This is a genomic window from Sphingomonas sp. PvP056 (assembly GCF_040549155.1).
In the GTDB taxonomy this organism is placed as follows: Bacteria; Pseudomonadota; Alphaproteobacteria; order Sphingomonadales; family Sphingomonadaceae; genus Sphingomonas.
Map to the genome: position 1 here is coordinate 1 of NZ_JBEPST010000002.1, position 115,343 is coordinate 115,343.

The 115,343-nt window shown below is 64.0% G+C and carries 96 protein-coding genes (1 of these 96 running past the window's edge); 41 read left to right on the top strand and 55 right to left on the bottom strand.

Annotated elements, in window-relative coordinates:
* Window positions 1-158: 158 nt before the first annotated feature.
* A complete protein-coding gene (locus ABIC17_RS04245) occupies window positions 159-959 on the bottom strand; it encodes a LytR/AlgR family response regulator transcription factor (protein WP_354279488.1) in 801 nt (266 codons plus the stop codon).
* On the bottom strand, window positions 956-2,080 hold the full coding sequence (locus tag ABIC17_RS04250; protein WP_354279490.1) for a sensor histidine kinase: 1,125 nt from the start codon (window positions 2,078-2,080) through the stop codon (window positions 956-958). Before ABIC17_RS04250 ends, ABIC17_RS04245 begins: the two co-directional genes overlap by 4 nt.
* Window positions 2,081-2,193: 113 nt before the next feature.
* On the opposite strand from ABIC17_RS04250, the gene ABIC17_RS04255 reads away from it, so the two are divergent.
* Window positions 2,194-2,784 carry an HD domain-containing protein gene (locus ABIC17_RS04255; protein ID WP_502958422.1) on the top strand — a complete coding sequence of 197 codons (591 nt, stop codon included), beginning with the start codon at window positions 2,194-2,196 and terminating at the stop codon, window positions 2,782-2,784.
* A 161-nt stretch (window positions 2,785-2,945) separates the two neighbouring features.
* On the opposite strand, the gene ABIC17_RS04260 is transcribed toward ABIC17_RS04255, so the two are convergent.
* The 3 genes from ABIC17_RS04260 to ABIC17_RS04270 all read right to left on the bottom strand — a co-directional run bounded on the left by ABIC17_RS04260 (window position 2,946) and on the right by ABIC17_RS04270 (window position 9,210).
* Window positions 2,946-6,338, bottom strand: coding sequence for a TonB-dependent receptor (locus ABIC17_RS04260; protein WP_354279494.1), 3,393 nt, complete (start codon window positions 6,336-6,338; stop codon window positions 2,946-2,948).
* A gap of 167 nt (window positions 6,339-6,505) precedes the next feature.
* The gene (gene ligA, locus ABIC17_RS04265) at window positions 6,506-8,662 is read right to left on the bottom strand and encodes an NAD-dependent DNA ligase LigA (RefSeq protein WP_354279496.1); all 2,157 of its coding nucleotides are present in this window, start codon (window positions 8,660-8,662) and stop codon (window positions 6,506-6,508) included.
* A 341-nt stretch (window positions 8,663-9,003) separates the two neighbouring features.
* Window positions 9,004-9,210, bottom strand: coding sequence for a cold-shock protein (locus ABIC17_RS04270; protein ID WP_010164742.1), 207 nt, complete (start codon window positions 9,208-9,210; stop codon window positions 9,004-9,006).
* Between the two features lie 366 nt (window positions 9,211-9,576).
* On the opposite strand from ABIC17_RS04270, the gene ABIC17_RS04275 reads away from it, so the two are divergent.
* Window positions 9,577-9,897, top strand: coding sequence for a hypothetical protein (locus ABIC17_RS04275; protein ID WP_354279498.1), 321 nt, complete (start codon window positions 9,577-9,579; stop codon window positions 9,895-9,897).
* A gap of 71 nt (window positions 9,898-9,968) precedes the next feature.
* Here the strand turns inward: ABIC17_RS04275 and recN are convergent, their stop codons facing one another.
* Both recN and ABIC17_RS04285 read right to left on the bottom strand, forming a co-directional pair.
* Window positions 9,969-11,633 (bottom strand): DNA repair protein RecN, encoded by a 1,665-nt coding sequence (gene recN, locus ABIC17_RS04280; protein WP_354279500.1) that lies wholly within the window; start codon window positions 11,631-11,633, stop codon window positions 9,969-9,971.
* A 96-nt stretch (window positions 11,634-11,729) separates the two neighbouring features.
* On the bottom strand, window positions 11,730-12,674 hold the full coding sequence (locus tag ABIC17_RS04285; RefSeq protein WP_354279502.1) for an outer membrane protein assembly factor BamD: 945 nt from the start codon (window positions 12,672-12,674) through the stop codon (window positions 11,730-11,732).
* A gap of 170 nt (window positions 12,675-12,844) precedes the next feature.
* On the opposite strand from ABIC17_RS04285, the gene ABIC17_RS04290 reads away from it, so the two are divergent.
* Window positions 12,845-13,669, top strand: coding sequence for a cupin domain-containing protein (locus tag ABIC17_RS04290; RefSeq protein WP_354279504.1), 825 nt, complete (start codon window positions 12,845-12,847; stop codon window positions 13,667-13,669).
* 42 nt (window positions 13,670-13,711) lie between these two features.
* On the opposite strand, the gene trpS is transcribed toward ABIC17_RS04290, so the two are convergent.
* The 3 genes from trpS to secB form a co-directional block, all read right to left on the bottom strand.
* The gene (gene trpS, locus ABIC17_RS04295) at window positions 13,712-14,713 is read right to left on the bottom strand and encodes a tryptophan--tRNA ligase (RefSeq protein ID WP_354279506.1); all 1,002 of its coding nucleotides are present in this window, start codon (window positions 14,711-14,713) and stop codon (window positions 13,712-13,714) included.
* 16 nt (window positions 14,714-14,729) lie between these two features.
* Window positions 14,730-16,298 (bottom strand): murein biosynthesis integral membrane protein MurJ, encoded by a 1,569-nt coding sequence (gene murJ, locus ABIC17_RS04300; protein WP_354279509.1) that lies wholly within the window; start codon window positions 16,296-16,298, stop codon window positions 14,730-14,732.
* 80 nt (window positions 16,299-16,378) lie between these two features.
* Window positions 16,379-16,894 (bottom strand): protein-export chaperone SecB, encoded by a 516-nt coding sequence (secB, locus tag ABIC17_RS04305; RefSeq protein ID WP_354279511.1) that lies wholly within the window; start codon window positions 16,892-16,894, stop codon window positions 16,379-16,381.
* Window positions 16,895-17,075: 181 nt separating this feature from the next.
* Here secB and ABIC17_RS04310 point away from each other — a divergent pair, with 181 nt between their 5' ends.
* From ABIC17_RS04310 to rfbB, 8 genes are all read left to right on the top strand, one after another.
* Window positions 17,076-17,720: a Tim44/TimA family putative adaptor protein gene (locus ABIC17_RS04310; RefSeq protein ID WP_354279513.1), complete on the top strand. Its 645-nt coding sequence runs from the start codon at window positions 17,076-17,078 to the stop codon at window positions 17,718-17,720.
* A gap of 5 nt (window positions 17,721-17,725) precedes the next feature.
* On the top strand, window positions 17,726-18,997 hold the full coding sequence (mltA, locus tag ABIC17_RS04315) for a murein transglycosylase A (protein ID WP_502958423.1): 1,272 nt from the start codon (window positions 17,726-17,728) through the stop codon (window positions 18,995-18,997).
* Entirely contained in the window at window positions 18,972-19,574 is a 603-nt protein-coding gene (locus ABIC17_RS04320) for a Smr/MutS family protein (protein WP_354279515.1), read from the top strand. The genes mltA and ABIC17_RS04320 overlap by 26 nt, the downstream gene beginning before the upstream one ends.
* Before the next feature lie 115 nt (window positions 19,575-19,689).
* Window positions 19,690-20,712 (top strand): SDR family NAD(P)-dependent oxidoreductase, encoded by a 1,023-nt coding sequence (locus tag ABIC17_RS04325; protein ID WP_354279517.1) that lies wholly within the window; start codon window positions 19,690-19,692, stop codon window positions 20,710-20,712.
* Between the two features lie 95 nt (window positions 20,713-20,807).
* On the top strand, window positions 20,808-21,704 hold the full coding sequence (gene rfbA / locus ABIC17_RS04330; protein WP_354279519.1) for a glucose-1-phosphate thymidylyltransferase RfbA: 897 nt from the start codon (window positions 20,808-20,810) through the stop codon (window positions 21,702-21,704).
* Window positions 21,698-22,243 (top strand): dTDP-4-dehydrorhamnose 3,5-epimerase, encoded by a 546-nt coding sequence (gene rfbC / locus ABIC17_RS04335; RefSeq protein ID WP_354279521.1) that lies wholly within the window; start codon window positions 21,698-21,700, stop codon window positions 22,241-22,243. The genes rfbA and rfbC overlap by 7 nt, the downstream gene beginning before the upstream one ends.
* Window positions 22,240-23,097, top strand: a complete 858-nt coding sequence (rfbD, locus tag ABIC17_RS04340; RefSeq protein ID WP_354279523.1) for a dTDP-4-dehydrorhamnose reductase — start codon at window positions 22,240-22,242, stop codon at window positions 23,095-23,097. The genes rfbC and rfbD overlap by 4 nt, the downstream gene beginning before the upstream one ends.
* Window positions 23,090-24,163, top strand: coding sequence for a dTDP-glucose 4,6-dehydratase (gene rfbB / locus ABIC17_RS04345; RefSeq protein WP_354279525.1), 1,074 nt, complete (start codon window positions 23,090-23,092; stop codon window positions 24,161-24,163). Before rfbD ends, rfbB begins: the two co-directional genes overlap by 8 nt.
* Before the next feature lie 74 nt (window positions 24,164-24,237).
* On the opposite strand, the gene prsR is transcribed toward rfbB, so the two are convergent.
* The 5 genes from prsR to ABIC17_RS04370 form a co-directional block, all read right to left on the bottom strand.
* The gene (gene prsR / locus ABIC17_RS04350) at window positions 24,238-25,605 is read right to left on the bottom strand and encodes a PEP-CTERM-box response regulator transcription factor (protein ID WP_354280555.1); all 1,368 of its coding nucleotides are present in this window, start codon (window positions 25,603-25,605) and stop codon (window positions 24,238-24,240) included.
* Window positions 25,606-25,617: 12 nt separating this feature from the next.
* A complete protein-coding gene (gene prsK / locus ABIC17_RS04355; RefSeq protein ID WP_354279527.1) occupies window positions 25,618-27,672 on the bottom strand; it encodes an XrtA/PEP-CTERM system histidine kinase PrsK in 2,055 nt (684 codons plus the stop codon).
* 110 nt (window positions 27,673-27,782) lie between these two features.
* Window positions 27,783-28,595: a PEPxxWA-CTERM sorting domain-containing protein gene (locus ABIC17_RS04360; RefSeq protein ID WP_354279529.1), complete on the bottom strand. Its 813-nt coding sequence runs from the start codon at window positions 28,593-28,595 to the stop codon at window positions 27,783-27,785.
* A gap of 375 nt (window positions 28,596-28,970) precedes the next feature.
* Entirely contained in the window at window positions 28,971-29,792 is an 822-nt protein-coding gene (locus ABIC17_RS04365) for a PEPxxWA-CTERM sorting domain-containing protein (protein ID WP_354279531.1), read from the bottom strand.
* A 214-nt stretch (window positions 29,793-30,006) separates the two neighbouring features.
* Complete coding sequence (locus ABIC17_RS04370; protein ID WP_354279533.1) at window positions 30,007-30,465, bottom strand: PilZ domain-containing protein; 459 nt, start codon at window positions 30,463-30,465, stop codon at window positions 30,007-30,009.
* Between the two features lie 289 nt (window positions 30,466-30,754).
* Here ABIC17_RS04370 and ABIC17_RS04375 point away from each other — a divergent pair, with 289 nt between their 5' ends.
* The gene (locus ABIC17_RS04375; RefSeq protein WP_354279535.1) at window positions 30,755-32,938 is read left to right on the top strand and encodes a type I secretion system permease/ATPase; all 2,184 of its coding nucleotides are present in this window, start codon (window positions 30,755-30,757) and stop codon (window positions 32,936-32,938) included.
* Window positions 32,935-34,329, top strand: a complete 1,395-nt coding sequence (locus ABIC17_RS04380; RefSeq protein ID WP_354279536.1) for an HlyD family type I secretion periplasmic adaptor subunit — start codon at window positions 32,935-32,937, stop codon at window positions 34,327-34,329. The genes ABIC17_RS04375 and ABIC17_RS04380 overlap by 4 nt, the downstream gene beginning before the upstream one ends.
* Window positions 34,330-34,335: 6 nt before the next feature.
* Here the strand turns inward: ABIC17_RS04380 and ABIC17_RS04385 are convergent, their stop codons facing one another.
* Together ABIC17_RS04385 and ABIC17_RS04390 are read right to left on the bottom strand one after the other, a co-directional pair.
* Window positions 34,336-35,421 (bottom strand): glycosyltransferase family 4 protein, encoded by a 1,086-nt coding sequence (locus ABIC17_RS04385; protein WP_354279538.1) that lies wholly within the window; start codon window positions 35,419-35,421, stop codon window positions 34,336-34,338.
* Window positions 35,422-35,459: 38 nt separating this feature from the next.
* On the bottom strand, window positions 35,460-37,181 hold the full coding sequence (locus ABIC17_RS04390) for a hypothetical protein (protein ID WP_354279539.1): 1,722 nt from the start codon (window positions 37,179-37,181) through the stop codon (window positions 35,460-35,462).
* A gap of 143 nt (window positions 37,182-37,324) precedes the next feature.
* Here ABIC17_RS04390 and ABIC17_RS04395 point away from each other — a divergent pair, with 143 nt between their 5' ends.
* Window positions 37,325-38,659, top strand: a complete 1,335-nt coding sequence (locus ABIC17_RS04395; RefSeq protein ID WP_354279541.1) for an oligosaccharide flippase family protein — start codon at window positions 37,325-37,327, stop codon at window positions 38,657-38,659.
* Here the strand turns inward: ABIC17_RS04395 and ABIC17_RS04400 are convergent.
* Complete coding sequence (locus ABIC17_RS04400; protein WP_354279543.1) at window positions 38,640-40,163, bottom strand: O-antigen ligase family protein; 1,524 nt, start codon at window positions 40,161-40,163, stop codon at window positions 38,640-38,642. The two genes, ABIC17_RS04395 and ABIC17_RS04400, sit on opposite strands and share 20 nt — an antisense overlap.
* Window positions 40,164-40,393: 230 nt before the next feature.
* Here ABIC17_RS04400 and ABIC17_RS04405 point away from each other — a divergent pair, with 230 nt between their 5' ends.
* Window positions 40,394-44,074: a calcium-binding protein gene (locus ABIC17_RS04405; protein ID WP_354279545.1), complete on the top strand. Its 3,681-nt coding sequence runs from the start codon at window positions 40,394-40,396 to the stop codon at window positions 44,072-44,074.
* 49 nt (window positions 44,075-44,123) lie between these two features.
* Here the strand turns inward: ABIC17_RS04405 and ABIC17_RS04410 are convergent, their stop codons facing one another.
* Complete coding sequence (locus ABIC17_RS04410; protein WP_354279546.1) at window positions 44,124-44,924, bottom strand: WecB/TagA/CpsF family glycosyltransferase; 801 nt, start codon at window positions 44,922-44,924, stop codon at window positions 44,124-44,126.
* 128 nt (window positions 44,925-45,052) lie between these two features.
* Here ABIC17_RS04410 and ABIC17_RS04415 point away from each other — a divergent pair, with 128 nt between their 5' ends.
* From ABIC17_RS04415 to ABIC17_RS04425, 3 genes are read left to right on the top strand one after another with little or no spacing between them, the layout of a single operon-like run.
* Window positions 45,053-46,117: a glycosyltransferase family 2 protein gene (locus ABIC17_RS04415; protein WP_354279548.1), complete on the top strand. Its 1,065-nt coding sequence runs from the start codon at window positions 45,053-45,055 to the stop codon at window positions 46,115-46,117.
* Complete coding sequence (locus tag ABIC17_RS04420; RefSeq protein WP_354279550.1) at window positions 46,114-46,644, top strand: serine O-acetyltransferase; 531 nt, start codon at window positions 46,114-46,116, stop codon at window positions 46,642-46,644. The genes ABIC17_RS04415 and ABIC17_RS04420 overlap by 4 nt, the downstream gene beginning before the upstream one ends.
* On the top strand, window positions 46,641-47,696 hold the full coding sequence (locus ABIC17_RS04425) for a glycosyltransferase (RefSeq protein WP_354279552.1): 1,056 nt from the start codon (window positions 46,641-46,643) through the stop codon (window positions 47,694-47,696). Before ABIC17_RS04420 ends, ABIC17_RS04425 begins: the two co-directional genes overlap by 4 nt.
* Before the next feature lie 177 nt (window positions 47,697-47,873).
* Here ABIC17_RS04425 and ABIC17_RS04430 read toward each other — a convergent pair whose 3' ends face one another.
* The 5 genes from ABIC17_RS04430 to ABIC17_RS04450 all read right to left on the bottom strand — a co-directional run bounded on the left by ABIC17_RS04430 (window position 47,874) and on the right by ABIC17_RS04450 (window position 53,336).
* Window positions 47,874-49,055, bottom strand: coding sequence for a glycosyltransferase family 2 protein (locus tag ABIC17_RS04430; RefSeq protein WP_354279554.1), 1,182 nt, complete (start codon window positions 49,053-49,055; stop codon window positions 47,874-47,876).
* Between the two features lie 115 nt (window positions 49,056-49,170).
* The gene (locus ABIC17_RS04435; protein ID WP_354279556.1) at window positions 49,171-49,968 is read right to left on the bottom strand and encodes a CpsD/CapB family tyrosine-protein kinase; all 798 of its coding nucleotides are present in this window, start codon (window positions 49,966-49,968) and stop codon (window positions 49,171-49,173) included.
* Between the two features lie 34 nt (window positions 49,969-50,002).
* Window positions 50,003-51,436: a GumC family protein gene (locus ABIC17_RS04440; RefSeq protein ID WP_354279558.1), complete on the bottom strand. Its 1,434-nt coding sequence runs from the start codon at window positions 51,434-51,436 to the stop codon at window positions 50,003-50,005.
* Complete coding sequence (locus ABIC17_RS04445; RefSeq protein WP_354279560.1) at window positions 51,433-52,734, bottom strand: hypothetical protein; 1,302 nt, start codon at window positions 52,732-52,734, stop codon at window positions 51,433-51,435. Before ABIC17_RS04445 ends, ABIC17_RS04440 begins: the two co-directional genes overlap by 4 nt.
* A complete protein-coding gene (locus tag ABIC17_RS04450; protein ID WP_354279561.1) occupies window positions 52,731-53,336 on the bottom strand; it encodes a polysaccharide biosynthesis/export family protein in 606 nt (201 codons plus the stop codon). Before ABIC17_RS04450 ends, ABIC17_RS04445 begins: the two co-directional genes overlap by 4 nt.
* Window positions 53,337-53,543: 207 nt before the next feature.
* On the opposite strand from ABIC17_RS04450, the gene ABIC17_RS04455 reads away from it, so the two are divergent.
* Window positions 53,544-55,025: a tetratricopeptide repeat protein gene (locus ABIC17_RS04455; RefSeq protein ID WP_354279563.1), complete on the top strand. Its 1,482-nt coding sequence runs from the start codon at window positions 53,544-53,546 to the stop codon at window positions 55,023-55,025.
* Window positions 55,026-55,081: 56 nt separating this feature from the next.
* On the opposite strand, the gene ABIC17_RS04460 is transcribed toward ABIC17_RS04455, so the two are convergent.
* The 5 genes from ABIC17_RS04460 to ABIC17_RS04480 form a co-directional block, all read right to left on the bottom strand.
* Entirely contained in the window at window positions 55,082-55,939 is an 858-nt protein-coding gene (locus ABIC17_RS04460; RefSeq protein ID WP_354279564.1) for a peptidyl-prolyl cis-trans isomerase, read from the bottom strand.
* 51 nt (window positions 55,940-55,990) lie between these two features.
* The gene (epsI, locus tag ABIC17_RS04465) at window positions 55,991-56,707 is read right to left on the bottom strand and encodes an exosortase-associated protein EpsI, V-type (protein WP_354279566.1); all 717 of its coding nucleotides are present in this window, start codon (window positions 56,705-56,707) and stop codon (window positions 55,991-55,993) included.
* Window positions 56,704-57,594, bottom strand: coding sequence for an exosortase V (xrtV, locus tag ABIC17_RS04470; RefSeq protein ID WP_354279568.1), 891 nt, complete (start codon window positions 57,592-57,594; stop codon window positions 56,704-56,706). The genes epsI and xrtV overlap by 4 nt, the downstream gene beginning before the upstream one ends.
* Window positions 57,595-57,726: 132 nt before the next feature.
* Entirely contained in the window at window positions 57,727-57,966 is a 240-nt protein-coding gene (locus tag ABIC17_RS04475) for an XrtV sorting system accessory protein (protein ID WP_354279570.1), read from the bottom strand.
* 157 nt (window positions 57,967-58,123) lie between these two features.
* A complete protein-coding gene (locus ABIC17_RS04480; protein ID WP_354279572.1) occupies window positions 58,124-59,515 on the bottom strand; it encodes a sugar transferase in 1,392 nt (463 codons plus the stop codon).
* A 453-nt stretch (window positions 59,516-59,968) separates the two neighbouring features.
* Between ABIC17_RS04480 and ABIC17_RS04485 the strand changes: the two genes are divergently transcribed.
* Entirely contained in the window at window positions 59,969-61,192 is a 1,224-nt protein-coding gene (locus ABIC17_RS04485; protein ID WP_354279574.1) for a molybdopterin molybdotransferase MoeA, read from the top strand.
* An 11-nt stretch (window positions 61,193-61,203) separates the two neighbouring features.
* On the opposite strand, the gene mobA is transcribed toward ABIC17_RS04485, so the two are convergent.
* Together mobA and fdhD are read right to left on the bottom strand one after the other, a co-directional pair.
* Window positions 61,204-61,740, bottom strand: coding sequence for a molybdenum cofactor guanylyltransferase (gene mobA, locus ABIC17_RS04490; protein ID WP_354279576.1), 537 nt, complete (start codon window positions 61,738-61,740; stop codon window positions 61,204-61,206).
* Window positions 61,737-62,582 carry a formate dehydrogenase accessory sulfurtransferase FdhD gene (gene fdhD / locus ABIC17_RS04495; protein ID WP_354279578.1) on the bottom strand — a complete coding sequence of 282 codons (846 nt, stop codon included), beginning with the start codon at window positions 62,580-62,582 and terminating at the stop codon, window positions 61,737-61,739. Before fdhD ends, mobA begins: the two co-directional genes overlap by 4 nt.
* Window positions 62,583-62,777: 195 nt before the next feature.
* Here fdhD and ABIC17_RS04500 point away from each other — a divergent pair, with 195 nt between their 5' ends.
* The 3 genes from ABIC17_RS04500 (at window position 62,778) to ABIC17_RS04510 (ending at window position 67,079) form a co-directional block, all read left to right on the top strand.
* Complete coding sequence (locus ABIC17_RS04500) at window positions 62,778-65,111, top strand: FdhF/YdeP family oxidoreductase (protein ID WP_354280557.1); 2,334 nt, start codon at window positions 62,778-62,780, stop codon at window positions 65,109-65,111.
* A gap of 456 nt (window positions 65,112-65,567) precedes the next feature.
* Window positions 65,568-66,497, top strand: coding sequence for a hypothetical protein (locus tag ABIC17_RS04505; RefSeq protein WP_354279580.1), 930 nt, complete (start codon window positions 65,568-65,570; stop codon window positions 66,495-66,497).
* A 48-nt stretch (window positions 66,498-66,545) separates the two neighbouring features.
* Window positions 66,546-67,079: a retropepsin-like aspartic protease family protein gene (locus ABIC17_RS04510; RefSeq protein WP_354279582.1), complete on the top strand. Its 534-nt coding sequence runs from the start codon at window positions 66,546-66,548 to the stop codon at window positions 67,077-67,079.
* Between the two features lie 27 nt (window positions 67,080-67,106).
* Here the strand turns inward: ABIC17_RS04510 and ABIC17_RS04515 are convergent, their stop codons facing one another.
* Complete coding sequence (locus ABIC17_RS04515; RefSeq protein WP_354279584.1) at window positions 67,107-67,826, bottom strand: PEPxxWA-CTERM sorting domain-containing protein; 720 nt, start codon at window positions 67,824-67,826, stop codon at window positions 67,107-67,109.
* A gap of 214 nt (window positions 67,827-68,040) precedes the next feature.
* On the opposite strand from ABIC17_RS04515, the gene ABIC17_RS04520 reads away from it, so the two are divergent.
* Window positions 68,041-68,682 (top strand): hypothetical protein, encoded by a 642-nt coding sequence (locus tag ABIC17_RS04520; protein WP_354279586.1) that lies wholly within the window; start codon window positions 68,041-68,043, stop codon window positions 68,680-68,682.
* Between the two features lie 6 nt (window positions 68,683-68,688).
* Here ABIC17_RS04520 and dinB read toward each other — a convergent pair whose 3' ends face one another.
* The 4 genes from dinB to ABIC17_RS04540 are packed head-to-tail and all read right to left on the bottom strand — an operon-like array spanning window position 68,689 to window position 72,909.
* Window positions 68,689-69,774 (bottom strand): DNA polymerase IV, encoded by a 1,086-nt coding sequence (gene dinB, locus ABIC17_RS04525; RefSeq protein WP_354279588.1) that lies wholly within the window; start codon window positions 69,772-69,774, stop codon window positions 68,689-68,691.
* A 59-nt stretch (window positions 69,775-69,833) separates the two neighbouring features.
* Window positions 69,834-71,090: an adenosylmethionine--8-amino-7-oxononanoate transaminase gene (locus tag ABIC17_RS04530; protein WP_354279589.1), complete on the bottom strand. Its 1,257-nt coding sequence runs from the start codon at window positions 71,088-71,090 to the stop codon at window positions 69,834-69,836.
* On the bottom strand, window positions 71,087-71,716 hold the full coding sequence (gene bioD / locus ABIC17_RS04535) for a dethiobiotin synthase (protein WP_354279590.1): 630 nt from the start codon (window positions 71,714-71,716) through the stop codon (window positions 71,087-71,089). Before bioD ends, ABIC17_RS04530 begins: the two co-directional genes overlap by 4 nt.
* On the bottom strand, window positions 71,713-72,909 hold the full coding sequence (locus tag ABIC17_RS04540) for an 8-amino-7-oxononanoate synthase (RefSeq protein ID WP_502958408.1): 1,197 nt from the start codon (window positions 72,907-72,909) through the stop codon (window positions 71,713-71,715). The genes bioD and ABIC17_RS04540 overlap by 4 nt, the downstream gene beginning before the upstream one ends.
* A 151-nt stretch (window positions 72,910-73,060) precedes the next feature.
* Here ABIC17_RS04540 and ABIC17_RS04545 point away from each other — a divergent pair, with 151 nt between their 5' ends.
* Window positions 73,061-73,987, top strand: coding sequence for a cytochrome c (locus tag ABIC17_RS04545; protein WP_354279592.1), 927 nt, complete (start codon window positions 73,061-73,063; stop codon window positions 73,985-73,987).
* Window positions 73,988-74,033: 46 nt separating this feature from the next.
* Here the strand turns inward: ABIC17_RS04545 and ABIC17_RS04550 are convergent, their stop codons facing one another.
* Window positions 74,034-74,444, bottom strand: a complete 411-nt coding sequence (locus tag ABIC17_RS04550) for a MerR family transcriptional regulator (protein WP_354279593.1) — start codon at window positions 74,442-74,444, stop codon at window positions 74,034-74,036.
* A 385-nt stretch (window positions 74,445-74,829) separates the two neighbouring features.
* Between ABIC17_RS04550 and ABIC17_RS04555 the strand changes: the two genes are divergently transcribed.
* The 3 genes from ABIC17_RS04555 (at window position 74,830) to ABIC17_RS04565 (ending at window position 77,768) form a co-directional block, all read left to right on the top strand.
* Complete coding sequence (locus ABIC17_RS04555; protein WP_354279594.1) at window positions 74,830-75,240, top strand: DUF2147 domain-containing protein; 411 nt, start codon at window positions 74,830-74,832, stop codon at window positions 75,238-75,240.
* 36 nt (window positions 75,241-75,276) lie between these two features.
* Complete coding sequence (locus ABIC17_RS04560; RefSeq protein ID WP_354279596.1) at window positions 75,277-76,581, top strand: OmpP1/FadL family transporter; 1,305 nt, start codon at window positions 75,277-75,279, stop codon at window positions 76,579-76,581.
* A gap of 179 nt (window positions 76,582-76,760) precedes the next feature.
* Window positions 76,761-77,768, top strand: a complete 1,008-nt coding sequence (locus ABIC17_RS04565; RefSeq protein WP_354279598.1) for a LacI family DNA-binding transcriptional regulator — start codon at window positions 76,761-76,763, stop codon at window positions 77,766-77,768.
* Here the strand turns inward: ABIC17_RS04565 and ABIC17_RS04570 are convergent, their stop codons facing one another.
* Window positions 77,769-79,097, bottom strand: coding sequence for an MFS transporter (locus tag ABIC17_RS04570; RefSeq protein WP_354279600.1), 1,329 nt, complete (start codon window positions 79,095-79,097; stop codon window positions 77,769-77,771).
* 153 nt (window positions 79,098-79,250) lie between these two features.
* Here ABIC17_RS04570 and ABIC17_RS04575 point away from each other — a divergent pair, with 153 nt between their 5' ends.
* The 4 genes from ABIC17_RS04575 (at window position 79,251) to ABIC17_RS04590 (ending at window position 86,208) form a co-directional block, all read left to right on the top strand.
* Window positions 79,251-81,728, top strand: a complete 2,478-nt coding sequence (locus ABIC17_RS04575) for a TonB-dependent receptor domain-containing protein (protein ID WP_354279601.1) — start codon at window positions 79,251-79,253, stop codon at window positions 81,726-81,728.
* A gap of 70 nt (window positions 81,729-81,798) precedes the next feature.
* Window positions 81,799-82,911: a glycoside hydrolase family 68 protein gene (locus ABIC17_RS04580; protein WP_354279603.1), complete on the top strand. Its 1,113-nt coding sequence runs from the start codon at window positions 81,799-81,801 to the stop codon at window positions 82,909-82,911.
* A gap of 388 nt (window positions 82,912-83,299) precedes the next feature.
* The gene (locus ABIC17_RS04585; protein WP_502958409.1) at window positions 83,300-83,932 is read left to right on the top strand and encodes a peptidylprolyl isomerase; all 633 of its coding nucleotides are present in this window, start codon (window positions 83,300-83,302) and stop codon (window positions 83,930-83,932) included.
* A 1,253-nt stretch (window positions 83,933-85,185) separates the two neighbouring features.
* The gene (locus ABIC17_RS04590; protein WP_354279605.1) at window positions 85,186-86,208 is read left to right on the top strand and encodes a sensor histidine kinase; all 1,023 of its coding nucleotides are present in this window, start codon (window positions 85,186-85,188) and stop codon (window positions 86,206-86,208) included.
* Here the strand turns inward: ABIC17_RS04590 and ABIC17_RS04595 are convergent.
* Both ABIC17_RS04595 and ABIC17_RS04600 read right to left on the bottom strand, forming a co-directional pair.
* Window positions 86,186-87,538 carry a sensor histidine kinase gene (locus ABIC17_RS04595; protein ID WP_354279607.1) on the bottom strand — a complete coding sequence of 451 codons (1,353 nt, stop codon included), beginning with the start codon at window positions 87,536-87,538 and terminating at the stop codon, window positions 86,186-86,188. The genes ABIC17_RS04590 and ABIC17_RS04595 overlap by 23 nt on opposite strands.
* A complete protein-coding gene (locus ABIC17_RS04600) occupies window positions 87,535-88,209 on the bottom strand; it encodes a response regulator (protein WP_354279609.1) in 675 nt (224 codons plus the stop codon). Before ABIC17_RS04600 ends, ABIC17_RS04595 begins: the two co-directional genes overlap by 4 nt.
* A gap of 135 nt (window positions 88,210-88,344) precedes the next feature.
* Here ABIC17_RS04600 and ABIC17_RS04605 point away from each other — a divergent pair, with 135 nt between their 5' ends.
* From ABIC17_RS04605 to ABIC17_RS04625, 5 genes are all read left to right on the top strand, one after another.
* Entirely contained in the window at window positions 88,345-89,601 is a 1,257-nt protein-coding gene (locus ABIC17_RS04605) for an efflux RND transporter periplasmic adaptor subunit (RefSeq protein ID WP_354279611.1), read from the top strand.
* Between the two features lies 1 nt (window position 89,602).
* Window positions 89,603-92,791: an efflux RND transporter permease subunit gene (locus ABIC17_RS04610; RefSeq protein ID WP_354279612.1), complete on the top strand. Its 3,189-nt coding sequence runs from the start codon at window positions 89,603-89,605 to the stop codon at window positions 92,789-92,791.
* A complete protein-coding gene (locus tag ABIC17_RS04615) occupies window positions 92,788-94,227 on the top strand; it encodes an efflux transporter outer membrane subunit (protein WP_354279614.1) in 1,440 nt (479 codons plus the stop codon). Before ABIC17_RS04610 ends, ABIC17_RS04615 begins: the two co-directional genes overlap by 4 nt.
* The gene (locus tag ABIC17_RS04620; protein WP_354279616.1) at window positions 94,227-94,964 is read left to right on the top strand and encodes a hypothetical protein; all 738 of its coding nucleotides are present in this window, start codon (window positions 94,227-94,229) and stop codon (window positions 94,962-94,964) included. The genes ABIC17_RS04615 and ABIC17_RS04620 overlap by 1 nt, the downstream gene beginning before the upstream one ends.
* A gap of 243 nt (window positions 94,965-95,207) precedes the next feature.
* A complete protein-coding gene (locus tag ABIC17_RS04625; protein ID WP_354279618.1) occupies window positions 95,208-96,023 on the top strand; it encodes a transporter in 816 nt (271 codons plus the stop codon).
* Window positions 96,024-96,046: 23 nt separating this feature from the next.
* Here the strand turns inward: ABIC17_RS04625 and ABIC17_RS04630 are convergent, their stop codons facing one another.
* The 7 genes from ABIC17_RS04630 to ABIC17_RS04660 all read right to left on the bottom strand — a co-directional run bounded on the left by ABIC17_RS04630 (window position 96,047) and on the right by ABIC17_RS04660 (window position 103,445).
* On the bottom strand, window positions 96,047-96,577 hold the full coding sequence (locus tag ABIC17_RS04630) for a DUF2238 domain-containing protein (protein ID WP_354279620.1): 531 nt from the start codon (window positions 96,575-96,577) through the stop codon (window positions 96,047-96,049).
* A 210-nt stretch (window positions 96,578-96,787) separates the two neighbouring features.
* Window positions 96,788-97,120 (bottom strand): GCN5-related N-acetyltransferase, encoded by a 333-nt coding sequence (locus ABIC17_RS04635; RefSeq protein ID WP_354279622.1) that lies wholly within the window; start codon window positions 97,118-97,120, stop codon window positions 96,788-96,790.
* A 547-nt stretch (window positions 97,121-97,667) separates the two neighbouring features.
* On the bottom strand, window positions 97,668-98,312 hold the full coding sequence (locus ABIC17_RS04640) for a response regulator (RefSeq protein WP_354279623.1): 645 nt from the start codon (window positions 98,310-98,312) through the stop codon (window positions 97,668-97,670).
* The gene (locus ABIC17_RS04645) at window positions 98,305-101,319 is read right to left on the bottom strand and encodes a sensor histidine kinase (protein WP_354279624.1); all 3,015 of its coding nucleotides are present in this window, start codon (window positions 101,317-101,319) and stop codon (window positions 98,305-98,307) included. The genes ABIC17_RS04640 and ABIC17_RS04645 overlap by 8 nt, the downstream gene beginning before the upstream one ends.
* A gap of 268 nt (window positions 101,320-101,587) precedes the next feature.
* Window positions 101,588-102,145 carry an NADPH-dependent FMN reductase gene (locus ABIC17_RS04650; protein WP_354279626.1) on the bottom strand — a complete coding sequence of 186 codons (558 nt, stop codon included), beginning with the start codon at window positions 102,143-102,145 and terminating at the stop codon, window positions 101,588-101,590.
* Between the two features lie 389 nt (window positions 102,146-102,534).
* Entirely contained in the window at window positions 102,535-103,023 is a 489-nt protein-coding gene (locus ABIC17_RS04655; protein ID WP_354279628.1) for a hypothetical protein, read from the bottom strand.
* An 8-nt stretch (window positions 103,024-103,031) separates the two neighbouring features.
* Window positions 103,032-103,445: a hypothetical protein gene (locus tag ABIC17_RS04660; protein ID WP_354279629.1), complete on the bottom strand. Its 414-nt coding sequence runs from the start codon at window positions 103,443-103,445 to the stop codon at window positions 103,032-103,034.
* 223 nt (window positions 103,446-103,668) lie between these two features.
* On the opposite strand from ABIC17_RS04660, the gene ABIC17_RS04665 reads away from it, so the two are divergent.
* Together ABIC17_RS04665 and ABIC17_RS04670 are read left to right on the top strand one after the other, a co-directional pair.
* Window positions 103,669-104,379, top strand: coding sequence for an alpha/beta fold hydrolase (locus tag ABIC17_RS04665; RefSeq protein ID WP_354279631.1), 711 nt, complete (start codon window positions 103,669-103,671; stop codon window positions 104,377-104,379).
* Complete coding sequence (locus ABIC17_RS04670) at window positions 104,376-105,353, top strand: MBL fold metallo-hydrolase (protein ID WP_354279633.1); 978 nt, start codon at window positions 104,376-104,378, stop codon at window positions 105,351-105,353. The genes ABIC17_RS04665 and ABIC17_RS04670 overlap by 4 nt, the downstream gene beginning before the upstream one ends.
* 111 nt (window positions 105,354-105,464) lie before the next feature.
* Here the strand turns inward: ABIC17_RS04670 and ABIC17_RS04675 are convergent, their stop codons facing one another.
* A complete protein-coding gene (locus ABIC17_RS04675; RefSeq protein WP_354279634.1) occupies window positions 105,465-106,163 on the bottom strand; it encodes a pirin family protein in 699 nt (232 codons plus the stop codon).
* Window positions 106,164-106,503: 340 nt separating this feature from the next.
* On the opposite strand from ABIC17_RS04675, the gene ABIC17_RS04680 reads away from it, so the two are divergent.
* Both ABIC17_RS04680 and ABIC17_RS04685 read left to right on the top strand, forming a co-directional pair.
* Complete coding sequence (locus ABIC17_RS04680) at window positions 106,504-107,433, top strand: LysR family transcriptional regulator (protein ID WP_354279636.1); 930 nt, start codon at window positions 106,504-106,506, stop codon at window positions 107,431-107,433.
* Between the two features lie 11 nt (window positions 107,434-107,444).
* Window positions 107,445-108,020 (top strand): TMEM175 family protein, encoded by a 576-nt coding sequence (locus ABIC17_RS04685; RefSeq protein ID WP_354279638.1) that lies wholly within the window; start codon window positions 107,445-107,447, stop codon window positions 108,018-108,020.
* 122 nt (window positions 108,021-108,142) lie between these two features.
* Here the strand turns inward: ABIC17_RS04685 and ABIC17_RS04690 are convergent, their stop codons facing one another.
* The 7 genes from ABIC17_RS04690 to ABIC17_RS04720 form a co-directional block, all read right to left on the bottom strand.
* Window positions 108,143-109,339, bottom strand: coding sequence for a sensor histidine kinase (locus tag ABIC17_RS04690; protein WP_354279640.1), 1,197 nt, complete (start codon window positions 109,337-109,339; stop codon window positions 108,143-108,145).
* Between the two features lie 7 nt (window positions 109,340-109,346).
* Window positions 109,347-110,168 carry an alpha/beta fold hydrolase gene (locus ABIC17_RS04695; RefSeq protein ID WP_354279642.1) on the bottom strand — a complete coding sequence of 274 codons (822 nt, stop codon included), beginning with the start codon at window positions 110,166-110,168 and terminating at the stop codon, window positions 109,347-109,349.
* A 96-nt stretch (window positions 110,169-110,264) separates the two neighbouring features.
* The gene (locus ABIC17_RS04700; protein ID WP_354279644.1) at window positions 110,265-110,975 is read right to left on the bottom strand and encodes a YoaK family protein; all 711 of its coding nucleotides are present in this window, start codon (window positions 110,973-110,975) and stop codon (window positions 110,265-110,267) included.
* A gap of 10 nt (window positions 110,976-110,985) precedes the next feature.
* Window positions 110,986-112,365, bottom strand: a complete 1,380-nt coding sequence (locus ABIC17_RS04705) for an alginate export family protein (RefSeq protein ID WP_354279646.1) — start codon at window positions 112,363-112,365, stop codon at window positions 110,986-110,988.
* Window positions 112,358-112,798, bottom strand: coding sequence for a DoxX family protein (locus tag ABIC17_RS04710; RefSeq protein ID WP_354279647.1), 441 nt, complete (start codon window positions 112,796-112,798; stop codon window positions 112,358-112,360). Before ABIC17_RS04710 ends, ABIC17_RS04705 begins: the two co-directional genes overlap by 8 nt.
* 1 nt (window position 112,799) lies before the next feature.
* Entirely contained in the window at window positions 112,800-113,696 is an 897-nt protein-coding gene (locus tag ABIC17_RS04715; RefSeq protein WP_354280563.1) for a VOC family protein, read from the bottom strand.
* A 20-nt stretch (window positions 113,697-113,716) separates the two neighbouring features.
* Window positions 113,717-115,343: the 3' portion of an amidohydrolase gene (locus tag ABIC17_RS04720; protein ID WP_354279649.1), read on the bottom strand. Its footprint extends 227 nt past the window's final position; 1,627 of the gene's 1,854 nt are visible here — the last part of the coding sequence; the start codon falls outside the window, past its right edge; its stop codon occupies window positions 113,717-113,719.

Below are 115,343 nucleotides of genomic sequence, written 5' to 3' on the forward strand. Positions count from 1 at the left end.
GGGGGTGCGGGGGGCTACCGGGGGGGGGGTTGTTTTTTTTGCGTCCCCCCCCCCCGGGGGGGGGGGGGGGGGGGGGGGGCCAGTTCAGCAAAACCAACGTTTGTAATCTGGACTGCCCCACCCCCAGCCCCTCCCCTGAAGGGGAGGGGAGTTTCGGGTTAGTGAACGAAACGCGCCACGACATCGCGATAGCTGCGCGACACCTTCACCTGTGCGTTCGACTGGAGCACGAGGAAGCATTCGCCGTTGGTGTGCGGCTTCACTTCCTTGACCAGGTCGAGGTTGACGATCGTCGAGCGATGCACGCGCTGGAACCGGCGCGGATCGAGGCGCTTCTCGAGATCCTTCATCGTCTCGCGCAGGATCAGCGTGTTGTCGCCGGTGTAGATGCACATATAATCGCCCGCGGCATCGATCCGCTCGATCGTGTCGACGTCGACGCGGAAGATCTGCCCGCGATCCTTGATGTTGATGAGTTTCTCGAAGCGGTTGGACGAAACCTGTTCGCCGCCGTCGGTGAGATTCTCGACCGAATCGGGCGCGATCTCGGCGATCACTTCCTTGAGGCGGTCGACCTCAACCGCGCCGCGCTTTTCCGACAGGCGCTGGCGGACACGGTCGAGGGTGTCAGCGAGGCGGCTCTCTTCGACCGGCTTCATCAGATAATCCACGGCATCCGTCTCGAACGCCTTCAGCGCGTGGTCCGAATAAGCGGTGACGAAGACGAACAGCGGGGGCTCGACCTCCATCAATCCCTGGACGACCGAGAAGCCGTCGAACCCGGGCATCTGGATGTCGAGGAAAACCAGGTCGGGCTTGTGGGTCTTGATACTGCGGATCGCCTCGCGGCCGTTCTGGCAGGTGTCGATGATCTCGATGTCTTCATGCGCCTGGAGGCGGAGCTGAAGCCCCTGGGTGGCGAGTTTCTCGTCGTCGACGAGGATGGTTCGGATCGTCATGCGGCCTCTTTCTTCGGTTCCTCGAGCTGGAACGGGATTTCAATTTCGACCCCGAATCCGCCCCCCGGGATCGATCGTGTCTCGAACTTGTGATCCGGCCCGTACGCTTGGGCCAGTCTCTCCCTGATATTGGCAAGCCCGACCCCAGTGGAAAGGGGCTGGCTCTGGGAAACGCTCGTCCGCGCCTTCGCTTCGTTCAAGCCGGGACCGGTGTCGGATACGACGATCTGCACCCGATCCCCGTTGAGCCGCGCGCTGACACGGATGTCGGCACCGTCTTCCTGCGGCGTCACCGCGTATTTGATCGCATTCTCGACCAGTGGTTGCAACAGCAGCGACGGCAGCCTGGCGCGTGCAGCGCGCGGGTCGACCTCGAACTCGGTGCGGAGGCGTTCCTCGAAGCGCATCTTCTCGATTTCGAGGTACAGCTTGAGCGTCTCGAACTCCTGCTGGACCGTGACGTGCGCGGTCGGCTCGTTGGCGAGCGTGTAGCGCAGGAACGACGACAGCCGCCCGAGCATCGCATTGGCGCGCTCGGTTTCCTTGAGCAGCACCAGCGTCGAGATCGAGTTGAGCGTGTTGAACAGGAAATGCGGGTTGAGCTGATAGCGCAGCATCGCGAGCTGTGCCGAGGACGCAGTGTTCTCCAACGTGGCGAGCTGGTCGATCTGTTCCTCGACGATCAGGTAGAAGTTGATCCCGAAATAGAGCGCGGTCCAGCCGGCGAGCACGGTGAAGTTGAGGAAGATCGTGCCGAGCACGAGGCTGACCGTCAGCCCGGGCGTCGACAGCTTGATGAACGAGAAGGAGAAAGCGTCGAGCACCGAATAGAGCAACGTCGCGACCGCGAGCGTGACGATCGTCAGCAGCGCCATCGCGAGCCGCGGCTGGCGGCGGTACATCTGGTACAGCGTCGAGAGCAGCAGCGTGATGCTGTAGCCGACGATCGATTCGATCACGACCGGGATGATGACCGACAGCTCGCTCGCGTTCGAGACGCTCGAGACACCGCGCAGGATGAGATAGCCGGTCCAGCCGGCCGCCTGCAGCGTCCAGAAGGCGCGGCTCTTGTCCTCGAAGAACGGCCGCGAGAAGAGGGTGGGCTTGGTGGTCAGCGGCATGGCGCGCGTTCTAGCCCGCACTGGCGGGAAGCGCAAAGCGCGCTATGATCGGGGCTTGCCGAGCCGCACGTCACGATGCGGCCGGGCAGAGTGGAGAGGTTGCCATGAACGACATGCCCGACCGTGCGCAGTTCACTGCGATGGAGCACGGCACCCAGGCCGACTGGCGCATCATCGGCGCGCATTTCGGCGATTTCGCGAAGACCTTGCCGGGGCGCGTGCTGACGCATCTCAAGCTGCTCGACGGCGATTATGGCGGGTTTCCGGTCGATCGGCTCGAGCATTCGCTGCAGACCGCGACGCGCGCGCATCTCGACGGGCGCGACGAGGCGTATGTCGTGATGGCGTTGCTGCACGACATCGGCGACACGCTGGGGACGTATAACCATCCCGAGATCGCCGCCGCCATGCTGCGGCCGTTCGTGTCGGACGAGCTGCACTGGATCGCCAACACGCACGGCGTTTTCCAGGGCTATTATTTCTTCCACTACATCGGTGCGGATCGCGACTTGCGCGAGGCGTATCGCGGGCACCCGCATTTCGAGGCGTGCGCAGAGTTTTGCGAAAAATACGACCAGGCGGCGTTCGATCCTGCGTTCGAGAGTGCGCCGCTTTCGTTCTTCGAGCCGATGGTCGGGCGGGTGTTCTCGCGGCCGATCAACTCGATCTACGCGAAGGCCGCGGCCGAGGCGGCTGGAGCATAGCGGGCGTGCGCAACTTCCGTTCGGGCTGAGCGAAGTCGAAGCCCTCGCGCAGCGCCGGCCCTTCGACTTCGCTCAGGGCGAACGGAGCGGGCGAGAACAAAAAAATGGCCGCCACTCCCGAGGGAACGACGGCCAGGTGTCTAGGAAGCTTTCCGCGGCGCTTAGAAGGTGAAGCGCGCGCCGATGCGGATCGAGTAGAGCGACTGGTTGGTGTAAACCTGGTCGGTCGGCTGCGTGAAGTTCGCACCACCGCCGGTGGGCGAGTAGCGATACTGTGCGCAGGCCTGGCCGGCATTCGCCGCGACCGTGCCCGCGCCGTCGGCGTTGCCGGCGGTGGTCAGGCACTGCACGCGAACCACGGCAGCGTTGTACGGGAAGGTGTATTCGCGGGTCTGGCCCCACTTCGGGTTGAGGAAGTTGGTGAAGTTCTCGATGTCCGCGAAGAGCGTGATGCGGGACTTGCCGACATAGGTCGGCAGTTCCTGCGCCAGATGGAGATCGAGACGCGTGAACCACTTGGAGTGGAAGGCGTTGCGCGGCGCGACCTGCCCGCGATACTTGCCGAGGCCCGAAGCGTCGATGAACGCGTTGACCGCGTTGCGCGTCGCGGCGTTGCTGTACGACACCAGGGGATCGTTCACCGTCGGCACGTACATCAGGTAACGGTTGCCGCCGGCACCCGTGCCCGAGCTGACACCCGTCGTGCCGAAGACCGCCGAGCGCGTGCCGCCGAAGTCCTGGAACGTGTAGCTGTACGGATGGCCGATGCGCGATTCACCGAACAGCGCGAAGGTCGTCTTATAGTCGCCGAAGAAGGCATGATCGTAGGTCAGGCTGTACTTGAAGAAGTACTTAACCTGATCGTTCGAGATGCCGTAGGCGACGTTGTTCGGATCGACGAACGCACCGTTGCTGTAGTTCGAACCAGCAGTCGACGAGGTTGCCGGCGCGGCGTCCTTGACGTCCTGATAGGTGAAGCTGCCGTTGACGTTGAGCCCGAAGTCGAACGTCTTGTCGAGGCGCGCGACCGCGATGTACGACCGGCCCTTCTTGGTATTGGTCAGCAGGATGTCGGTGTTGGTGTCGGTGAACGCGTTCGCGCCGCCGAGGATGTTCTGGTACCGCTGGCGGCCATCCGGGGTCAGCGATCCGGCGATCGGCTGCGAGCGGATGTCGGTGAAATACACCTGGTTGCGAACCTTCGAGTACAGGAAGTCTGCACCGAGCGTCCAGTTGTCACCAAGCGGGCCGAGGTTGGCGGTGTATTCGGTGCTGAGCGTTGCGCGCCACTGCGACGGGATCTTGAAGTTCGGATCGAGCGCGTTGGTGGTCGACGCTGGCGCCGCGTTGGTGCCGGCGAGGTAGCCGTTGACCGCGCCGGGGATGCTCGTGCCGGTCACGCCGTTGAGCGCCGCATTGCACTGCGCTGCACTTGCCAGAACGGTACAGCCGTTGGCGTTGGTCGCACGGGCGACGCTGATCGAGTTGGTCAGGATGCCGGTGTTGGAGAAGCTGTTCGACACATAGACGTCGGGGGTGCCGCCGCCGAAGATGCCGCCGCCGCCACGGATGCTCAGGCGATCGAACGGCTTCCAGTCGAAGCCGACGCGCGGCTGGAAGAGACCGAAGCCCGAGATGTTGGCGGTGTTCGCACCGATCGTCTTGCGCTCGCCGTTGACGACCGCGCCATTGGCGTAGCGTGCCAGATAGTTCGGGTTGAGCGCAGGCGTGCTGTGCATCGAGTAGAGGTCATAGCGCATGCCGTAGCTGAGGTTCAGCGTCGGGGTGATCTTCCACGCGTCCATGATGCCGAAGTTCATGCTCTGGTAGCGGAACTTGGCAGCGGCATCTTCTGGCACGAGCGACGGGACCGCATTGCCGTAGGCGAACTGGTTCGCCTGCCGGTTGGTGAAGTCCGCGATCGAGTCGAAGTAATAGTTGCCCGCGCTGTTCTGCAGGAACGAGTTGAACACCGAAACGTCCTGGACTTCGGTGTACAGGCGCAGATCGTGGTTGTTGAGCGTCAGGCGCGTCTGGACGAGGCCGCCCCACGTCTCGGTGCGCAGCGCGTTGGTCTGGCGCGAGCTATCCGGACCGAACGAGACGACCGGCGCATTGCCGTCGCAGCCGGTGATGTTGTTGCCGGCCTGCGTGTTGGTCGGGTTGGTGCAGACACGGAACTGCGCGAAGCCGCGGCCGAGCAACGGCTCCTGGATACGCGTGTAGTTCTTGTAGAACGCACGGACTTCGGTCGAGAAGCTGTCCGACCAGGTCGAGTTCAGCTGTGCGACGCCGGTGTGCAGGCGGTTGCCCTGGATATAGGCGTTCGACGCGAGACCGAGGCCGGGGCTGCCGGTCGCCGAGTTGATGAACGTGTTGTTGAGCAGGTTGATCGCGTCATTGGCGTAAGTGTAGGTCAGCGACAGGCGCTGATCGTCGGTGATGTTCGCATCGATCTTGGCGACGACGCGGTCGTCCTTGTCGCCGAGGTTCCGCTGCACGCCGCCGGTGTCGTAATTGTAGACGCTCTTGGCGATCGCCGAGATGTTGTCGACGGTTGCCTGGCTCAGGCCCTGGACGGGGTTGCCGGCGTTATTCTCGATCGTGCCTTCGGTGATCGGACGACCACCGCGCAGCCGCTCGCCCGCGACCATGAAGAACAGCTTGTCCTTGATGATCGGGCCGCTCAGCTCGGCGCCGTAGTTCTCGACCTTGAAGCTCGGGATCGCGACCTTGATGTCCTTGGTGCGGTTGCCGACGAAATCGTCGCCCGACAGCGCGTAGAAGCCCGTGCCGTGGAAGTTGTTGGTGCCGCTCTTGAGCACGATGTTGATCGCGCCGCCCTGGAAGTTGCCCTGGCGGACATCATAGGGAGCGACCTGCGCCTGAAACTGGCCGATCGCGTCGAGCGGGATCGGCGAACGGCGGCTGGGGAGGCCATCGCTGTTGAGGCCGAAGTTGTCGGTGACCGCGACGCCGTCGACCGAGAAGCGGTTGAAGCGGGCGTTCTGGCCCGCGAACGACACCGAGCGGCCGCCCGAGGGGCTGTCGTCGAGGCGCGCGAACGGATCGCGGCGCATCAGGTCGCGGATGTCGCGGTTGACGGTCGCGATGTTGGCGATCTGGCGCGCGTTGAGGACGGTCGCCGGACCCTGCGAGATGGTGCGCGCGCGCGGCAGGCTGGATGCGGTGACGACGATGTCGGGACCGCCTTCCGACGTTGCGGCAGCGAGCTCGATCGGCAGGTCATAGGCCTGGGCGACGATCGTGTTGACGTCGGTGACCTGTGCGGTCGAGTAGCCGGCCGCAGTGACCGAAACCGTGAACGGGCCACCGGCACGCAGGCCGCTGGCATTGTAGCTGCCATCGGCGCTGGTCGTGGTGGTCGACCGCGTGCCGGAAGCGACGTCGACGATCTCGACGCTGGCATTCGGTACCGGAACACCGGCGGCGGTAACAACACCGCGAATCGTTGCGGTGGTTTCCTGCGCACTTGCGGCAGCAGGAATGATCAGCGCCGCTACGGCCGCGCCAAGGAGCAGATTGTGTCGCATTGGGGTCCCCCTACAGGATCTCGAAAAACAGCGATCCCGGCGGGCTTGATTCCCCTGTCCGCATCGTCTGGCCGAGCCACTGCACGTGAAATATTTCGGTTGGATGACACTAGCAATGGAACTTATCGGCGAATGACAATCCGTTCATGGTGCGTTGCAAAATAGCATCACACCGAGGTTGCGACGATCTCCGCCCAGGCCGCCTCGTCGATCACGGAAATGCCTAAATCGGCTGCTTTCTTCAGTTTGGATCCGGCCCCCGGACCCGCCACGACGAGGTCGGTCTTGGCCGAAACCGATCCTGAAACCCGCGCGCCGAGCGCCTCGGCTTGAGCCTTGGCCTCATCGCGACTCATCGTTTCGAGGCTGCCGGTGAAGACCACGGTCTTGCCGGTGACCGGCGACTCGCGGGTCTGGTGGACGACGTCGAGCGGCTTCACTTCGCGCAGCAACGCCGCGACGACCGCGCGATTGTGCTGCTCGGCGAAGAATTCGAGCAGCGCGTCGGCGACCTCGGGTCCGATGCCGGCGGTCTCGATCGCGGCGGCGAGGGTCTTGCCGCGACGGAGCACGAACTTGGCGTCCGTCTCGCCAAGGACAGGCTTCGTTGCACGGCGGACGCGGAGCGCGCTGCGGACCATGGCCGCAAGTCCGCGGGCGGACACATAACGCCGGGCAAGGTCGCGCGCGGTGATCTCGCCGACATGGCGAATGCCGAGCGCAAACAGGAAGCGATCGAGCCCGATCTCGCGGCGCAGGTCGATTGCGGCGATCAGCTTGTCGACGACGAGTTCGGACATGCGCTCGCGCGTGATCAGTGCCGCGCGGTGGGTGTGGAGGCGGAAGATGTCGGCGGGGGAGGCGATCAGCCCGTCGCGGAAGAACTCCTCGATCCGCACCAGCCCCAGTCCGCTGATGTCGAACGCGTGGCGCGAGACGAAGTGGATCAGCCGCTCGACGCGCTGCGCGGGACAGATGAGGCCGCCGGTGCAGCGCACGACGACTTCGCCCTCGCCCCGCTCGGCGAGCGAGCCGCATTCGGGGCAGGCCGACGGGAAGGCAAAGGCGGGGCGCTCCTCGTCGCGCGTGAGCACCTCGACGATCTGCGGGATGACGTCGCCGGCGCGCTGCAACACGACCCGGTCGCCGACGCGTGCGCCGAGCCGCTCGATCTCGTCGGCATTGTGGAGCGTCGCATTAGTGACGACGACTCCGCCGACCGTGACAGGCGCGAGCCGCGCCACCGGGGTAAGTGCGCCGGTGCGGCCGACCTGGATGTCGATTGCGGTCAGCGTCGTCTCGGCGCGTTCGGCGGGGAATTTATGCGCGATCGCCCAGCGTGGGGTGCGGCCGACGGTGCCGAGGCGCGCCTGCCAGTCGAGGCGGTCGAGCTTGTAGACCACGCCGTCGATGTCGAACGGCAGGTCGGCACGACGGTGTTCGATACCGCGATAGACGGCGAGCGCGGCGTCGGTCGTCGTCGCATGCGCAAAGCCTTCGGCGATCGGAAAGCCCCAACTGCGGATCGCCTCGACGATATCCGCCTGCGTGTCGCCGGGAAGCGCGCTCGTTTCTCCCCAGCCCCAGGCGAAGAAGCGCAAGGGGCGCGTCGCGGTGACGGCGGCGTCCTTCTGGCGCAGCGAACCGGCGGCGGCATTACGGGGATTGGCGAACTGGCGGGCTTCCTTGCCCGTGACTTGGGCCTCGGCGAGCAGGCGGGCATTGAGCGCGGCAAAATCGGCTTTCGCCATATACACTTCGCCGCGCACCTCGAACACATCGGGCGCTCCCTCGGGCAGCGTATCGGGAATGTCGGGGATGTGGCGGACGTTGGCGGTGACGTCCTCGCCGACCTGACCATCGCCGCGTGTCAATGCCTGGACGAGTTGGCCGCGTTCGTAGCGCAGCGAGCAGGACAGGCCGTCGATCTTGGGTTCGGCAGTGAGGTCGACCGGCGTTTCTGCGGGAAGCGCGAGAAACCGGCGAACACGCCCGACGAAATCGGCGACGTCCTCATCGGTAAAAGCATTGTCGAGGCTGGTCATCGCGCGCGCGTGCGCGACCTTGGCGAGATGCGCGGCGGGGGCGGCACCGACTTGCGTATTGGGCGAGTCGCTGCGGACCAGATGCGGGAAGGCCGCTTCCAGCGCGGAGTTGCGGCGGACGAGCGCGTCATAGGCGGCATCCGAAATTTCGGGCGCGTCCTGCGTGTGATAAAGGGCGTTATGACGGGCGATCTCAGCGGCGAGGTGCGCGAGTTCAGCAGCGGCGTCGTTTTCGGAATCGGGGGTGTCGGAGGCGGGAAGGGGAGGCGTGGCGGGCATGGCCCTGCGCTAGCGGAGGGCCGTGCCGTACATCAAGCTAATCGTCTTCGCTGGCGTCCATTTCAGCGAGGTGCTTGGCCTCTTCGTTGGTCGAACGGCGTTCCGCGGTCTTTTCGGCGCGGGTGGCCATTTCGTGCCATGCCTTGGCAGCGCGAAGCCAGCGGCTGCGGACATTGTCGAGCGTCGCGGACGCTGCATCGGTTTCGGCCTGGATGGCGCGATCACGATAGAACAGGGCGGTGGTGTTCGTAGGATGTCTCCACGCATGAAAGAAACGCGCTCGCCGGGGGAAGCGAGCAAGGGTGCCGCCATGACGGCGACACCCCCGGATCGTGAACCGATCAGGCCTGGGCGAGCTTTACAGCCGAGACCTTGCCGCGACGATCTTCTTCCAGCTCATACGAAACGCGCTGATCGCGATCGAGCGTCGCCATGCCGGCAGCTTCCACTGCGCTGATGTGGACGAACGCATCACCACCGCCGCCCTCAGGCGCGATGAAACCATAACCCTTGTCGGCGTTGAAGAACTTAACTGTGCCGATAGCCATAACGTATTCCTTAAGCCCGGACGGTACCCCTTTTGGGCAGCATCCGGATGGGGCCGAGATCGAAGACGAATGCGACGTCCGGCCCCGGCCGGCGCATCCGATGGCGTTTGATCAGCCGCGCGCGGAAAAACCGCTGCGGACAGGCTGACCTGAAAAGGATAATTCGAGAAACACGCGACGCGTCCGGGAGGTACAAGCGGGAGCGCGGGACGTCTCTCAGCCGCGCGATGCTTGGGAGCGGTGTCGCGCGATTTGGGTTGTCTAGCAGGTTATTACGGGGTTGTCGCGGTATTTGCGGCACGGGTGATTGTGCAGGGCTGTATTCTACCATAGCCTCGGCACAATTCGCCGCGTGGAGAACGGTTTATGATCCTGCCGATGCTTGCGGTAATGCAACTGGCGGTACCGTCCGCCCCGCCCGCGGATTCGCACAAGACCGTCGAACTGCCGCCGCCATGGCGCCCCGCGGCGTGTCCCACCGATGCCCCGGGAAGTGACATCGTTGTGTGTGGCAAGCGTGGTGCCGCCGAGCAATACCGACTGAGACCTTTGCCTGAGCGCTATGCAAAGGTGGGTGGGCCCGGGGTCGGGGTCGATCTTGGCAAGGGCGCGCGGGCGAATGTGTATACGGCACCGGGCCGCCTCAACGACAAGCGCGTCATGATGACGGTGACGATTCCGTTCTGACGACGTGTGGGGGGCGTACCCTGCCGGTTGGGTTTGGTGGCGTCCTCCGGCAAACGACCGTCTTGCTCGCGCTAAACGCTTTCCAGCAATCGGTCCGCCTGTGCGCGCGCTTCGGGCGTGATCTCCGCGCCGGACAGCATTCGCGCGATTTCCTCGCGGCGGTCGGTGTCGTCGAGCGGCGTCACGCCGGTGCGCGTGACGATACCGTCGTGCCGCTTGGCGATCAGCAGATGCTGCGCACCGCGCGCGGCGACCTGCGGGCTGTGCGTGACGACGAGCACTTGCGTGCCACCTGCGAGCCGCGCGAGTCGGTCGCCGATCGCACTGGCGACCGCGCCGCCGACGCCGCGGTCGATTTCGTCGAAGATCATCGTCGCCGCACTGCCCTGTTCGGCCAGCGCGACCTTGAGCGCGAGGATGAAGCGCGACAGTTCGCCGCCACTGGCGATCTTGACGAGCGGCGCGAATGGCGCGCCGGGGTTGGTCGAGATCTCGAACTCGACCCGGTCCTTGCCCGCGGACGACCACGCATCGGCGGGTGCAGGCGCAACGACGGTGCGGAAGCGCGCCGCGTCGAGCTTGAGCGGCGCGAGTTCGCCGCGCACTGCCGCGTCGAGTCGTTCGGCGGCGGCTGTCCGCGCCTTGGTCAATTGCGTGGCGGCGCGATCGAAGTCGGCGCGCGCGGTCGCCAGCTTGCGTTCCAGCGCCGCGATGCCTTCCTCGCCCGCGTCGAGCGCGGCGAGCTTGGCTTCGAGGTCGGCGGCGAGGCCGGCGAGATCGTCGGGCTGGACGCGGTGCTTGCGGGCCATGCCGCGCAATTCGAACAGTCGCGTCTCGTCATCCTCGAGCGCGGACGGATCGAACCACAGGTCGGTCTTGGCGATGCGGAGCTGCTCCTCGGCAACCGCGCCCTCGATCACCGCGCGATCAATCGCGGCGAGTGCCTCGGCGAGCGACTCGTGATCTTCCGCGACTCGTTCCAGCACGCGCGCGGCCTGACGGAGTTGCGCCAATCCGCCATCCGAGCCTTCGAGCCACTGCTCGATCGCGGACAAGTCGGCGGCGATCTTTTCGGACCGTTGCATCGACCGGCGGCGTTCGGCGAGCGCTTCTTCCTCACCCGCTTCCGGCGCGAGCGCGCGCAATTCGGCGACGCTATGCTCGAGCCATTCGCGGTCGCGCGCGGCGCTCTCGATCGTCGCGTGCGCGGTCGCGAGCGCACCCTCGGCGGCGCGCCACGCTTTGTACGCACCCGCCGCGGGGCTGGCGTCGACTCGCCCGAACGCGTCGAGCAAGGCACGGTGCCCGCGCGCGTTGAGCAGGCCGCGGTCATCATGCTGGCCGTGGATCTCGACCAGATGTTGCGCCATCTCGCGCAGCAGCCCTGCCGACGCTGGCTGATCGTTGACGAAGGCGCGGCTGCCGCCGTCCGCCTTGACGATGCGCCGGATCATCAGCGGCTCGCCGGGTTCGGCATCGAAGCCGTTCTCGGCGAGCAGTGCCGCGATCGCGCCATCGGGGGCGGGCTTGTCGAAGGTCGCGGTGACGACCGCCTGGGTGGCGCCCTGTCGCACAAGCCCCGCCTCGCCGCGCCCGCCGAGTGCGAGCCCTAACGCATCGAGCAGGATGGACTTGCCCGCACCGGTTTCCCCGGTGAGCACACCAAGCCCTGCGACGAAGTGCAAGTCGAGCGCTTCGATCAGGACGACGTCGCGAATGGCCAGCGAGATCAGCATCGTGCCGTCGCCTCTAGCCTATCCCGCGCCGTTCTGGAATTGTTCTTTGTGCCCAATCCCGACGGGCCCGATCGGGGCGAGCGGACGGCACGTCGGTTACTGGCCCGGATTGGGGTTGCCCGGGTTGGTGCGCGACCCGTTGGTAGCCGGCGCCGCGCGCGTGTCGCGTTCGATGTCCTTCGACTTGGTCGGGATGCTCAAAGCGCTGGTCAGCGGGACGATCTGCTGGCCGGTCGGGATCGCCGCGACCGCAACCGGGGGATGCTCCTCCGACAGCTTGTACGCGCGCTGATACCAGGTTGTGCCCGGATAGTTGGCACCGAGGACGGCGGCGGCCTTGCGCGCCTCGTCCGGCACGCCGAGCGCGAGCGACGTCTCGGTCAGCCGCATCAGCGCCTCTGGGACGTGGGTGGTGGTCTGGTAATCGTCGACGACGTGGCGGAACCGTCCGTTCGCCGCGAGCCACAGCCCGCGCCGTTCGTAGAACCGCCCGATTTCCATTTCCTTGCCGGCGAGGTGATCGCGCACGAGATCGACCTTGAGCCGCGCGTCGGCGGCATATTTGCTGTTCGGATACCGCCGCATCAGCTCGCCGAGCGCATCAAGCGCCTGCTGCGTAATCTTCTGGTCACGGGTCACGTCGCTGATCTGCTCGTAATAGCCGAGCGAGACGAGGTAATAAGCGTAAGGCGCATCGCGGTTGCCCGGATGCACCGACAGGAAGCGCTGCGCCGACTGGATCGACGCGGTATAGTCATGCGCGAGATAATAGCTGAACGCGCTCATCAACTGCGCGCGGCGAGCCCAGACCGAATAAGGATGCTGGCGCTCGACTTCGTCGAACAAGGCTGCGGCGATCTTGTAATCGCCATTGTCGAGCCGCTGCCGTGCGGTCGTGTACAGCGTGCCCACATCGCGCGCGACATACGGAATGTCGGACTTGCCACGCTTCGCGCAGCCTGCGGTGGTGAAGGCGCTGGCGGCGATCAGCGCGAGCGCTGTGGCACGAAACAGGGGCGAGCGGGCATGGGGGGTACGCATCGGGGCCGGTCTTAGCCGAAGCGTCGATCCCCGAACAATCCTTTTCACCGTGGTTTCCCGTAAGCACCCTTCCGGCTGGCGCTTTTCACTTGATCGTTTCATTGCGGGAGCGGATCACAACGCCTGAATGCTGCGTTTGCGACATTACCCCCTTCAGGAGAAACAATCCCGTGACCGCTACTCTGCTTGCCACCAAACGCGTCGAAAAGCCTTGGGGTCGCCATACCTTGTGGCCCGGTTTTGCCAATCCGCCGGCGGATGGCGAGAAGATCGGGGAGGTGTGGTTCCAGACCCCGCATGCCGGCGAACCAGACCTGCTTGTGAAGTATCTTTTCACGAGCGAAAAATTGTCGGTGCAGGTCCATCCGGACGACGCGGCGGCGCAGGCGGCGGGCTATCCGCGCGGCAAGGACGAGGCGTGGATCATCCTCGCGGCCGAACCTGATTCGACGATCGCGCTCGGGACGCTCGAGCCGATGACCAGCGAGGCGCTCCGTGCCGCATCGCTCGACGGGTCGATCGAGCATCTGCTCGACTGGAAGCCGGTCAAGGCGGGTGACTTCTTCTATTCCGAAGCAGGCACCGTCCACGCGATCGGTGCAGGCGTCACGCTGGTCGAGATCCAGCAGAACGTCGATCTGACGTATCGCCTGTATGATTACGGCAGCGACCGCGAACTGCATCTCGACGCGGGCGTGAAAGTCTCGGACCCGGTGCCGTTCGTGCCGTTGCCGACCCCGCCGCAGGACGGCAGCGACCGTACCGTCCTCGCAGAAGGCCCCAAGTTCGTGATCGAACGCCTCGCGGGCGCTGAGCACGTCGTGGACTTGCCCGCTGGTCTGACCGGGTGGCTGGTGCCGCTGACCGGGGCAGGCGTCGTCGACGGCGTCGCGTTCAAGGCGGGCGAATGCCTGACGCTCGAAGGGCGCTCCGAGATCAAGGCCGAGGCAGGCACCGATCTGGCCCTCGCATATCCGGGCAACAAGCGCGTCTGATTGAGGTGTCGCCGCCTCGGGACTGTCCCGAAGCGGTGGCGCTCAGACTTGCAAACCGACCGCGCGCTGTGCCGCCGCCAATGTGGGGGCGGCCAGCGTCGCGGCGCGGGCCGCTCCGTCCGCGAGCACTGCGCCGACCGCGGCGCGATCCTCGAGCAAGGCGGTCAGCCGGTCACGGATCGGCGCAAGCGTCGCAACCGCAAGATCCGCGAGCGCCGGCTTGAATGCCCCGAACCCCTGGCCGGCATAGCGCGCCAGCACCGCGTCCGGCGTGGTGCCTTCCAGCGCCGCATAGATCGTCACCAGATTGCGCGCTTCGGCACGGTCCGCCAGACCCGCGACTTCGCCGGGGAGCGCATCCGCATCGCTCTTGGCCTTGCGGATCTTGCTCGAGATCAGGTCGTCGCTGTCGACCAGATTGATCCGCGAGGCATCCGACGGATCGGACTTGGACATCTTCGCGGTCGCATCGCGCAAGCTCATGATCCGGGGCGCTGCCTTGGAGATCAACGGCTCCGGCAGGACGAAGGTGTCGCCGTAATCGGTGTTGAACTTGACTGCGATGTCGCGCGCGAGTTCGAGATGCTGCTTCTGGTCTTCGCCGACGGGGACGTGCGTCGCCTGATACAGCAGCACATCGGCGGCCTGGAGCACCGGATAGGTGAACAGCCCGACGCTTTGCGTCTCGCCCTTCTTGCCCGCCTTGTCCTTCCACTGCGTCATCCGGCTGAGCCACCCCATCCGCGCGGTCCCGCCGAGGATCCAGTGCAGCGCGCTATGGGCTGGCACGCGCGCCTGGTTGAACAGGATCGAGCGCTTCGGATCGATCCCGCACGCGAGCAGCGTCGCCGCCATCTCGGTGGTGTTCGCGTCGAGCTCCGCAGGGACCACCGGCTGCGACAAAGCGTGGAGATCGGCGAGGAAGAACAGGCAATCGTCGCCCGCGGGGATCGAGTCCTGCAGCGCGACCCATTGCCGGATCGCACCGAGATAGTTGCCGAGATGGAGATTGCCGGTTGGCTGGATGCCGGAGACAACGCGCATGATAAGGTCTCGTAGGTCAGGCGCGCTTGCGCCGCAGGAAGGATAGATCGTCGCGGGTAAACGCCCCGAGCACGAAGGTCATGATCGCATAGACCAGCCCGCCAGCGCCGACCAGCACGACCATCGCGCCCGTCCGGATCAGCCAGCTGCCGTGGGTATAGGGCGCGAACAGCCCCTGCAGCAGCCACAGGATCACCCCCATCGCAAGCGCCGCGAGCGCGAGCCGCCATGCGCGCCGCCGCAGCCGCGCGTCCGGCTCGAAATGCCCGCGCAGGCGCAGCGTGCGATACAGCAGCGCGACGTTGAAGGTGGACGCGAGCGCGGTCGCCAGCGGTGGGCCCATGTGCTTTAGCGGAACGATCAGCGCGAGGTTGAGCAGCAGGTTCACCCCCATCGACATGGTCGCGAAGCGCACCGGCGTCTTCGTGTCCGATCGCGCATAGAAACCCGGCGTCAGCACCTTGACCAGAATGTAGCTGGGGAGGCCGACTGAAAAGGCGGCAAGCGCCTGCGCCGTGTAAAGCGTGTCGAGCGCGCTGTATTTGCCATGCTCGAACAGCGCGGCGACGATCGGTGCGCCGCACAGCACCAGCGCGACGGTCGCGGGCAGGGTGAGGAGCAACGCCAGTTCCATCCCGCGATTCTGCGTCGTCATTGCGGTCGCATCCTCGCCCGCCGCGAGTTGACGCGAGATCAGCGGGAGCAGCACCGTGCCCAGCCCGATCCCGATCAGCCCGAGCGGAAGCTGATTCACCCGGTCCGCCAGATAGATATAGGTGACCGAGCCATGCGGGAGCAGCGAAGCGGCAAGCGCGGTCGAGACGACGAGGTTGATCTGCACCGCGCCCGCGCCCGCCGCCGCCGGCAGGATCAGCGACAGCATCTTCTTGACGTCCGCGGTGAGGCGGGGTGCCTTGAACCCGAGGCGAACGCCGTTGGCGCGGCACGCCCAGATCAGCCAGGCGAGCTGCAACACACCCGAGACGCTCACCGCGATCGCCTGGTTGCGCGCGGTCCCGGCCGGATCACTCACATGGAACAGCAGCAAAGCGGCGATCAGCGTCAGGTTGAGCAGGATCGGTGCCGCGGCATTGACCCAGAACTTCTGGAGCGAATTGAGGATTCCGCCCAGCAGCGACACGACGCTGATGAGCATCAGATACGGGATCGTCAGCCGCGACAGCATCACCGCAAAATCGAATCGTTCGGGGCCGACGTCGTTGAACCCGCCGCCTGACAGCACGTACGTCACCGGCCATGCGGCGAGTTCGAGCACTACGGTCATGACGATCAGGATCGGCAGCAGCACCGACAGCACGTCGCGTGCGAAGGCGAGGCCGGTGGGCAAGCCGTCGCCGGTCTTGTCGCCGACCTTCTGGTTGAACATCGGAATGAACGCCGCCGAAAACGCGCCCTCCGCAAATAGCGCGCGGAACAGGTTGGGGAGGCGGAAGGCGACGAGGAACGCGTCGGAGGCAAAGCCTGCGCCGACATAGCGCGCGAACAGCGAGTCGCGGACGAGGCCGAGGATCCGGCTCGCGAGCGTCAGGCTGCCGATCGATCCGAGCGCGCGGGTTAGGTTCATCGAGTCGGGCCGCTTTCCAAGATCAAATGTTCGCGCGGCCCGGTGGCCCCCCGGCGTGACGCCGGGGGACGATCAACGGTTCAGGCCGAGCCGAGCGGGTTTGCCGTCGCGCCAGCGTCCTGCTGTGCAAGGAAGATGCCGCTAAAATCGATCGGCTCGAGCAGCAGCGGCGGGAAGCCGCCGTCGCGAATCGCATCCGCAAGAACGCGGCGTGCGAACGGGAACATGAGTCGCGGTGCCTCTGCCAGCAGGAACGGCTGGAGATGCTCGGCAGGAAAATTGCGCAGGCCGAACAGCCCGGCGTAGGAAAGATCGACGAGGAATGCGACCTGTCCGTCGGAATCCGCCTTCACTTCGATCCGCAGTACGATCTCGTACACGTCCTCGCCGACCTGTGCCGACGCGATGTTGAACTGCACGTCGATCGCGGGCGGCGTCTGGTTCTGGAAGATCGCCGGGGCGTTCGGATTCTCGAAGGAGAAGTCCTTGATATACTGCGAAATCATCCCTGCGGCGGGGGCGGTATCGGCCCCGTTTGCGAGAGGCTCGCCGGCAATCCCGGTCGAAGTGATGAAGCCGTCATCCTGCTCGCTCATGCAACGCGTCCTTAATGTCCGTACTATAGATATCGCCATGGGTGGCGCAGTCGAAGCCGCGCGCGTAGCAGGGGGGCGAGCCGAGTTCAACGGGCGCCGGTTGTCGCGCACGTGGCGCATCATTTGAAACCTTCGTGCGTTGCGCCTATGTATCCCTGTCTGCCAACCCGCCGGAGGCCGCGTGTTCCTATTAGTTATTCTCGCGATGATCGCCGGTTTCATGGCGCTCCAACTGTATCGTGTCCTGGGCAAGCGCACCGGACATGAGCAACCTTTGCCCAAGCCGGCCGAGGATCGGACGCCTTTGACTCTGGTCCCGCGTACCGTCGAAACGATCGCCGAGTCGCGCGAACCCGCGAGCCGCCTGGTTGAACCCAGGGCCGAAGCGGGAGTGCGTACGATCATCGCTGCCGATTCGAATTTCGATGTCGCTCAGTTCCTCCAGGGCGCGCAGGCCGCATACCGGATGATCCTGGAGGCCTATTGGCAGGGGGACGAGGAGCAACTCGACTGGCTGACCCAGGCCGAGGTTCGCGACGCGTTCGTCGCCGCAATCGCGGAGCGTAAGGAAGCGGGCCACACCCTCGAGAACCGGGTCGTCTCGATCGAGAAGGCCGTGATTTCCGATGCGGCACTTGAAGGCAAGGTCGCGCGCATCACCGTTCGCTTCGATGCGGACATCGTGGCAATCACGCGCGACGCCGAGTCGGTCGTGATTGCCGGGTCGATGACCGATGCGGTCGATACGCACGATGTGTGGACGTTTACCCGGACGCTCAAGAGCAACGATCCGAACTGGAAGCTTGCCGACACCGACGAGGCGTGACGGTCGTGCTTGAGGGGGGAAGGGCAAAATTGCTGTCGCCGCGCGTGCTGGTCGTGTGCGCGGCGCTGCTGTTATCTGCGTGCGGCGGCCAGGTTGAGCGCCCGACGGCGGTATCGCGCCCCGCACCGGTTGCGCGTCCTGTGCCGGCAACCCCGATTCCGGCGGTCCCGTCCCTTGCGGTTCAAACCGGCAGCAATGCCGCCGGGACAGGATTTGTCCTCGGGCCGCCCCTTGCCAGCCTGCCGCTGCGCGAGGAAGATGCCGCCCGTGCGATCGCGGCGTTTCGTACCTCTTGCGCATCGCTCCAGCGCCGCACCGATACATCGGGTCTCACCCGCGGCGCCGACTGGCAGGCGGCGTGCAGTGCTGCTCCCGCGGTAGCACCGGGCGCAGCGCGCGCCTTCTTCGCGCAATATTTCGAGGCGGTACAGATCGCTGACGGCAAGGCCTTCGCGACCGGCTATTACGAACCCGAGATCGCCGCGTCCCGCCAGCCGATGGCGGGGTATGCGGTGCCAATCTACGGCCGTCCGGGTGATCTGATCGATGTCGATCTCAGCCTGTTCAGCGAGTCGCTGAAGGGTCGAAAGATCCGCGGGCGCGTCTCCGGCTCCAACTTCGTTCCCTATGACGATCGCACCGCGATCGAGCAGGGCACGCTCAACGGTCGCGCGCCGATCATCGCTTACGCGGCCGATCCCGTGGCGCTGTTCTTCCTGCAAGTGCAGGGGTCGGGCCGGTTGCGGATGCCGGACGGAGCGATCGTGCGGATCGGATACACCTCACAGAACGGTCGCGATTACACCGGGATCGGCGCGTTGATGAAGCGGCGCGGGCTGCTCGGGCCGGGGCAGACGTCGATGCAGGGGATCGTCGCCTGGCTGCATGCGCACCCCGACGAAGCCACCGCGATCATGCGTGAAAACAAGAGCTATGTGTTCTTCCGCGAGCAGGCGAGCGCACCGCAAGGGGCGCTTGGCGTCGCCGTGACGGGCGGCGTCAGTGCGGCGGCGGACCCGAAGTTCGTTCCCTTGGGCGCGCCCGTCCTGCTGTCGATGGACCGTGCCGATGCCAGCCGTCTTTGGATCGCGCAGGATACCGGTGGCGCGATCAAGGGACCGAACCGGATCGACACCTTCTGGGGTGCCGGCCCGGACGCGGAGGCGATCGCAGGCGGCATGTCTGCGCGCGGTACGGCGTTCCTGCTGTTGCCGACGGGGACGGTCGCACGCCTGACGCAGGAGAGGGCCAATGGGACACCGATCCCTCAGCCCTGACGAAGCCGCGCTGTGGGTCCGGGTCATGGCGGGCGTGCGGCCGATCGCACCCCGTCCGGCTGCGCCCGCGCCTGCGCCGTCGCAGGGTAGCGCCACACCCAAGGCTCCGCCGCCGCCCGCCGCGATACCGAAACCCTCTCGGACGGCCTTGCCCCTTGCAAAGCCGTCATCGTCGATCAAGCCGCTCGCGGTGGCGCGGGCTGCGCGCGTTCAGCCGCCGATCGTCGCGAACACGTTGGATGGGTCGTGGGACCGGCGATTGTCGCGGGGGCTGGTACCGCCGGATCGCACGGTCGATCTGCACGGCCACACGCTCGCCAGTGCCTATGACATGCTCGATGCCGCGCTGGCGGCGGCGATCCGCGCGGGGGATCGCACGATCCTGCTGGTGACGGGCAAGCCCCCGCGTCCTGCCAGCGAGCGTCCGCATGCGCGGGGCGCGATCCGCGCGGCGACGGGGGACTGGTTGGCGGGATCGCGCCATTCGTCGGCGATTGCCGCGGTCCGCGCGGCCCATCCGCGGCATGGCGGCGCGGGAGCGCTGTACATCGTGCTCAAGCGACCGCGAACGCTCTGACGACATCATACGCGTGTACAGAATGCGCCGCTTGGCGCAGACGATCTGCCATGCGACACAGCAATGGACGACAACACGTCGACCGAATGACGAAAAGGATCGGTGGAATGGCGTCATGCGGGTAATATTGGTCACCGGCTCTGCGGGTTTCATCGGATATCATCTTTGCAAGATCCTGCTGGCGGACGGTTTCAAGGTCGTCGGGGTCGATTCAATGTCCGATTACTATGACGTTGGCCTGAAGCACGCGCGCCACGCGGATCTGATGCGCAGCAACGCTTTCTCCGCGGAGGAATTCGACATTCTCGATGCGGATCGGTTGATGGCCTATGCCGAGCGTGCGCAGCCGGACGTGATCGTCCACCTCGCGGCGCAGGCAGGGGTCCGGTACAGCCTCGAGAACCCGCGTGCCTATGTCGACACGAATGTAACCGGCACGTTCAACGTCATGGAAGTCGCGCGCACGCTGAAGGTGTCGCACCTGCTGATGGCGTCGACCTCGTCGGTCTACGGTGCGAACGAAGCGATGCCCTTTGCCGAAACCGACAAGAGCGACCTGCCGCTGACGATCTATGCCGCCACCAAGAAGGCGAACGAGGCGATGGCGCACAGCTATGCGCACATCTGGGATATTCCGACGACGATGTTCCGCTTCTTCACGGTTTACGGTCCGTGGGGACGTCCGGACATGGCGCTGTTCAAGTTCACCAAGGGGATCATCGAAGGCACGCCGATCGACGTCTACAACCACGGCGATATGTGGCGCGATTTCACCTATGTCGAAGACCTCGCCCGCGGCATCCGGTTGCTGATCGACGTAGTGCCAGAGCGGCCCGCCAGCCCGCAGGACATTGCCCCTGGGGACAGCCTGTCGCCGGTCGCGCCCTACCGGATCGTCAACATCGGCAATTCGGACAAGGTTCGGCTGGAGGACTTCATCGACGCGATCGAGGCGGAAGTCGGCAAGCCGGCCGTGCGCAACTATCTCCCGATGCAGCCCGGCGACGTTCCGGCGACGTGGGCGAATGCGGAGCTTCTCCGGCGATTGACCGGTTACGTCCCGCAAACGGACGTCCGTGCCGGAATCAAACACTTTGTGGCATGGTATCGCGGCTATTACGGCACGGCTCGTCAATAACGCCTAGGAACGGACGCCTAACTTGGATAGGCGACAGAAAGGCACGCCTATGGTTCGAATGACGCGTTCCAGGGCACGAAAATAAGAGATTGAGCATGACGGTTGAACGATGCGGGATCATCCTGGCAGGCGGGTCGGGAACACGGTTGCACCCTTTGACCCAGGCGGCGTCAAAGCAGTTGATGCCCGTTTACGACAAGCCGATGATCTATTACCCGCTGTCGACACTGATGCTCGCCGGGATCCGCCGCGTCCTGATCATCACGACGCCGCACGAGCAAAGCGCTTTCCAGCGTTTGCTTGGGGACGGTAGCCGTCTCGGTATCTCGATCACCTACGCAGTGCAGCCCGAGCCAAACGGCCTGGCGCAGGCCTATCTGATCGGGGCCGAGTTCGTCGACGGCAAGCCTTCCGCACTCGTGCTGGGCGACAACATCTTCTACGGGCACGGTCTGGCGGATTTGGTCGATGCCGCCCACGCGCGCCAGACCGGCGCGACGGTATTCGCTTATTATGTCCGCGATCCGTCTGCTTACGGCGTCGTCGCTTTCGACCCCAACACACGCGCGGCGATTGATCTCGAGGAAAAACCGGCCAACCCCAAGTCGAACTATGCGGTCACCGGCCTGTATTTCTACGATGAGCGCGCTGTCGATTTTGCGCACCAACTCAAGCCGTCGCCCCGCGGCGAGCTCGAGATCACCGATCTCAATCGCATGTATCTCGATGCGGGCGATCTCAATGTCGAGATTATGGGACGCGGCTATGCCTGGCTCGATACCGGCACGCACAATTCGTTGATCGACGCAGGCAATTATGTCCGCATCATCGAGGAGCGTCAGGGCCTCAAGATCTGCTGCCCCGAGGAAATCGCGTGGCGCAAGGGCTTCATCGACCGGCCGCAGCTGGAACGGCTCGGCGGCGAACTGCGCAAGAGCGGATATGGCGACTACCTGCTCGGCCTGCTCGACGAGGATCATGTCCAATGGTGAACGTCATCGAAACGCCGATCAAGGACGTCCTGATCCTTGAACCCAAGGTGTTCGGCGACGATCGCGGCTTCTTCCTCGAGAGCTGGAACGATGCGACGTTCAAGGAGCTCGGGCTGGACTGGACCTTCGTTCAGGACAACCACAGCCGCTCGGCCAAGGGCGTCCTGCGCGGCCTGCATTATCAGAACCCCAATCCGCAGGGTAAACTCGTACGCGTGGTCGCGGGATCGGTGTTCGATGTCGCGGTCGACATCCGCAAGGGGTCTCCCACGTTCGGTCAGTGGACCGGGGTGCATCTGAACGCCGCCAACAAGCGGATGTTCTGGGTTGGACCGGGTCTGGCCCATGGCTTCCTCAGCCTCGAGGACAACACCGACTTCCTGTACAAGTGCACCAGCATCTACTCGCCCAAGGATGAGCAGGCATTGATGTGGAACGACCCGCAGGTCGGGATCGAATGGCCGCTCGACGGGATCGAACCCACGTTGTCCGCCAAGGACCAGGTCGCACAGACCCTCGACCAGATCGCCGCATCATGAAGGCGTTGATCGTAGGGGCTGGTGGGCAGCTCGGCCACGGCCTGATCGCGACGGCCCCCGCGGGGGTGGAGATCGTCTCGTGCGACCAGGACGCGCTCGACATCACCGACGTCGCGCGGGTCCAGGCGTATGTGGAGCAGGTCGCGCCCGACGTGATCTTCAACGCCGCCGCGTACACCGCAGTCGACAAGGCCGAAGGCGATGCCGAACGGGCGCAGGCGGTGAACGGCGACGCGGTCGGGTATCTTGCCGCCGCCGCGCGATCGGTCGGTGCCAAGCTGGTTCATGTCTCGACCGACTTCGTTTTCGACGGCAGTGCCACCAGTCCCTATGCGCCCGATGCCGCCACCGGGCCGCTCGGCGTCTATGGCAGCACCAAACTGGCGGGTGAGCAGGCGGCGGGTTCGGACATGCTCGTAGTACGCACGGCGTGGCTGTACGGCCCGGTCGGTGCCAATTTCGTCCGCACGATGCTGCGGCTGATGGAGGCGCACCCGCAAGTGCGTGTCGTCGGTGACCAGGTCGGTTGCCCGACCTATGCCCCAGCGCTGGCCGCGGCATTGTGGCAGCTGGCCGAGCGCGGCGCGACCGGTGTGTTTCACTTCAGCGATGGCGGGCAGGCGAGCTGGTACGATTTCGCGGTCGCGATTCAGGAAGAGGCGCTGAGCGCCGGATTGCTCGAAAAGCCCGTCCCGATCGTGCCGATCACCACCGCAGACTATCCGACGCCCGCCCGGCGTCCGGCCTATTCGGTGCTCGACTGCTCGGCGACCTATGCCGCGCTCGACCGTGCGCCGACGCCGTGGCGCGACAATCTCCACATCATGATCGAAGAGATCCAGAAAAATGGCTAATCTGCTCGTTACCGGCGGCGCCGGCTTCATCGGCGCGAACTTCGTGCATTACTGGCGCGCCAACCACGCTGACGACGCAATCGTCGTGCTTGATGCGCTGACTTATGCGGGCAACCGCGCGAACCTCGATGGCGTCGACGCGGTCGACTTCGTTCACGGCAACATTCTCGACACCGATCTGGTCACCACGCTGTTGCGCGACCACGCGATCGACACCGTGGTGCACTTTGCGGCCGAAAGCCATGTCGATCGCTCGATCCTCGATCCCGACGCCTTCGTCACGACCAACGTGCTCGGCACCCACAGCCTGCTGCGCGCCGCACGGACGGTGTGGCTCGACAGCGGTAGCGGCGTGCCGCATCGTTTCCACAACGTCTCGACCGATGAAGTCTATGGCTCGCTCGGCCCCAACGATCCCGCGTTCAGCGAAACCACGCCCTATGCGCCTAATTCCCCCTATTCGGCGTCGAAGGCCGGGGCGGACCATCTGGTGCGCGCCTATCACCACACCTTCGGGTTGGACGTGACGACGACCAATTGCTCGAACAACTACGGGCCGTTCCAGTTTCCCGAGAAGCTGATCCCACTGTTCCTGATCAACGCGCTCAACGGGCGCAACCTGCCGATCTACGGCGACGGGATGAACGTGCGTGACTGGCTCCATACGTCGGACCATTGCCGCGGGATCGAGGCCGCGCTGCAGCGTGGCACGTCGGGCGAAGTCTATAACATCGGTGGCGGGGAAGAAGTCCCCAACCTTACCGTGATCGACGAGATCTGCCGCAGCGTCGACGCTGCGTTCGCCGCTGACCCGTCGCTGGCCGAGCGCTATCCCAATTCGCCCGCCGCACGTGGCGAGGCGACCGCGACGCTCAAGACCTTCGTCGAGGATCGCAAGGGTCATGATCGCCGCTACGCGATCGACGAGCGCAAGGCGCGCGCCGAGATCGGCTATACCCCGGCACGCGATTTTGCGGGCGGCCTCGCCGATACGCTTGCCTGGTATCTTGCCAACGAAGCGTGGTGGCAGCCGATGCTGGAACGCGCCAAGCTGACCAGCCGATAAGAGGCGGGGTCGCGCGCGGCGTGACCCCTCAATGACCGCTTCCCCGGCATGTGCCGGGGGAGCGGTCACACACTCTAGTTCTTCGCCATGCCATAGGTGTTGAGCAGATCGTAGAGCATCGGCCGCGAGATATTGAGATCACGCGCCGCCGCCGACAGATTGCCGTCGTTGAGCGCAATTGCCGCCGCGATCGCCGACCGATCCGCCCGTTCGCGGGCCACGCGCAATTCGGTGCGTTCCATCGTCTGGCTGGTCTGCTCGAAATCGAGATCTTGTGCGGTGATCATCGATCCCTCCGCCATGATCGTCGCGCGTCGGATGCGATTCTCCAGTTCCCGAACGTTGCCGGTCCACGGCCAGTTGTTGATCGCGGTCAACGCGTCGGGCGCGAAACCCTTGATCCGCGCCTGTTTGCCGGTGTTCATCTTGCGGAGGAAGAACCGCGCCAGCAGCACCGCGTCCCCAGGTCGTTCGGCCAGCGAGGGAATGCGGATGACCATTTCGGCAAGCCGGAAGTACAAATCCTCGCGGAATTTTCCTTCCTGCATCAGCGTCGTCAGATCCTGGTGCGTCGCGGTTACGACGCGGGCGTCGATCGGGATCGGCTTGCGCCCGCCGACTCGCTCGATCACGCGTTCCTGCAGGAAGCGGAGCAGCTTGACCTGCATCGCGAAGGGCACGTCGCCGATTTCGTCGAGGAACAGCGTGCCGCCGTTCGCCATCTCGATCTTGCCGACCGTCGCCTTGACCGCGCCGGTGAACGCACCCTTTTCGTGACCGAACAGTTCGGATTCGAGCAGCGTTTCGGGGATCGCCGCGCAATTGATCGCGACGAAATTCCCACGCGCGCGCGCGCTTTTAGTATGGATCGCCTTGGCCAGCAATTCCTTGCCGGTGCCGGACGCGCCGAGCAGCATCACGGACGCATCGACATCCGCGACCTTCTCGATCGTACGAAGCACCGTCAGCATCTGGGGCGCGCCGGTGATGATTCCCTCGGCGCTCGCGAGCTGATCCGCCTGTTCGGCGAGCCGGCGGTTCTCCGCCTCGATCTGCGCAAGATGAAAGGCGCGCCCGACGATTAGGCTGAGGTCGGTGATGTTGATCGGCTTGGAGTAGAAATCATACGCCCCAAGCGCGATTGCCTTCTGCGCGCTTTCACGCGCTTCGTGCCCCGACGCGACGATCACCTTGACCGTGGGGTTATGCGCGATCAGTTCGCGAAGTGTCGCGAACCCCTCCGACGTGCCGTCCGGGTCTGGCGGGAGGCCAAGGTCCAGCGTGATGACCGCCGGATTCTCAGTGCGCTGCGCGGTCAGTGCGGCCGCGCGATCGCCCGCGGTCACCACCTCGTAATCGGTGAATGCCCACTCCAGCTGCGCCTGAAGATCGAGATCGTCCTCGACGATCAGCAGTTTTGGTTTTTCGATGTTGTCGACCATGTCCGCCATTACCTAATCACGCACGTCGCTGAGCGGAAGTTCGATCGTGAAGATGCTGCCATGCCCTTCGGTGCTGGTCACGCGCAGGGTCCCCCCCATGCCCGCAACCAGCGCTTTCGCTTCCGCAGCGCCGATGCCGAAGCCACCGCCCTTTGTAGAGACAAAAGGCTTAAACAAGCCCTTCCGAATGAAGTCCGCCGACATGCCCACGCCGTTGTCGGCGACGGTAATCACGCAGTGGGGGCCGACCGACGTAGCGGAGACGACGACGGGCTGATCCACTGGGCTTGCCTCGATCGCGTTCTGCACCAGATGATCGAGTGCGAGCTTCAGCTTCTCCAGATCACCCCGCGCGCGCGCGCCCGAGCGCGGCCCGATCGACAGCGAGCGCTGATCGACCCGCCCCGTCACGACCGTGTCGATCAGGCGGTCGACGTCGATGCTTTCAGGCGTTGCCGATTGGAGCACGCGATCCGGCGACAGGCGCGACAGCAGCACGTTCATCTTCTGCACCGCGCTCGTCAGGCTGCGGCTCATCTCTGCCTGGAACTTCGGGTTGGAGCCATGCTGTTGCGCGTTGCTGGCGAGCAGCGACAGCTGGCTGACGACGTTCTTGATATCGTGGATAATATAGGCGAATCGGCGATTGAATTCCTCGAAGCGACGCGCTTCCTCGAGTTCCAGTTGCTTGTGGGCGTCGGACAGATGCACGGCCGCCTGCTGGCCGATCACCTTCAGCAGGTCGAAGTCTTCCCAGTCGAGCGCGCGTTGTAGCCGCGGTTTTGCGAGGATGACGACCCCGATCATGGTCGACAGCCAGATCAGCGGAACCGCGACCCACGCGTCGCCGATTGTCTCGACGATCTCGGGTGGTTCCTGCGTGTGGCTGTCGTGCTGTGCGTGTTGCGCGAACGTCGCGATCAATCCCTGCTGTAGTTGCTCGCGTTGCGCTTCCGGGAAAAGGATCGGACCGGTGGGTGGCGTGGCGCGATGGCCCCAGCACCATGCAGCAGCGACGTCGAAGGTCCGCTGGTCGGTCGTCATCAGCAGCAGGCCGGCAGGCGACTCGGTCACGTCGGCGACCGCCTTCACCACGCGTTCCTCAAGCGAGAGCGCCGATCCGCCCGAATCGGAGATCGTCGCGCTGAACCGCAACCATTCGGCGCGGTAATCATAGCGGTGGCGGAACAGGTTCTTGATGATGACGACCTTGAGCCACGCACGCGCACGGGTCGAAAACAGCAGGAACGCCCCGATCGCGGACAGCCCCAGCACCGCACCGATCGCGAGGGTCGGGCCTGCCGATCCGGCGAACACCGTTTCGGATCGTGCCACGATCGACATGCTGACGAAGTACAGGCCGATCGCGACCAGCGACAGCGACTGGAACGTCGCCTTGCGCGACAAAGCGATCTTCCAATGCTCGCGACGGCGCGCGGCGACGAGGAAGAGCGGGGCCAGCAAGAGCGCAAGCACCGGGCGTCCGATGCTCAGCGGTTCGGCGACCTGATACCCGAGCAACCCGACGGTGTAGAGATTCAGGTCGTAGGCGGACAGCATGCCGAGCGCGAACAGGATCAGGCGGAAGCCTGTCCCGCTGCTGCTGGTCAGTCCGTTGTACAGGTTGTGGAGATAGATGATCCCGCCGATCGCAAAGATCAGGCGACACCCGATGGTGACCACCGCCCAGGTCGTCGCGGCTGGCGTGTCAGGAATCTGGAGGATCCCCATGACCGCGGAAGCCGCGGCCAGCACGGCCATGACGCCCAGGATCGTCGCACTATGCGAGCGACGTTCTGACGAGTCCGCGGAGGGCTGCGTCGCATTTGCCAGATAGACCAACCACGCAATGTTCCGGAGCAATTGCGCTGCGATGATGAGCAGCAGGTTCTGCGTGAGGCCGGAATACGCCCAGGCTGCCATGCCGACGAACGCGATGACGAGGGTCGGGGCACGATCTCGTCCCGTTCCGAGGGAAATACGCCATGCCGCCAACAGCGCGTAAGCGGTGCCGGTCGATATCAGGATCCAGAACAATAACACCCCCGCTGTGTACACCGTTGTCACCGCTTTGACGTAGGGAATTGTGGCGGCCCGCTGCCCGAAAACGAAACGCCCTCGCTTCGGTCGAAGCGAGGGCGTGCCAGACGTCATGCGATCAATCGGTGATCATATGCTCAGAGGGCTAGCTGGACCATTCGGGCGCGTTTGCGGATGGCAATTCCAAGCATGGTGAAACCGGTGATCATCATCACCCAGCTTACCGGCTCCGGAACGATGCCCACGACCATTGGCGCAGGGTCGGAGGAAAATTGTCCCCCGGCGGTCGCCCGGAACGACGATACCGAATTGTTGCCCGAGGCCGATGTTGATGCAATCTGCAGCAGTGTCGACATGGCGCTGAAGGTCGTCGACAGGTCGGCGTTGCTGACCTCGTCGAAATCCAGGAAATCGGACGTGAATTCGACGACAGAGCCCCCTTCGGTCGACCCGCTCAACGTGGATGTGCTCCCGTTCTTGCTGCCAATCATGCCCGTGCTGAAGGTCACCGTCAGCAGATTTGCACCGGCGGCGAACGTCGTAGGCGCGAAGTAGGGGCTGTCGAGGGTTATTGGCGTAGTGGACTTGAACGTCATGGTGCCGGTGACGATCGGCTGGATCACATATCCCACGGCGACTGAGGCCGTGTCACCCTTGGCTACCGCGGCGGTCAGCGTGTAGTCGGCAACGACGTTGTTGATGAACTTGCTCAGGCCTGTCTGCAGAAAGCTGAAATACACTTTCGTCGCGCCCGCGGAGTCCGCGGTGGCGGTCGACGTTGTAAAGATCTGGGCATCGTCGACGCGGCTGGGACTGGTTCCAGAATTCACGAAGCGAATGTTCTTGATTGGAGAAATCGAGGTGAACGTCGCAAATGTTAGGACATCGGCGGTGGCTGGCGAAGCACTCAGCAACAGTGCGGCAGCACCCAGAGCCGGAACCAGGTTCACAAATGTAACAAGTCGCATGGTGGCGATATCCTTGCACGAGAACAACCAAAGCCTACTCGTACTCACCAGCTCGAGAAGCAGCCGGATGCACTCTATTACTAATGCAGGATGTGTGCCAACCAAAGCAAATATGTGAATACAGCAGGATAGAGATATGCCCTAATCGCCGATGTAAGATAATATTACAGATTCCAGTAATCGGGACCAATACTGGAGTCGATACCGAAGGAGTTGTAGTAGACATTGTTGATCAAATAAGCGCGTAGTAGGCAGGTGTCCTAGCTAGTGGGATAGCGAAAAGCCGGCGCACCGCAGCTTGAACTGCGATACACCGACCTTTTCAAATATTCTTTCCGTGCAATTGAAAGCGCGGGTTTAGATCTTTGGGGTCGCGCTAAACGTGCCGTTCTTCCGTCCCTGCCGAAGCGCTGCGCCGAGCATCATGAACCCGGTTAGCATCAGCGCCCAGCTTGCTGGTTCCGGGACGGTGCTGACCAATATCGGGGCCGGATCAGAGGAGAATGAGCCGCCGATCGAGGCAAAGAAGCTGTCGAAACTACCGTTTTTAGCCAATAACAGTTCAGGCGTAATCGCGTTCATCGTGGTTGCGTAGTCACGCTTGGTGACCTGGCTGAAATCCAGAAAGTCGGATGTGAAAAAGACGGTGTCGCCAGCGCCGGTCGACCCGTTGAAGTTCGCCGTGCTGCCGCCATTGCTGCCGAAGATCGCCCCGTTAAAACGGACTGTCAGCAGGTTTGCGCCGGCTTCAAAGGTTTTGGTTTCGTACAAAGGACTTGTCAGCTGGATCGCGGTGGTGGTCTTGAACGACATTGTTCCCGTGAAAACAGGCTGGACCAAAAGCGACCCCACCGTAGACACCGCTGGTTCTGTGATGCTTCCCTCCAACATGAAGTCTGCAATGATGTTGCTTACAGAGGTACTCAACCCGTTTTGCAAGAATCCGAAATGGACCTTGACGGCCCCGGGGGCGTTCGCCGCGCCGGAGCTTATCGAATAGATCGTGGCACCGATCGTACCTTCGCCCGCATTGACCAAAGAAACGTTCTTCACCTGATCGATAGACGTGAACGTTGCGAATGTGGCCATTTCGGCATGTGCTGCGCCTGTTGTCAGCAAAAACGCCGACGCGCCAATGGCGGCTTTGACGATTCCGTATGTCGATCTTTTACGTGCCATTAAGATAATCCCTTGCGCGAGAACAGCTACCAACGCTCAACTCGAGCCTGGCAGCAACTGCGCCGGGGACATCACTGGGGCCTTACGCAAAACGTATGCCAACAGCGGAATATAAACAAATTCAACAGGGTGCAGTTAGTAGGGTGTCAGACGTGTAACGAAGAGCGACACGTACAGGACATGTCGCCGCATTGGCTGTTCTTCTTCGCGGATCTTACAGGAACGTCTGCAAGCTGTAGACAATGGCAGTCCACAACAAGACGTTCACGCATAGCAGGATTGCGATCCGCCCGAGCCTTGAGACCTGCGCTTCATGCCGATCCGTCAGCAAGGTTTCCGAGTCGGAGGAGAACCGGCCGTTCAATACGGTCCCGGCATCCAGCGCCGACGCCAGTTCGCGCATGTCGAGCGGTGCCAGGAATTCGCAACCGTAACTCAGACCCAACCGTCGTACGACACGTGCCTCTCGCGGTTCGATCCCGGCAAGTTGCAGGCTGACACGTTCGCCGCGTGCGAAATTCGTGGTGGTCGACATGCCGAAGCCATCCGCCGACAAATTCTCGATGAAGATATCGATCGGCTGCCGCTGTGCGTCCCGCAGAGTCGCGGGGCGTGCCGTGGGGATGCGCGGCGTCGCGCGTCCTGCGTTCGATAGCGTGGCGGCCATCATCATGATCTGACTCACTCTCCGAAAGGTCTGTTCGCCGGCGCATCGTTAATCGTGTGCCTTAAATCGATCGTGGCATATCCCGATCCAATCCGGAAGGGTTTTGACGCCGATATGTCATTTTTCGAAAAACCGGTTTGGCGGTGGCAGCGCCGATCTCCGCAATCGCGACCCAAATCGTTGCCGGAAATCGCTTTTCAATCAGCGGATGGGGCCTTTCGGAAAGTGTCGTTACCCTAATCTTTACCATTGTCTGGCACATCTGCGGCATCCCGAGATTGTCAGGTCCGCATCCATGAAATTGCACGAAAGCGCCGAGCGTCGGCTGTCCGAGGCGTTCGGCCCGGAAGACAGGAGAACGGTAGATCCGGAAACGGGGCCGCGCGCGCTGGCGCTGCTGTTCGCAATCCAGAACGTATCCGTCGATCCGGCGCAGATGCGGCACGAACTCGGTCATTCCGATCCGCTCGGCGCGCGCGACATCGTGCGCCTCGCGCGGCGACAGGACGGTGCCAAGGCCAAGGCCGTCACGGTCGAACCCGGACGCCTGTCACGCCAGCCGCTCCCGGCACTCGCCAACGGTCCGGCGGGATGGTTCGTGATCGGGCGACTGGTCGAGGACGGCGTGCTGATCCAGCGCCCCGGCAGCCAGGTCGAGAAGGTCGACCGTGCCGCGCTGGACGCGCTGTGGGATGGCGAACTGATCCTGCTTACCACCCGCGAGGCACGCGGGGCAGGGAAGGGGCGTTTCGACCTTAGCTGGTTCGTGCCGCAGATCATCCGCTACCGCCGCCTGATCGGCGAGGTGCTGCTGATCACCTTTGCGCTCAACCTGCTTGGGCTGGCGGCGCCTTTGCTGTTCCAGAACGTGATCGACAAGGTGCTGGCGCACAATGCGCAGACGACGCTCAACGTCCTCGCGATCGGCTTTGTCGCGGTATCGGTATGGGAAACGATGTTCGGCTGGATCCGCAGCCGCGTCTATGCCGAGACCAGCCAGAAGATCGACGTCGAGCTGGGCGCACGCCTGTTCCGCCACCTGCTCGCGCTGCCGCTCAGCTATTTCGAGAAGCGCCGCGTCGGCGACACCGTCACGCGCGTTCGCCAGCTCGAGACGATCCGCGAATTCCTGACAACCGCGTCGCTCAGCGTGCTGGTCGATCCGCTGTTCGTCGGGGTCTTCATGGTCGCGATGCTGCTCTATTCGCCCGCGCTGTTCGGGATCGTCGCGGTCAGCTTGGTCGGTTATGTTATCGTCTCGGTCAGCGTGACGGGCACACTGCGCCAACGGATCGAGGAGAAATTCGAACGCGGCGCCGCTAGCAACGCATTGCTCGTGGAGAGCGTCAGCGGCATTCAGACGGTCAAGGCCGCCGCGGTCGAGCCGCAATGGCAGGATCGCTGGGAGCGACAGCTCGCCGCCACCAGCGCCGCGTCGCTTCGCGTCACCAACATCGGCAGCACCGGCAGCCAGGCGGTCGAACTGATCTCCAAGCTGACCTTCGCGGCGATCCTGTTCTTCGGCGCGAAGTCGGTGATGGGCGGGACGCTGACGCTGGGTGGTCTGGTCGCGTTCAATATGTTCGCACAGCGTGTCTCGGGGCCGGTGATCCGCCTCGCGCAGCTGTGGCAGGATTTTCAGCAAGTCCGCATTTCGGTCGAGCGACTGGGCGACATCCTCAATCACCCGGTCGAGCCGCAGGCGACCTCCCGCGTCACGCTCCCGGCGATGAAAGGCGCGATCACCTTTGACGCGGTGCGCTTCCGCTATGCGGTCGACAGTCCCCCTGCGCTCGACGGCATTTCGCTCGAGATCGGGGCGGGGGAGTCGATCGGGATCGTCGGCTCGTCCGGATCGGGCAAGTCGACGCTGACCAAGCTGCTCCAGCGTCTGTATCTCGCCGAAAGCGGCCGAGTGCTGATCGACGGGATGGATATCGCGCAAGTCGATCCGACATGGCTGCGCCGCCAGATCGGTGTGGTGCTGCAGGAGAACATCCTGTTCAACCGCTCGATCCGCGAGAATATCGCGCTGGTCAATCCAGCGATGCCGCTCGACCGCGTCATGCGCGCGGCAAACCTGGCGGGCGCGCACGGCTTCATCCTGCAACAGCCGCAGGGCTATGACACGCCGATCGTCGAGCGCGGCGTCAACCTCTCGGGCGGCCAGCGCCAGCGCATCGCGATCGCGCGCGCGCTCGTCACCGATCCGCGCATCCTGATCCTCGACGAAGCGACCTCCGCGCTGGATGCCGAAAGCGAGGAGATCATCCGCAACAATTTGAGCGCCATCGCCAAGGGGCGGACCGTCGTGGTGATCGCGCATCGGCTGTCCGCGGTTCGCGACTGCAACCGGATCATTGCGCTCGAAAAGGGCAAGATCGTCGAGGTCGGCACGCATGACGAGCTGCTCCGACTGGGCGGTCGCTACGCCGAACTCCACCGTCGCCAATCGGGCCTGAAGGATATCGCCGCATGAACGCGCTGACGACCAACTGGCGGATGATCACCGCCACGCTCGCCGAGGACAAGGCCCGGAACGTCGGGCGGTTGCGCATTGACGATGCCGCGTTCCTGCCCGCGGCGCTGGAAGTGATCGAGCGCCCGGTGTCGCCGACCGCGCGCGTCACCGCCAAGGTGCTGCTCGCCGGCGTCGCCGCGCTCGGTTTGTGGCTCACGCTCGGGCGGACCGACATCATTGCGTCCGCACAGGGGCGGATCGTACCCACCGGCGCGGTGCAGCTCGTCCAGCCGGCGGAAGCGGGGGTCGTGCGGCGGATCCTGGTGCATGACGGCGATCACGTCACCAAGGGGCAGGTGCTCGTGCTGCTCGACCCGACCGTTTCAACCGCGGAAGCCGCGCAAGCGCGAAAGTCGCTCGATAGCGTGTCGTTCGAAGTCGCGCGGACGCAGGCGGTGGTCGATGCCCTCGACGGCAAGGGCTTCCGCTTCGCCGCGCCCGCAGGCACCGACCCCGCGACCGCGGCGCTGCAGGAATCGCTGGCCCGCGCCAAGCTCGCCGAAGTCAACGCATCGATCCAGGCGCAGCAGGCGGGCAATGCGGTCGCCAGCGCCGAGATCGGATCGGCGCGTGCCGAAGTCGCCAAGCTGACCGAGACGCTGCCGCTGCTGGACGAACAGATTTCGGCGAACGAGCAATTGCTCGCCAAGGGGTTCGTATCGAAGATGAAGGTGCTCGAGATGCGGCGCCAGCGGATCGCGCAGGTCCGCGACCGGGATTCCGCGCTCCAGTCGATCCGCCGCGCGACCGCGCAGGCGGGCGGTGCGGCAAGCAACTCGGTCAAGGCGCGCGCGGATGCGCGGTCCGCCTTGCTCGACGAACTGGTCAAGTCGACCGCAGAGATGCGGCTGCGGCAGGACGAACTCGTCAAGACGAAGCAGCGTGCCACGCTTCAGGCGCTGCGTGCGCCGGTCACGGGGACTGTCGGGCAATTGTCGGTCCATACCGAAGGCGGCGTCGTCGAAGCGGCCAAGCCGATCATGACGGTCGTGCCGGGGGACGGGAAGCTCGTCGCCGAAGTCAAGCTGCTCAACCGCGATGCCGGGTTCGTCAGCGTTGGGCAAAAGGTCGGCGTCAAGCTCGATGCGTTCCCGTTCACGCGCTACGGGCTGATCCAGGGGCACGTGCTGGGGGTCAGTCCCGATGCGGTGGACGACGAGAAACTCGGGCCGGTCTATGTATTGCGCGTCGCGCTCGACCGCACCCGTATCGCGCGCGGCGACCGCGACGTGGCGGTGACCCCGGGCATGATGGTCACCGCCGACATCGTGACGGGCGATCGCAGCTTCTTCAGTTACCTGACGAGCCCGATCGACGAAGCGCGCAAGACAGCGCTGCGCGAGCGGTAGGGGTGATCAGGCGGCTCGAGGGCGTGCGACAATGCCCTCGAGCCATTGCCGCAGTGCAGCGCCAACGTCGGTCCAGTTTTGCTGTTTGGCGCGGGCATGCGCGCGATCGGACAGGGCACGCCATTCGGAATCAGGCATCGCTGCGATGCGCAGGATTGCATCGGCCATGCCGACCCAATCCTCATTCTCCAGCAGGATTCCGCTACCATCGCCGAGAAGGTCGGCAGCGGCTCCTGCGTTGAGGCCCACCACAGGCGTCCGGCATGCCATCGCTTCGAGGATCGGCAAACCGAATCCTTCCAGGCGGCTGCCGAAGAGCCAGGCATCGCAACTCGCGTAGATGTGACGTATCGTCTGCTGCTCAGGGGCCGTCGTATACTCAACCCAAGGTGGAAGTGGCAGCGACGCAGCCGGCCGATGATGGCCGAACGCAATCACTTGCAGCTCGGGCAGGATGTTTCGCACGCGCTCTAGCGCTTTCAGGACCAGATCCGTCCCTTTCCGCGGGTCATGCGAATAGACAAAGCCGACTTTCATAACGGTGTTCTTGGGACGCGGGTCTGCATGAAACAGCGTATGATCGACCGCATTTGGGAGAAGCAGGACGTCCTTCTGGCCAAATTGCTTGGTCAGGAGCGCGTGTAAAAAGCTCGAGATGGCAACTTTTGGTCCGGGCGTTCGCAGGACCCGGTCAATGTCGTCCTTCGTTCCGCCCCAGACTTCATAGTCCTGCACGAGATGGACAGGGATCCCTTTCGCTGCAGGCAAATCCTGTACCCAGTTCATCGTATCCCACCACGTGGCAATGATCAGGTCTGCATCAGGTAGATCGTTTGCCACAAGGGGCGCGCCATGCGGTACAACGGTGGTGTGGTCAGCCAGGGTACCAAGATGGTCACTGTGCTGATGTTTCGACCATAGCGCCTGACGATGCCACCAAGCGCGCAACCTTCTCCGGAGATCAGGACGATCTCGCTTTGGCGCAATGATGCGAACGTCGTGGCCTTCAGCCAGCAACCTCTGCCCTAGCGCCGCGACGACGCGAAAGCCCCCACTGTTGTCGATCGAGACCGATAGGATGGTAATCCGCATGCAGGGCAATCCCCTCATTGCTCTGAAGTCATATTCCATCAGCTGCGCGGTTTGTTCGCGGCAAGCAATGCCCGGTACTTTGGTGCGTTCGCATTGGGTTCGGCATAGCTGCTCTTGGCACCCCAGCTCCCGTAACGGGATCCTTGTCCGCCCACACTGCTGAAGGCACAGAATAACGAGCAGCCAAGATGGACCTGGCCCCGCAAATTTTCGAGGTAGAGGTCGTACATCTCAGGCTTGGTTTGAGCGGCACCCAATGCCGGATTATACGGCAGTTCGGCCTGGCCCTTCGGTTGCAGATGCTGGCCACCTTCGTAGACGACGTACCGCAGACCCAGTTTCTGGGCGCGTTGCGCGGCGGTCAGGGCCACACCCGGCTTGGCCTGGAAGTCGATCACGCCCCGCATGTCCTTAATGACATCGTCAGCCGTCAGTGCCGCCCCACGCGCGGCCCAGCGGTCGTATTCTTCCGTGCGGGGTCCGAAATAACCGCTCTGTGCAACCGCGTCGCAGCCGCCATTCGACATGGTCGCGTCGATCGTTCGAAGCGCGACGTCCAGCCATGCGGTCTGCGTTGCGCAGATACGCACTGTCCGTTTGCGGTCTGCAGCGGGCCAGTTGTTTTGCCAAATGCCAAACACGTGACCGAAGAGCGCTCCAATGCGTTCGGGGTGGTTCGCACCCTTGGTTTTGGCAGAATCGTCCCAAGCCTTGCCACCTTTGGCTTCGACCATATCGCCAAGTCGGCGCGATTGAAGCATCCAGCCGGCCTGGGCGAACTGCCAGTTCCAGATTTCGTTGGAAACCTCGACGTAGGCGGTCAATTTGGGGTCGAGTTTTGCATGCACGAGCTTGGCCATTTCGGCCACGTATTCGTCCGTGGCGCGATGGGGGATGCAGAACCAGGGATCGATTCCCAGGGTGTTTGCCAAAGCAATCATCACCTCGTGCGCCACCGCGCCGGAAAACTTCCGTCCAAACGCGTCCGGTGCGTGGCCATTCGTATCGTCCGGATTGCCGGTCACACCAACCATAGTGTAAAATGTTGGCGAACGACGGCTTGCCCACGCTTCTTCAATCGAATTGTTCGTCGCTCCCCAGTCCATGAAACGCAACGCGTGGAATGGTCGGCAGAACTCTAGAAATTCCGGCAGGAACGGCGTTGCCGCGAGGTCTACGTTTTCATTTGCGAGCGCAACGATCCGCATGTTTCGAACCGGATTTGCGGGATTCGATCGCTCAATCGACAATCCCTCGACCAGTTTCCCGTTTTGGGTCATCTGCAACAGTGCGCGCCCACGGCCTTGGCTAATTACGCGCGTACCCATGACGCCGGCAAACACGCCTTCGCCGTCGTGCAACAGGACGTACTTGCCGGGCTTCAGTGTATTCGGAAGAAGCGTATAGATGGATTGTGGCGGCAGCGTTCCGTTGACTTTTACGGGCACTTCGCGGGGATAGCCGTCGGCATCGAACGCGAACGCATCCTGCTGATGCGTGTCCCATTCGCCGCCGCCGCCAGCGTTATGGGTCATCCATGGCCGCGCGCCCCACATGAGATTGTAAAAGGGGAAGCCTGCTCCGTAATCAGAAACCTGTGCCAGGTTCATACCGATGGGCAATTGCGGCACCTGGGATGGCGGAACGACTGGTCCCGGCCACGTCGCGTCCTGCGGCGCTCCGCGCGCGCAGGACCCAAACATCAGTGCGCCGATACCGGCGCCCGACCATCGCAGTAGATTTCGTCTATCGATCAGCATTCGGCGGCTATATACGCGACCCGCCTCGCTGGCCATCCTTGGCGGACTTACCGCCAAGGATGGCCGCGGCGCGGACGACGCGAATGTTAGGTAACGTCCCTCGAGTTCAGCGTTGATCCATCACGGTGAGATTTTGCATGGTCATGAAGCGGTTGACGGTATTCTTTTCAAGCGCGGATACCTTGCGCCAACGGGCGACGCTTGCCAGCATGTGGGCGGTCGCCGGCTTTGGCATGCAACGTGTCATGCAATTGGCTTCGAATCTTGTTCTGACGAGGCTGCTGTTTCCGGAGGCATTCGGCCTCATGACGCTGGCAAACGTGATTCTGATTGGATTGCAGATGTTCAGCGACGTCGGGATCAAGCCCGCGATCGTTCAAAGCGAGCACGGCGCCAAGGAACACTATCTCAATACGGCATGGACCGTTCAGGTCATTCGCGGCTTCGTTCTGTGGGGCGTATGCTGCTTGATCGCCTGGCCGGCCTCGATCCTGTACCGCCAGCCTATCCTCCTTCCTCTAATGTGCATCCTGGGTTCAACCGCCGCAATCAACGGTTTCGGCTCCCTGACCTTGGCGCTGCGGGAGAAGCGCTTGCATCTGGGCGCACTTGTGTCGGTGCAGGTTGCTGGTCAGTTCATGGCGCTGGTGATCACCGCCTTGTTCGCGTGGTGGCTCGGGACCGTTTGGGCGCTCGCTTATGGCGGTGTTGCAGGTGCGTTGGTCACCACCGTTCTGGGTTTCGTAGCGCTGCCGGGGCATCGCCATCGGTTTCATCTCGATCCGGTTGCAGCACGCAGTTTGCTGAGCTTCGGGCGCTGGATCTTCGTCTCGACAATGGTTACTTACCTCGGCGGCCAAGGCATTCGCGCAATCCAGGGCGGCCTCATTCCAATCGAGACGCTTGGTATCCTGGGCATTGCGACGACCTTCGCGACGATGCCTGCTGAACTGGCGAGCCAAGTGCAGAATCTTGTCGGTTTCCCAGCCCTGTCGGAAGCGCGGGTGCACGGCCAGGAACGGTTCCTGAGCACTTTCGCAAAAATTCGAACGCGCATTCTCCTGAGTTCGCTACCGATGTTCTTCGTATTGGGGTTGGCATCCGGGCCGCTGATCTGGGGGCTTTACGATAACCGGTATCACGCCGCGGCCGGCTATATGGCACTACTGTGCGTCACCGGGCCAATCGGTATCGTCTCGGCGGGATATCAGAGCGCCTTCATGGCGCTTGGCAAGGTTCGGCTGCATGCCAATCTGATGGCGGTGTTCATGGTTACGCGCATCGTGGGAACGGTCGCCGGCTTCTACGCAGGCGGAACGATCGGGATGTTGATCGGGGGCGGTGTCGCGACCTTTGTAGGATATGCCTACGTTGCCTACATGGCGGCGAAGGATGGCCTGTTCTCCATCAAGGTCGACGCGATCTGTCTTGGACTGATCGTTGTGATGTCGATCTTTATCAAATTCCTCTACTTCTAGGAAGCGCAGGGCCCGTGGCGAGCTTTGGCAACGGATCGCCTGACGTCGTTACGCCGACCGTAGTGCGCTGCGAACTCCGCCGGGGCGGCCGCAATCCGAGCGACGCTCCGGCGATTACTAGCGTTACGATGATTGGGCGTTGCGGAATGGATGTGAAGGCCAGCATCACACCCGCAGCAATCAGCGAACCGAACGCAAAGCCCGCGAAAGTACCTGTCGGTATGTGCCGGTTGAGTCGTGCACGCTGAAGATACAGCCTCGCCGCCGGGTAATAGAGCACGATGCAAAACAACAGGACGCCGATCGCCCCCAACGCGAGTCCGAAGTAGAGGTAGCTATTGACGAAATCGATGATACCTTCGCCCTGACGCATATCCTCCATGCGGGATGTGACGCGGTCCATCGTGTCTCCGACCACAGGGCTCTTCCAGAATTCCTGCATGCCGCGGGTAAACAGCTGTTGACGGTAGTCCGCTGTATCCTGCGCATCGGTGATCGCCGCAGTTTTTGATGATGCCCGCAGAAAGTACACCGCTGCAAACGGTGTCAAGAACGCGACCGTCTTTGCCAGGCCAGCGGTTCCATGGCGATAGAATGCATAACACAGCAAGACGGCGATCGCGCCAATCATCCCCCCGCGCGACTGCGGTGCGAGAATGCCAAGCCCGATCAATGCGGGAACCGCATATCGCACGAGTCCGCTGCGGAATTCGCGATGACAAGCCAACGCGGCCGCAAAAGCGATGACCAGCGCAAACCCCGCGCCGGTAGCTTCGTCGAGTGGTCCATATGCGCGCATGGTGCCTTCACGGAATTTGACGGTGAAGCCCAACATCACGATCTGGAATTTGGTATAGAGCGATGAGTAGAGCGGCCAATGGACGCGTGCTTCATACGATAGAACGACCGCCAGCATGCTGCCGACGCCAGCCAGGGTGATGAGAAAGGTTCGCCGGTTCGCCACGGATTGAAGGCAGTGACCGATGACCATTACCGGTACGCCATAGGCCGTTACCAATGCGAGCGTTTGGCGGATCCAGTTGGTCGGGCTAGTTCCGCGGACCGCAATGACGGTCAACAAAAGCAGGAATGCCGCTAACGGGATGTTCCACCGTCCCGGTTCATCGTCGCGTTCCGGTTTTGCGGCTGCCAGGGCGGCCAGTCCACCAAGCCCCAATGTTCCCTGCATCGTCCAAGAGAAGAGATCGATGCCTGCGGCGTTCAGGTGCACGGCCAAAGCTGGCGTACACAGGCATCCGACGACCATGACCATCAGCAGGGTCTTCCTAGTCCTACCCAAAGCGATAGGGATAAGAAATATCGCAAGATGCGCGATGGCGTAATTGGGGCTGAAAAACAACGCCACGTTGAATGCCGTAACGGCAATGAACGGGAAATGTGCGGTTACTTTATTACCCTGTTTGTTCAGGCAGTAAAAGTATATCGCCCATCCCATCGCCAAGGCAATCTCGAGATACGCAAAATTCTTGACGAGTGCTAGCATGATTGGCTCGAAACTGGCTGCCTGTCAGCGGCGGCGAGGGTGGTGCGAAGGCCTTCTCCTAAGGGCATTCGGTTGACGAGGAAAGTGCGTGAGTGGCGGGGCAGCGACAAGCAAATCGGCCTGATGTCGAGGCTGATATGGTTTCGCCAAAATTAACTATAGAAGCTAGCGATTCTCATACGTCACGTGCGGTAACACGATGGTCAAAGCACTGACGTTGGGGAATAAAGATGACCGACACACCCGCTATTGGCATGAATCTCGCCGGCGTAAACTATTACAGCAACCAGTTCCCGTTCCTCGATCGCTTCAAGACGATCGGTAACTGGACGGTACGCGATAGTAAATATACCCCGATGGGCGCTCCGCCGATGGACGCCAACGGATATCCAAATGCAATACCCTCGGGTGGTGCACACATGTACGCTATGATCGAGCTGGACCCGGCATCGCTTCCGATGCCCGATGTCTACGTTTTGCGCTATAAGGGCGAGGCAAATTTCTCGATTTCCTCCAGCCAAATCATCAGTCAAAAACCTGGTGAAATCACTTTCCGATATAGCGGAACCAGCCAGGCGCAGTTGACCATCAACGCTATCAATTCGGCAAACCCACCTACCAGCATTCAGATCGTCCGCCAGGATCAACTGGCGATGTTCGATGCTGGCGAAATCTTCAATCCAGCTTTTGTCGAGAAGATCGATCCGTTCTCGACGCTGCGCTTTATGGACTGGAGCGGTACCAACGATTCCAAGGTAACGGGTTGGGGCACGCGCAGGACGCTGGATAGTGCGTCCTGGTCAGGCAACGTGCCCATCGAAGTCATGGTTGCGCTTGCAAACAAGACCAAGAACAACATGTGGCTGAACATTCCGGCGCAGGCAGACGACGATTACGTCAAAAAAACGCTGCAATATGTTCATGACAACCTCGATCCGTCGCTGCAGGTCAAGGTCGAGTATTCGAACGAAGTCTGGAACTGGCAGTTTTCGCAGGCGCATTATGCGCTGGAGATGGGCAACAAGCTGTTTGGCAAGGATGTCAACGGCGATGGCGTCGTCGATGCCAAGAATCCCGCCGAGCATGTCGGGGACGGGTACACGCAGTTCTACGGTTATCGTTCGGCCCAGATCGCGACGATCGCGAAGGCGATATTCGCGGATGCACCGAGCCGTCAGGAAAGCGTTCTGTCGACTCAGACCGCATGGCTTGGACTCGAAGGCGGTATCCTGAAGGGCGTCGCGCGGGTCGGCGATGTCTCCAAGCTGTTCGACGACTATGCGGTCACGACGTATTTTGATCTGGACAAGGTCAGCGAAGCCGATTTGTTGTCGTGGGCAAGAGCCGGCGAAGCTGGACTTGTTTCGGGGATCGAAGCGTTCAAGGCATCGCTGGCGCGCGTCCAGGCTCAAAGCGTGTATCAGGCGGCCGTCGCGAAGAAGTTGGGGTTGGAGCTGGTAGCCTATGAAGGCGGCGTCAGCACGACGTCGTTTCGTTATTCTTCGGCGGCCCAGCCGGAGATCCAGGCATTCTTGGAGAAGATCAGCACCGATCCGCGCATGGCGGACTTGTACAAGCAGATGGCGGAAGGCTTTGCCGCTGCCGGCGGCACCGAAATCAACGCGTTCAACAACGTCGGCTGGCCGTCGAAGTGGGGCGAGTGGGGTGCGTTGACCAGTACCTACGATACCGGCAGCACCAAATATGACGCGTTGATCGCGCTGGCCAAGGCGGGGAACGTCGCCCCGGTCAAGGAAGATACGGTCTTCTCGAAGGACCGGTTGGATGCCGCAACCACGCTCAACCAATATGCGATGGATGCGACCACGCGGAACCTCGGCTTTGCCGGGACCGGAGCGTTCATCGGAACGGGCAATGCGCTCGACAATGTGATCGTCGGCGGCAACGGCAAGAACACGCTCAGCGGCGGCGCCGGGCAGGACCGGTTGATCGGTGGTAGCAGCGACGATTATCTCGACGGTGGCACGGGCGCCGACACGATGATCGGCGGCGCGGGCAACGATATCTATATTGTCGACGACGCAGGCGACGTCGTCACCGAACTCGCCGACGGCGGGGTCGATGAGGTGCGCACCACGCTTGGCACTTACGCGCTGGGCGATAACGTCGAGAACCTTACCTACGCCGGCGCCGCTGCGTTCACGGGCACGGGCAATGTGCTCGACAACGTCATCACCGGCGGCGCGTACGGCAACACCTTGTCGGGCGGTGCGGGGAACGACACGCTGATCGGCGGCGTGGGCAACGACGTGCTCGACGGCGGCACCGGGGCGGACATCCTGCGCGGTGGTGCCGGCAACGACACTTACATCGTCGACGATGCAGGCGATGTCGTCACCGAACTCGCCGGCGAGGGGACCGACGAAGTGCGCACGACGCTTGGCAGCTATACGCTGGGCGACAACGTCGAGAACCTGACCTATGCCGGTACGACCGCCTTCACCGGCACGGGCAATGTGCTCGACAACGTCATCACCGGCGGGGCGAACGGCAATACGCTGTCGGGTGGGGCCGGGAACGACACGCTGATTGGCGGCGCAGGCAACGATGTGCTGGATGGCGGCACCGGCGCGGACACGATGCGCGGCGGGGCTGGCAACGACACCTATGTCGTCGACACTGCGGGCGACGTCGTCACCGAACTCGCCAACGAAGGGATCGACGAGGTTCGCACCACGCTCGGCAGTTACACGCTCGGGGCCAATCTTGAGAATCTCACCTATCTCGGCAGCACCGCCTTCATCGGTACGGGCAATGCGCTCGACAACGTCATCACCGGCGGGGCTGGCAACGACACGCTGTCGGGTGGCGCGGGGAATGACCGGCTACTCGGCGGTGCCGGTAACGACACGCTGCTCGGCGGCGACGGCAACGACTATCTCGATGGCGGCGCAGGGGCCGACAGCATGAACGGTGGTGCCGGCGACGACACCTATGTGGTCGATAACTACGCCGACCAGGTGATCGAGCTTGCCAACGGCGGGAACGACACGGTCAACACCACGCTGTCGATGTACATGCTGTCCACCAACGTCGAGAACCTGCGGTATCTGGGGTCGTCCAACTTCATCGGCATGGGCACCGCGAGCGCCAACGTCATGACGGGTGGTTCGGGCAACGACTATCTGTGGGGCGGTGCCGGCAACGACACGCTGTACGGCGGTGCCGGCGACGACGTGCTCGACGGCGGCATCGGCGCGGACACGATGTACGGCGGCGCGGGGAACGACACCTATACGGTCGACGACGTCAACGACAAGGTGATTGAACTTCCCGGGGAAGGGACCAATGACGTGGTCCGCGCGACCGTCAGTTACACGCTGTCCGACAATGTCGAAACGCTGTGGCTGGACGGCAATGCGGCGATCAACGGGACGGGCAACGCCGGGAATAACACGATCACTGGCAACAATGCCGCGAACATCCTGCGTGGCGGTGGCGGCAACGACATCCTGCGCGGGGGTGGCGGCAACGATACGCTGTACGGCGGCACCGGGGATGACCAGCTCTTCGGCGATGCCGGCAACGACATCCTGTACGGCGGCGGCGGCAAGGACTTGCTCGACGGTGGCGCCGGCGCGGACATCTATCGCTTCCTTCCGGGCGACCTCGGCAAGACGGTCGCAACTTCGGCGACGGTAGTGCTGGGCGCAGGGCAGGGCGACAAGATCGACCTCAGCGCGATCGATGCGAACAGCGCCACGACGACGCGGGACGCGTTCCGCTTCGTCGGCACGGCGGACTTCACCAAGAAGGCAGGCGAACTGCGCGTGCAGGCGAGCGGCAGCGACTGGACCGTGTCCGCCGACACCAATGGCGACGGTGTCGCCGACATGGTGCTGACGGTGAAGTCGACCAGCGGCATCCTGGCGAACGACTTCGTGTTCTGATGGCGGATCCGCGCCGGGGGTGGATCACCCCCGGCGCGGACCTGCTACGTCAGACCCTTGCGTTCCGTTTCCGGTCGCGTTGCCAGCGCAAAGCGATCCGGAAGATCTTCGGCCCCTCGACCAGATAGCGTCGACCCAACCGCCGCGGGCTTCCCGCGAGCCGCCAGAACCATTCCATCCCCGCCCGCTGGACGATCCGTGGTGCGCGCACCTGCGCTCCGACGATGAAATCGACCGCCGCGCCGATGCAGAAGGCCGTTCCCTTGACCGTTCCCGCCGTCGCCATTTCGGACGCCAGGATCTCCTGCTGCGGCGCGCCGACCGCGAGCAAGGTGAAGCGCGCGTTCGCCGCGGCGGCCGCGTCCACTGCCGCCTTCCGTGCGGCGGCGTTGCGGCGCAACCCCATCGGTGGTTCGTGATGGATGATCGTTATGCGCGGATATTGCGCGCGCAACTGCGCGACCAACGGCGCGCTTGCGCCGACGATGCAGAGCCGGTCGCCATCCTTCAGCACCGAACCGAACAGCGCGACGATCAGGTCGCTCCCTGGCACGACGGTCAGAGCGATCCCGTACAGCTTCGCAAGCCGCGCCAGTACGCGGCTGTCGTTGAGGCACAACAATCCGCCCTGATAGACCGGGCGCAGTTCGGGCTGCGCATCAATCTGGACCATATGGTCGACGTTGGGGGTGACGACATAGCCGAAGCGATCGTCCGCCCGTCGCGTGTCAAGGAAGGCGATGACCTCGGCGGCTTCTGCCGTATCAAAATCGAGGCCGAGGAAGTTGGCCCTGGGAAACCGGTTTTGCCCGGCAGAGTCCTGCGCGGGCGGTTGTCGCGTCGACGTCACGGCAATATTTCCCCCGCTAATGAACGGCGCTCCCGGTGCCAGCTTGGCGACCCCGACGTCAAGCGCCCAGCATCATGCGGTTGACAAGCAGGGGCCGCGTGGGGCTAGCCCGAAGGATGGATCGAATCATGCCGCCTTTGACGGACCCGCGCCCGGAGTTGCGCGGCGAGACGCAGGGCGCGCAGGTCGGCGTCGTGATGATCGGCCGCAATGAGGGCGAGCGGCTGCGGCGCTGCATCGCCTCGACCAGCGGGACCGCCGCGCGCGTCTATGTCGATTCGGGATCGACCGACGACAGCGTGGCGTGGGCGCGGTCGCAGGGCGTGGCGGTCGTCGAGCTCGCGGTTCCGCCCAAGTTCACCGCCGCCCGCGCGCGCAATGCCGGGCTTGAGCGGCTACTGCAGGACCATCCGGGACTCGTCTATGTCCAGATGGTCGACGGCGACTGCGAACTCGCGCCGGGTTGGCTCGATGCCGCGCGCGATGCGCTGGAGCGCGACCCTGGACTCGCGCTGGTGTTCGGGCGGCGTCGCGAGCGTTTTCCCGAGCGATCGATCTACAACGCATTCTGCGACGACGAATGGAACGTCCCCGTCGGCGAAGCCGCGGCGGGGGGTGGCGACGTGATGGTCCGGGTCGACGCGCTGACCGCGATCAACGGCTATGACCCGGAGATGATCGCGGGCGAGGATCCCGACATGTCGGTTCGCCTGCGCAAGACGGGGTGGCGGCTGTACCGGATCGATCATGCTATGACGATCCACGACGCTGCGATCCTGCGGTTCGGGCAATGGTGGCGCCGGACCGAGCGCGCTGGCCACGCCTTCGGCGAGCTCGCGGACCGGCATCCCGGCTTGCGCGAGCCGGACTGGCGGCGGCAGTGTCGCAGCATCGTGCTGTGGGGCGGAATCCTGCCCGTGCTGGTGATGGTGATGGTGCTGTTCGCGATCGTGTTCGGTCCCGTCTGGCTGCTGCCCGCGCTTGCGTTCGCGGCGGTGTGGCCGTTGCAGGCGCTGCGGATCGCTGCCAAGCGCCGCGCAACGCTGCCCCCGCGTCAGGCGCTGCTGACGGGGGCCTTCCTGATGATCGGAAAACTTGCCGAGATGATCGGACTAGCCCGCTTCCAGATCGGTCGGCTCACCGGGCGTCGGTCCGACCTGATCGAATATAACAGCGGCCCTGCGCGCGGATGAGCGGCCCGACATCGTTATGGGCGCAGATCCGCGAGGATTGGGTGGCGCATGGACGCGACTGGACTCGTCCCGGCTTTCGCGCGGTCGCGATCCATCGTTTCGGCGTATGGCGGATGGGGGTGCGCCCCAAGCCGCTGCGCATTCCGTTCAGCCTGCTGTACCGATTGATGTTCCGCCGATGCCGCAACGGCTATGGCATCGAACTGCCCTATTCGGTCGTGCTGGGGCGTCGCGTCGTGATCGAGCATCAGGGCGGGATCGTGATCCACGGCAATAGCGTGATCGGTGACGATTGCATCATCCGGCAGAATTGCACGCTTGGCATCCGCCGTATGGACGCCCCCGCCGACGCGCCGATCCTCGGATCGGGAGTCGACGTGGGGGCGGGCGCGGTGATCCTCGGCGCAGTGCGGATCGGCGATCGTGCGGCGATCGGCGCGAATGCGGTGGTGCTGGCGGACATTCCCGCTGGCGCGGTCGCGGTCGGCATTCCCGCGAAGATTATCAGCACGAGGGAAATCCGATGATCGACGCCGCCGCTGCGACCAGGGTCGCCGTCATCATTGTCAACTACCGGACGCCGGACCTCGCGCTGGCGGCGGCACGCGCGCTGATGCCCGACCGGGCGGATAATCCGGGGTTGCGCGTCGTCATCGTCGATGGTGGTTCGGGCGACACCTCCGCTGAAGTAATCCGCGCGGGCGTGGCCGATCCCGCCTTGTCGGATTGGGTCGAGCTGCTCGCGCTGCCGATCAACGGCGGGTTCGGCTGGGCAAACAACCAGGCGATCCAGCGCCTGTCGCAATCGGTCGATGCGCCCGACTATTTTCACGTGCTCAATCCCGACACCGAGGTCGAACCGGGCGCAGTGACGACATTGCGCAAGGTGCTCGACAACCATCCCCGCTGCGCTGCGGTGGGTAGCTTGCTGCTCAACGCGGACGGCAGCGAATCCGGCTCCGCCTTCGGCAACATGTCGCCGCTGCGCGAACTTGTCCGCGGGTCGCGGGTCAATGCGCTTGGCCGTATGCTCGGGGTCAAGCCGATGCTGGTGACCGAGCCGGGCGAGGCGGATTGGGTGACCGGCGCGAGCACGATGTTTCGTGCAACCGCGCTCAAGCAGGCCGGTTTGTTCGACACGGGCTTCTTCCTCTACTTCGAGGAAGTCGAGCTGATGTTCCGGCTGGTGAAGGCAGGCTGGACGATCCGGCACGAACCCGCGAGCCGCGTTCGCCACATCGGCGGCGCGTCGACCGGGGTCAATTACGAGCGCAAGGCCGCAAAGACCCTGCCGCCGCTACCGCGCTATTGGTACGAAGCCCGCCGCCGCATGTATGCGCGCACGCACGGGCGAACCGGGGCGATGCTGGCGAACGGGTTCTGGGTCGCGGGGCACGGCCTGTATCTGGTGAGACGCGCGGTCGGGCTGGGGGGCAGCCATCTGCCGGTCGCGAACGAAGCGCGCGATCTGTTGCGGCACGGTATGCTGCCCAGCAAAGCCGATCTGCAACCGCATGTCGCGCGTTGGGACGATCCAATCGATCAGCCGCCTGCATGGATGGCGAAGCGGGGCGCCTGACCTGCCGATCCGCGACGGAAAGGAGCCTTGCTTCTCTCCGATCGCTTTTCGCTTCTATCGCTTCCCCGGCGAAGGCCGGGGCCCAGTAGCGCAACAGAAGATTGCGAGAAGCTGCGCGTCGTTATCTCGGCCATCACGACTGGGCCCCGGCCTTCGCCGGGGAAGCGTAGTGTGCGGTTAAGGATCGATCCGTTCGGTCCGCGTCCACGCCACGCGCTGCCGCCCCGTCAACAACCGCGCGTACATCGCGAGCTTCCAAACCAGATAGCGCGGCAGCCGGACCGCGGCATCACGGTGCAAATGCATCCGCCCTTCGCCGGCCCACGCCAGCACCACGACCGCGCCGAGCAGCCCCAGCAGGACCACCGCCACGATCAGCGGCACAAGCGAAACCCCGAGCAACGCCGCCACGGCCAGCAGCAGCGTGATCGCCACGTTCGCCGCGAGCAGCATCGACAGCGGCGGGACGCACAGATGCACCCCCATCCAGAATCGCGCCCAGTTCCCGCGGGCGATCCCCGACCCGAGCAATCCCAGCCCGTGCCGACGCGCCATTGCGAGGAAGCCGCCTTCCCAGCGCGCGCGCTGCGTGCTCGATCCGTCGTCGCTGCTGCAATCGGAACGGACCGTCGCCCCGTCGAAATATCCAGCCGGCTGACCGAGCTCGATCAGTCCGATTCCGATCGCGAGATCCTCGACGACGTTCCCGGTCGCGAGATCGAGCGCGGCGTACGGTGCCCAGGGGAACGCCATACCCGACCCGGTAAGGATCGCCGCGCCGCCAAGCCGCTGGATCCCACGCTGACGAATGCGGTTCTTCACGAAGAACGCGAAGTTCGAAATCTGCACGACCGGCGGTGCCGACGGGGCGGGGCGGAACAGATAGGCCGCCTGCGCCGCACGACCGGTTGCCATTACCGTGTCGGTCAGACGGGCAAGGCCCGCCGGATCAATTTCGCAATCCGCATCCACCACGACGACAACGTCGGGCGGGGACGCCGCGATATGGTCGCGACCGAAGGCGAGGGCATAGCCCTTGCCGCGACGGACCGCGTCCTGTCGCTCGATCACTTCCAGGCCCATGCCGCGCGCCACTGCAGCGGTCGCGTCGCTGCAATTGTCAGCGATGAGAACGACACGGGTGGACGCGCTTTGCAACCGAACCAGCCCGGCACCCGACGCGGCGAGCGTACGTTCCTCATTATGCGCAGGGACCAGCACCACGACCTGCTTGTCGCGGGCCGGGGGCGGGGGGCTGCGGTCGGGGCGCAGCCCGAGACCGGTTTCCAGCAGGAACGCCCCGTCGATCAGCGCGATTGGCGCCAGCGCAACCCCCGCGATCAGGTCGAACGGTCCCATCACCCGATTTCCCGCTGGAAACTGAACGCTCGATCGCTGTCGATCCGATTGGCAGTGCGCACGACCGTCCCCCGTTGCCGACGTCCCGATCCAATACCGGCCTCAGCCGGCGGACTCAGGAGTAATAAGCGTCGTAATAGCGTTGCGTGCCGTAGCCGAAGCCATAATCGTCGCCGCCGATCCCACCCTTGTAGCGGTTGAGCACGGTGCCCATGCACGGCGCCGGACGCAGGATCTCGAGCGTGTCCTTGACCTGACGGGCGGTCGTCTTGCCCTCCTCGACGATCATCAGATACGCGTCGATCTCGCGCAGGACGATTGCGGCATCGTCGTTGGCAAAGGCGGGCGGCAGATCGCAAATGCAGATCACGTCGTCGGGCAGCTTGCGCATCGCCGAGACGAGCGTGCGCAACCGCTCGCCTGCGAGCAGCTCGGCCGAGCTGTGGTCGGTCGGGAAGGACGGGAACACGGTCAGCCCGGTGCCGGCAATCTCACGCGAGGCGGCATCGAGCGAGTCGACTTCGCCTGCAAGGAATGTGTTGATGCCAACGCCCTCGGGGATTTCGAAGATTTCTGCGATCGACCCGCGCCGGAGATCGAGATCGAACAGCAGCGTGTGCGTCCCTGGAATGCGCGACAGCGATGCCGCAAGGTTGGCAGCCATGAACGACTTGCCGACACGCGGCGTCGCCGAGGTGATGCCGATCACCTTCCACTGGTTGGCGCGCATGATCTTGACGATCTGCGAGCGCAGCAGGTTGAACGGACGGGACCGGCGATCACGGCTGTTGAAGCCGAATACGCCGCGGCGGGGGGAATCGAACTGGTCAATCGGGTCGGCGATGCTGTCGGGGGACAGCACCAGATCCGGCGCGGGACCGTCGGTGGTCGAGGAGTTCCAGGAACGCGACATTAGGATACCTTAGATCGAAGAGGTAAGGCGCTGGTTAAGCTGCGGCCTTGGGGGAACTCGAGCGACGGCGTGCCTTCTTCTTCGAGATCACCGGAATGACCGCGAGCGGGGGAACCCCGGTGAGCCGCGTCAGCGTACCCACGCTCCGGATCGGGCTTGCAATCAGCTCGAACAGCAATGCCAGACCGATACCCGCAGCAAGCCCGCCGAAGATGCCACCGAGGATCAGCATCGGCCGGTTGGGCTGCGTGGGCGTATCCGGCGTGACGGGCGGGTCGATCAGCGTCAGGCGTTCGCCGCGCTGCTCGTCCGAGATCTTCACGACCGACCGTGCGTTAAGCAGGTTGGTCTGGATCCGCCCGAGATTGGCGCGCAGGACGTCCGCACGTGACTGCAACTGCGCGACCTGCTGCGCGATCACCGGCCCGCGGGCCTGTGCTGCCGCCATTGTCGTCGCGCGGCTCTCCGTCATCGCCTTGGCGTTGCGCAACTGCGCGATCGCGCTGTTGTTCGCCGCCATCTGGCGTTGCACGACCGACGAAACGCTGTTGGTCTGGAACGCCGAAGCGGTCGACTTCGCTGCCGCCAGACGGCTCTCGGCGAGCTTCACGTCGGGGTGATCGTCCGAAAACTGCGCGCGCGCTGCGGCCAGTTGCGCCTCTGCGGCGATGACGTTGGGGTCGCGACCGACCGCCGGCTTGCCCATCTGCGCCTGCAGCTCGGCGTTCTGCCGCTGGAGGTTGGCAATCTGGCCTTCAAAGTCGCTACCGGCGCCCATCACGCTCACGCCGATGTTCGATGCCGCAAGTGCCGCGCCGTTCTGGCCGGTGATGCGGTTGATCTGCGTCTCGATCCCGTTGACCTGCGCCTGGAGATTGGCCTCCTGGTCCTCGAGGAAGCGCGCGTTGGTCTGCGCCTCCGCCTGGGTCTGCGACGCATCGAGCTTGAGCAGACGGTCGACGAAGGTCTGCGCGACCAGCTGCGCCTGCGGTGCGGTCGGATAGTCGAACGTCAGCGAGAAGGCGATCGACCCGGCGTTGCCGCCTCGGTTGACGTCCGCATTGATCGCGTTGATCGCGGTCGCGTCGCGCATCCGGTCGACCAGCTTGGAAAGCGGTTCGTTGCGCGCTGACGCGTCGTACAGGTTGTTCGCCTGAATCAGTCCGACGAGATCGGGACGGCTGAGAATCTGTTGCCGGATCTTCGCCATGCGGCGGTCGATCACCGTGTCGCCGGGGCCCGATGCCGCAGTGTCGCTCGGCAGGTTCTGCGATTCGACCAGTAACGTCGCGCTCGACCGATACGAACGTGGGAGCAGGAACGCCGCCGCGATCCCGGCGATGCTCAGGATCACGAACGGGACGATGATTAGCCAGCGCCGTTCCCACAGGATGACGGGGAGGCTGCCGATGAAATTGGAGGAAGTATCCGATTCCTGGCTCTGTGCCAGATCGAGTTCGTCGTTCATCGAATATCCCCGAGGCGCACTGCAACACCGATCAATCCGCCAAAGTCGCTTGGCCGTCTGGTGCTGGTGCCGATGACATTGCCACCAATAAAGCTGCCACCGAAAATCTTACGGTAGTTGACCGAGCTGATCAAGCGCAGGCGCTGACGCAGCTGACGGTCGTAACCGATCGTCGCGCGCAGATATTCGTTGCTCAGCGCAACTGGCGTTACGATCCCGCCGACCCCGCTCGGCGTGCTGTTCTTACTATAGTCTGCCGACGCATTGATGTTGCTGCGTTCGGTGATGCGGTAGGCATAGCTGCCGCCGACCGAGGTCGACACCTGCGTACCGATCGCCCCCGTCGGCAGGACCGCGCGATTGGCGTTGATGCAGTAATTAACGCGGATGCCGCGGCGGCACATCGCCAGGCTGCCGGAGAGCGCCGCGGTGGAACCACCGATCTCGCGGTTGATGAACGACACGCCGAGCGCACCGTTCAGCGTCCAATATTCGTTGATCCGCGCGGTCGTCGTCGCCTGGACCGAATAGACCGTCGTGTCGCCGCCGACCATTTCATAATCGTACTTCGCGGCGGACCCCTGAAGGCCGCCCTGGACATAGCCCGTGATCTGGCGGCTGTAGCCGACCGTCCCGCCGTACCCGGTATAATCCCCAAGGGCGGACGCGATCACGCCGGTGCTGCCGGAATTGGAAAACTTCGAATTGATGACGAACGCGCTGCCCGTGACGACGTCACGCGCCGACAGCGTGGCGGACACGTCGCCGCCCCCGTTGATCGTGCGACGGCGTGCGCTAAGGCCGAACAAGCCGATGTCGGTCCCGGTGTTGACCGGAAGCATGTTGATCGGGTCGACCGGCGCCGGTCCGATGTCGGTCGACGGAACCGTCCCCGGCTGCTGGACGGTGGCGAACCGGTTGGCGAGATCGTTGGTCGAGCCGATCAGCGAGCTCTGGACGCTCGCGTTCAGATGCCCGCGGACATATTCCGCAGGCACGAAATTATAGTCGACGCCGCCGGAGTAATTGTCCGACCGGTTGTACCGGTTGAAATACTGCTGGACGTTTGCGTCGGCGCTGACCGTCAACGCACTGCGTTCGCGCAGGATTCGCAACTGTGGTCGGATATCGACCTGTACGAATCCTGCACCCGTATCGGATCCTATCGTCGCGAAGGGATTGTTCGAATAACCGAGCGAGCTCGACACGTCCGCGCTCAACCGCGTTTCGGTGGTTTGCGCGAACGCGGGAGTCGCCAGGGTTACCGCGCACAGCGCGAGACAGGAACGTGTCTTCACGGTACGATCACCGTGTCGCCGCTTTCCAGCTGCGGGAGGCCAGCCAGATCGCGCCCGCTCGGGTTGCCCTTCAGGATGTCGGTCAGGCGCACCTTGATGACGTTGAGCCCGGTTCCCGACTTGCGCAGGATCGCGACGTTGCCGACGTCGGCGAAGTCGGCGGGGCCGCCCGCCATGACCAGCGCCTCGAGCACGTTGACGTAACGGCCGGCAGTGAAGGCACCGGCTGCCTTTACCTTGCCCGCGACGCTGAACTGTAGGCCCATCGGCGATTTGACCGAGACCGTGACCTGCGGGACGGTGTCGCGATATTGCGAACGCAGTCCCTTGGACACGAGCGTCTCGATATCCGCGGGCAACTTGCCCAGCGCATCGATCTGCCCGACCAACGGGAAGGAGAAGGTGCCGTCCGGCAGGACCTTGACGATCCGCTGGAGGCGTTCCTCACCCCATACGTAGATCTCGATCTCGTCGCCCGGGTTGATCCGATACGCGCGCAGCTGTGCCGGCGCATTGGGTGCGGATTGTGCCACGGTCGGGACCGCGAGCGCCAAAAGTCCCACCGCCGCACAATGACGTGCGGCTCGTACCGAAAAGATCATATGAATTTCCCTGTTGACCGGTTTTTTGGTTCCTAGCGCAACTGCAGTATGTCACGCTAGGTGAAAGCAGCCTTAACGCTGCGGATATTGGATCGTGTTGTCCTGTAGCCGTATCGGCAATCCCAGATGAAGACATTGACAATGCGCGTCGGCCCCCGGCACGGTCGGCTTGTCCCATCCTTACGCGTTATCGGATCGTTTCCCGCAATGAAGCCTTTGCCTGCACGGTTCGCAGCGGCCCTCGCCGCGTCGCTTCTTCTGGTCGGCGGGGTCAGCGGCTGTGCGTCGAAGGACACCCGCGCCGCGCAGGCCGCAGCGGAGGCCGAAGCCGCGTTGCAACAGGGCAATTTCGCGGTGGCGCGGCGCAACATCCAGACCGCGCTCGGCATTCGCGACGATGTCAGTGACTATTGGCTGACCTCTGCGCACATCAGCCTGGCGACCAAGAACTTCGCCGGGGCGTTCGACGCCTATGAGAACGTCTATCAGCTCGATCGCGGCAACATCGAGGCGCTGCGGCAATTGTGCCAGCTCGGGCTCAACGTGCGCCAGCCCGACAAGGTCGATCGTTATGCGGACCAATTGCTCGTCATCAACCTCAACGATCCGTTGCCACTGACGATGAAGGGTGGCGCTGCGTTGCAACGCGGCGACTGGAAGAATGCGCTGGTGTTCGCGGATCGCGTGCTGGGGGCCAATGCCGCCGACGTCGGGGCGTTGATCCTGAAGGGACAGGCGCTGGCCTATAAGGGCGACAACGCTGCCGCTGCGGCATTGATCGAGGAATCGCTCAAGGCCCCCGGTGACGGCACCTCGCGCCTCGTGTTCCTGCGCGATCTCTATCAGAAGACCAGCAATGCCGACGGCTATCAGAAGACACTCGCGCGCCTCGCCAACGCCAATCCGTCCGATACGCAGATGCAGCTCGATTATGCGGACTGGCTGTACCAGACCGGGCGTCCCGACGGGGCCTTCGACTTCGTCCTGCCGGTATTGCGAAAGAACCCCAAGGACATCGCGCTTGCGTCAAAGATTCTCGAGATGTGGCTGGACGCGGGCCGCGATGCCCTGTCGACACAGCAGATCCTGCTTGGGGGGCAGGAGGATGCGGTCGAGATAAAGGCCACGTTCGCGCAATTCGCCAACGAGATCGGTCAACCCGATCTCGCGCTTCGGGTGCTCGGCGATGCCGTGCCGACGGGCGAGCCCGACGCGGGCAATTCCAACGCAAAGGCCGCGCTAGCGTTTTCCGTGGGGTTGAAGGGGCGTGTTCAGGATGCATTGGCCCGCGTCCAGGATGTCCTCGACGTCGATCCGTCGCAGCCACGGGCGCTGCTGACCCGCGCGCGGCTGCGCGCGGCAATGCATGATTATGAGGGTGCCCTGTCGGATGGCAGGCAACTCGTGACCGACGACGTCACGAACATTACGGCGCGTCTCGCGCTGACCGATATCCTACTGGTGCAGAACCAGCCCGAACTGGCGGAAGCCAATTTGCGCGAAGCCTTGCGAGTCGCGCCTGCGTCAACGCGTGCTGCCGCGCGGCTGGCGAAGATGCTGGTCGCCCGCGGGCGGAGCGACGAAGCGTCGACCGTACTCCGCGACATGGCGCGTTCGGCGCAGATTAGCCCGCGGGCGCAAGCCGTGCTCGCGAGCTTCCATCTGTCCAGCGATCCGCTGCAACGTTGATGCGGCGGGGCTGACCGGACCGGGACCTTCGTTCGGAAGGCCCCGATCGCAACGGGTCAGGGCGCGGTTGCGGTTGCGCCGGGGGCCGGAGTCTTCGGCGGGGTGAAGCCCGGCTGATACGTGATCTTGGCGGCCGCACGTGCGGCATCCAGCTGCTTCTGCATCGCGGTGCCAAGCGACTGGCGACGCAGCAATTCAAGTGCCGCAGGGCGCGCCTGGGCTTCCGGCGTCGGCGATGGCGTGGTCGATGTGATCACGCTTGCGACGATGCGGCCCTTGTCCGGCGTGACGAACGGCTCGCCAGCGGGGAGGGCTGCGATCTTCGCCGCGACCGGGGGCGGCAGCATCGCGCTGTCGAGATCGGCCTTGCCGCGCGTGAACTGGATTCCCGCTGCGGACAAAGTCGCCGCAACCGCCTCGAGCGAATGCGCAGGCTCGAGCTGACGCAACACCGTCTGGTCGGTCGGCTGCGGAAACGAGATCTGGTCGAGCGTGTAGCGCTTGCGCTCGCTGAACAGCGTTGGATTCTCGGCGATGAACTTGTCGACCGCTGCGGTGTCGGGCAAGGCGACGCCCTTCGCTGCCTTGGTGGTCAGCAGGTTGATGATCAACGCATCCTCACCGCGGCGCAGCTGCTCGAGATAGTTGGGCGACTTGTCGAGACCCTCAGCCTTGGCCTTCTGCACTAGCAGCTTGCGATCGACGATCTGCTGGACGACCTGCGCCATGACCGCTTTCTTGTCGGCGGTCGCCGGGATGTTTGCGGCCTGCAGTTCGGCGTTGACCTCCTGCTGCGTGACTTCCTCGCCATTGACGACGGCGACGACCTGGCCGCCGACCTTCTTCTCGCAGCCCCCGACGAGCAGGAGCAGCGCGCCTGCGCCCGTGATCAGCATCGTCTTGTTGCGCATCATTTTTGGTACCCCTTTAAATGTCTGAAAGTGTCGTTTTACTGGAAGTGAGCGTCAGGCCGGGCCGATGAGCACGGACTTCATCCGGGGGCCGACCGCGCCGAACAGGGCGGCGGCGAAATGGTCGAGGCTCGCACGAGCGTCGCCGGCATTGATCGTCGAGATCCGCACCAGCACGCCATCGGGAATGAGTCCGCGCAGGTTTTCCTCAATCACCGCGAGTTTCTGATCCGACCATTTGCGGGGGAACAGATGCCCAAGCCGCGTCCAGTAGATCATCTGTTCGGTGCGCAGTTCGGTCTCTGCGACGATGAAGCGAGTTGGCACCTCAACCCCGGGGGCGAGCTTGACGTCGCGATCCTCGATGTCGGTCAGGCGGAACCCACCCGCGGGATAGCAGACTTCCGGGCGATGAACCTGGATCGTCCCGTCCTGCGAGCCGGCATAGGCGATCAGCAGCATCATCATGCCGCCGTCGGGGTGCTGGTACACCCGGGTGAGCAATTCGCTGTAGATCCGGTCGCGAAGTTGGTCGGCGGGCGGCAGCACCAGACCGCTGGCCGCCTGGAAATGCCAGCCGGCAAAATCGTGCGGAACCAGCGCATCGAGCTTGGCGGTGCCGAGCGTGCGCAAGACCGTCCGTGGCTTGAAGGCGAGCGCGGCACCCGCCGCAGCGAGCAACCCTGCTCCCGCCAGAACCTGGCGACGGGGCAGGGCAGGGCTGGACGGCCCGACGGGCGGCAGGTGCTGGTCGGCGATGAATTGGCTCATGCGATGTGTCCTTCGGGTGCCCAGCGCTGGCGCAGCGGCGTGAAGATCCAGTCGATCACGAAAATGCCGAGCAAGGCAGTAACGAACATCGTCATACCCGCCAGTTCGTGGAAGAAGCCCTGTCCGGCCGCTTCACCGAAGTGATAGGTGATGAGCAGCAGCATCAGCACGCGCACGAGGTTCGCCAGCACAGCGATCGGCACGATGCACGCGACCAGCAGCAGCATGTAGCGCCAGTTCGAGCTGTGCCGCAGATAAGTGTAAAACAACCCCAGCGCAGTCAGGCTGATCAGCGAGTTCAAGCCAGCGCAAGCGGCCGCCACCAGCATTTCATATTGCCCGATCTGGATCGTCACGCCCGATCCCGCCACGGGATAGCCCAGCAGATACAGGATATCGACCGACCACTGCGAGATGGCGATCTTGAGCGGCTGCGTCAGCGCGGCGAACAACGTGTCGGGCGGCGGGAAGACGAACAGCAGATAGACCAGCGGAAACCAGATCGCGCGCACCGCCGCACCGCCGTAGACCGCATAGAAGACAACGATCAGGCACAGGTACATCACGATCGATTCGACCTCGATCACCGAGGTGATCCGCGCGACGGTGAACAGCGCGAGCAACGGTACGAGCAGGACCGCGGCGATCAGCGCGTTGCCCGGAGCGGCCACCGCCGCGACCCGGTGCCGTTCCCGCAGCACCAGCCAAATCCCGGTCGCCAGCACCAGCGGACCGTGCGCGCCCTGTTCGGTGCTCCAACTCTCCCGGGCGACGTCAAGCATCGTCGGAATAAGGAAAACCAGCGCCGCGGCGATCAGAAACAGCAGCGCCGGGGTCCAGACACGGGACCGTGGCGTGACTTTTGGAGGGGTAATCGTCGTCAACATCACACGGTGCCTCGGCGGGAGCAAGGTAGGAGCCACGGGTCCGACTCGATGACTCCGAGAAGGACGATGGAGTTTTGGCAATCGTCACGGCGTGACGGCATGAGGGGATCCCAGTGCCTCACCGCACGACCGTCAGCTGCGTTGCAAGGGTTTGAGAACGTACCAGATATAAACCAGGATCGCGACGATCGCGATGACCGCCAGCGCATGCTGTTCGTGGTTTCCAAGGTAATTCGCGACCGCGCACCCAATCGCCGGGGGGGCATAATGGATCATCTTGTCGCTCGGCGTTTCGGCGGTCGAGCGCTGCAGGAACAGGATGATCAGCCCGGCAAAAATGGCCAACGTCAGCCAATCGTAAAGCGTTTCCAAGTGTTTCCCTCCCAATCCCCACGTCGTCACCGGCGCGGGGAGGACGTCTGCCAATTCGGCTAGTTACGGCGCATGCGGTAAATAGCCTCATAACCGCGATGAATACATCGGGTTTTTTTCGTACACCGGATGGTTGGTCCGGAAACGAAACAATGTCTCAATACGCTTTGTCGTGAACGATTACCCGGAATGTCGCGAGCATGATCGCGATGTCGCGTCCGAGCGACCAGTCGTTAAGATACTCGAGATCCGCCTGTAACCGCTTGACGAGATCGTCGCGCTCTCGCGTTTCGCCACGCAATCCACGGACCTGCGCCAGACCGGTGATCCCCGGCTTGAGCGCGTGACGATGCCAGTAGCGCTGGTCGACTTCCCAGAAACGTTGTTCGCCGGCAAGCGAGCCGAGCGCATGCGGGCGCGGGCCCACCAGGCTCATCTCGCCACGGAGCACGTTGAACAACTGCGGAAGTTCATCGATGCTGACTGCGCGGATCAGCCCGCCGACACGCGTCACGCGGCGATCGTTGCGGGTGATCGAGCGGTTTCCGTCGGCGTCGCAATCCTCGACGTGCATCGAGCGGAACTTGAACACCGAGAACAACCGGTTCGACCGGCCGAGCCGCTGCTGGTGGAACAGGATCGGCCCCTTGCTGTCGAGCTTGATCGCGAGCGCCACCGTCAACAGCAGCGGCGAGAGCGCGATGATCGCGGGAACCGTGACCGCCAGATCCATCGTGCGCTTGATCGCGCGGCTGCGAACGTCGAGCGGACCCGACGCGACCTGCATCACGCTCTGGCCCTCGTACCGCATAATCCGGTTCGCGCCCGCTTCATCAAACTCGGGCGCGAGCACGAATCCCTGGACGTCGGTGCCCTTGAGCAGCAGCGACCATGCCGCGCGGTCCTCGATCGCGCAGCACACCAATACGAAATCGGCGCCGCGCACGGCCGTACCGAGCCGGTCGAGCATGTTGGGATCGCGCAGGTTGGGACGCAGACCGTAGGCGGCCGCATCGATCACCCAGGCATCTCCCAGCGGAGGGAGATCGCAATTGTCGAGGATGATCAGTTCGGTGCGCAACACCGCGCCCAAGGTGCGCCGGACGACGCTGTTGAAACTGTAGCGTCCGAGCCCGACCAGCACGATGGCAAGGGCTGCACCGGTCGCGAACACGATCCGCGAGAATTCGAGCGAGGCGCGCGAGAAGAATGCCACGAACAGCACGGCAGCCATCGCGAAGATCAGCGCGCCGACCGCCTTGGCCATCCCCTTCTTCCAGTTGAGCAGGACCTGATAGCCGTACGCATTGCCGTTCAGTGCGACGAGCGCGTAGATCGGCGCGACCAGCATCGCCAGCCGCAGGCCGTTCGATCCGAACGTCGGTTCGGGGCGTAGCAATCCTGCCGCCAGGAAGGCTAGCAGGATCGCGACGAAATCGAACACGCCGAGCAGCACGTACAGTTGGAACCGACGCGTCTGCTTGGAAATCGGTGTCGCCCCGGCATGCAGGCGTTGGAATTCAGTTTCGCCGTCTGCTTTTTGCAGCATGTCTCTCGCAGACTCCGGTGCAAGCAAGGCGTGGAACAAACAAAACCCCGCGAACTGCTTGTTTTCGCGAGCTTTCTTTAGCGCCACGCACTGCCCTGGGGGCAGGCGGACGCTTGGATTAATAGGTCGGTTGGGGAACATCAACAGCGTTGTTGCGGGCCTCCCGGGATGTCATTCCGGCATAGTTCCTCGAAAGGGACGATCGGTTTACGCACGCACCCAATGTAGGGCGCAAGGCCCCCATACGGTGCATAGTGTAACCGAACCTTACCGATATTGCATGTGCGAAATCCCCATTGACCATGTGCGGCTGACCTTCGGCCAGCCCGTTTGCGTAATATGCGATAAACATGCCCAAATTCCGTTAATAGCAGGTGAACCGTGTTCGAACGGATGGTTCAGGCCCGGTCAGGAATGCTCGCCGGATGAGCGTTTTACGGCTATTGCATCGCAATGCGCGTTTCTGTTCATCCCGCGCGATCCGCTTCGCGCCGTGTTCTGCCGATCTTCGCGGACGCCCTGAAATATCTCGCTGATCGGGTCGAACCGCTTGGGATCGAAGAACTTTCGTTGGCCAATGCCGGTGGACGGATGCTCGCGACGCCGATTCGGGCCCGAATCGACCTGCCCCGTCGTGATTCAGCCGCGATGGACGGCTACGCGCTGGGCAGCGAGATCATAGGCGGCACGCTGCCGCGTTGGAAGATCGTCGAGCCGCACGACGCCGCAGACACCGCGATCAAGGCAGACGAAGCACTTCGCGTTGCTACCGGGGCACCACTTCCGCAGGGAGCGGTACGCGTTCTTCCGATCGAGCGCGCGATCGTTGCGGACGGATGGGTATCGTCCGACGGAGCGGCTATCGAGCGGTCCTACGTCCGGGCACGAGGTTCCGATCTGCGAAGCGGGGAGATCGCACTCGCTGCGGGTCGTCGGATCGATCCGCGCGCGCTGGTCGCGGCGGCGGCGGCGGACGTCGCCACCGTCACGGTCAGGCGCAAGCCGCGGGTCGGGGTGCTGATCCGCGGCGACGGTCTGACAGCGCCGGGCCAGGCGGCGAACGACAGCAAGGCGGTCCCCGACATGCTTGGCGAGGCACTGGTGCTGTTCGCTGCGACCTGGGGCGGGCAGCCGTGCGAGACGGTACGGATCGCGGAAGACCCGGCGGCACTGGTCGGGGCGGTCGCGGCAATGCGCGATGGTGTCGATGTCATCGTGCTGGTTGGCGGCGCAGCGCACGGCGCACGGGATGCGGCCAAGGCGGCGCTCGCCGGGCAGGGGTTGGAACTCGGGTTCGACGGATTGGCGATCCGACCGGGGCGGCCGACCTGGTGCGGACGTATCGGCGGGATACCGGTGCTCGCGCTCCCGGGGAACCCGACCGCGGCGATGACGGTCGCACGGTTGCTGCTCGCACCGCTGCTCGCGCAGTTGGGCGGGGAGGACGTCGGGGCGGCGCTGTCGTGGGAGCCACTGCCGTTGCTCGCCGCGGTTCCGCCTACGGGCGCGCGTGAGGCGTTCCTTTGCGCGGCGACGGAGGGCGACGGCGTCCGCATCCTTGATCGACGCATGACGACGGGGCAGTTGATGCTCGCCTCGGCGGATCGGCTGGTGCTGCGTCCAGCCGAGGAAGCGGCGCTTGCGGCGGGCACGCCGGTGCCGACCTTGCGGTTCTGACTGCTGTCGCGCTATCGCTCGGTACGCCGTAGCGCCGCGAGATCGTCCGGGAAATTAACGTTGGGGATCGGATCCGGAAGCGTTAGCGCCTGTGCGTCGATGGTCCGCGCCCATCCGCGCATCGATCGATCTTCCGACTGCATCAGATGCTCGATCAGCATGTCCGCGCACGACGACGGCCACAGCCCGATGACGGGGCAGCCGCGCACGAAGACGGGCGCGCCGATCTCCGCCAGACGTTCCGCCAGATCCACCGGAAGGTCAGGGGTATCGCCCGGGATCGTCAGCACCGTCGCATGACCATGCCGACGCGCATGATCCAGCGCGGCCGCGAGACCGCCCAGCGGCCCTAGCCCGGGGGCGGGCAGGTCGGTTAGCCCCATGGTGCCCGCAGCGTCGCGTCCGCATACCACCACCGCGTCGGTCCGCGCAGCGAGCCAGGCGATCGCATGGTCGAGCAGCGTACACTCGCCCAGCCGTGCCGCCAGCTTGTCGCTGCCGAAGCGACGCGATTCGCCGCCTGCCAGAACCGCACCGAGCAGCGTCACGCGACCAGCCCCGGTGCCGAAGCCGGACAGAGCTGCAAGGTCAGCGTGTCCGATCGCACCAGCGTCGCAAGCGTCAGCCCCGCCGCCGCCGCGCGCTCGAGCGCGAGCGAAGTCGGCGCGGAGATCGTCGCGAGCAACGGGCAGTCGGCGCGCACGGCCTTGTCGACCAGTTCGAACGAACAACGCGAGCTGAGCAGTGCGAACCCGCCGTCCCACCCAATACCGCCGCGCGCCATCGCGCCGATCAGTTTGTCGAAGGCATTGTGGCGGCCGACATCCTCGCGCACCAGCAGGATCGTTCCGTCGGGTGCCGCCAGCGCAGCCGCATGGACCGCGCCCGTCGCCCGGTTCAGCGGCTGGTGGTCGCGCAGGGCACCCGCCGCCGCAAACAGCGCCCCCGCGTCGGCGTGGCTCCGGGCGGTGACCTGCGGCAAGGGCATGAGCGCCCGGTCGAGGCTATCGCGCCCGCACAGGCCACATGCCGAATCGGTCGTGCGCGGGCGCATCCGTTCCATCACCGCGACCGGATCGGGTCGCAGCCGGTCGACCCGGACGATCATCCCGATGTCGAGCGCGGCGAAGTCGATGCTCGACAGGTCGTCGGCGCCAGCGATCTCGCCTTCGGCAAGCAACAACCCCACGACGAAATCCTCCAGATCGTGCGGGGTCGCCATCATCACGGCAAACCCCACGCCATCGAGTTCAATCGCAACCGCTACTTCCTCTGCGATCCCGCGACCGGAGGTTTCGCGTCCGCCCTCGATCGATACGGTTTCGAGGACAGGGCGGAGGGACGTTGCGTGCGACGGCAGGCCGGTGGGATCAGCGAATGTGTTTGGCATTGGTCGATCTAACGCACGGCACGCCAGGGTGGAAGCATCGCGGGATTCCGCCGCCCAGCCGCAAAGCGCCTGACGATACGGAACCTCAGTGGTTGCCGCTCGCTTTCCTGTTCTATGCCTGTCGCTTGCCCGTTTCGGGTCTCGCACGACCAGGGCGCGCGCTGAACAATGGGAAATATCATGTCGGACAAGCAGATGTCGCATACACCCTCGGACCTCTCCGATCTTCCCAAGGATCTGCCGCACTCGCCGGGACCGGCGGGCGGGTGGGGCTCGCTTCGCGGCATCGCGAGCATTTTCGGCGAAACCTGGGCGACGCCGCCCGCCCTCGCCAGCATGGCCAAGATGAACAAGCCAAAGGGCGTGATGTGCGCGTCATGCGCCTGGCCCAAGCCGGTGAACTACTCCGCGTTCGAATTCTGCGAGAACGGGGCGAAGGCGACCTTGTGGGAATCGACCAGCGCACGCTGCGGCCCCGATTTCTGGACCAAGCCAGCGCACAGCGTCACCGAATTGCGGAGCTGGCGCGATCACGATCTGGAGAAGACCGGTCGGCTGACGCACCCGCTGCGCTACGACGCCGAAACCGATCGCTATGTCGAAACCACTTGGGACGAGGCGTTTGCGGGGATCGCGGGTGCGCTCAAGCCGCTCGATCCGGACAGTGCGGTATTCTACTCGTCGGGGCATGCCGGGCTGGAAGCGTCCTATCTCTTTGCGCTGCTGGCGCGGGTCTATGGCACCAACAATCTGCCGCAAAGCTCCAACATGTGCCACGAGACCACATCGGTTGCGCTGAAGAAGGTGATTGGCTCCCCCGTGGGGACGATCGTGTGGGACGACCTCGCGGAAACCGACGCGTTCTTCTTCTTCGGCCAGAACCCGGGGACCAACAGCCCGCGCTTCCTCCACCCGCTCAAGGATGCGAAGGATCGTGGCGCCAAGATCGTCACGTTCAACCCGATCATCGAGCAGGGGCTCGTCTCCTTCGTCGATCCGCAAAGCCCGGCGGCAATGCTGACGGGCAAGGAGACCAAGATCTCCGACCAATATCACCAGTTGAAGGCGGGCGGCGACATCGCGGCGATGCTGGGGATGTGCAAGGTCGTGGTGGAGGCGGATGACGCGGCGAAGTCGGCCGGTACCGCGCACGTCATCGACCATGCCTTCATTGCCCAGCATACCACCGGATTCGATACGTTCATCGACCGCTGCCGCACCGTTGCCTGGTCCGAGATCGAGCAGGAGAGTGGACTGACCGAAGCCGCGCTGCGCGATGCCGCCAGGGTCTATATCGCTGCCAAGAACGTCATCGGCGTCTACGGCATGGGTCTGACCCAGCACGCACACGGCGCGACCAATGTCGCAATGCTCGTCAACCTGCTGCTGCTGCGCGGGAACATCGGGCGACCGGGGGCAGGGTGCTGCCCGGTCCGCGGGCACAGCAACGTCCAGGGGCAGCGCACCGTCGGAATCGCCGAGAAGATCGAGCTGATCCCGGTCGACAAGCTGAAGGCGCTGTTTCACTTCGATCCGCCGTCCGAGAACGGCATGAACATCGTCGAGGCGAGCGAGGCGTTGTTCGAGGGCAAGGTGCGCGCGTTCATTTCGCTCGGCGGCAATCTGGTGCGTGCGGTGCCCGACCAGAAGCGGATGGAGCAGGCGTGGGCGACTCAGGACCTGACCGTCATGGTGTCGACCAAGCTCAACCGCAGCCATCTGTTCCCTGGCAAGCTCGCCTATATCCTGCCGTGCATCGGACGCTTCGAGGAGGATGATCAGGCGACCGGCCCACAGACCATCACCACCGAAGACAGCTTCTCGATGATCAACGCGTCGATCGGGCATCGCACGCCCGTGTCGGACAAGGTAATGAGCGAACTGGCGATCGTCACCGGTATCGCCAAGGCGACCCTTGCGCCGAGCGAGCATCTCAAGTGGGACGCCTGGACTGCCGATTACAGTCTGGTCCGCAATCTGATCGAGGCGACCTATCCTGACGATTTCCGGGACTATAACCAGCGGATGTATCAGGCCGGCGGGTTCTACCGCGGCAATGGCGCGCATGAGCGGGTGTGGAAGACGGAATCGGGCAAGGCGGAGTTCACCACGCCGGGTGAACTGACGTCGATCGGGTTCAAAGATGCACCCGGCAGGTTCCGGCTGATCACGATGCGTTCGAACGATCAGTTCAACACAACTATTTACGGCTATTCGGATCGTTTCCGCGGGATCGAGGGGACCCGCGACGTTTTGCTGATGAACCCCGATGACATTGCGGCAGCCGGGCTCGTCAACGGCCAGAAGATCAAGCTGACCACCGACGTCGATGACGGCCATGACCGCCACCTAGGGGGGCTCACGCTGACCGCGTACAAGATCCCGCGCGGAACGATCGCGGGCTATTATCCCGAATGCAACGTGCTTGTCCCGATGAGCCATCACGACGAAATGTCGAAGACCCCGGCAAGCAAATCGGTGCCGGTCCGTATCGCGGCGGATGATCCTGCCCCGGCAACAATAGGATAAGCCGGATGCGCAGCAGAGTGTCGGCAGTGTCGGCACTCTGATGCGGTCCAGACGGTTGCCGAGTTGTGATCTTCGCTAAATTCATGGTGGAAGCGGCTGACCATTCGCCGGTAGGTAACGCCCGGAACTTACGATGTTGTTTTCTGAGCTCGCTGCGAACTTTCAATCAAATTAATTCGACATCAGCAACATCACGAGCCAATATGATGTTATATATGCAGTATGGGCGATAACATAAAAGCCATCGCGCTCGTGGGCAGAGCGGACAGGGCATTGCACCGAGGGGAATGATCCGGGGAGCAATATGCATTTCTTGGTGAACGCAGATCGGTCGTCGGTGTCGGCGAATTTCCGTGTCAAGCCACGGACCGATTGCGACAATCCCGTTTTGACACGGTTCGCAATGGCCGTATGGCGCTATCGTCGAGCGTCTGGCGTGAATGAGTAGGGTTTAGAATGGGCGTACGGTTCAAATCGGTGCGTCGGCATCCATCGCGCGTATTGCTGCCGTTGTGGATCATTCTGGTCGTAGCCTATTTCACCTGGCAATCCGGTACGTACCGCGGAGTCGTCGCGCTGCTTGCGGAATGGCAGTTCAATGAATTCGGCGTCTATCACCCGCTGTTGACGTTCCTGTTGTTCGTGCTGTTGCTCGCACCGCTGCCATTCCTGTTTACCGGGCGTCGCCGCAAATCCCCTCGTGCAGCATCCGCTGCGGTTCCGGCGACCGATACAGTGTCGGCCAGGCCCGATTTCTTTCGCGCGATCCGCTCCGCATCGCGGTTTCTCAACGTGCTGGTGTACACGGCGGCAGGGTGTTTCATCGCGGCGCTGATCGTCGCATTCATGCTCCTGCTACTCCCCTCGGCGAAAGGGCCGATGCAGAGCCTGACGGCGAGCACGACATCGCCTGCCGTCCCGGCGCAGGGCCTGACCGAACTGCGCGGAAATATCATTTACACGCGCACGTCCGCATTCGACGAGGATCTGTGGTTCGTGCGGCGTAACGTGCGGTTCGCGCCGATGGTCGATCCCGCGGCCGACCCGTCGTACATCCGCTATTTCATCGAACTCGCGCCTACCGACGGATCCGCCGACACCGCCGCCGCGAGCGCGCGCGAGGGCATTCTGGTCGCAGATGCACTGCCGGGCGAACTGTTTCGCCTGTATCGCTATGCCGGCTACCGCATGACCCCCAAACACTATGTGCTGTTCCGGTCGGCGATGTCGATGCGCTGGCCCTATCTGGTCTGGATCACGGAGTTTGCGGTCGCCGGGTTGCTGTTTGGCATCGCAGCCCTCGTACAATGGCTCCGCCGCCGCCGCCTGATTGCGCTGGAACGCAAGGCTGATGCCGCATTGGCAGAGAGCTTAACGCAGGACTAACCACACATCGTCACGCGCTGTTGAGGCTAATGCGGGCATGGCAGTGTCATGTTGGCACTCAAGGCAGTATTGGCGATGCCCGGCCTGGTCGGTGTGCTGGCGTTTGTCGGTTTGTCGTTCAGTGCGCACCCGCCCCCCCACAAAGTGAAGCCGTCCGCGCGTACGGCACGCATCGTGGCCGCGGCACCGCCCCGCGCATTGGTTGATCCGGCAACTACGCTGAACCATCGCTACAGCCGCGCACCCGACGGGCTTTTCTACGTGATCGGGCGGGTCAACGGAGTGAAGGTGCGCTTCCTGCTGGATACCGGCGCTACAATGATCGTGCTGACCCCGGCCGATGCGGCTCGGGTCGGTGCGCCGCGCGGTGCGACGTCGCGCCATTCCGTCATGGAAACCGCAGCCGGCCCATCGGCGATCGATCGCGTCACGCTCGATCGGGTCGCAATTGCGGGCCACACCGTCGCGGACGTCGATGCGGCGGTGGTGCGACGGGGACTGAAGGTTTCGTTGCTGGGCCAGGACTTGCTGTCACAACTGGGGCCAGTCACGATTTCGGGTAACCAGCTCGAACTGAACTGATTCCGCCGGGCCCGAACGCGGTTCGGGTCAGGCCGAGATCGTCGCGCGGCGCGTCCGACGGGCCATCCGCAACGCAGACCCCACCACCAGGAACCCGCTGAGCAGCATTACCCAGGTCGAAGGCTCCGGTACGGCCGGCGCAGGCGTTGGCGTATCGGTACCGGTTCCGGGATTTCCCGCACCGGGCGTGCCCGAACCCGGCGTGCCGGGTGTTCCGCCGCCGGGCGTAGTGCCCGCAAAGCCCGACGACCCCGACCCCGGCTGCTGAATGACGGGAGCAAACGGTTGGCCTCCGGCGGTGGGTCCTGTGCCACCGGTTCCCACGCTTGCGACTTCGACTGGCGGTAGCGGAGCGGGGGTTTCTGCGACCGGGCCGACGGCCCCCGGTGCACCGCCGCCTGGCGCTACCGGCGGCAACGGGCGTGCGCCGAGTACGAACCCGGCGGGTGGCACCTGCGACCGGCGTGTTCCGCGATCAGCGCCGGGCGCGCGCGGGTCGGCGAGACCCGAGAGATAGCTGGCATTCCGCGTGGAGAGGCTACCGGGGCCGATACCGCTACGCATTCCGGCGCCGTTCGAGGCGAGCGTCGCGGTAAACGCCTTGGGCAGACCGCCGTCGGTGATAAACACCGCACGCGTGTTCTGCGGCGCCATCGCTGCGATCAGGAAGGTCGTGCTCAACACGCCGACCGTAAGCGCGCGGGCCTTGTTTTCGCCGCGTTTGAAATCGGATACTTGCTCAGCCATATTTCCCCTATATGCAATTGCGTATTCGATTGCGACAAATTTGATCGCAGCGATTCCCCCTGTGGGACGCGTTTCGTTTCGCGTAAGCCGACAACCAATGCGCTGATTTCGGAGGAGAAAGCAGCGTGTCTGTAGCGAAATGGAGCTTTAGATATGCGGCAACCCGATTGTGATTGAGCAGCATCGAAACCGTATTGGCACCGCGCATCGTGCGATGATTTCAGCGGGGATCGCAGTCGGAATCGCGTTCGGCATCGGCGGATGCGCCGGAACGCCTCAGCCGCCGTATGACGATTCGCAGAAACTCGTGCGGGCCACGCTCAAGATCCTGACCGACGACGGCAATGCGATCTGCGTCGACAATCGCACCAACGGCAAACCGCTCGCGATCTTCGCGACAATGGCGGTTGCCCCAGCGCCATCACGGCGTCCGCTCGCGTGGCACACGGTTGCGCCGCTGCGGTCGAGTGCTGCGCTGACGACGCGGCAGATCTATCAGGATACGATCGTCAACAAGCCCGCGCATATCCCCGACCCTACCAACACCACTCCGACGCTCGCCTATCTGGATCAGCAACGGTTGAACAACGCCGCCATGGTGCAGTCCCGCACCGGGCAAACGAGGACGGTCGACTTGCCCGGCGGTTTCAATGTGCCGCGAGTCGATGCACGGTGGTGGCCGTTCGTGCGGCTTTCGCGCAAATGTTACCTGAAATACGTCGTATCGGACCCGGTCTGGTCGGACGACCTGGGCTTCGTCACGGTCAACATCGAACATTGGGGTACGACCTACGCGTTCCAGCGTCGCGACAAGGACTGGGTCCCGGTCGGGCAGTGGAGCAACTGGCTGTTCTGAACGGGATCAGCTGCCGTCGTCGCCAAACAAGGGTAGCGCGGCGGGACCGTCCGACAGCGTGTCGAAGGTCGATACCGTCACGCCGACCAGTCGGATCCCCTTGGTCGGCGGCAGGACCGAGCGAATGAGGTCGCGGCTGGCGGCGCTGAGCTTCTCGGCGGTGTCGATCGCATAGGGGTAGGTCCGGCTGCGCGTGATCTGTTGGAAGTCGGTGTATTTGACCTTCACCGTCACGGTCCGCCCATAGGCCTGCGCCTTTTCGCACCAGCCCCACACGTCGTCCGCCATCTCCTGTACCCCCGCCTCGATCTCGACCGGGTCGAGCAGGTCGCGGTTGAAGGTCGTTTCCGAGCCAGAGGACTTGCGGATGCGGTCGGGATCGACGGGGCGGTGATCCTCGCCGCGCGCGATCGCGTGATACCAGTCGGCGGCATTGCCGAAATTTGCGCGCAGGAAGTCGATCGACTTGTCGCGCAGGTCCGCACCGGTCGTGATCCCCAGCGCGTGCATCTTTTTGGCCGTCACCGGCCCGACGCCATGGAAGCGCGCGACCGGCAAGGTCTCGACCCACGCCGCCCCCATGTCGGGCGTGACCGCGAACTGGCCATTGGGCTTGCGCTGGTCGGACGCGAGCTTGGCGAGGAACTTGTTGTACGAAATGCCGGCGGACGCCGTGAGCCCCGTCTCCTCGAGGATCCGTGCGCGGATTGCCTTGGCGGTCGCCCAGGCGGTCGGCAGGCCCTGCAAGTTCGCAGTGACGTCGAGATACGCCTCGTCGAGCGACAGCGGCTGGACGAGCGGGGTGTACTCGCGGAAGATCGCCTGGATCTGTCGCGAGACCTGTTTGTAGACGTCGAAGCGCGGCGGCACGAACACCAGATCGGGGCAGCGCCGCAACGCGGTGACCGACGGCAGCGCCGACCGTACCCCAAAAACGCGCGCCTCATAGCTGGCCGCGGCGACCACACCGCGTGCGGCGGCATGGCCCACCGCGATCGGCTTCCCGCGCAGCGACGGATCGTCACGCTGTTCGACCGAGGCGAAGAACGCATCCATGTCGACGTGGATGATCTTGCGGGGCGGGGGCTCCATGCGCGCCTAATAGGTCATAACGAACGGAAGGGGAACAGTTTAGCGCAGCGATCGGCGCGTCACCCCAATGTGTCCGCCGCCTCGCCAATTGCGGCATGGACCCGGTCGAGATCGGCTGGCCTGATCGAATAGGGCGGCATGACATACACCGTATTGCCGAGCGGCCGCAGCAGAAGGTCCGCATCGCGAAACCGCTTGAGCAAGGCAGGGCCGAGGTTGGACAGATATCCGCCCCCCGCCGGATCGACCAGATCGACGGCCGTGATCGTCCCCAGCGTGCGCGCACCGCGAACATTGCGATGGTCAGCAAGCGACGCGAGATGCGCCGCTTGCCGTGCGGCCAGATCGGCGACGCGGTCGAGCACCGGCTCTTCGCGCCATACTGCGAGATTGGCGTTGGCTGCGGCGCAGGCGATCGGGTTGGCGGTGTAGCTCGACGAGTGGAAGAACATCTTCGACCGATCGGTCGAGAAATGCGCGTCGTAGATCGGCTCGGTCGCCAGCGTCACCGCGAGCGGTACCGCGCCGCCGGTCAATCCCTTCGACAGGCACAGGATATCGGGCACGACGCCCGCTTGTTCGCACGCCAGCAGCGTGCCGGTGCGGCCCCATCCGGTCATCACTTCGTCCGCGATGAACAGCACGTCGTACCGCGCGCAGATCGCGCGCATCTCCGCCAGTACCCATGCCGGATAGAACAGCATTCCGCCTGCGCCGAGTACGAGCGGCTCGACGATGAACGCGGCGGGTTGGTGCCGACAGGCCGCTTCCAGTGCATCCAGCGTCGCCTGTTCGCGCCCCGCCGCGGGGAAAGGGATCGTCCCCACGTCGAACAGCAGCGCGCCATACGCCTGATTGAACACGCCGCGCGCGCCTACGGACATCGCGCCGATCGTATCGCCGTGATAGCTATGTTCTAGCACCAAGATCCGGTCGCGTGGGGTCCCGCGATTGGCCCAGAAGCCGAGCGCCATCTTGAGGGCGACTTCTACGCTGGTCGAGCCAGAATCTGAGAAGAACACGCGACTGAGCGCAGGCGGCAGCATCGCGACGAGCCCGCGCGCGAGCGTCTCTGCAGGTTCATGCGTCCAGCCAGCAAAGATGATCTGGTCGAGCCGCTGCGCCTGTTCGGCGATCGCGGCCATGATGCGCGGGTGGCAATGGCCGTGCGTCGTCACCCACCAGGACGAGATCGCATCGACGATCCGTCGTCCATCCTCGGTGTAGAGGATCGCGCCCTCGGCATGGGTGACGCGCGGGATCGGCTCGCCCAGCCCGTGCTGCGTGAACGGGTGCCAAATCGGGGAGCCGCTCACCGGAACGCCGCCACATCGAACTGCTCGGCAAACGCGGCAGCGAGTGTGGTCGCATCCAGGGTTTCGAGCCGCGGAAGCCGCCCCAGCCGCTTGACCTTACCGATCCGCGCGATCGTCGCTTCGCTGTCGGGTTCGGAATCGCCGATGAACGCGATCCCATGGATGGCCACGCCGCGCGCGCGCAGCGCTTCTATCGACAACAGACTGTGGTTGATCGTCCCCAGCCCGGTCCGCGCGACCAGCACGACGGGGCGGCCCCAATGCGAGAACAAATCCGCAAATAGCAGGTCGGGGGTGACCGGCACCAGCACGCCGCCCGCACCCTCGACCACCAGCGGCCCTGCGACGTCGGGTAGCGCGAGCCGGTCGAGCGTGATCGTCACCCCGTCGATCGCCGCTGCGCGATGCGGCGAGCACGGCGTGGCGAGCCGATACGCTTCGGGCAGGATCTGCGCCGCGGGCAACCCGGACAAGGCCGCTACACTGTCGGCGTCGCTGCGCGGGTCGAGCCCGGCCTGCACCGGCTTCCAATAGTGCGCACGTAACGCGCCCGCGAGTGCGGCGGCGAAGACGGTCTTGCCGACGTCGGTGTCGGTTCCGGTGACGATGAAGGTCGGGGCAGTCACGGCAGGATCTCCCGCAAGGTTTCAGCGAGGCGGTCGATGTCGGCCTCGTCCACGTTGAGCGTCAGCGAAATGCGCAGACGTGCGGTTCCCGCCGGGACGGTCGGTGGGCGTATCCCGCGAATGTCGAACCCGGCCGTCTGGACCGCTGCCGCCACGCGCATCGTCGCGGCGTCGTCGCCGATCATCAGCGGCAGGATCTGCGATCCGGTCGGCGTGACGCCGCACGGCGCAAGGATGTGCTCCGCATGCGCTACCAACGCCGCCAGACGCGTGCGGCGTTCCGGCTCGTCGGTCAGCATCCGCAAGCCTTCGCGGACCGCGCTCGCCATGAGCGGAGAGGGTGCGGTCGAGAAGATGAAGCCGCGCGCGCGGTTGACGAGGAAATCGCGCGCGATCGCAGGGCCGCACAGCAAAGCGCCTTCGCTGCCGAGCGCCTTGCCGCACGTCCGCAAGGTGACGACGTTCTCGCGTCCCTCCAGACTTCCTGCAAGCCCGCGCCCGTCGGTACCGAACACGCCGGTCGCATGCGCTTCGTCGATCAGCAGTATCCCGTCGTGCCGCGTCGCCACGTCCAGCAGGTCGGCGAGCGGCGCGCGGTCCCCGTCCATGCTGTACAGGCTCTCGACCGCAATCCATGGTCGTCCCGTGCCGCCGGTCGATCGCCACTGCGCGATGACAGACTCGATTGCGTCGGCGTCGTTATGCGTAGCCGAGCGCGTTTCGGCGCGGCCGAGCCGCATCCCCTCATACGCACTGGCGTGGACCAGCGCGTCGTGGACGACCAGGTCTCCCCGCTGGGGGAGGGTCGCCAGCAACGCCGCATTGGCCGCAAACCCGCTGGCAAAGAACAGCGCGGTCTCGCTCCCGAAGAACGTCGCTGCTTCGGCTTCCAGCGCTTCATGCTCGGGATCGTTGCCACGTAGCAGCCGCGATCCGCCCGATCCGATCGAAACCCCCCGCGCGAGCGCCGCGCCGACCGCGTCGCGCAATCGCTGCGACCTCGACAGGGCGAGATAGTCGTTGGACGAAAAATCCACGCCCGTTCGCGGCTGGAGTCGCCGCAGACGCGCCTGTTGGTCGATCGCGCGGAGGTCCTGACGATGCTCGCCCCAAAACGATCGCGCGTCGGGTGAGACTGGCCCGATGTCAGTGGCGTCGTGCTTTATCTGGGTATTCCAATGCACTGTCGTCAATCGTTCAAATCCTTGTCCGTCCCGGTCCGCAATCTGTCCGTATCCACGCGAAAGGACGGGCATCTATCGCTGGACGTTGGTCCGTTGCAGGTAGATGCATCGTCCAGCGTACGCCACACGCGAAGGGGATATCGATGGATGCGTCGCCAATATGCTGAGACGTTTCGTAATTGTCCTTGTGGCGTTCGTCGTCCTCGCAACGGTCGGATTCGGTGTCTTCGCGTGGCGTCCCTCGATCGCCAAGATCCCGCCACCGCCTGTGTCCCGCTTCACGCCCGCGCTTGTTGCCAAGGGGGCGGTGCTTGCCAATGCCGGCTATTGCGCGAGTTGTCACACCGCGCGCGGCGGGCAGCCCTATGCGGGCGGTTACGCGATCAAGACGCAATTCGGGACGATCTACTCGACCAACATCACGCCCGATCCCAAGACCGGCATCGGCGGATGGTCGGAGCGGGCATTCGAGCGCGCGATGCGGCACGGTGTCCGGCGGGACGGCGCGCATCTGTTCCCCGCGTTTCCCTATGATCATTTCAGCAAGCTGACCGACGCCGATGTGACCGCGCTGTACGCCTATGTCATGACGCGCCCGCCGGTCGTCGCCAAGGAAGAGAGCACGACGATCCCGTTCCCGCTCAACATCCGTGCGTTGCAGGCGGGCTGGAAACTGCTGTTCTTCCGGCCTGAACGCTTCGTCGCCGACGCCAGGCAGAGTGCCGAATGGAATCGCGGGGCCTATCTTGCCGAGGGGCTCGGTCAATGCGGCGCGTGCCACACGCCGCGCGGCATGCTTGGCACGGAGCAACGTGCGCACGCCTATGCGGGCGGATCAATCGACGGCTGGGCCGCGCCGCCACTGCGTAAGACCGGTACGCGTAAATCCCCGTGGGCGCATGCGGAGTTCGTCGCCTATCTGTCGACCGGGAAAAGCCACCATCGCGGTACGGCTGCGGGACCGATGGCTGCGGTATCACGCAGCCTTGCCAAGCTGCCGCCCGCCGACATCGCAGCGATTGCAACCTACTTTACGGGGCGCGACCGTCCTGCTGGGAAAGGGATGCGTTCAAGCCAGGGCAGGTGAAGGGTACGCGCAACGCGGCTGGGCATCGCAGATGTGAAGAAGCTCATCATCCACCCGAGCACTTCGACTTGCGCGTCGCCCCCGCGATCCGTTCGAGCGCCTGCGCCTCAATCTTCTCCAATTCCCCCAGCGTCTCGGCGATCGCCTCGCGCTGCGCGTCCAGCCGGTCGATCCGTTCGCGACAGCGTTCCGCCAGCGCGCGCATCTGTTCGACGTGCTGTGGGTCGGCGTCGTACAGGTCGAGGAATTCGGTGATGTCTGCGAGCGTAAATCCAAGCCGCTTGCCGCGCAGGATCAATTGCATCCGCGCGATTTCGCGCTTCGTATAGACACGGATCGTACCTACTCGTCCGGGCGTGATCAGCCCGCGGTCCTCATAGAAGCGCAACGTCCGCGGCGTGATGTCCAGCATCCGCGCAACCGCATTGATTCCCGTCAGTTCCTGCCGGTCGTCCAATCCGCTCCTCCGATGACGCGCAGGGGGTGATGTCGCACCGGTCCGGTGGGGATCGCAGCGCGCTTCGCGTCTTGAATCAGACTGTTGCGGATTTGCGACCATAAGGGAAACGCCATCTGCACGCGGATCGGCCGACGGCTTGGTTGGGCCGTGTGGCGTTGCCGAAACATCACGTTCCCTGTCTATCTTGTTCGCAATCCTCAAGAAACCTTGACGCCGTTGCTCATCCTTATAGGCGAATAGGGACATGCCGTATACGGCATCGGTCTCGCGCATAAGACGCGAGTCGAACAGGAATGGATGACCGCACACATGCGGCGTCCAACCGGAAACGTCCGTGGCCGTACACCCGACCGGGTGACAGCCAAGTTGGAGAGGATAGAGGATGTCCCTGCTGATCATCAGCGCGCTGCTCGCCGGAGCACCGCTGGCTACCGATACTGTGATCGGTCGCTGGAAGACCGAAACGCACAATGCCATCGTGGAAATCGCACGGTGTGGTGCGTCGATCTGTGGCCGGATCGTGACGTCGGATGCGCTCCGCGCCAATCCGGGGATGAAGGACGCCAGAAACTCCAATGTGACGCTGCGCAGCCGCCCGATCGAAGGGATGCTGTTCCTGACCGGTTTCAAGCCCGACGCAGACGGGGTGTGGAGCAACGGTCAGGTCTACAATGCCGACGATGGCAAGACCTACAATGGCAAGATCACGCCCGTCGGTACCAACCAGTTGAAATTGCGCGGCTGCGTCTTCTTCCCGCTGTGCAAGACACAGACTTGGACGCGCGTGCGCTGACGCTTTCCTCCCCGCTTATCAGTACAGGATTACCCAATGCCAATTCGTTTCAAAACCCCGCTGCTGGGCGCGACCGCGCTTGTCTCGTCGATCGGGTTCGCCGGTGTCGCGCACGCCGATGCTTTTTACCTCGAGGCACAGTCCGCGCGCGGTGCCGGCCGTGCGTTCTCGGGTGAAGCCGCCGATACCGGCCCTGCATCCTTGTGGTGGAATCCCGCCGCAATCGCCGGCATCACCAGCGCGGAAGCTGCGGTCAGCGCGACCGCGATCCTGCCCAAGGGCGACGTGATCGACAACGGCACGCTGATCCGCCGCCCGGGACAGGCGTTCGCGCCAGTTGGCGGCACTTCGGTCTCGCGCGATCCGATCAACAGTGGCGTCCTGCCGAGCGGCGCGATCGCCTATCCTATCACCGACCGGATCGCGATCGGTCTCGCGGTCACCTCGCCGTTCAGCTTTACCACCGATTACGACGCGAACAGCTGGACGCGCTACAGCGCGGACAAGACGCGGTTGCGTACGATCGACATCCAGCCGTCGGTCGGTGTCGTGCTGACCGACTGGCTCCGCGTCGGTGGCGCGCTCAACGTCGAGTTCACCGACGCCTTCCTCAGCAACCAGCTCCCCAACGTGCTCGCGTCGTTGCCGGACGGCACGCAGACGCTGAAGGGCAAGGGCTGGGACTTCGGCTGGACCGCGGGCGTCCAGCTCCACAACGACATCGCCACCGTCGGCATCAGCTACAAGTCGAGCATCGAGCATACGGTGACCGGCGAGCTCAACATCTACAATCTCACCGGCCCGCTCGCCGCGTCGAACCGGTCGCTGTCGGACGTGCAGGCGAAGTTCCGCACCCCGGGGCAGGTGATGGTCGCGGGTCGCCTGAAAGCGACCAACGCGCTGACGCTCAACGCGCAGGTCGTCGCGTATAACTGGAGCAAGTTCGATGCGATCCGGCTCGGCGCACCGCTCAACGTCGCAATCCCTGAGAATTACCGCGACAGCTGGAGCCTCGCGGGCGGCGTCGATTATGCGCTCGGCCCCAAGGCGACGGTCCGTGCCGGTCTCCAGCGCACGATCACCCCGACGCAGGACGGCCTGCGTGACGCACGCGTGCCCGATGCCAACCGCTGGACGTATGCGGCGGGCGGAAGCTATCAGTTGACCCCGCACATCGCGCTCGACGCGGCTGCCAGCTACGTCGACTTCAGCGACACGACGATCGACCGCAACACCGCGGCCTATGCCGGCACGGCGGCACAGATGCCAATCATCACCAACGGCCTGCTGAAAAACGCGCATGCCGTCGTGCTGTCGATGGGCGGTCGCATCACCTTCTGACCAACGGGCGGGGAGGCTGACGCTTCCCCGCCATGGTTCAGGCCGAAGCGGACGGCAGCCTTCCGCTTCCGGCCAATGCAAGACAACATTTAGGTGGCGGGAGTCCCGAACCGGGAATGTGTCCGACGCCCGCAACAACACGTGTTGGCGTTTCGGTTTCCGCACGGCACAAGGCACCAATGCCTGTGACCCCAACCGTCTCTACTCTCGCTGAACTTGCCGAACTGGCCGGCGTTTCGGTCGCCACCGTGTCCCGGTCGCTTGCCGGGAACACCGTGATTGCCAAGGCCACGCGCGAACGCATCGTCGCGCTGGCGAGCGAGCATGGCTTTCAGGTCAATCAGGCCGCGCGCAATTTCCGCCTCGGGCGGACCGGCGCGATCGGCGTCGTCCTGCCGCTTGGGCACGAGGCCGAACAGCATTTGTCCGATCCGTTCTTCATGAGCCTGCTGGGGCCGCTCGCGGATGCGATTGCGGATCGCGGTCTCGACCTGTTGTTGTCGCGGGTGATTCCGAAGGACGATCGCTGGCTCGACGCGATCGTCGATGCCGGACGCGTCGATGGCGTGATCGTGGTGGGCCAGTCGAACCAGATCGACGCGATCGAGCGCGTCGCCAAACGCTATCGCCCGATCGTCGTGTGGGGGGCGGACATGCGCGACAAGACGCAGATCACCGTCGGTACCGACAATATCGCGGGCGGGCGGATCGCGGCGGAGCATCTGCTTGCGCAAGGGCGGCGGCGGTTGGCCTTCTTCGGCAACACCGACGTTCCTGAATTCGCCGCGCGCTACGCCGGGTTCCAGCAGGCGCTGGCGGCGGCAGGGAGCGAGCAGGCCGCGCTGGTGCCGGTGCACCTGACCAGCGAAGCGTCGTTCAGCGCGATCGAGCAGTATCTTGCGAGCCATGCCTCCCCGGATGGCATCGTCGCGGCGTCAGACGTCATCGCGATGAGCGCGCTCCGCGCACTGACGGGACGCGGAAAGCGCGTGCCGCAGGACGTCGGCGTCGTCGGCTATGACGACGTGGTGATCGCGATGCACACCAATCCCCCGCTGACGACGGTGCGGCAGGATGTCGAACGCGGCGCAGTGACGATGGTCGACCTGCTGTTCCGGCGGATCGCGGGCGAAGACGTGGAGTCGGTCGCGATGCAGCCCGAACTGATCCTGCGCGCCTCCGCCTGATCACGCGCGCGCGGGGCGGGGGTCCGGCGTACGGACGAACCAAGTCGCCACCGCCGCCGCCAGCATCATCCCGCCGCCCAGCAGCAGCACGTTGCGCGGATCGCCCCCCAGCAGCGGACGATAGGCGAGCCACACAAACAGGATCTCGACCATCATCGGGATGACGATGAACATGTTGAAGATGCCCATATACACCCCGGTCCGCTCAGCCGGGATGGCGTTGGCGAGCATCAGATAGGGATTGCCCATCAGGCTGCCCCAGCCGATCCCGACCCCGACCATCGCGACCACGAGCAACGGGATCGACCCGGTCGATGCGATCGTCATCATCGCCAGACCCGAGGCGACCATTGCGACGGCGTGGATCGGTCGCGCGCCAAAGCGGCGTGCGAACGGCACCATCGCAAACGCCGCGATGCAGGCGACGAGATTGTAGAACGCGCCAAGCTGCCCGTTGAGCAGCCCCGCATCGCGAAAGCCGACGCTGGTCGGGTCGCTAGTGTCGAAGACGCCACGCGCGAGCGCGAGCACGACATATTGCCAGTAACAGAACATTCCGAACCACTGGAACAGCATCGCCACCGCAAGCTGCCGCATCGTTGGGGGCATGTCGCGGATCGCCGCGGCAAGCCCGCCCAGGGTCGAGCGCAGTGACAACGGGTCGGCGGTGATCGCGGCGTCCTCCTCGGGCGTCAGCGGCAATTCGGGGACGCGCCACACCGACCAGAGGATCGTGGTGATCGACAGCACCGCGCCGATCAGGAAGCTGATTCGCGTGATTTCGGGGATGCCGTTGCTGTCGAGCGCGTCCTTGTTGATCCCCCACCACACCAGCAAGGACGGCGCGAGATAGGACAGCGTCTGCGCGAGCCCGGTGAACGCGCTTTGCGTCAGGAAGCCGAGGGGGCGTTGCGTCTCGTCGAGCCGGTCGCTGACATAGGCGCGATACGGCTCCATCGTAACGTTGTTCGCGGCGTCGAGCACCCAGAGCAGGCTTGCCGCCATCCACAACGTGCGGCTGTACGGCATCGCAAAGAGGCAAAGGCTGCACAGGATCGCGCCGACGAGGAAATAGGGGGTGCGCCGCCCGAGTCGGGTGCGGGTGCGATCGCTCATCGCGCCGATCAGCGGCTGGATGATCAGCCCGGTCATCGGCCCCGCGAGCCACAGCAGCGGCATGCTGCCCTCGTCCGCGCCGAGGTAGCTGTAGATCGGCCCCATGTTGCTTTGCTGCAGCCCGAAGCTGAATTGCAGTCCGAGAAAACCGAGGTTCATCTGCAGGATACGGGCGAAGGACAGATGTACCTTGCCGACCGATACGCTGGTCACGTCTCACTCTCCCCATCGACGAACTGTTGCCGTCCTGCAACGCGCTGTAGCGCCCCACGCAAACGATTGCAAATTCCTCTTGCAATCGTTTGCGAGAGTGGAATAGGTCCGGATCGAGCCGAACAAACGGCCATGCTGTTCCAGGAGAGTGATATGTTCAAAGGGCGCACCCTTTTCCTTGCGACGACCGCGTTGATGGTTGCCGCCCCAGCCTATGCCCAGCAAGCGCCAGCGGCCAGCCCGTCTGCCGATCCGGTCGCCGATACCGCCCCCGATACCCCTGCAGCGGGCGGCGACGACATCATCGTCACCGCGGTCGCGCGTGGGCAGAACCGGCTCGACAGTTCGGTCTCTGTCAGCTCGATCAACAGCGACGCGATCGCCAATGCAGCACCCCGCTCCGCCGCCGAACTGTTCCGCAGCCTGCCCGGTATTCGCTCGGAATCGTCGGGCGGCGAGGGCAATGCCAACATCGCGGTGCGCGGCCTACCGGTCGCCTCGGGCGGTGCCAAGTTCCTGCAACTCCAGGAAGACGGCCTGCCGATCCTTGAATATGGCGACATCGCCTTCGCGAACACCGACATCTTCCTGCGCGCGGACTTCAATGTCGCGCGGGTCGAAGCGGTACGCGGCGGCTCGGCATCGACCTTCGCGTCCAATTCGCCCGGCGGCGTGATCAACCTCATCTCCAAGACCGGCGAGCAGGAGGGCGGCTCGATCCAGGGAACGGTCGGGCTCGATTACGGCGAATACCGGATCGATGCCGATTACGGCGGCAAGCTGAGCGATACGCTGCGCTTCAACGTCGGCGGTTTCTACCGCGTCGGGGAAGGGCCGCGGCGCGCGGGCTATGACGGCAACAAGGGCGGCCAGATCCGCGGCAACATCACCAAGACCTTCGATCGCGGCTTTTTCCGCCTCAACGTCAAATATCTCGACGACCGCGCGATCGCCTATCTGCCGAGCCCGGTCCGTGTGACGGGGAGCAACAGCGACCCGAAATATACCTCGCTGCCGGGCCTTAGCGCCAATAACGACACGATCCACAGCATCTATTTCACCCGCGCGGTCACGCTCGATGGTGCCAACAACCGCGAGGTCGACGACATTCGCGACGGGATGCACCCGGTCGTCAAGGCGGTCGGCTTCGAAACCGAGTTCGAGGTCGCCGACGGGTGGAAAGTAAGTGACAAGTTCCGTTATTCAGACATTTCCGGTCGCTTCATCTCGCCGTTCCCGGCGAGCGTCGATACCGCGCAGAACCTTGCCAATGCGATCGGTGGCCCGGGCGCGATCGTTCGCTATGCCAACGGACCCAATGCAGGGCAGCTTTACGCCAACCCGACGACGTCGAACGCGATCGGGGTCGTGCTGTTCAATTCCAAGCTCAACAGCCTGAACAACATCACCAACGACCTGCGCGTCAACCGCCGGTTCGACGCGGGGGCGGGGACGGTCGATTTCTCGGCGGGTTTCTACAAGTCGCGCCAGACGATCGACATCGACTGGACCTGGTCGTCCTATCTGCTTGATGCGCAAGGCAACAACGCCGCGCTGCTCAACGTGCAGACCGCAACCGGCCTGTCGCGGACCGACAATGGACTGGTCGCGTACGGCGCGTCCTATTTCGGTAATTGCTGCCGTCGCAGCTACAATGTCGATTACGACACCAACGCGCCGTTCGCATCGATCGGCTATACCGGCGGCGGCCTGAACGTCGATGCCAGCATCCGGTACGACACCGGGAGCGCGCGCGGCTTCGTCATCGGCGATGGTCCGGTGACGAGCTTCGACGTCGATGGCAACGGCACGATTTCCTACCCCGAGACGCAGACGACGATCCTGCCGATCAACAGCCCGCAGCCGGTCAATTACAACTTTCACTATGCATCCTATTCGTTTGGCGCGAATTATCGCTTGGCGAGCGACCTCTCGATCTTCGCGCGCTACAGCCGCGGTGGTCGTGCCAATGCGGACCGGTTCCTGTTCAATGCGAACAACGTCAGCCCGCTGTCCGGCCGGCTGCAGCCCGGCGCGCGTCCGGTCGATTTCGTCCGGCAAGCGGAAGGCGGGGTGAAATACAGCAACGCCGGATTGAACCTGTACGGCACCGCCTTCTGGGCAAAGACCGCGGAGCAGAATTTCGAGGCGACCAGCCAGGCGTTCTTCGACCGCACCTATCGCGCCTACGGTGTTGAGCTTGAGGGGAATTATCGCATCGGCGGGTTCAGCCTCGCGGCCAACGGGACGTTCACCAAGGCGAAGATCATCAGCGACAACGTCACCCCCGCGGTGATCGGCAATCGTCCGCGGCGGCAGGCGGAGTTCGTCTACAAGGTGACCCCGCAATATACGACCGGGCTGTTCACGGTCGGCGCGAGCGCGATCGGCACCACGTCGAGCTATGCGCAGGACACCAACCAGTTGAAGCTGCCGGGCTTCACCCAGGTCAACGCCTTCCTCAGCGTGCGCCCGGTCGAGCGCGTCCAGGTCTCGATCAATGCGAATAACCTGTTTGATACCAAGGGCTTTACAGAAGCGGAGGAAGCGTCGATCCCGACCAACGGCATCGTTCGCGCGCGGTCGATCAACGGGCGGACCGTGTCGGCGGCGGTCAGGCTCGACTTCTGAACCGGACGGCCCGGGCGTGCCCCCGTGCGTTCGGGCCGATTGGCCTTTCCTCCCCAGTGAGTAGCAGTTTATGACGACTATCTGGTCCCGCGATGCGGTCGCCTCGATCGCGCACCAGCCGTTTGCAACAGTTCCGAGCAGTTTTACGCCCGATGTCACGCCGATTTTGCCCGGTTTTGACCTGTGGGATTACTGGCCGGTGCAGGAATGTGACGGAAGTGTCGCGGACATTGCGGGGGGCGCCTTGCAGATGCTGCTCTCCGCGCCGGTACTTCCCGATCCCGAATCGCGGCATGCGCTCGCGAGAATCCGGGCGATGCATGAAACCGCGGACGGGTGGCGTGATCTCGGCGATCTGTTGCCCGATGGTCTGGCCCCCGGCAGTCGCGAATGGTCGGGATCGGCGATCGTCTCGCCCGACCACGACCGGGTGATGCTGTACTTCACCGCCGCGGGGCACCGCGGCGAAGTGGAACCCAGTTTCGACCAGCGCCTGTTCGAGACCAGCGCCGACCTCACGATCAAGGATGGCGTGCCGCATCTGTCGGGCTGGACGACGCCGATCGAGTCGGTGGTGGCGGACGGCGTAACCTATGCGCGCGACATGACCGGCGGCGGCGGGATCGGGACGATCAAGGCGTTTCGTGATCCCGCCTGGTTTCGCGATCCCGCCGACGGTGCGGAGTATCTGCTGTTCGCGGCATCGCTCGCCCAATCCATGTCGCCGTGGAATGGCGCGGTCGGCGTCGCGCGGCGCGAGCAGGGGGAATGGCGGCTCCAGTCGCCGCTGATCACCGCGGACGGGCTCAACAACGAACTCGAGCGCCCGCATATCGTCCTGCACGGCGGACTTTATTATTGCTTCTGGGTCACCCAGCGAAAGGTGTTCGCGAGCGACGGTCCCTCGGGTCCGACCGGATTGTACGGGATGGTCGCGGATCGCTTCGCGGGGCCGTGGCGGCCGCTCAACGGCAGCGGCCTCGTTTGCGGCAACCCGCCCGAGTCTCCGCTCGAGGCGTATAGCTGGCTGGTGCTGGGTGATCTGCGCGTGCTGAGTTTCGTGGACCGGCCGGGTCTCGTCGCACAACCGGTCGACGTGGACGAGGCACGCCGTCATTTCGGGGGGACACCCGCAGTGCCGTTCCGCCTCGCGCTGGAGGGGGACCGCGCGACGATCATTTGAGCGTTCGGCCTGCCGGCTGGGCGGATGATTCGTTGCAACAACGAATTCCCGCCTCCGCATGGTCACCGCGAAGCCATAGGTTCTCCCGCGCAGGCGGGAGTCCAGGAGTCGAGCGAACTGTAAGCCGTTGTTTTGCTTGGCACTGGATTCCCGCCTTCGCGGGAAAACGGCAATTGACGGATGGGGGCGATGGGAGCTCGACGCCGCTTCGCTCAAGGCCGTCCTTCTAGCGGAAGATCGCGGGTATTTCGGTCTCGCGCGGCAAGGTCGGCCGGCATTGACCGGGGTAGTGGCGCGGCTACGGTGATCCAGGCCGTGCCAGGCGACGCCCCTTCGCTTTCGGCTGCAGGGGGATAGCCGACGGTCTGGCGAGATCGAAGGGAATGCGATGAAGGTCTGTCTGTCTGCTCTGTTTCTGGCGCTGGCCGTCCCCGCTCTGGCGCAGGAACCGGTTGCAGCGCCTGCGCCCGTTGCCATGCCGTCCCCGGCGTTGCCGCGCGTCGTGCTGGACACGAGCGCGGGCCGGATCGTAATCGAAGTGGAGACGGCGAAGGCCCCGCTCTCCGCCACCAACTTCCTCAAATACGTCGACCAGAAGAAGCTCGACGGCGTGGAATTCTACCGCGCGGTCAAGGCCGCCGATCACTTTGGCTTCGTCCAGTTCGGCGCCAATGGCGAGCCCAAGCGCCTGCTCCCGCCGATCGCGCACGAGCCGACGACGCAGACCGGGCTCCACCACACCGACGGCGAGGTTTCGCTCGCCCGGCTTGCACCGGGCACCGGGCGCAGCGAGTTCACGATCAGCGTCGGAGACCAGACCCGCTCGCTCGATGCAGGGCAGGGGCAGCCCGCGGACAATCTCGGTTACGCGGCGTTCGGCCACGTCGTCGAAGGCATGGACGTGATCGTCGGCATCATGGACGCACCCGTTTCCCCGACCGCCACGCAGCACGGGGCGTTCCAGGGGCAAGTGCCGGTGGCTCCGGTGAAAGTGCTGACGGCGCGGCGGGTGAAGCCGTGATCTGGCCTGGGGCGGCGGCGTGTGCCCGGATCGTCGCCCCTAGTGGAGTTTCATCGCGCGTCACGCCTCGGCGTAAAGCTCTTGACCCCTACGAGAGGCGTCATCGTGAGGAATGATCCAATAAAAACAATAGCCTGGCAAAAGGCCTGATCAGGTATTTCGTAGCATTTGTAGCACCTGATTGTAGCGGGCGACAGGTCAACTTAAGCCGACCCATGTCCTTGGTCCATGCAATCAGCCCGGTGGCGCGGCAACTTCATCGATCGCGCTTTAATGGGGGCGCTGTCGGGGTGAAGAGGGTGGGAAGCGGCCTGTCCGCTTTCGGGAGGCGAACGGCGTAACCGAACGTTCGTTCAGGTAGCTATGCAGGGGGCTGTGTAGTCATATTGAGTAGAAAGCGGAATGGCCGCTTTTGGGGGTGGATTGGTGAAAGCGAACGCTGAATCCGCGCTACGTGATGGCAACGATCCGCCCTTGCAGTCATCTCACTAAAGGCGCGATCTAAGACGCGACGGCGGCGACGACTAAGCTGAAGAACTGAAAACATGCGTATGCGCTAGCCAAGTGGCTTTGGTTCACCCGCTATGATCAGTAAAGCGCGCAATCTTGCGGGTAGGTGCCGTCGTTCGGAATAGCTGAGGCAGAAGCCAGACTCCCTCGTTAGCCGATCGGTTTGCACCATCCGCACATTGTGAACATCGCCATGCTCGGCAAACAGCCGCTGAAGCCCGAACGTCAGACCTGTACCGTTGAATGCCCATGCCAGTGTCAATCAGCTGTCGCCGGTGGTCAGCGCGCTTTTGATGGCCAGATACGCCGGTGCTCGAAGTCAACCGTCGCATGGGGATTTCGGATCATGCGTTCTACCGGTTAGAGGCGCGCGTCGTTAATGGCGTACAAACGACGTTGTTCCAAATTGTGCGTAGTCCTCGATTGGCTTGCGGCCTAGGGAAGAAGCTTTTGCGCGCCGATGCGCGGAAGGAGCCATACGGGTATCGATTGCCGATCTTCGTGGTGGACGTGACAGGAACATCGAGAGAAACGACTTGATGCCGGCCGCGATCCGCAGCGCAGAGTGTTGCCTCGCTCAAACCCGCGTCCAAAATCATCCCCCAAGCCGTCGCCGTCAATCTCGGAAGCCGCGTTGTAAGGTCGATGTAAGCCTCCGATCGCATCTGGCCTCGATGGCGTGACGGTAGCGACCATGATTCCAAGGCGGTGTTTGCATCTCGCCTGAGCTTGAAGGGTTCCTTATGGCATCCCGCCTGGTACGTATCATCGTTGCGACGGCTCTAGCAATTCTCTTCGAAACAGCGGTGATTGTGGGGTGCACGCTTGCCACACCCGACAACGCTGCCCCGACGTTCGGCATGACGTGTCTGGCCTTTGCCATCGTGGCATTCCTTGGAGGTCGTATTCCCACTGCTGCCGCGGTGGTAACCGGCGCGCTTGAGCTTGCCCTGATCTTGCCGGGCGAAGGGTTTGCGGTCAGCGATCCGGACCATGCCATCGGGTTGATCGGTGTCATCACCACCGGGGTAATGATGGCCTGGTATGTTGCCCGCCGCGATACGCTTTCCGCGGTTCTGGCTGCGGACGTGGCGGCCAGCCGGCAGGCGGCGGAATGGCGAAGCGTGGCGCATGCGGAGCTCGCGCACCGCCTCTCCAACGATCTGTCAATCTTGGTCTCGATGGCGTCGATCAAGGCGAGCGATGCGACCAGCCTGGAGGCGCGGGACCTTCTCACCGACATCGGTAGCCGATTGGTTGTTCTGGGACGCGTGTACCAGCGTCTCGAAGTGCGCGACCGCGATACGCAGGACGCGATCGCAGCCCGGCAGTTTTTGCTCGATCTCTGCGGCGACCTGCAACTCACCACCTTGAGTATCGGATCGATTTCGTTGCGTGCGGATATCGACGAAAGCCTTCGTCTGCCGATCCGCACGTTGAGCCTGCTTGGTCTAGTTGCAAACGAAATGCTGACCAATGTCCGCAAACACGCTTTTCCTAACGGGGAAGGCGGCGAAGTCTTGCTGTACCTGCACCGGCACACCTTCCGCCCGGACTGCGTCGAGTTGATGGTTACCGACAATGGCGTCGGGTTCAGCAGCGGTGACGGCAAAGATCGCCGTGGTCGCAGCCTTCTGGTTTTGCTCGCGAAACAGATACAAGGCACGATCGCCTATGCGCGGATCTCCGGCACGACCGTGGCGACACTGCAATTCGCCTTGCCAGCCGCCGCTGCAATCGGCGCTATTGGCGCGCAAGGGGAATGACCATTGCGAAGCGCGTGCCACCAACGGGGCCGTCGGAGATGTTCAGGCACCCGTCGTGCAAGGCGACGATCCGCTGGACGATGGAGAGGCCAATCCCGGCGCTGTCGGACCGCCGATGATCCGCGCGCCAGAACCGCTGGGTCAGCAAGCTGCGGTCCATGACGGTAACCCCCGGTCCGCGATCGGTAACACTTACCGTACCTCGAGGATCGACGGCGATTGCGATCGGTGTCCCGCTTGGGGTGTGCCGCACGGCATTGCTGATGAAGTTCGAGAGCGCGATCGATAGCAGCACCCGGTTTCCGCGGACCAATACGGGCGCGGCCGGCACGTCCAGAGTCACAGGATGTCCGCTTGCCGCGATCATCGGCGCAGAGTCCGTCAACGTGTCCCGCGCTACAGCCACCAGATCGATGGCAACCAGGTCCTCCTCCTCGATCACGTCGGCGCGCGCGAGATCATGCAATTGGGAAACGACGTGCGAGACCCGGTCGACTTGCGCTAACAAGGTCGCGCGCAAGGCGTCGTCGGACACCGCGTCGAGCCTGATGCGGAGAGTTGCCAGCGGCGTGCGCAATTCGTGCACGACGTTACCGACAAACTCTGATTGCGCCGTAAAGCTCTGTTCCAGCCGTTCGATCAGGCTGTTGGTTGCATGCACCAGCGGGCGCACTTCGGTCGGCAATCCCGCGTCGGCAAGCCGCACATGCAGGCTTCGCGGACCGATTGCCGCAGCATGGTCCGATACTTTGCGGACGGTGCGGACCAGAAGCGCGATCAGCACGCTGTTGACTAACGGTAGCAGCAACAGGATCGGCAGTAGCAATGCAAGATACCGGGTCAGGAACCCGCGCGTGATGTCGTCAGTAATGGCACCCGGGCGGGTTTCGTCCTGCGATACGAGGATCCACCAGGTCATATCGGCAATCCGCGCTGGGACGCTGACCACTACGTAGCTGCCGCGCCTGAACGACTCTTCGCTTCGCCCGCGTCTTACGGCATCCCACGGCACGCCGTTGGCATGCGGGCTGTAAGTCACTGCGTGGCCCGCGGCGTTGACGATCGCGAATGCGCGCCCGTCATAGGTACCCGCGTACAGTGCTTCGAGTGCCGGCGGCAGGAGTACGCGACCGGGAGCAGAGGCCGTTGACGTCACCTCCGCAGCGATGTCCTGCGCCTGTGCAATAAGCAGTCTTTCCTGATACACAGCCTTGGTCTGCTGGAGCACGGATGCGGTCAGGAGCGGGATGAAGACCATTGCGAACAGGATCGCAGCCCCTTCGAGGAGCAGGATTCGCGCGATTAGCGAACGCGGCCAGCGGATTCTCACGTTGAGGCGCGCAGCATGTATCCAACCCCGCGGATTGTCTCGATCACGATCGTCGCGCCAGCATGCTCCAATTTGCGGCGCAGGCGATGGACGTAGACTTCGATCGCGTTGGACCCGAGCGGCTCGGACAAGCCGAATAACTGATCCTCAATTACCGCCTTTACCACGACGCGTCCCGGTCGTCTTAGAAGCACGTCGACCAGTTCGAGCTCCCGCGCAGAGAGAAGAAGCACGCGCCCATCGACGTCTACCGCACGCGCCGTGGAGTCGAAACGAAGGTTGCCAACGGTGAGTTCGGCGCCTGCGAACCCGCCCTGACGGCGCAGGACTGCCCGTAACCGCGCGACGAGTTCCTCGACGTCGAACGGCTTCGCAAGATAATCATCAGCACCGTGATCCAGTCCGCCAATCCGCGCCGCCGTATCGCCGCGAGCGGTAAGGACGATGATGGGAACCGGATCCCGTCGCGCGCGAAGAGCACGCAAAACCGTCAATCCGTCCGCGTCGGGAAGCCCAAGATCGAGTACGACCGCGCTATACCGGGCTGCCGCCGCCATCTGTAGCGCGTCCGCGGCGGTGTCGGCATGATCGCTGAAAATCCCGCGCCGCGCGAGCGCCGCTGCCAGCGCTTCGGCCAGTTCCCGGTCGTCTTCTACCATCAACAGCCGCATCGTCGCGCCGGTCCCCCTTGCTTCAAGCCCCTCTTGCAGAAAGGCGCCGCGGAAAAATAGGTCTGTAAGTCTGCTGTAAGCCTCGTTGCCTAGTGCGCCGCCTCTACCTGCCTCGCAAACGAGTTCGAGACTGAGATGACGGCGACGACCGACCACGGCATTGGCCTCCCCGCCACGACCAAAATGGACCGACGCGCACAATTGCGCCTGCTTGCGATTGTGGCGCTGATCATTGTCCTGCTCGTCGTTGTAGTCGCGGTCATGCGCGCCGCGACCAAGCCTGCGGAGTCCGTGACACCGACCGCCCCGCCCGGATCCTTTGCGCCGACGAAGGACCAGCTCGCGGCGATGAAGCTGCAGACGGTCCGTGACGGCACGGTGACCGGCGGCATCCAGGCGACCGGTACGATTGCGGTCAACGGGGACAGCAGCACACCCGTTTTACTGCCTTTCTCGGGGCAGGTTGCCGCGGTGTTTGTCCAGGCCGGGCAGAAGGTGACGCGCGGGCAACCCCTGCTGCGCATCGCGTCACCCGATTTCGTCGAGGCACGCGACCAGTTCGTCACCGCAAGCGCTCAGCGCGCGACCGCTGCCGCGCAGGTCCGTATTGCACAGGATACCGCGACTAGGCAGGCCGCGATCTACCAGAGCGCAGGCGGCGCGCTGAAGGATTACCGTCAGGCGCAAAGCGACCTGGTGACCGCGCAATCCGCCCTGCGGTCGGCGGATGCCGCGCTGGCGGCAACGCGCGACAAGCTGTCGCTGCTCGGTAAGGGCGCGACCGAAATCCGGGGGTTGCAGGCGGGCGGCGATTCGATCTCCGCACAGACGGTGTATCGCGCGCCGGTCTCGGGCGTCGTCGCGAGCCGCGACGTGGCGCCCGGCCAATACGTCACTGCGGGCGGCGAAAAGCCAATCATGACGATCGCGGATGCGAGCCGCGTCTGGCTGATCGCGCAGCTTGCCGAAGGGGATGCCGCGAGCGTCCATGTCGGCGACCATGCACGCGTCACCACGCCAGCCTATCCGGGCCGGGTCTTCGACGCGGTGATCGACAATGTCGGCGCGGCACTCGATCCGGCGACGCATCGCCTCCCGGTCCGCGCGACCGTCCGCAACGACGACGGCGCACTGAAGCCGCAGATGTTCGCAAGCTTCACGATCGAGAAGCGCAGTGGTGCGGCGACCGGAATCTATGTCCCGTCGGACGCGGTAATCCATGAAGGCGACAAGGCTGTCGTATGGATCGCGGGCGCCAAGGGCTATCTTTACGCTCGCCCCGTCCAGGTCGCGGACAGCACCGACGGTGTCGACCATATCGTCGCAGGGCTGAGGGCGGGCGACCGGATCGTCACGTCGGGCGCCTTGTTCGTGAACGAAGCGGGGCTCTGACGTGAACGGCATCGTCGGCTTTGCGCTGCGCCAGCGCATCCTCGTGCTCATGCTGCTGGTCGGGCTTATCCTGGCCGGCGGCATCGCCTTCTACAACCTCAACATCGAGGCCTATCCCGACCCGGTCCCGCCAATGGTCGAGGTGCTGACACAGAGCAACGGCGTCTCGGCCGAGGAGATGGAGCGTAACGTCACGATCCCGATCGAGGTCGCGATGGCGGGCGTGCCGCATATCACTGCGGTCCGATCGATCTCGCTGTTCGGCCTCTCCGATATCCGGATCCAGTTCAGCTACGATTATACCTTTGGCGAAGCGGAGCAACGCGTGCTCGGCCGCTTGTCACAGCTCGGCGCCTTGCCCGGTGGCGCGCAGCCGCAGATCTCCCCAACCAGTCCGATCGGCGAAATCTACCGCTACCGCATCTCCGCGCCCAAGGGCTATTCGGTGATGGACCTCAAGACGCTGCAGGACTGGGTGCTGCAACGCCGGTTCAAGCGAATCCCGGGCGTCGCTGACGTGACCGGCTGGGGCGGCAAGCTGCGCACCTATGAGGTGGTGGTCGACAACGACCGGATGGTCGCGCACGGCGTGACCGTGTCACAGGTGCTCGCCGCGATCGGCAAGGGCGACAGCAACGTCGGCGCGCAGACGATCAACTTCGGATCGCAGGCGGCGATCGTCCGCGGCGTCGGGCTGATCCAGTCGACCGATGCGATCCGCAACGCGCTCGTCGCGACCAATGCGGGCAACCCGGTTTTGGTCAAGGACGTCGCGACGCTGCGGATCGGCAATGCCCCGCGTCTCGGCATCGCGGGCGAGGGCGCTGACGACGACATCGTGATGGGCATCGTGCTGATGCAGCGCGGCGCGCAATCGATGCCGACGATCAACGCGGTCCAGAAAGAGGTCGAGACGATCAACGCGACCGGCATCCTGCCACCGGGCGTCAAGCTCGAGCGGATCTACGACCGGTCCGAGCTGATCGGTGTCACCACCCACACCGTGATGCACAATCTGGTCGAGGGGATCCTGCTAATCTTCGTGCTCCAGTGGCTGTTCCTCGGAAACTTGCGCAGCGCGGTGATCGTCGCGCTGACCATCCCGTTCGCGCTTGCGTTCGCGGTGCTGATCCTCACGGTGCAGGGCGAATCTGCCAACCTGCTGTCGCTCGGTGCGCTCGACTTCGGGCTGGTGGTGGATGCCAGCGTCATCATGGTCGAGAACATCTTCCGCCATATGGTCGAACGGTCCGCCGCGATCGAGGGCGGGCATACCCACGCCACCCCGGCGAGCCGCTTCTCCGCGATCCTGCACGGGTCGAGCGAAGTCAGCCGCGGGATCTTCTTCGCCGCCGCAATCATCATCGCAAGCTTCATCCCGCTGTTCACACTGACCGGGGTCGAGGGGCACATCTTCGGCCCGATGGCGAAGACCTATGCGTACGCTATCGCGGGCGGGCTGGTCGCGACCTTCACGGTGTCGCCGGTGCTGTCCGCGCTGCTCCTCCCGGACTCGCTCGACGAGGTCGAAACCTGGGTCGTGCGCAAGCTCCGCGCGGTCTACGAACCCGCCGCCGCCTTCGCTTTGTCCAACCGGATCGTCACGCTCGGGGGTGCGGCACTACTGCTCGTCACCGCGCTGGTCGGAATGCGCTCGCTCGGGATCGAATTCCTGCCGCATCTGGAGGAAGGCAATCTCTACATCCGCGCGTCGTTGCCGGGTTCCATCTCGCTCGAGGCGGGGCAACCCTCGGTCAATGCTATCCGCGACATGATCGCCACCTATCCCGAAGTCCAGCGGGTTATCTCGTCGCATGGCCGCCCCGATGACGGGACCGACGCAACCGGCTTCTTCAACGCCGAATTCTACACCCCGCTCAAGCCCGCCGACCAATGGCCCGCAGGCGTGACCAAGGAAACGCTGACTGCCGAGCTGCAACACCGGTTGCAGGCGCGTTTCCCGGGCGTCGACTTCGAATTCTCGCAATATATCCAGGACAATGTCGAGGAAGCCTCGTCGGGCGTGAAGGGTGCAAATTCGGTCAAGGTGTTCGGCCCCGACCTCGCGACGCTCCAGCATATTGCCGAGCAGATCCGCGACCAGATGGCCAGGGTGCGTGGTGTTGCCGATCTCGGCATCTCCAACTCGCTCGGCCAGCCGACCGTGCAGATCGACATCGATCGCGGCGCGGCGGCGCGCTATGGCCTGACCCCCGACGATATCAACACGTCGGTCGCCGCGTCGATCGGCGGGCAAAGCAGCGGCGACCTGTACGAGCGCGGGACCGACCGGCACTTCCCGATCGTCGTTCGGCTCAAGGACGCGCAGCGCGATAGTCTGGATGCGCTGCGCCGGATCACGATCGGCGCGCCGTCACCGACCGGGACCGGGTCGATCCAGGTGCCGTTGTCCGAAGTCGCCAAGGTCCGCCTGACTACCGGCGCTTCCTTCATCTACCGCGAACATCAGGAACGCTACGTTCCGATCAAGTTCAGCGTCCGCGGGCGCGATCTCGGCGGGACGGTGGACGAGGTGCAGGCGCGCATCGCCAGGAACGTCACGCTTCCGCCGGGGTACAGCCTCGAATGGGCGGGCGAGCTCGGCAGCCTGACGAGCGCGGTCAACCGGCTCGAGGTGGTCGTGCCGATCAGCCTCGCGCTGATCCTGGTGCTGCTCTACGCCAACTTCTCCTCGGTGCGCGATACGCTGCTCAGCTTCAGCGTGATCCCGATGGCAATCATCGGCGGTGTACTCGCGCTCGCGCTGACCGGGACGGCGTTCAGTATCTCGGCGGCGATCGGCTTCGTGGCGCTGTTCGGCATCGCGGTGATGGACGGCATCCTGATGGTGACGACCTTCAACCAGCATATCGACCAGGGGTTCGAACGCGACGCGGCGCTTGCGGGCACGGTCCAGACCAGCCTGCGCCCGGTGGTGATGACATGCCTCGCCGCTGCGATCGGCCTGCTTCCCGCCGCAGTATCCTCGGGAATTGGGAGCCAGGTGCAGAAGCCGCTCGCGCTCGTCGTGGTCGGCGGAATGGGGCTTGCGCCGATCCTGATCCTGCTGGTGCTGCCAGTGCTGATCGGGCGCTTCTCGCGGCATGTCGGACCAGACGAACGCGGCGCACACGGGCGCGACGTCGCACATCATCCGCATCCCGTCATTCAGCAGGGAGAACCGGCATGAAGCGCGTCACGCTCGCCGCCCCGTTGCTGCTGATCGGCTGCACGGTCGGACCGCAACATCCCACTACCGCGCTGCCGATGGCGCCAGCGATCGCGCCCGAACAGATCGCCCCAGCGCACGGCGCGGCACAGACGATCACGCCGGGTACGGCGCTCGACGCGCATTGGTGGCAGCGCTTCCAGAGTCCCGCGCTCGACGTATTGGTCACGCGCGCGCTGACCGCCAACAATGACTTGGCGGTGGCGGACGCCAATCTGCGACAAGCCCGCGCGCAATTGGTCGTGACCTCTGCCGCCGGCAAGCCGCAGGCCGACGCCTCCTATCAAGTCGAGCGGACTCGTGTCTCGAACGCGTTGCAAAGCCCGCTCGCCGACGCGAGCCAGAACCTTTACACGCTCCACACAGCGCAAGTCTCGGTCACCTATCCGCTCGATCTGTTTGGATTGCAGCGCAATCGCACCCGCTCCGCGCGCGCCGCGGCGGAGGTTGCCCAGGATCGTCTGCTCGCGGCACGAACGACGGTAGTCGGCAATCTCGTGCTCTCCGTAATCCAGTACGCCTCACTTACGGCCCAGATCGATGCCGCGACCAACAGCGTTTCGGGCAACCGCGATATTTTACAACTGCTGCAACGCCGGCAGACGCTAGGGGATATCGGCGCGGCGGACGTCGCCGCACAGCAGACCGTGCTCTCGACCGCCGAGGCCGCACTGCCAACGTTGATGCGGCAGCGCGACCATCAACGTACCGTAATTGCGTCGTTGCTTGGCGTCGCTCCCGGCGCGCCGTTGCCTGATTTGCCGCGGCTGGAAGCACTCATGCTCCCGTCGGCGCTGCCGATCGGTTTGCCCGCACAGATCGTCGCGGCGCGCCCCGACGTCCGTGCGGCGGAGGCGCAGATGCGCGGTGCCGGTGCGGATCTCGGCGTCGCAATCGCCGCGCGGCTTCCCAATATCCTGCTCACCGCGACCGGGGGCAGCACCGCGCTCGATTTCGGCGGGTTGTTTGCAGGCGGGAATCCGTTCTGGGCGCTGCTCGGCGGGGTGACGCAACCGATCTTCCACGCCGGGGCCCTGCGTGGCCAACAGCGCGCGGCCGAAGCGGCGCTCGACAGCGCCAAGGCGCAGTATCGCAGCGCCGCGTTGCAGGCGTTCGCAGATGTCGCGGACAGCCTGTCCGGGCTTCGCACCGATGCCGCTGCGCTCGACGCTGCAACCCGCGCAAACGACGCAGCGTCGCAGAACCTTACCTTTACCCGCCGCCAGCTGTCGCTCGGCGGGGTCGGCACGCTGACCGTTTTCAATGCCACGACCGCAAGCGCTCAATCGACCGCCTTGCTGATCCAGGCACGAGCGCTGCGATTGTCGGACACCGTCGCCCTGTATCAGGCGGTCGGAGGAGGTGTGACGAACCTTGAAAATCACGGGGGTATGTAATGGGCGGGCTAGTAGGAGGGGTCAGCAACAAGATCATCTTGGTCGCTGCCACTTTGACGTTTACGGCACGGGTGGATTTCGACCATGTCCGCGCGTTGCTGTCACCGCAAGCGACCGTGTCGGCCGTTAGTACGCGGCTCTCACGAAAGCTGCAATTGCCAGGCAAGGGGGCTTCGCCGTCCAGCAAACATAGCCGTCGGCAAGTCGATATCGGGATTGGTGCCGAAGAGATGCGCGTCGATGCAAAGATCGTATCCGACCTCTCGCTTCCCGCCGACATCGACCTGCGGATCGGCCGCGATATGCTCGATCATCTTATAGATGTGGATCTGAAGCACCAGCGGATCCGGCTATTTCTCCGGTCGGAATATTCCAGGGCAACGCGCGGCCTGACCGCAATCGTGCTGACACCGCGCGAGGACGGCAGCTGGACCCTTCCGACCAGAGTAGCGGGCCTGACAAGCGAGACCGGCATCCTCGATTTTTCCAGTGAGTCAGAGTTGATGCTCCCCGCGGCGATCGCTTCCGTCGCCCATATCGGTGACGGTACCGTGGTCGAAACGACCATTGGCACGGCGCAACCGATTGGGCGGAAGGTACACATTCGAGACATGGCGGGCTCGCTCCCGGTCCTCGGCTGGCAGACGTTCTCCGGACGCGATGTGCTGCTGGATCTCGGCCATAATCGCATTTGGCTACGCAGCGATGCGACTGCGTCTACAGATGCGATGCGCTAGATGTCCGTTGACCGAAAGTTTGGGACACCATCACGGGCATGAATGACCGCCTGCGGTCGGGGAGGGTGATGCCTTCTCAGCGTCCGCTCATGGGTGGGGGGTGCCGCATCGAAGCGGTCCGCCAGCAATCGCTGCAATGCGTGAGATGCCTGAGAGGCGCTTGCCCCCGGTCTCGTTTTAGCCGCACCTACGGGAGCATAGCCTCGACGAATGTGTTGGCGCCAAGCCGTTCAAGGAGGAAAGATGCGTGGGTTCATGACGGTATTGGCCTGCGGCGTGGCATACATCGCGGCGGCGGCGGACGCCGAGGACAGTAATGCCGATCGACTGTGCAGTGAGCGCCCAGGGCTTACCACAAGCGCGTGCATCACCGCGCCAGGTCGACTCCAGAGCGAGACCGCGCTTACCGACTGGACGCTCGAACGGAGCGACGGCGCGCGTGCCGATACGATCCTCGTCGGTGACACGTTAATTCGTTACGGTGTGGGCGGCAAAACGGAACTGCGGCTCGGCTGGACACCCTACGGCTTCGAACGCGACCGCCACGCAGATGGCAGCGTCGAGCGCAACGGCCGCGTTGGTGACGCAACCGTCGGCGTGAAAACCTCCATCGTCGAACGAACAGGCGACACCGGGTTGGCAATGTCCATCATCGCCACGGCACTCCTGCCGGTCGGGCGGCGGCCGATCGGCGCCGGGGATTGGGGCGCGGCATTCCAGCTTCCCGTCACCTACCGCGCGTCGGACAAAGTCTCGCTGCAAGTTACCCCGCTCATGGCTGCGGCGGTGGACGATGACGGTCGCGGCCGTCATGCCCTGTACGGCAGCGCGCTCGAAATCGAATATTCGTTAAGTGAGGCAGTCAAGGCTGACGTCAGTGCCCAGATGATGCGCGACGACGATCCCGATCCAACAGTTCGTGGCTCGCCAGCTCTGAGCAGTGTCGCGTTGTCCTGGCAGCCAAGCCACAATATGCAGCTTGATCTCGGTACCAATGTCGGCCTGAACCAAGCCGTGCCCGATATCGAAGTTTTCGCTGGCGTGTCCCACCGGTTTTGAACGCTAAACGTCTCATGAGGCAGTCACTCAGCCGAACGTAATGCGAACTGCTGGTCTAACCGCCTGTCGTGGAAGCGAGAGAGCAGGACCACGGCGAAAACAGTGCCGATGAGACACGTTAGCATGTCCCATTGTGTGTTCCATGCATCTCCTTGGGCGCCAAGAAACTCATTTGCGCCCTGGCCTAACGCCATAGCAGCCGCAAATTCGATCAACTCGTAGGACGCGCTTACGGCCAAGCAGCACGCCAAGACCAGAGTAGTGAGTAGCCGGCCCGGCGGCATGCCGCCCAGCTCTATGAGCAACTCGCGCAAGACGATGGCTGGTACGAACCCCTGCATTAGGTGGCCAAATCGATCGTATGGATTTCGCGAAAGACCAAGCCAGCTCTCAACGTCAATGCCTATCGGCACCCGCGCATAGGTGTAGGCGCCGCCCACTATCAGTACGAGACCGTGCACAAAGATGAGGGCGAGCGCCAAATTCGTCGGCTGGAAGCGCCGACGCGTCGCCCAAAGAACAGGTAGAACGATGAGGGCGGGCGCGATCTCCATCTACCACGTCGCACGATCGAAGGGGTTCCAGCCCGACACCACGAGCGCGCCGGTCCACCCTACCGTTAACAGCGCGAGCCCTCTATTAATTCGTGACCGGTTCTGTTCTGGCATTTAACCTCCGAACCCTCCCGCACTGCGCCGATTAGGCGATGCAATCGAGAGCGGTGATCTGGCACCTTCGGCACCTTTTTTCGTTCCGCAGGCACTTCAGCTAAACCGGAATCGACCGTTAGATCTACCGCCCTTTCCCCTCCATGCCAGCGACTGCGCGTTAAGCGCAATTAAGTCAGCCTTTCCGGCCAGCAGCGCCTCGCCGGTGGCGATCGCACGGGCCAGCACCGCGTCGGGCGCGTTAGCGTAAGCGGGTCTACCCACAATATGGTCGTACCAACACCCGCCACAGGCATCGTCGAGCAGAATACGCTGGAAACAGTGATCAAGCCGCAACGACCACTGCGCTTCGATCGCGCGCTTGGGAAGGCGTATGCGGGTCAGATCCAACCATTGCTGCTCGATTCCTGCTCGTGCGCTTTCCGTCATCGATAACCTCCGTGGCCCACCCGATAATGCCTCCATCGGTGAGCACTACTAGTCCGCAGCGGCTAAAATTCGGCAAGACCTGCTGCCACTTGAATGAATGGCAGGTTTCGGGAAGCCGACATTGGCGACCGACGTCGCTTTGCGGGTCAAAAGGATCCAAACTTGATGATCAAGATCTGAACCATCAATGGTTCAGATCTTGATCGGTAGCTAACCGGCGGCAGCTCTCAGCCTACTCAAGCCGTTCCGTCGAAGCGCCAGCAATGTCAGCTTACGCCGGAACCGGTCATCGTAGGGCCAACAGAAGTCGAGCAGGTACCCACAACCAAACGCTATACTATTACAACGCCGCCCTCACGGGCGGTGTTGTCGTTTGTGGCAAACGTGATCAGATCCCCAACCTTCGTGACAACCTCAGCCTCGGGTCCATGTTCGCCATCTGGCTAGATCGCCCCTTTGGGGCCGCTTAAAACTGCGGAATGTCGGCTGTTAAGGGCGATAGGCATACAAGAATTCGACCGGCCGCCGGAATCACGCCTGTGACAACTCAGAGATCGATGAAGCCCCGGCGAACCGCGACGACCACAGCGTGCGTGCGGTCTGTCACGTCGAGCTTGGCGAATATGTTTTTTAAATGCCCCTTGATGGTGTCCTGAGCGAGATTGAGCTGCCAGGCGATCTGCTTGTTGGGGTGCCCTTCTGCGATAAGGCGCAGGATGCTCGCTTCGCGTTCGCTCAACCGCGCTTCCATCGCATGCAGGGCGATCGCTTGGGCAACCTCTGCCGAGATCGCACGCTCGCCAGCATGGACCGCCCTGATGGTCTGCGAGAGATCCTTACGGATACAGCTCTTGAGCAAATACCCGGCGGCACCGGCTTTCAGCGCGCGCATCGCCTGACTATCGCCGGGGAAGGTCGTCAGAACGACGATTGCAGCGCTGGGATCGATGTCCCGGATGCGCTCGATCGCCTCGATCCCGCCCATCTGGGGCATCTGAATGTCCATCAACGTCACATCGGGCGAGAGCAGGTTGAACTGTTCGATCGCCGCAACGCCGTCAATCGCCTCGCCAACGACGTCCATATCCGGCTGCTTGCGGATCGTAGCCGTGAGACCTTCCCGGAGCAGGGGGTGGTCATCCACCACCAGGACCCGGATAGGGTGCTCAACCATGGTCGTCGGTTCAGTCAACAGTCTCTCCCCGACGTGCTCTGAGTGGGAACCATCGTCTCGGTTGCGCAGCATAAGCTACCCGCGCGGAGATTGTGAGCGTTAGTTCGGTACCGGTTCCTGCGGACGAGGAAAGGCTCAGCTCCGCGTCGAGCCGCTTCGCCCGCTCCTGCATGCCGCGAAGGCCGTAATGGCCGGCCCGGTAGCCGGCTTGCAGGATATCGGGTGGGATGCCGACACCATCGTCCAGAATGGTGACCGTCAGCCTCGGCTGTGAAAACACGATACGAACGACGAGCTGCGTTGCTCGAGCGTGGCGCCAGACATTGAAGATCGCCTCGTTGGCAATGCGCGCAATCTCGTCGGCCGCGATCAGGTTGAGCGACACCGCCTCGCCCGATGTGACGATCCGCACCGTGGTGGTCGGCGGGAATACCAGGCGCTCGACGATGTCGTGGATCATCCGCGCAAGGTCGTCGGCACTCTCTGTAATCCGCAGGTCGCGAATCCGGTTGCGCCCCTGCGCGAGAACCTCTTCGGCAAGGTCGATCGTGCTCTCCAGGCTTCGGTGGACGGGAAACTCAGCCGGGATATCATCGACTGCGAGCTGAAACCGTAGAATGAGCGCCTGGATGCTCTGCAAGAGGGTGTCATGGATCTCGCGGGCAACGCGCTCGCGTTCGGCAAGGCGTTCGCTGAGCCGCACGCGAAGCCGCTGCGCAATGGTGTGCAGACGCAACCTGTAGAGCAGCCACAGAGAGAGAAGGGCGATGACGACGCACAGCGCGATGAATGTCTTCGATTGCACGAAGGTCGGCGGCACGATGAGCCTGAACGACGTCCCTTTCCGGTTCCAAACACCATCGTTGTTTGCGGCAATGACGGCGAAGGTGTACGTGCCCGGTGCGAGGTTAGTGTAAAATGCCTGCCGCCGCTGGCCCGGATCGATCCAGTCGCTGTCCAACCCTTGCAGGCGATAACGAAAACGCACGCGGCTCGGAATGGCGAGACTGAGCGCGGTATACTGGATCGCGATGTTGCGCGTACCGGGTGGGAGTCGAAGATCGGCTGTCACCGGATAGGACTTTCCGTCTGCGACAACGGACCGGATCGCCAGCGACGGCACGATCTGATTACGCTCGAGGCGGCTCGGATCCATGCGCAGAATGCCCTGGCGAGTCAGGAACCAGAGCCGATCGTCCCCGCCCAGCGCGATCTGCAGGCTCTGGGAATTTTGGGTCCGGCTGGTGAATCCATCCTGTTCGTCGAACAGATCATGGGCGATCGGCGCCGACGGTCGGTCGAAGGCGCGGTCCAGGTCAGCGGTGGCGACCCGGGCGATGCCTTTGTTATTGAGCATCCAGGTGTCGCCGGCCTCGGTCTGGACGATGCCGCGGACGCCCCGCAGCCACGGCTGGGCTGAGATTGAGAGACGCTGGATCCGGTGACCGTCCCATCGGGCCAGTCCAGTACCGCCACCGACGAGCAGCGCCTTCGCATTGCCGAAAACGGTCGTGATCCCGGCCACGCCAAGATCCGCCTCCGACAGATGGATAGTCCGCGGCCCATCGAGAATGACGACGGATTTTCTCCTGAGCGACCCCACAATGGCGCCTCGCCAGTCGAAGAAGATGTCGAGCGGCGTACGGCGCGAGGGTAGATCGACCTTCCGCCAGCCCTGACCGTCACGGTAGAGGATATTGCCCGCCTGTCTGGCCAGCCAGAATGTCCCGCTCCGGTCCTCGCCGCAGCTGGAGACCGACTTTCCGTCCGGCCACGAAACCCGTGCCGTAATCCGGCCATCCTCGATCCGCGCGGCATGACCCTTTTGTGCCACCCAGATGCCCCCCCGGGAGCGGCAGAGCGCCTGGATGTCATCCTGCAGATCGATCACGAACCGCGGCTCGTCGTTGGGCACCGAGCGCCAGAGGCGAGACCCGTTCGCCAGGTAGATGTCGCCGCGCGCGTCGGGCATGACCATGAAATTCTCGGCCGAACCGCTGGTGAGCAGGGGGATGCGCTCGATATTGGATCGCCGGAATTGATCCAGTCCCAGCTCGGTCGCGATCCAGACGTTGCCTTCGCGGTCCTCGAGGAGTGCCACCGCTTCGTTCGAGGTGAGCCCATCGGGGGTCCGGAAATAAGAGGGGGTGCCAGCTGTGGTACCGTCAGGGCGATCGATGCGGAAAACGCCGTCGGTATACGTCGATCCCCATAGATCGCCATGACTGTCGAAGAGCAAGCTGATCCGCCGCGCCGTTCGATCGGTGGCCTTCGATACGCTACGCGCTGGAGCCTTTGCGCCGCCTGGAAAGCCGGGCAGCACTCGCGTCCCCCCCGCATCCGACAGCCAGATGCGGCCGGCACGGTCCTGGGCGAGACCGGCACCGTTGCTGATCATGAGCCCGCTCGCCTCGAAGCGCCGCGCTCCGGGACGCAGGAAGAAGATCTGGGACTGCGTTGCGAGCCAGACGGTCCCGTCTTGAGCCGACAGCACCGCGGAGACGGCCTGGTCGTCGGGTACGCCCCACCGCTCGTTGATGCTCTGCCACTTGCCAGCGGCGTAGCGCTTCAGGGCCTTGCGCCCACGCCCCCCGACGACCCAGATGGCACCCTCACGATCCTCGACCAGCCCGGTCACTTCGCCGGGGGCGCCGGGCATCCCCGCGCGCTCGAGCCGCCCCTGGCGCATGACCTCGACACCAGCCCCGCCGGCGTAGCCGACCCACAATCTGCCGGCGCGCGTGACAAGGAGCGCGCTGACCGGAATCGAGCCGCGTGGATGCCCCTTGGCCACGGGAATGGGATCGAAGCTCACGCCGTCGAAGCGGTAGAGCCCATCATAAGTGCCGAGCCATAGATATCCGTCGGGCGTCTGCGCAAGCGCCTGCACCATTGCCGGCACGCCGTCTTTGCTCGTCCAGCTGGTGTGGGTGAACTTACCATTCGTCCCGCCACCGTCTCTCGCCGACGCGACTGCGCTCAACGCGCAAAGCAGGATCAGCAGACACAGGCGGACAGCAAACATGGATCTCGCGTGTCAGATGGAGGGGCGACGTTAAAGCGTTACCACGCGGTTGGAGCACGGACGAGCGACCCGAAAGGGGGGCAGGGCTACATTTCTGGCGCACACATACATCGGGCAGTCTTGATACTTGATCGTCCCGCGATCCGGCGAGGGAGCCATGGCCGGGCAAGCGACCGAAACGCCAGCCCGGTCATCGCCATCGCAACGAGGAGCAGCGCCGTCAGCACGAACGTCGTCATGTCGATCTCCGTCCCTTGCCGCCGAACGGTCAGCGGACCATGGCTGCCAAGGCGACGAGCTGTTGTGCCACGAGGCCTGCAGTCACTTCGTCCGTGATCTCATGGGCCGTCGGATCGATGCGGCTCGGCATACCGCCGATCATGATCTCCGGCTTGTTCAGCACCTGCGCGTCGAGAAAGACCATCATCTGACGAAGATGATATTGCGCGCGGGCTCCGCCGATCGTGCCGGGCGACCCTGTCTGGATCGCCACCGGCTTGCCGGCAAGCGGCTGCGGCGTCACGCGCGAGAGCCAGTCCAGCGCGTTCTTGAGCACGCCCGGAACCGAGTAATTGTATTCCGGTGTGACGATCAGGACGCCGTTCGCACCGCGAATGCTGTCCGCCATTTCCAGGACGGCGGGCGGGAAGCCTTCGGCCTGGACGTCCGCGTTGTAGTGCGGAAAATCGCCGATCGAGGCAAGCGGGGTGATCGTCACCCCCTCCGGTGCCAGTGCGGGAAGAGCCTTTGCCAGCGCAGCATGATAGCTGCCCTCACGCAGGCTGCCGAGGAGGGTGACGAAGCGGAGCGGTTTTGGATGGGACATGGGTCGGTTGCTTTCGTTTGGGGGGCAGCGCTTGAGTCCTAAGAGCGGCAGCGACCGCCACGATGTTACCCAAACGCGGGTGTTTGGGGACGGTGTCGGTGTTGCGGATTCCGTGTTAGATGAGCGCGCTTCGCTGCCCGCACCATCTGCATTATCTCGCGCTTCGCGTTCGGTTTTCTTGAAAAGGGTGCAGTCGGCCTTCCGTCGGGCCGATCAGCCCATCGCGTCCGAGACCTCGGCCCGCGGCTCGCGCGCCGTGGCTCATCGTGCCTGACCTCGCAAACCCGTGGGCAGCTGATAGATTGGGCAATATCGGTACGTCGTCCCTGCGCCACGCGTCTGGAGTGTGAACGTCAGCGCATCCAGCACGGTTAGCTTTTGCCGCTCCGTCACGCGCGGGGCCGGCCCGACCCGACACCCGCATCCACGCACGATTGGCTGACGTCGTATTGGGCTCCGCGCCGCGAAAGAATGCGGGCGCGGCACGAATGGGTGTGTGCATCGCTGATCCCCCGCCCGTCATAGCTGCGCACCGCGGCGTTGGGCGCGGTGCCGCAACCGACCCCTTTCTGGACATAAATGCCTGGTTTCAGGCGGTAGATCCCGCCGGGTTTGGACGATCGGTCCACGCTTGCTACGGCGATCGTGCTCCAGCCGATCGTGATCGCAGCGACGAGGATTTTACCAAGGGAATTTCTCATTCTATTCTCCTGTCCTTGCTGCGCCGGTAGTGAACGAAGGAGGAACCAGAAGAACCGCGGCAAGCCGAGCGGTGCGGAAGATAACGCGCCCCTTATTTGAAAACCGTCACCCAAGGCGCGCAGCGGCGGGCGGATGATGGTTTCGACCGTGTCGGGTTCGGCCGAAAGCAAGGTCATGGCCCTGCTCATGCCGACAGCAGCGCGATGGCGTCGATCTGCGCGAGACTGAAGCCCTGGCGGGTGAGATCGTCGACGAGCGCTTCCGCTGGCGCCTGACGGCGATAGGTGCCGCAGGCGAAGCGACGAATGGCTTCGAGGCGTGGATCTACCTCACCGGCTGCCCCCGAAAGCGCGTGTCGCAAACGCGTCATCCAGCCCACGCGTTCGCCGGGCAGGGGGGCGGCGCACCCACAGGCGTTTGCCTTGCGCAGGGCGGCGGCAACTTCGAGCCATTCGCGCTCGCTGAGATTTGGCGTGGGATCGGACGTTGGCATGCTGACCTCCTGTCGTGCTGGAAGCGGAACTGCTCCGGCAGGCCTCTCCGCAAAAGCCGGAAAGTCTTGTCCGATCTGTTCAAGGAAACCGAATAGATGGATCATGGGGAGAGCATCGCCTCCCGCGCTCGGACCGTCTTGGACACGGCTGATGCGACCTGTAGATTCGCGCGCCTAAGTCACGAACGCGAGATCGCGTTTCTTGACGGGGATCGAAGACAAAGCGGTTCCGGCCAAATTTGCTGACATTCCGACAATAGCGGCACGGACGCCGGCTCTAGCTTCGCTGCGATGAAGGGCCGCTTCGGCTCCCAAAGGAGTGCAATCCATGACCCAATCCCCGTCGACCGCACCGACTGTGGTCCTCGTCCATGGCGCCTGGGCCGACGCATCGAGCTGGCGGCGCGTGATCCCGCATCTTCTTGCGAAGGGAATCCCGGTAGTGGCCGTACAGAACCCGACCAGTTCGCTCGGCGACGACGTCCAGGCCACGCAGCGGGCGCTTGATTCAATCGAGGGTCCGATCGTGCTGGTCGGTCATAGCTGGGGTGGCGCTGTGATCACCGAAGCCGGAAACGACCCGAAGGTGAAGGCCTTGGTCTATGTCGCGGCCTTCGCCCCCAAGGTCGGACAGTCCGTCGGCGACCTCGTTGGGGCCTATGAATCGCCACCGGCGCTTGGCAAGATCCGTGACGACGGTGCCGGCTTCCTGTCGCTGAGCGCGCAAGGTTGGGTCGAAGACGTCGCTTCCGACCTTCCCGAAGACGAGGCGCGCGTGCTGGCAGTGGTCCAGCCACCGTTCCCGGCGAGCGCGTTCGGCGACCAGATCACCGAGGTGGCGTGGTCGACGCGCCCGACCTGGTACGTCGTCTCCGCAGAGGATCGTGTGGTCAGCGTCGCGCTCGAACGCGAACTCGCTGCCATGATGAAGGCCAAGACGACCGAGCTGAAGGCCGGTCACCTGTCGCTGCTTTCGATGCCGGATGCTGTTGCCGACATTATTATCGACGCCGTGAACGCGACGGGAGCCGTGGCATGAAATGCCTTTCGCGTCATGCCGCCGCGCTGCTCCTCGGCCTGGCGCCGAATGCACTCTTCGCGGCGCCCCAGCAGACCGGCGCGGCTACCGCCGAACCACCAATCGCGCGCGACGTGGGTGTGTCCAAAACGAAGGTCGGCACATTCACAATCGTCGCGATCTCGGACGGCGATTTTGCGCTGGCGACGGATCAGCTGCTGGTCGATCGGAAGCCAGGGGAGGTCAGCGCGCTTCTCGCGGGCGCTGCGCAGCCGACGATCCAGCCGACGTCGGTGAACGCCTATCTCATCGATACCGGCGCAAAGCGGATTCTGGTCGATACCGGAAGCGGTACCTATTTCGGTCCCACGCTTGGCAATGTCCGCAAGCGGCTGTCCGCGGCGGGCTACAGCCCGGACACAGTCGATGAAGTGCTGATCACGCACCTTCATCCAGATCATGTCGGCGGCCTGTCGGTCGACGGACGGATGGCATTCCCGAACGCGATCGTACGCCTCGCGGAGTCGGAGGAGCACTTCTGGCTCGACAAGGCGAACGCGCGCAAGGTCGATGCGTCGGTTCAGTCGTCGTTCGATGCTGCAGCGGCTTCGCTTGCGCCCTATATCGCAGCGGGCCGTGTGAAGACCTTCCGTCCGGGCGCTTCGATCGCGCCGGGCGTTTCGGCAGAGGATTTGCCGGGGCACACGATCGGCCATACCGGCTATCGCGTGCACAGCGGTACCGAGACGATGCTGATCTGGGGCGACGTCGTCCACGTCGCCCTGGTGCAACTGAAGGATCCGGGCATCACCATCAAATTCGACTCGGTCCCAGGCGAGGCCCGGACGAGTCGGGATCGCGTCTTTGCAGAGGCCGCGCAGCAGCGCTATCTCATCGCCGGCGCTCACCTCGCTTTCCCGGGGATCGGCAGACTAGAGCGGGGGGCCGAGCAATGGCGGTGGATCCCCTCGACTAAGCTGGTCGCGATCCCCTGAAGCATCTGCTCGATACGCGCGCCACGCGCTCCACGACCCAGCCGCCACCGCGTGCGGACGGGGCGGGAGGCGGTGAAGCCGTCCGGTCTTCAGCCGGACGGCCCTCGTGCTTCAGGCTGCGTCGACCAGGACGATCTCGCTGTCCTCGATCGCGGTTACCCGCAAGACCGCTTCGTCGCGGATTGCAGCGCCATCGCGGGCGTTGACCCGGACACCATCGATCTCGACCGCGCCGGTGGCGGGGACGAGATAGCCGCGACGATCCTTGCCGATCGGATATTCCGCCGTATCGCCAGCCTTGAGCGTCGCGGCGACGATGCGGGCATCGGTGCGGATCGGCAACGCGTCCTCGTCAGTGTCGAAGCCACTGGCAAGCACCACGAACTGGCCCGAACGCTCGCCCTTGGGGAAAGGCCGCGCACCCCAGCTTGGCTTCTCGCCCGAACGGGTGGGTTGGATCCAGATCTGGAAGATCTTGGTGGTGCCAGGCTCCTGGTTGTACTCCGAATGCGTGATACCGGTGCCGGCGCTCATGACCTGCACATCGCCCGCCTCGGTCCGACCCATATTGCCCAGATTGTCCTTGTGGGTGATCGCGCCTTCGCGGACGTATGTGATGATCTCCATGTCGCGGTGCGGATGCGGCGGAAACCCGGTCCCGGCCTGGATCGTGTCGTCGTTCCACACCCGCAAATTGCCCCAGTTGGTGCGCTGTGGATCGTAGTAATTGGCGAACGAGAAGTGATGCTTGGCGTCGAGCCAGCCGTGGTTGGCGCCACCAAGGCTGTCGAACGGGCGAAGGTCGATCATGTCACAAACTCCAGGCTGGGCGATTGGGCGTGCTGCCCGGTCGCTGTCGATGGCACCGATGTAGTCGAGGCCAGCGGTATGGATCAGCGGGATAAAATGGTCTGAATTGTTCGATGGAATTGGAAAGCGGGGCACACCCGTTGCGCGACCACAAACCATCGTTGGGATTACGGTTTGGCGCGAGGTGAGAGACAGTGCGGCCGGGTTCGGCCGGCACCGGCCGCACGACCCAAGGACGAAAGGGCACGCGCTTGTATTGCGAAAAACGAAGGCTGGCATGCGGCGACACCCTTTTCGGGTCGGCTCGACACGATGCCAATGACCATTCGCGAGCGTTGAGATGAGCGATCCGGGAACCCCGACGTTCGACCAACTCCGCATCTTCCTGACCGTTGTCGACGAGGGCAGTTTCGCGTCGGCGGCACGAAGGCTCAACCGCGCGGTTTCGGTCGTCAGTTACGGGATCGCCAACCTGGAAGCGCAACTCGGGATCGTCCTGTTCGACCGCGAAGGGACGCGGAGGCCAAGACTGACCGAGGCAGGACGGTCGGTGCTCGCCGAGGCGCGTACCGTCGCGGGCGGTATCGATGGCCTGAAGGCCAAGGTGAAGGGCCTGCTGGATGGCCTGGAAGCCGAGGTGCATCTCGCGGTCGATGTCATGCTTCCGGCACGCCGGCTCGGCCAGGTCTTGCGTGCCTTTGCCGCTACCTATCCCACCGTCACGCTACGCCTGCATGTCGAAGCGCTCGGGGCCGTTGCCGGGCACGTGCTTTCGGGGACCGCGATCGTCGGCGTGTCCGGTCCGCTCGCGAGCGGTATCGATGGCCTCGAAGCGGCATCGGTGGGCAGCGTTGCGATGGTCCCCGTCGCTGCGCCGGACCATCCGCTTGCACGCTATGAGCAGATTCCTTCGGGCGCGGGCAGGGAGCACGTTCAGCTCGTTTTGACGGATCGCTCGCCGCTCACGGACGGTCGCGACTTCGCGGTCGTCAGTTCGCGGACGTGGCGGCTGGCCGACCTCGGCGCCAAGCATCAGCTCCTTCGCGAAGGGATCGGTTGGGGCAACATGCCGCTGCCCCTGATCGAGCCCGACTTGGTCGCCGGAACCTTGAAACGGCTCGCCATGCCCGACGACCCGGGCGGGATGTATCGCTTTTCGGGGATCTGGCGGCGCGACCGCCCGCCCGGGCCAGCCGCGTCCTGGCTGATTCGCGAGTTCGTCGATCGCGCGCTGAGCGATGTCGATCTCGCCGGGGCACGCGACCTGTGAGGCCGCGCGGGATGGACACCGGGCGGCTGGAAGCCTTCACCGACGGTGTCGTGGCGATCATCATCACGATCATGGTGCTGGAGCTCAAGGTGCCGCAGGGGGGCAGCTTGCGGGACCTCGCAGGGATTGCGCCCGTGTTGCTGGCCTATGTGCTCAGCTTCGTGAACGTGGGTCTTTACTGGAACAATCACCACCACATGCTCCATGCGACCGACCGGATTGACGGACGTGTGCTCTGGGCGAACCTCTTCCTGCTGTTTTGGCTCAGCCTCGTGCCCTTTGTGATCCGGTGGCTCGACGAGAGTGGCTTTTCGTCCGGAGCAACCGCCGGGTATGGCATTGTCCTCGGCATGGCAGCCGTCGGCTACGCCCTGACCGAACGCGCCATCATTGCCTGTAACGGGCCCGATTCAGCCGTTGCGCGTGCGATCGGCGGGGACCGAAAGGGCCTGGGCAGCATCGGCCTCTATCTCGTGGCTGTGCCGTTGGCCTATGTGAGCCGCTGGCTGGCGCTTGCGTTGTATATCGTCGTTCTTCTGCTCTGGCTCGTGCCCGACCGCAGGATCGTAAGAGCGCTCGACCGATAATGCGCAGGTGACACCTCGCGTTCGGTCTTTCGCCACCCGGCCTTGTCGATGACGAATGGGCTCATTGCGTAAAATTGAAAGAGCCACGACCAACAGCGATCAACGCCCCATAGCGGCTCATCTCAAATCTCGTCGGCGGATGCCGTGTCTCGGGCGGCATAAGGGAGCGTGAAGCGGAAGATCGAACCTGCACTGGCCTTGGACAGATGTTCGAGCGTTCCCCCGTGACCGACGATGATCGCACGGCAGACGCGCAATCCTAGCCCCAAGCCGGTCTCTTTGGTCGTGAAAAAGCCTTCGAACAGCCTGTCGCGATCCCTTTCCGCGACGCCCGGACCGCTATCCTCGACATCGACGATGACAAAGCCGTCGCCCCTTCGGGCCCTGACCTTGAGCGTTCGGCTCCAACATTGCGCATCCGCCATCGCCTGGGCGGCGTTGACCATGAGGTTGGTGAGGACCTGCCGCAGCTGAACGCGGTCGGCTGAGACAGGCGGAAGCCCAATCGCAATATCGAGCGAGAGCGACGCTTGGCGACTGGCAAGCTCCTGCCGGAGGAATGCCGCCGTTTCCTCGATGATGACGCCGACATCGCAGCGTTCCAGGTCGTGGTCCCGGTTCGATGCCATCGTGCGCAGTTTCGCCACGGTGTCATTGGCCTTGGTCGCGCCGAGCGCGATGGTCTCGAGGCAGCTTTCCACTTGGGCGAGATCCGCCGGATGCCGGCGCAGCCAGCGCAGCCCGGCCTGCGCCGAGGTCATCATCGCCGCGAGCGGCTGACGCACTTCGTGCGCGATCGTCGCGGTCATCACGCCGAGCGTGGAAAGCCGGTCCGCATGGGCTATTTGGGCGTGCAACCGTAGAAGCTCGTCTTGCGCCGCGATCTGCTCGGTGATGTCGAGCAGCCCGAACGACAACGTGTCCTCGTCCTCCCTTTCGCGCCAGGCGACGAAGGTGACATGGATCGCGCGGCCATCGACCGCCTGCAGTCGCAGTCCGGTCCTGAAGCTGCCCCCCTGCTTGCGCGTCGCGATCAGCGCAAGGCGCAACTGCTCGACTTGCACGAAGGGCCAGATGCCAGACAGCGGGACCGGGAGCGCTTCCCTTGCGACCCCGAGAATCGAAAGCGCCCGAGAATTTCCCGACACCAGCCGGATTGCCGCGAGAAGCTTGCGCGCCAGATTTTCGCGACGCGGCCCAGCAAGCCCGGTGCCCTCGAATCCCTCCAAAAGGGTATGAGCATTGCGCACGTCCAGCCGGCCGAGTGCGAGCTCCAGCGCTTCCGCTACAGGAGAGGAAAAATTGGCAAAGTCGGTCACTGTCGTCTCAGGCTGTCATGAACTCCAGAATATCCTGGTTGAGCCTGTCCTTGTGCGTGAAGAGGATACCGTGCGGAGCGCCTTCGTAGACTTTCAGAATCGCGTCGGGGAATAGTTCTGCGGCTTGTCGCGCGGTCGCCGTGAAGGGAACGAACGCGTCCTTCTCTCCATGAATGACGAGAACGGGAACGTCGAAGCGTTCGATGTCGTCGCGATAGTCGGTCGTGGCGCACGCGGTCACCGTATCATGTCCGGCCTTGAGCGAGCCTTGCAGTCCCATCTGGTGGATGTGCGCGAGACTGCCTTCCGACACATCGTTCTCGTCTTCTCCGGTCGCGAAAAACAACCGGGCAAATCCGCGCAGAAACTCCGAACGATCGGCGAGAAGACCGCTCCGGACATTGTCGAAGACCAGCTCGGGAACGCCATGCGGATAGTCTTCGCTTTGCCCCAGCTTCGGCGTGGTCGAGCCGATCAGGATAACGCGCGACACCCGCTCGGAACCGTGGCGGCCGACATATCGGGTCACTTCGCCGCCACCCATCGCGTATCCGACCAAGGTCACATCCTTGAGATCGAGATGGACCATCACCTCCGAGAGGTCGTCGGCGAAGGTGTCGTGATCATATCCATCCCACGGCTGGTCGGAGCGACCGAAGCCGCGACGATCATGGGCGATCACGCGATACCCCTCCGACGCGAGGAACATCATCTGATTTTCCCACATGTCGCTGTTGAGCGGCCAGCCATGTGCGAACACGATCGGTGTCCCGCTTCCCCAATCCTTAAAATACAGACGGGTACCGTCCCGCACCTGCAACATCGGCATTCCAAATCTCCACCCGCCCGCAGCCGCACCCTAGCGGTTGAGCGCCCCTGGCGCGCGCCCCGATGGGGTCGTCGATGTCCACCCGAAAGGGTGGTGCTAGCGCGAAATCGGGGTGGCAGCCGTCGGGTGGCGGCTCCAGGCGAAGGTCCCGACCAGTCCCAGCAGGCCGGCTGCGGCCAAGGCCGCCGTCAGGCCGGAGGTGCGCACCAGCCATGCGCCGATCGCGGCACCCATGAAGATCGACACCACCGCGGCAATCCGCCGGGTCCAGTTGGGATTGCTCCCCCCGGCGGGGGTTGAATCCGCCGCGAGGCCCGTGATCGTCAGCGTCAACACGGTCGTGGTGAGGTCGGGCACCTTGAGCTGCCGGATCGTCGCGTTGCGAAATCCCATCGCGATGCCGGTCAAGACGATGATGGCATAGGTTCGTTCGATGCTCAGATCGGCGATCCCCACCCCGAAAGCGATCGCCGCCGCGACCCAAAGGAGCAGGGTTTCGAGAAAAGCGGCACGCATCAGCCAGCCGCGCACGGGGCGAGCGACATGGCCATGCGCCAGCCGCCCCGCGACAAGCGCTCCCGCCATGAAGGCGAGGATGGCGACGACATAGAGCGACCAGTTAAACCCGGGCGTACCCGCGGCGGCGAAACCGAGGAACACGACATTGCCGGTCATGTTGGCGGTAAAAACCTTGCCCAAGCCCAGGACGCTGGCCGCGTCGACCAGCCCGGTAATGGCGGACAGCAACAACAGCAAAGCCGGCAGCGGAGACGCAGATGCGGGCGGCGTGGGAGACGGAGAAGCCATGTTCGTTCCTTCAAAATCGGAAATTGGCCTCGAGGCCCAGCATAGCGATGGTGCGCGCCGGTCCCGTCTGGCGGATGAAGCCGCCTGGACCGAACAGCGAGACAGAGGTCGAGAGTTCGAGATCGGGTGTCGTCTGCCACGCGAGCGTCGCTTCGACTTCCCGACCGATGAAGCGCGACGTCGCCGTGCCGGGCGCGCGGATGAGATTGCCCGGAATATCGTAGATCCCATCGGCTCGGGAGAACCGCCAATAGGCCATTCCCGCCAAACTCGCCGACACGGTCTTCGTCACCGAGACGGCAACCCGCGGGTTCAGCGAGACGATATTGGATGGCCCGACCGGTGACAGCTCGCCGAAGTATTTTCCCTTTGGGAACAACGCGTTGAACGTGTTCAGCTGCGTGTCGCCGCGGTGCCGGTCCCCGCTGACGACATTGAAGCGCAGCGTCGTGTCGGGCGCCCCCGGGAGATCCTGAAAGGCGTGCCCCAATTCGGTGCCGACGCTCCAGGCGGAGATGGTCTGGTTTGTGAAACGGCCAAACTGATAGATGCCCTCGGCATTCCAGTGCCATCCCTCGCGGCTGCCGAACCAGCGGGCGCCGACGCTGTGCCGCAGCTCGTCGCCGGCGACACCGCCGAACCGGGCCTGCGTGTTGTGATAGCCGAGATAGTACAGGTCCAGACCTTGGCGTGTGAGATAGGCGCCCCAGAGCGTCTTGGTGCGGGAAGGGCGATCGTCAAAACTCGATGGTCTCGGCTGGACGGGGCGTACGGCGAACAGACTGAGGGTTGCACCATTGAGCGACGCGAGGGCGCGGACACCGTCGAAGGCGAGGGGAACGTTCGGGCCGTAGCGCGTTCCCACCAGTCGCTCGGTCCCGAGGCTGATCATCTGGCGGCCGGCCCGTAGCGTGACGCCGACTCCATCGGGCGATCCGGTGCCGGCGTCCCCAAGACGGAGGTCGGCAAAGGCTTGAAGCATATCGACGCGCGTCTGGTCGATCGGACTCGCGGACGGCGCGACGCCGATGGCATAGGCAGCAATCGGCTGGACGAACGCCCGCAGGCGTCCCGCATGAAGGTCAACGCTGGGCACGAAGCGCACCCATTGATAGCCGTCATCGGGGGCCGCCGCTCCGCCCCACAGATTGTTGCGATAGCTCTCGTTGCGGATGCGGATTTCAGCCGCGACAGTGGCATAGGCGTCGTCGGTGATCGGGATGTATTTGAGATCGTCGCTCCAGCGCCCGGGCCGGTCTGCCGGATCGGCCATCGTCGACCAATCCTCGTCATAGCGGGTCGTGGTCAGCGTCGGCGGTTGCCAGGGCTCACGGTCCTGCGCGAACGCCGGGGAGGCAACGACAAGGCCGACAAGCGCGAGCTTACGCACGCCGTCGCTCGCGCTCGGCGACCAGCGCCGCAAGCACGAACCCGCCGATTAGCCCGATATGCTCGAAGAACGCGTTGGTCGCCATGAAGCGATCCTGCCCGGCCGGCATCGTCCAGAACGCGTTGGCCGTGTACGCTGCCAGCAGTGTGAAGACCCCCAGCATTCCAGCGCCGAGCCAGACCAGACGGCCCCAAAGGATCAGGATCGGACCGATCAGTTCGACCGCGATCGTGATCGCGGCCCAAAGCGGTGCCGGATGCATCCCGAAATGCGCTTGCTCCGCGACTGCGGCTTGCCAGTCGCTGGCCTTGACGATGCCGCCAAGCAGATAGGCCCCGACGAGCGCCAGGCGCGCCAGGAACCAGGTCGCCCGCCACTCGAGTATGGTATCGACGAAGCGCGGCTCCTTTGCGGGATCGAGCGGGTGCAGCATGTCAGCCGGCACGACTGTGGATTTCGGCAACGTAGCCGCCGGGGAAGCGCACGAGCGCGGAGGAACGCCCACCCTCGCTATGGGCGGGAACGAGCGTTTCGACGCCGGCGGCCTGCGCCTTGGACAGGGTCGCGCCGAGATCGTCGACTTCGTAGCCGGTCATGTCGCGGCCGTAGGGCCACGGCAGCTGACCGTCCGAGACGATCACTAGCATCTTGCCATAGCCGGACGTCAGTTCGATCCGCCGATAGGACTTGCCCGGCTGACCGATCTCGGCGCCGGCTGCATTCGGCACGTCACGCGTGACTTTGCCGTGCGCGAAGGCGGTCCAGTGCTTCACGAACGTATCAGCGACATCGGGCGTGAGGTAGACCCGGTTCTCGGGGACGTGGGCGAGCGCCGGATAGTTGGGCTTGGCGGTGTGCCAATACAGCTGCATGTTCACGCCGCCCGGCCATTGGACGACGACATCGCGGCCGATCGGGTCCGGGAAGGTCGTCACCAGCCGGGCTGCGCCGTGCTTGACGGCAGCGTTCGTTGCCGCATCCATGTCGGTGACCAGATATCCGGTCCGTTCGCCGCCGAAGGGGTAGGGGATCGGCGTCTTGAACCCGAATACCGAGAGCGTGCCGACCGGGGTCAGCACCAGCTGGGACATGGTCTGGCTCGGCGTTGGCGTGACCTGGAAGACGCCCTGTTTCGACGTGGTGCCACCAAAGGTCGCGACGAGGCTGGCGACGAAGGGGTCGAAGTCGTCGACGGCGACATAGACATGGGTCGTGTCATATTGCGCGCCGACCGCGTAATCCGCCGATACGGTCGGCTCGCGCGCGGCTGCCGGTACGGAGGACGCTGCACCGAGCAGCGCCGTGGCGAGGAGTAGGGCCGAGCGTTTCAACATCTGCATTTCCATTTCTCTCAAACTGCCCAGCAGCCGCAGCCCATCGCGCCCCAGAAGGTCTGGACGTCGCGCGTTGGAACCGAGCGGCCAAGTGCGGCTGCATGGTCGTGACCGTGAACCTGGCATGCACTGGCGCATCCGCAGGCGCTCGCGAGTTTTGCAGCCGCTTCCGGGGTGCGGTGGTATCCGCCGAACGTGGCGACCGGAGACCAGTTGGGCATCGGTTTGGGGATGTCAGGCGCGAGCGGGCTGAAATCGCCTTCGCCATAAACCACTTTGCCCCCCAGCACCGTCAGGACGGACCGCAAATGCGGGATGTCGCTTTCGGGCACGCTGAAATAGTCATCGGATAGAAGCGCCAGATCGGCGAGCTGGCCAACCTTGATCTGACCCTTCTTGCCGACCTCGTTCGAGAACCACGTATTCTCGTGCGTCCACATCCGCAGCGCCTTCTCGCGACTGACACGGTTCGCGCCTGGATACAGACTGAGACCGCCCACGGTCTTGCCGGTGACGAGCCAGTTGAGTGAAACCCACGGGTTGTAGGACGCAACGCGGGTCGCGTCGGTGCCCGCTCCGACGGGGATACCCGCCGCAATCATCTTGGCGATCGGCGGCGTGCGCTCGGCGGCGCGCGCACCGTAGCGCTCGACGAAATACTCGCCCTGATACGCCATGCGATGCTGCACCGCGATGCCGCCGCCGAGCGCGGCGATCCGGTCGATGTTGCGATCGCTGATCGTCTCGGCATGATCGAAGAACCAGTTGATGCCGGTCAGCGGGATATCGCGGTGGACCTTCTCGTAGACGTCCAGCGCGCGGTCGATCGTCTGGTCGTAGGTTGCGTGCAGCCGCCACGGCCATCTGTGCTCGGCGAGCAGCCGAATGACCGGTTCGAGGTCACTTTCCATGCTGGCCGGCATGTCCGGGCGCTCGACCCGGAAGTCCTCGAAGTCGGCGGCGGAATAGACCAGCATCTCGCCCGCGCCATTGTGGCGGTAGCTGTCGTCGCCGTGCCCCGGCGAAACCTGTTTTACCCAGCCCGCGAAATCGGCCAGTTCCTCTTTCGGCTTCTGCGTGAACAGATTGTAGCTGATGCGCAGCGTCAATTGTCCATCCGCATGCAGCTTTTCGACGATCGCGTAATCATCGGGATAATTCTGGAAGCCGCCGCCGGCATCGATCACGCCGGTGACGCCGAGCCCGTTCATCTCGCGCATGAAGTGGCGCGTGGAGTTGAGCTGATATTCGGGCGGGAGTTTCGGCCCCTTGGCGAGCGTTGAATAGAGGATCGTCGCATTGGGCTGCGCAAGGAGCAGCCCGGTCGGGTTGCCCGCCGCATCGCGGACGATTTCGCCGCCCGGCGGGTTTGGCGTGTCCTTGCCATAGCCCACCACGCGCAGCGCGGCAGCGTTGAGCAAGGCGCGATCGTAGAGATGGAGGATGAAGACGGGTGTGTCGGGCGCGACCGCGTTCAGCTCGGCGATGGTCGGCAGGCGCTTCTCGGCGAACTGATGCTCGGTGAACCCCCCGACGACGCGCACCCATTGCGGGGCGGGTGTATTGTCGACCTGCGTCTTGAGCATCGCCATTGCCTGGGAAAGGCTCGGCACGCCGTCCCAGCGCAGCTCCATATTATAGTTC

Excerpts from the sequence above, each read along its gene's own strand:
- ABIC17_RS04245 (WP_354279488.1), bottom strand. The coding sequence starts at position 959 with ATGACGATCCGAACCATCCTCGTCGACGACGAGAAACTCGCCACCCAG.
- ABIC17_RS04250 (WP_354279490.1), bottom strand. The coding sequence starts at position 2,080 with ATGCCGCTGACCACCAAGCCCACCCTCTTCTCGCGGCCGTTCTTCGAG.
- ABIC17_RS04255 (WP_502958422.1), top strand. The coding sequence starts at position 2,194 with ATGCCCGACCGTGCGCAGTTCACTGCGATGGAGCACGGCACCCAGGCC.
- ABIC17_RS04260 (WP_354279494.1), bottom strand. The coding sequence starts at position 6,338 with ATGCGACACAATCTGCTCCTTGGCGCGGCCGTAGCGGCGCTGATCATT.
- ligA (WP_354279496.1), bottom strand. The coding sequence starts at position 8,662 with ATGCCCGCCACGCCTCCCCTTCCCGCCTCCGACACCCCCGATTCCGAA.
- ABIC17_RS04270 (WP_010164742.1), bottom strand. The coding sequence starts at position 9,210 with ATGGCTATCGGCACAGTTAAGTTCTTCAACGCCGACAAGGGTTATGGT.
- ABIC17_RS04275 (WP_354279498.1), top strand. The coding sequence starts at position 9,577 with ATGATCCTGCCGATGCTTGCGGTAATGCAACTGGCGGTACCGTCCGCC.
- recN (WP_354279500.1), bottom strand. The coding sequence starts at position 11,633 with ATGCTGATCTCGCTGGCCATTCGCGACGTCGTCCTGATCGAAGCGCTC.
- ABIC17_RS04285 (WP_354279502.1), bottom strand. The coding sequence starts at position 12,674 with ATGCGTACCCCCCATGCCCGCTCGCCCCTGTTTCGTGCCACAGCGCTC.
- trpS (WP_354279506.1), bottom strand. The coding sequence starts at position 14,713 with ATGCGCGTTGTCTCCGGCATCCAGCCAACCGGCAATCTCCATCTCGGC.
- murJ (WP_354279509.1), bottom strand. The coding sequence starts at position 16,298 with ATGAACCTAACCCGCGCGCTCGGATCGATCGGCAGCCTGACGCTCGCG.
- secB (WP_354279511.1), bottom strand. The coding sequence starts at position 16,894 with ATGAGCGAGCAGGATGACGGCTTCATCACTTCGACCGGGATTGCCGGC.
- ABIC17_RS04320 (WP_354279515.1), top strand. The coding sequence starts at position 18,972 with ATGGGACACCGATCCCTCAGCCCTGACGAAGCCGCGCTGTGGGTCCGG.
- ABIC17_RS04325 (WP_354279517.1), top strand. The coding sequence starts at position 19,690 with ATGCGGGTAATATTGGTCACCGGCTCTGCGGGTTTCATCGGATATCAT.
- rfbA (WP_354279519.1), top strand. The coding sequence starts at position 20,808 with ATGACGGTTGAACGATGCGGGATCATCCTGGCAGGCGGGTCGGGAACA.
- rfbC (WP_354279521.1), top strand. The coding sequence starts at position 21,698 with ATGGTGAACGTCATCGAAACGCCGATCAAGGACGTCCTGATCCTTGAA.
- rfbD (WP_354279523.1), top strand. The coding sequence starts at position 22,240 with ATGAAGGCGTTGATCGTAGGGGCTGGTGGGCAGCTCGGCCACGGCCTG.
- rfbB (WP_354279525.1), top strand. The coding sequence starts at position 23,090 with ATGGCTAATCTGCTCGTTACCGGCGGCGCCGGCTTCATCGGCGCGAAC.
- prsR (WP_354280555.1), bottom strand. The coding sequence starts at position 25,605 with ATGGTCGACAACATCGAAAAACCAAAACTGCTGATCGTCGAGGACGAT.
- ABIC17_RS04365 (WP_354279531.1), bottom strand. The coding sequence starts at position 29,792 with ATGGCACGTAAAAGATCGACATACGGAATCGTCAAAGCCGCCATTGGC.
- ABIC17_RS04370 (WP_354279533.1), bottom strand. The coding sequence starts at position 30,465 with ATGATGATGGCCGCCACGCTATCGAACGCAGGACGCGCGACGCCGCGC.
- ABIC17_RS04375 (WP_354279535.1), top strand. The coding sequence starts at position 30,755 with ATGAAATTGCACGAAAGCGCCGAGCGTCGGCTGTCCGAGGCGTTCGGC.
- ABIC17_RS04380 (WP_354279536.1), top strand. The coding sequence starts at position 32,935 with ATGAACGCGCTGACGACCAACTGGCGGATGATCACCGCCACGCTCGCC.
- ABIC17_RS04385 (WP_354279538.1), bottom strand. The coding sequence starts at position 35,421 with ATGCGGATTACCATCCTATCGGTCTCGATCGACAACAGTGGGGGCTTT.
- ABIC17_RS04390 (WP_354279539.1), bottom strand. The coding sequence starts at position 37,181 with ATGCTGATCGATAGACGAAATCTACTGCGATGGTCGGGCGCCGGTATC.
- ABIC17_RS04395 (WP_354279541.1), top strand. The coding sequence starts at position 37,325 with ATGAAGCGGTTGACGGTATTCTTTTCAAGCGCGGATACCTTGCGCCAA.
- ABIC17_RS04400 (WP_354279543.1), bottom strand. The coding sequence starts at position 40,163 with ATGCTAGCACTCGTCAAGAATTTTGCGTATCTCGAGATTGCCTTGGCG.
- ABIC17_RS04405 (WP_354279545.1), top strand. The coding sequence starts at position 40,394 with ATGACCGACACACCCGCTATTGGCATGAATCTCGCCGGCGTAAACTAT.
- ABIC17_RS04415 (WP_354279548.1), top strand. The coding sequence starts at position 45,053 with ATGCCGCCTTTGACGGACCCGCGCCCGGAGTTGCGCGGCGAGACGCAG.
- ABIC17_RS04420 (WP_354279550.1), top strand. The coding sequence starts at position 46,114 with ATGAGCGGCCCGACATCGTTATGGGCGCAGATCCGCGAGGATTGGGTG.
- ABIC17_RS04425 (WP_354279552.1), top strand. The coding sequence starts at position 46,641 with ATGATCGACGCCGCCGCTGCGACCAGGGTCGCCGTCATCATTGTCAAC.
- ABIC17_RS04430 (WP_354279554.1), bottom strand. The coding sequence starts at position 49,055 with ATGGGACCGTTCGACCTGATCGCGGGGGTTGCGCTGGCGCCAATCGCG.
- ABIC17_RS04435 (WP_354279556.1), bottom strand. The coding sequence starts at position 49,968 with ATGTCGCGTTCCTGGAACTCCTCGACCACCGACGGTCCCGCGCCGGAT.
- ABIC17_RS04440 (WP_354279558.1), bottom strand. The coding sequence starts at position 51,436 with ATGAACGACGAACTCGATCTGGCACAGAGCCAGGAATCGGATACTTCC.
- ABIC17_RS04450 (WP_354279561.1), bottom strand. The coding sequence starts at position 53,336 with ATGATCTTTTCGGTACGAGCCGCACGTCATTGTGCGGCGGTGGGACTT.
- ABIC17_RS04455 (WP_354279563.1), top strand. The coding sequence starts at position 53,544 with ATGAAGCCTTTGCCTGCACGGTTCGCAGCGGCCCTCGCCGCGTCGCTT.
- ABIC17_RS04460 (WP_354279564.1), bottom strand. The coding sequence starts at position 55,939 with ATGATGCGCAACAAGACGATGCTGATCACGGGCGCAGGCGCGCTGCTC.
- epsI (WP_354279566.1), bottom strand. The coding sequence starts at position 56,707 with ATGAGCCAATTCATCGCCGACCAGCACCTGCCGCCCGTCGGGCCGTCC.
- xrtV (WP_354279568.1), bottom strand. The coding sequence starts at position 57,594 with ATGTTGACGACGATTACCCCTCCAAAAGTCACGCCACGGTCCCGTGTC.
- ABIC17_RS04480 (WP_354279572.1), bottom strand. The coding sequence starts at position 59,515 with ATGCTGCAAAAAGCAGACGGCGAAACTGAATTCCAACGCCTGCATGCC.
- ABIC17_RS04485 (WP_354279574.1), top strand. The coding sequence starts at position 59,969 with ATGCGCGTTTCTGTTCATCCCGCGCGATCCGCTTCGCGCCGTGTTCTG.
- fdhD (WP_354279578.1), bottom strand. The coding sequence starts at position 62,582 with ATGCCAAACACATTCGCTGATCCCACCGGCCTGCCGTCGCACGCAACG.
- ABIC17_RS04500 (WP_354280557.1), top strand. The coding sequence starts at position 62,778 with ATGTCGCATACACCCTCGGACCTCTCCGATCTTCCCAAGGATCTGCCG.
- ABIC17_RS04505 (WP_354279580.1), top strand. The coding sequence starts at position 65,568 with ATGGGCGTACGGTTCAAATCGGTGCGTCGGCATCCATCGCGCGTATTG.
- ABIC17_RS04510 (WP_354279582.1), top strand. The coding sequence starts at position 66,546 with ATGTTGGCACTCAAGGCAGTATTGGCGATGCCCGGCCTGGTCGGTGTG.
- ABIC17_RS04515 (WP_354279584.1), bottom strand. The coding sequence starts at position 67,826 with ATGGCTGAGCAAGTATCCGATTTCAAACGCGGCGAAAACAAGGCCCGC.
- ABIC17_RS04520 (WP_354279586.1), top strand. The coding sequence starts at position 68,041 with ATGATTTCAGCGGGGATCGCAGTCGGAATCGCGTTCGGCATCGGCGGA.
- dinB (WP_354279588.1), bottom strand. The coding sequence starts at position 69,774 with ATGGAGCCCCCGCCCCGCAAGATCATCCACGTCGACATGGATGCGTTC.
- ABIC17_RS04545 (WP_354279592.1), top strand. The coding sequence starts at position 73,061 with ATGCTGAGACGTTTCGTAATTGTCCTTGTGGCGTTCGTCGTCCTCGCA.
- ABIC17_RS04555 (WP_354279594.1), top strand. The coding sequence starts at position 74,830 with ATGTCCCTGCTGATCATCAGCGCGCTGCTCGCCGGAGCACCGCTGGCT.
- ABIC17_RS04560 (WP_354279596.1), top strand. The coding sequence starts at position 75,277 with ATGCCAATTCGTTTCAAAACCCCGCTGCTGGGCGCGACCGCGCTTGTC.
- ABIC17_RS04565 (WP_354279598.1), top strand. The coding sequence starts at position 76,761 with ATGCCTGTGACCCCAACCGTCTCTACTCTCGCTGAACTTGCCGAACTG.
- ABIC17_RS04575 (WP_354279601.1), top strand. The coding sequence starts at position 79,251 with ATGTTCAAAGGGCGCACCCTTTTCCTTGCGACGACCGCGTTGATGGTT.
- ABIC17_RS04580 (WP_354279603.1), top strand. The coding sequence starts at position 81,799 with ATGACGACTATCTGGTCCCGCGATGCGGTCGCCTCGATCGCGCACCAG.
- ABIC17_RS04585 (WP_502958409.1), top strand. The coding sequence starts at position 83,300 with ATGAAGGTCTGTCTGTCTGCTCTGTTTCTGGCGCTGGCCGTCCCCGCT.
- ABIC17_RS04590 (WP_354279605.1), top strand. The coding sequence starts at position 85,186 with ATGGCATCCCGCCTGGTACGTATCATCGTTGCGACGGCTCTAGCAATT.
- ABIC17_RS04600 (WP_354279609.1), bottom strand. The coding sequence starts at position 88,209 with ATGCGGCTGTTGATGGTAGAAGACGACCGGGAACTGGCCGAAGCGCTG.
- ABIC17_RS04605 (WP_354279611.1), top strand. The coding sequence starts at position 88,345 with ATGACGGCGACGACCGACCACGGCATTGGCCTCCCCGCCACGACCAAA.
- ABIC17_RS04615 (WP_354279614.1), top strand. The coding sequence starts at position 92,788 with ATGAAGCGCGTCACGCTCGCCGCCCCGTTGCTGCTGATCGGCTGCACG.
- ABIC17_RS04620 (WP_354279616.1), top strand. The coding sequence starts at position 94,227 with ATGGGCGGGCTAGTAGGAGGGGTCAGCAACAAGATCATCTTGGTCGCT.
- ABIC17_RS04625 (WP_354279618.1), top strand. The coding sequence starts at position 95,208 with ATGCGTGGGTTCATGACGGTATTGGCCTGCGGCGTGGCATACATCGCG.
- ABIC17_RS04630 (WP_354279620.1), bottom strand. The coding sequence starts at position 96,577 with ATGGAGATCGCGCCCGCCCTCATCGTTCTACCTGTTCTTTGGGCGACG.
- ABIC17_RS04635 (WP_354279622.1), bottom strand. The coding sequence starts at position 97,120 with ATGACGGAAAGCGCACGAGCAGGAATCGAGCAGCAATGGTTGGATCTG.
- ABIC17_RS04645 (WP_354279624.1), bottom strand. The coding sequence starts at position 101,319 with ATGTTTGCTGTCCGCCTGTGTCTGCTGATCCTGCTTTGCGCGTTGAGC.
- ABIC17_RS04650 (WP_354279626.1), bottom strand. The coding sequence starts at position 102,145 with ATGTCCCATCCAAAACCGCTCCGCTTCGTCACCCTCCTCGGCAGCCTG.
- ABIC17_RS04655 (WP_354279628.1), bottom strand. The coding sequence starts at position 103,023 with ATGACCTTGCTTTCGGCCGAACCCGACACGGTCGAAACCATCATCCGC.
- ABIC17_RS04660 (WP_354279629.1), bottom strand. The coding sequence starts at position 103,445 with ATGATCCATCTATTCGGTTTCCTTGAACAGATCGGACAAGACTTTCCG.
- ABIC17_RS04665 (WP_354279631.1), top strand. The coding sequence starts at position 103,669 with ATGACCCAATCCCCGTCGACCGCACCGACTGTGGTCCTCGTCCATGGC.
- ABIC17_RS04670 (WP_354279633.1), top strand. The coding sequence starts at position 104,376 with ATGAAATGCCTTTCGCGTCATGCCGCCGCGCTGCTCCTCGGCCTGGCG.
- ABIC17_RS04675 (WP_354279634.1), bottom strand. The coding sequence starts at position 106,163 with ATGATCGACCTTCGCCCGTTCGACAGCCTTGGTGGCGCCAACCACGGC.
- ABIC17_RS04680 (WP_354279636.1), top strand. The coding sequence starts at position 106,504 with ATGAGCGATCCGGGAACCCCGACGTTCGACCAACTCCGCATCTTCCTG.
- ABIC17_RS04685 (WP_354279638.1), top strand. The coding sequence starts at position 107,445 with ATGGACACCGGGCGGCTGGAAGCCTTCACCGACGGTGTCGTGGCGATC.
- ABIC17_RS04695 (WP_354279642.1), bottom strand. The coding sequence starts at position 110,168 with ATGCCGATGTTGCAGGTGCGGGACGGTACCCGTCTGTATTTTAAGGAT.
- ABIC17_RS04700 (WP_354279644.1), bottom strand. The coding sequence starts at position 110,975 with ATGGCTTCTCCGTCTCCCACGCCGCCCGCATCTGCGTCTCCGCTGCCG.
- ABIC17_RS04710 (WP_354279647.1), bottom strand. The coding sequence starts at position 112,798 with ATGCTGCACCCGCTCGATCCCGCAAAGGAGCCGCGCTTCGTCGATACC.